This window comes from Helicobacter sp. 23-1046, from assembly GCF_053654635.1.
On record NZ_JBSIUS010000001.1, the window covers coordinates 229,606 to 344,948 of the forward strand.

At 39.6% G+C, this 115,343-nt stretch carries 108 protein-coding genes, 2 tRNA genes and 1 pseudogene (2 of these 111 only partly in view); 33 read left to right on the top strand and 78 right to left on the bottom strand.

Going from position 1 to position 115,343, the window contains the following annotated elements; translation table 11 throughout:
• A protein-coding gene (locus tag ACWIUJ_RS01115) for a hypothetical protein (RefSeq protein WP_454168395.1) crosses the window boundary here: on the top strand, positions 1 to 555 show its 3' portion. The gene continues 471 nt to the left of window position 1, outside the view; only the last 555 of its 1,026 coding nucleotides appear in the window; its start codon lies off the left edge, out of view; the stop codon is at positions 553 to 555.
• Between the two features lie 182 nt (positions 556 to 737).
• On the opposite strand, the gene ACWIUJ_RS01120 is transcribed toward ACWIUJ_RS01115, so the two are convergent.
• The 5 genes from ACWIUJ_RS01120 to ACWIUJ_RS01140 form a co-directional block, all read right to left on the bottom strand.
• Entirely contained in the window at positions 738 to 2,195 is a 1,458-nt protein-coding gene (locus tag ACWIUJ_RS01120; protein ID WP_454168397.1) for a type I restriction-modification system subunit M, read from the bottom strand.
• A 10-nt stretch (positions 2,196 to 2,205) separates the two neighbouring features.
• The gene (locus ACWIUJ_RS01125) at positions 2,206 to 2,874 is read right to left on the bottom strand and encodes a restriction endonuclease subunit S (protein WP_454168398.1); all 669 of its coding nucleotides are present in this window, start codon (positions 2,872 to 2,874) and stop codon (positions 2,206 to 2,208) included.
• 4 nt (positions 2,875 to 2,878) lie between these two features.
• On the bottom strand, positions 2,879 to 3,352 hold the full coding sequence (locus ACWIUJ_RS01130) for a hypothetical protein (protein ID WP_454168400.1): 474 nt from the start codon (positions 3,350 to 3,352) through the stop codon (positions 2,879 to 2,881).
• Positions 3,352 to 3,834, bottom strand: coding sequence for a Panacea domain-containing protein (locus ACWIUJ_RS01135; RefSeq protein WP_454168402.1), 483 nt, complete (start codon positions 3,832 to 3,834; stop codon positions 3,352 to 3,354). Before ACWIUJ_RS01135 ends, ACWIUJ_RS01130 begins: the two co-directional genes overlap by 1 nt.
• 157 nt (positions 3,835 to 3,991) lie before the next feature.
• Positions 3,992 to 6,787, bottom strand: coding sequence for a type I restriction endonuclease subunit R (locus ACWIUJ_RS01140; RefSeq protein WP_454168404.1), 2,796 nt, complete (start codon positions 6,785 to 6,787; stop codon positions 3,992 to 3,994).
• Positions 6,788 to 6,877: 90 nt separating this feature from the next.
• Between ACWIUJ_RS01140 and ACWIUJ_RS01145 the strand changes: the two genes are divergently transcribed.
• Both ACWIUJ_RS01145 and ACWIUJ_RS01150 read left to right on the top strand, forming a co-directional pair.
• Positions 6,878 to 7,054: a hypothetical protein gene (locus tag ACWIUJ_RS01145; protein WP_454168405.1), complete on the top strand. Its 177-nt coding sequence runs from the start codon at positions 6,878 to 6,880 to the stop codon at positions 7,052 to 7,054.
• A gap of 112 nt (positions 7,055 to 7,166) precedes the next feature.
• Positions 7,167 to 7,808, top strand: coding sequence for a superoxide dismutase (locus tag ACWIUJ_RS01150; RefSeq protein WP_454168407.1), 642 nt, complete (start codon positions 7,167 to 7,169; stop codon positions 7,806 to 7,808).
• 112 nt (positions 7,809 to 7,920) lie between these two features.
• Here ACWIUJ_RS01150 and ACWIUJ_RS01155 read toward each other — a convergent pair whose 3' ends face one another.
• From ACWIUJ_RS01155 to recG, 10 genes are all read right to left on the bottom strand, one after another.
• A complete protein-coding gene (locus tag ACWIUJ_RS01155; protein WP_454168409.1) occupies positions 7,921 to 8,445 on the bottom strand; it encodes a tetratricopeptide repeat protein in 525 nt (174 codons plus the stop codon).
• A gap of 18 nt (positions 8,446 to 8,463) precedes the next feature.
• Positions 8,464 to 8,994, bottom strand: coding sequence for a hypothetical protein (locus ACWIUJ_RS01160; protein ID WP_454168411.1), 531 nt, complete (start codon positions 8,992 to 8,994; stop codon positions 8,464 to 8,466).
• Positions 8,991 to 9,299 (bottom strand): hypothetical protein, encoded by a 309-nt coding sequence (locus ACWIUJ_RS01165; protein WP_454168412.1) that lies wholly within the window; start codon positions 9,297 to 9,299, stop codon positions 8,991 to 8,993. Before ACWIUJ_RS01165 ends, ACWIUJ_RS01160 begins: the two co-directional genes overlap by 4 nt.
• Before the next feature lie 219 nt (positions 9,300 to 9,518).
• The gene (locus ACWIUJ_RS01170; RefSeq protein WP_454168414.1) at positions 9,519 to 9,959 is read right to left on the bottom strand and encodes a hypothetical protein; all 441 of its coding nucleotides are present in this window, start codon (positions 9,957 to 9,959) and stop codon (positions 9,519 to 9,521) included.
• Between the two features lie 2 nt (positions 9,960 to 9,961).
• The gene (locus ACWIUJ_RS01175; RefSeq protein WP_454168415.1) at positions 9,962 to 11,185 is read right to left on the bottom strand and encodes a metallophosphoesterase; all 1,224 of its coding nucleotides are present in this window, start codon (positions 11,183 to 11,185) and stop codon (positions 9,962 to 9,964) included.
• A gap of 8 nt (positions 11,186 to 11,193) precedes the next feature.
• Positions 11,194 to 11,961: a 3'-5' exonuclease gene (locus ACWIUJ_RS01180; RefSeq protein ID WP_454168417.1), complete on the bottom strand. Its 768-nt coding sequence runs from the start codon at positions 11,959 to 11,961 to the stop codon at positions 11,194 to 11,196.
• Positions 11,962 to 13,878, bottom strand: coding sequence for a methionine--tRNA ligase (gene metG, locus ACWIUJ_RS01185; protein WP_454168419.1), 1,917 nt, complete (start codon positions 13,876 to 13,878; stop codon positions 11,962 to 11,964). It lies immediately after the preceding gene.
• 9 nt (positions 13,879 to 13,887) lie between these two features.
• Positions 13,888 to 14,106 carry a hypothetical protein gene (locus ACWIUJ_RS01190; RefSeq protein WP_454152456.1) on the bottom strand — a complete coding sequence of 73 codons (219 nt, stop codon included), beginning with the start codon at positions 14,104 to 14,106 and terminating at the stop codon, positions 13,888 to 13,890.
• Positions 14,107 to 15,045: a class 1 fructose-bisphosphatase gene (locus ACWIUJ_RS01195; protein ID WP_454168421.1), complete on the bottom strand. Its 939-nt coding sequence runs from the start codon at positions 15,043 to 15,045 to the stop codon at positions 14,107 to 14,109.
• A gap of 77 nt (positions 15,046 to 15,122) precedes the next feature.
• Complete coding sequence (recG, locus tag ACWIUJ_RS01200) at positions 15,123 to 17,096, bottom strand: ATP-dependent DNA helicase RecG (RefSeq protein ID WP_454168423.1); 1,974 nt, start codon at positions 17,094 to 17,096, stop codon at positions 15,123 to 15,125.
• A 160-nt stretch (positions 17,097 to 17,256) separates the two neighbouring features.
• On the opposite strand from recG, the gene ACWIUJ_RS01205 reads away from it, so the two are divergent.
• Positions 17,257 to 17,331: transfer RNA gene (locus ACWIUJ_RS01205), tRNA-Asn, on the top strand.
• A 52-nt stretch (positions 17,332 to 17,383) separates the two neighbouring features.
• Positions 17,384 to 17,461 (top strand) — tRNA-Pro (locus tag ACWIUJ_RS01210).
• 33 nt (positions 17,462 to 17,494) lie between these two features.
• Here the strand turns inward: ACWIUJ_RS01210 and ACWIUJ_RS01215 are convergent.
• Both ACWIUJ_RS01215 and topA read right to left on the bottom strand, forming a co-directional pair.
• Complete coding sequence (locus ACWIUJ_RS01215) at positions 17,495 to 18,541, bottom strand: microcin C ABC transporter permease YejB (RefSeq protein WP_454152459.1); 1,047 nt, start codon at positions 18,539 to 18,541, stop codon at positions 17,495 to 17,497.
• A gap of 3 nt (positions 18,542 to 18,544) precedes the next feature.
• Positions 18,545 to 20,749: a type I DNA topoisomerase gene (topA, locus tag ACWIUJ_RS01220; RefSeq protein WP_454168425.1), complete on the bottom strand. Its 2,205-nt coding sequence runs from the start codon at positions 20,747 to 20,749 to the stop codon at positions 18,545 to 18,547.
• Positions 20,750 to 20,967: 218 nt separating this feature from the next.
• On the opposite strand from topA, the gene ACWIUJ_RS01225 reads away from it, so the two are divergent.
• The 6 genes from ACWIUJ_RS01225 to ACWIUJ_RS01250 all read left to right on the top strand — a co-directional run bounded on the left by ACWIUJ_RS01225 (position 20,968) and on the right by ACWIUJ_RS01250 (position 27,113).
• Positions 20,968 to 22,512, top strand: a complete 1,545-nt coding sequence (locus ACWIUJ_RS01225) for a flagellin B (RefSeq protein ID WP_454168426.1) — start codon at positions 20,968 to 20,970, stop codon at positions 22,510 to 22,512.
• Positions 22,513 to 22,559: 47 nt separating this feature from the next.
• Positions 22,560 to 24,512: a motility associated factor glycosyltransferase family protein gene (locus ACWIUJ_RS01230; RefSeq protein WP_454169709.1), complete on the top strand. Its 1,953-nt coding sequence runs from the start codon at positions 22,560 to 22,562 to the stop codon at positions 24,510 to 24,512.
• 2 nt (positions 24,513 to 24,514) lie between these two features.
• On the top strand, positions 24,515 to 25,492 hold the full coding sequence (locus tag ACWIUJ_RS01235; RefSeq protein ID WP_454168427.1) for a transaldolase: 978 nt from the start codon (positions 24,515 to 24,517) through the stop codon (positions 25,490 to 25,492).
• A gap of 105 nt (positions 25,493 to 25,597) precedes the next feature.
• A complete protein-coding gene (gene ribH / locus ACWIUJ_RS01240) occupies positions 25,598 to 26,068 on the top strand; it encodes a 6,7-dimethyl-8-ribityllumazine synthase (RefSeq protein WP_454152463.1) in 471 nt (156 codons plus the stop codon).
• 9 nt (positions 26,069 to 26,077) lie between these two features.
• Positions 26,078 to 26,485 carry a transcription antitermination factor NusB gene (gene nusB / locus ACWIUJ_RS01245; protein ID WP_454152464.1) on the top strand — a complete coding sequence of 136 codons (408 nt, stop codon included), beginning with the start codon at positions 26,078 to 26,080 and terminating at the stop codon, positions 26,483 to 26,485.
• Positions 26,442 to 27,113, top strand: a complete 672-nt coding sequence (locus ACWIUJ_RS01250) for a zeta toxin family protein (RefSeq protein WP_454168429.1) — start codon at positions 26,442 to 26,444, stop codon at positions 27,111 to 27,113. The genes nusB and ACWIUJ_RS01250 overlap by 44 nt, the downstream gene beginning before the upstream one ends.
• 179 nt (positions 27,114 to 27,292) lie before the next feature.
• On the opposite strand, the gene ACWIUJ_RS01255 is transcribed toward ACWIUJ_RS01250, so the two are convergent.
• Complete coding sequence (locus tag ACWIUJ_RS01255; RefSeq protein WP_454168431.1) at positions 27,293 to 28,819, bottom strand: DEAD/DEAH box helicase; 1,527 nt, start codon at positions 28,817 to 28,819, stop codon at positions 27,293 to 27,295.
• Positions 28,820 to 28,967: 148 nt separating this feature from the next.
• On the opposite strand from ACWIUJ_RS01255, the gene ACWIUJ_RS01260 reads away from it, so the two are divergent.
• Positions 28,968 to 29,702 carry a cytochrome c biogenesis CcdA family protein gene (locus ACWIUJ_RS01260; RefSeq protein WP_454168433.1) on the top strand — a complete coding sequence of 245 codons (735 nt, stop codon included), beginning with the start codon at positions 28,968 to 28,970 and terminating at the stop codon, positions 29,700 to 29,702.
• 47 nt (positions 29,703 to 29,749) lie between these two features.
• On the opposite strand, the gene ACWIUJ_RS01265 is transcribed toward ACWIUJ_RS01260, so the two are convergent.
• Positions 29,750 to 31,813 (bottom strand): hypothetical protein, encoded by a 2,064-nt coding sequence (locus tag ACWIUJ_RS01265; RefSeq protein WP_454168435.1) that lies wholly within the window; start codon positions 31,811 to 31,813, stop codon positions 29,750 to 29,752.
• 93 nt (positions 31,814 to 31,906) lie between these two features.
• Here ACWIUJ_RS01265 and murJ point away from each other — a divergent pair, with 93 nt between their 5' ends.
• Together murJ and cysS are read left to right on the top strand one after the other, a co-directional pair.
• Entirely contained in the window at positions 31,907 to 33,418 is a 1,512-nt protein-coding gene (murJ, locus tag ACWIUJ_RS01270) for a murein biosynthesis integral membrane protein MurJ (protein WP_454168437.1), read from the top strand.
• 52 nt (positions 33,419 to 33,470) lie between these two features.
• Positions 33,471 to 34,943: a cysteine--tRNA ligase gene (gene cysS / locus ACWIUJ_RS01275; protein WP_454168439.1), complete on the top strand. Its 1,473-nt coding sequence runs from the start codon at positions 33,471 to 33,473 to the stop codon at positions 34,941 to 34,943.
• Between the two features lies 1 nt (position 34,944).
• Here cysS and ACWIUJ_RS01280 read toward each other — a convergent pair whose 3' ends face one another.
• The 3 genes from ACWIUJ_RS01280 to gap form a co-directional block, all read right to left on the bottom strand.
• On the bottom strand, positions 34,945 to 36,333 hold the full coding sequence (locus ACWIUJ_RS01280) for a cytochrome-c peroxidase (RefSeq protein WP_454168441.1): 1,389 nt from the start codon (positions 36,331 to 36,333) through the stop codon (positions 34,945 to 34,947).
• Positions 36,334 to 36,774: 441 nt separating this feature from the next.
• On the bottom strand, positions 36,775 to 39,546 hold the full coding sequence (locus tag ACWIUJ_RS01285) for a TonB-dependent receptor plug domain-containing protein (protein WP_454168443.1): 2,772 nt from the start codon (positions 39,544 to 39,546) through the stop codon (positions 36,775 to 36,777).
• Between the two features lie 112 nt (positions 39,547 to 39,658).
• Complete coding sequence (gene gap, locus ACWIUJ_RS01290) at positions 39,659 to 40,678, bottom strand: type I glyceraldehyde-3-phosphate dehydrogenase (RefSeq protein ID WP_454168445.1); 1,020 nt, start codon at positions 40,676 to 40,678, stop codon at positions 39,659 to 39,661.
• A gap of 155 nt (positions 40,679 to 40,833) precedes the next feature.
• On the opposite strand from gap, the gene ACWIUJ_RS01295 reads away from it, so the two are divergent.
• The 3 genes from ACWIUJ_RS01295 to tilS are packed head-to-tail and all read left to right on the top strand — an operon-like array spanning position 40,834 to position 44,123.
• A complete protein-coding gene (locus tag ACWIUJ_RS01295) occupies positions 40,834 to 42,210 on the top strand; it encodes a sodium-dependent transporter (RefSeq protein WP_454152047.1) in 1,377 nt (458 codons plus the stop codon).
• 6 nt (positions 42,211 to 42,216) lie between these two features.
• Entirely contained in the window at positions 42,217 to 43,059 is an 843-nt protein-coding gene (locus ACWIUJ_RS01300; RefSeq protein WP_454168447.1) for a TIGR02757 family protein, read from the top strand.
• Positions 43,056 to 44,123, top strand: a complete 1,068-nt coding sequence (tilS, locus tag ACWIUJ_RS01305) for a tRNA lysidine(34) synthetase TilS (protein WP_454168449.1) — start codon at positions 43,056 to 43,058, stop codon at positions 44,121 to 44,123. The genes ACWIUJ_RS01300 and tilS overlap by 4 nt, the downstream gene beginning before the upstream one ends.
• Here the strand turns inward: tilS and ACWIUJ_RS01310 are convergent.
• The 5 genes from ACWIUJ_RS01310 to hypA form a co-directional block, all read right to left on the bottom strand.
• Positions 44,120 to 44,905: a TerB family tellurite resistance protein gene (locus ACWIUJ_RS01310; protein ID WP_454152050.1), complete on the bottom strand. Its 786-nt coding sequence runs from the start codon at positions 44,903 to 44,905 to the stop codon at positions 44,120 to 44,122. The two genes, tilS and ACWIUJ_RS01310, sit on opposite strands and share 4 nt — an antisense overlap.
• Before the next feature lie 104 nt (positions 44,906 to 45,009).
• A complete protein-coding gene (ppsA, locus tag ACWIUJ_RS01315) occupies positions 45,010 to 47,439 on the bottom strand; it encodes a pyruvate, water dikinase (protein ID WP_454168451.1) in 2,430 nt (809 codons plus the stop codon).
• Between the two features lie 139 nt (positions 47,440 to 47,578).
• Positions 47,579 to 48,718 (bottom strand): lipid-A-disaccharide synthase, encoded by a 1,140-nt coding sequence (gene lpxB / locus ACWIUJ_RS01320; protein ID WP_454168453.1) that lies wholly within the window; start codon positions 48,716 to 48,718, stop codon positions 47,579 to 47,581.
• Positions 48,718 to 49,260, bottom strand: a complete 543-nt coding sequence (locus ACWIUJ_RS01325; RefSeq protein ID WP_454168455.1) for a hypothetical protein — start codon at positions 49,258 to 49,260, stop codon at positions 48,718 to 48,720. Before ACWIUJ_RS01325 ends, lpxB begins: the two co-directional genes overlap by 1 nt.
• Positions 49,257 to 49,619 (bottom strand): hydrogenase/urease nickel incorporation protein HypA, encoded by a 363-nt coding sequence (gene hypA, locus ACWIUJ_RS01330; RefSeq protein ID WP_454152054.1) that lies wholly within the window; start codon positions 49,617 to 49,619, stop codon positions 49,257 to 49,259. The genes ACWIUJ_RS01325 and hypA overlap by 4 nt, the downstream gene beginning before the upstream one ends.
• 134 nt (positions 49,620 to 49,753) lie before the next feature.
• Here hypA and ispG point away from each other — a divergent pair, with 134 nt between their 5' ends.
• The 3 genes from ispG to dapE are packed head-to-tail and all read left to right on the top strand — an operon-like array spanning position 49,754 to position 53,227.
• Complete coding sequence (ispG, locus tag ACWIUJ_RS01335; RefSeq protein WP_454168457.1) at positions 49,754 to 50,824, top strand: flavodoxin-dependent (E)-4-hydroxy-3-methylbut-2-enyl-diphosphate synthase; 1,071 nt, start codon at positions 49,754 to 49,756, stop codon at positions 50,822 to 50,824.
• 32 nt (positions 50,825 to 50,856) lie between these two features.
• A complete protein-coding gene (locus ACWIUJ_RS01340) occupies positions 50,857 to 52,041 on the top strand; it encodes a ferritin-like domain-containing protein (RefSeq protein WP_454168459.1) in 1,185 nt (394 codons plus the stop codon).
• Between the two features lie 13 nt (positions 52,042 to 52,054).
• Positions 52,055 to 53,227, top strand: coding sequence for a succinyl-diaminopimelate desuccinylase (gene dapE, locus ACWIUJ_RS01345; RefSeq protein WP_454168461.1), 1,173 nt, complete (start codon positions 52,055 to 52,057; stop codon positions 53,225 to 53,227).
• Here dapE and lepA read toward each other — a convergent pair.
• Positions 53,204 to 54,997 (bottom strand): translation elongation factor 4, encoded by a 1,794-nt coding sequence (gene lepA, locus ACWIUJ_RS01350; RefSeq protein WP_454168463.1) that lies wholly within the window; start codon positions 54,995 to 54,997, stop codon positions 53,204 to 53,206. The two genes, dapE and lepA, sit on opposite strands and share 24 nt — an antisense overlap.
• Positions 54,998 to 55,193: 196 nt before the next feature.
• Here lepA and glnA point away from each other — a divergent pair, with 196 nt between their 5' ends.
• The 5 genes from glnA to ACWIUJ_RS01375 all read left to right on the top strand — a co-directional run bounded on the left by glnA (position 55,194) and on the right by ACWIUJ_RS01375 (position 64,554).
• Complete coding sequence (glnA, locus tag ACWIUJ_RS01355; protein ID WP_454168464.1) at positions 55,194 to 56,627, top strand: type I glutamate--ammonia ligase; 1,434 nt, start codon at positions 55,194 to 55,196, stop codon at positions 56,625 to 56,627.
• Positions 56,628 to 56,702: 75 nt separating this feature from the next.
• Entirely contained in the window at positions 56,703 to 56,861 is a 159-nt protein-coding gene (locus ACWIUJ_RS01360; protein WP_454168466.1) for a hypothetical protein, read from the top strand.
• Positions 56,862 to 57,208: 347 nt separating this feature from the next.
• Positions 57,209 to 60,736: a helicase-related protein gene (locus ACWIUJ_RS01365; RefSeq protein ID WP_454168467.1), complete on the top strand. Its 3,528-nt coding sequence runs from the start codon at positions 57,209 to 57,211 to the stop codon at positions 60,734 to 60,736.
• On the top strand, positions 60,733 to 64,257 hold the full coding sequence (locus ACWIUJ_RS01370; RefSeq protein ID WP_454168469.1) for an Eco57I restriction-modification methylase domain-containing protein: 3,525 nt from the start codon (positions 60,733 to 60,735) through the stop codon (positions 64,255 to 64,257). Before ACWIUJ_RS01365 ends, ACWIUJ_RS01370 begins: the two co-directional genes overlap by 4 nt.
• Before the next feature lie 63 nt (positions 64,258 to 64,320).
• Complete coding sequence (locus tag ACWIUJ_RS01375) at positions 64,321 to 64,554, top strand: hypothetical protein (RefSeq protein WP_454168471.1); 234 nt, start codon at positions 64,321 to 64,323, stop codon at positions 64,552 to 64,554.
• A gap of 83 nt (positions 64,555 to 64,637) precedes the next feature.
• On the opposite strand, the gene ACWIUJ_RS01380 is transcribed toward ACWIUJ_RS01375, so the two are convergent.
• A complete protein-coding gene (locus ACWIUJ_RS01380; RefSeq protein WP_454168472.1) occupies positions 64,638 to 65,261 on the bottom strand; it encodes a hypothetical protein in 624 nt (207 codons plus the stop codon).
• Between the two features lie 105 nt (positions 65,262 to 65,366).
• Between ACWIUJ_RS01380 and ACWIUJ_RS01385 the strand changes: the two genes are divergently transcribed.
• Together ACWIUJ_RS01385 and ACWIUJ_RS01390 are read left to right on the top strand one after the other, a co-directional pair.
• Positions 65,367 to 66,602: a glutamate-5-semialdehyde dehydrogenase gene (locus ACWIUJ_RS01385; RefSeq protein WP_454168473.1), complete on the top strand. Its 1,236-nt coding sequence runs from the start codon at positions 65,367 to 65,369 to the stop codon at positions 66,600 to 66,602.
• 34 nt (positions 66,603 to 66,636) lie between these two features.
• Positions 66,637 to 67,206: a phosphatase PAP2 family protein gene (locus ACWIUJ_RS01390; protein WP_454152065.1), complete on the top strand. Its 570-nt coding sequence runs from the start codon at positions 66,637 to 66,639 to the stop codon at positions 67,204 to 67,206.
• A gap of 2 nt (positions 67,207 to 67,208) precedes the next feature.
• Here ACWIUJ_RS01390 and ACWIUJ_RS01395 read toward each other — a convergent pair whose 3' ends face one another.
• Together ACWIUJ_RS01395 and der are read right to left on the bottom strand one after the other, a co-directional pair.
• Positions 67,209 to 68,138, bottom strand: a complete 930-nt coding sequence (locus ACWIUJ_RS01395) for a ribose-phosphate pyrophosphokinase (RefSeq protein ID WP_454152066.1) — start codon at positions 68,136 to 68,138, stop codon at positions 67,209 to 67,211.
• Between the two features lie 168 nt (positions 68,139 to 68,306).
• Positions 68,307 to 69,743, bottom strand: coding sequence for a ribosome biogenesis GTPase Der (gene der / locus ACWIUJ_RS01400; protein WP_454168474.1), 1,437 nt, complete (start codon positions 69,741 to 69,743; stop codon positions 68,307 to 68,309).
• 64 nt (positions 69,744 to 69,807) lie between these two features.
• Here der and ACWIUJ_RS01405 point away from each other — a divergent pair, with 64 nt between their 5' ends.
• Positions 69,808 to 70,404, top strand: coding sequence for a hypothetical protein (locus ACWIUJ_RS01405; protein ID WP_454168476.1), 597 nt, complete (start codon positions 69,808 to 69,810; stop codon positions 70,402 to 70,404).
• 4 nt (positions 70,405 to 70,408) lie between these two features.
• On the opposite strand, the gene ACWIUJ_RS01410 is transcribed toward ACWIUJ_RS01405, so the two are convergent.
• Positions 70,409 to 71,839, bottom strand: a complete 1,431-nt coding sequence (locus tag ACWIUJ_RS01410) for a hypothetical protein (protein ID WP_454168478.1) — start codon at positions 71,837 to 71,839, stop codon at positions 70,409 to 70,411.
• Positions 71,840 to 71,853: 14 nt separating this feature from the next.
• Positions 71,854 to 72,471 (bottom strand): UPF0323 family lipoprotein, encoded by a 618-nt coding sequence (locus tag ACWIUJ_RS01415; protein ID WP_454168480.1) that lies wholly within the window; start codon positions 72,469 to 72,471, stop codon positions 71,854 to 71,856.
• Positions 72,472 to 73,242: 771 nt separating this feature from the next.
• On the opposite strand from ACWIUJ_RS01415, the gene ACWIUJ_RS01420 reads away from it, so the two are divergent.
• The 5 genes from ACWIUJ_RS01420 to ACWIUJ_RS01440 all read left to right on the top strand — a co-directional run bounded on the left by ACWIUJ_RS01420 (position 73,243) and on the right by ACWIUJ_RS01440 (position 76,953).
• Entirely contained in the window at positions 73,243 to 73,911 is a 669-nt protein-coding gene (locus tag ACWIUJ_RS01420; RefSeq protein ID WP_454168482.1) for a hypothetical protein, read from the top strand.
• 19 nt (positions 73,912 to 73,930) lie between these two features.
• Positions 73,931 to 74,614 carry a hypothetical protein gene (locus ACWIUJ_RS01425; RefSeq protein ID WP_454168484.1) on the top strand — a complete coding sequence of 228 codons (684 nt, stop codon included), beginning with the start codon at positions 73,931 to 73,933 and terminating at the stop codon, positions 74,612 to 74,614.
• Position 74,615: 1 nt separating this feature from the next.
• Positions 74,616 to 75,203 carry a hypothetical protein gene (locus ACWIUJ_RS01430; RefSeq protein ID WP_454168486.1) on the top strand — a complete coding sequence of 196 codons (588 nt, stop codon included), beginning with the start codon at positions 74,616 to 74,618 and terminating at the stop codon, positions 75,201 to 75,203.
• Between the two features lie 81 nt (positions 75,204 to 75,284).
• Entirely contained in the window at positions 75,285 to 75,905 is a 621-nt protein-coding gene (locus ACWIUJ_RS01435; protein WP_454168488.1) for a hypothetical protein, read from the top strand.
• 22 nt (positions 75,906 to 75,927) lie between these two features.
• Positions 75,928 to 76,953 (top strand): hypothetical protein, encoded by a 1,026-nt coding sequence (locus ACWIUJ_RS01440; RefSeq protein WP_454168490.1) that lies wholly within the window; start codon positions 75,928 to 75,930, stop codon positions 76,951 to 76,953.
• 141 nt (positions 76,954 to 77,094) lie between these two features.
• Here ACWIUJ_RS01440 and ACWIUJ_RS01445 read toward each other — a convergent pair whose 3' ends face one another.
• The 45 genes and pseudogenes from ACWIUJ_RS01445 to ACWIUJ_RS01665 form a co-directional block, all read right to left on the bottom strand.
• Complete coding sequence (locus tag ACWIUJ_RS01445) at positions 77,095 to 77,988, bottom strand: homoserine O-acetyltransferase/O-succinyltransferase family protein (protein WP_454168491.1); 894 nt, start codon at positions 77,986 to 77,988, stop codon at positions 77,095 to 77,097.
• Between the two features lie 102 nt (positions 77,989 to 78,090).
• Positions 78,091 to 79,449: a uroporphyrinogen-III C-methyltransferase gene (cobA, locus tag ACWIUJ_RS01450; protein ID WP_454168492.1), complete on the bottom strand. Its 1,359-nt coding sequence runs from the start codon at positions 79,447 to 79,449 to the stop codon at positions 78,091 to 78,093.
• 87 nt (positions 79,450 to 79,536) lie between these two features.
• Positions 79,537 to 80,001: a hypothetical protein gene (locus tag ACWIUJ_RS01455; protein WP_454168494.1), complete on the bottom strand. Its 465-nt coding sequence runs from the start codon at positions 79,999 to 80,001 to the stop codon at positions 79,537 to 79,539.
• Between the two features lie 119 nt (positions 80,002 to 80,120).
• A complete protein-coding gene (locus ACWIUJ_RS01460; protein ID WP_454168496.1) occupies positions 80,121 to 80,864 on the bottom strand; it encodes a hypothetical protein in 744 nt (247 codons plus the stop codon).
• A gap of 39 nt (positions 80,865 to 80,903) precedes the next feature.
• Complete coding sequence (locus tag ACWIUJ_RS01465) at positions 80,904 to 81,512, bottom strand: hypothetical protein (RefSeq protein WP_454168498.1); 609 nt, start codon at positions 81,510 to 81,512, stop codon at positions 80,904 to 80,906.
• A 79-nt stretch (positions 81,513 to 81,591) separates the two neighbouring features.
• Positions 81,592 to 82,689 carry a lysozyme inhibitor LprI family protein gene (locus tag ACWIUJ_RS01470; RefSeq protein ID WP_454168500.1) on the bottom strand — a complete coding sequence of 366 codons (1,098 nt, stop codon included), beginning with the start codon at positions 82,687 to 82,689 and terminating at the stop codon, positions 81,592 to 81,594.
• A 150-nt stretch (positions 82,690 to 82,839) separates the two neighbouring features.
• Positions 82,840 to 84,306, bottom strand: coding sequence for a sulfate adenylyltransferase subunit CysN (gene cysN / locus ACWIUJ_RS01475; protein WP_454168502.1), 1,467 nt, complete (start codon positions 84,304 to 84,306; stop codon positions 82,840 to 82,842).
• The gene (cysD, locus tag ACWIUJ_RS01480; protein ID WP_454168504.1) at positions 84,306 to 85,208 is read right to left on the bottom strand and encodes a sulfate adenylyltransferase subunit CysD; all 903 of its coding nucleotides are present in this window, start codon (positions 85,206 to 85,208) and stop codon (positions 84,306 to 84,308) included. The genes cysN and cysD overlap by 1 nt, the downstream gene beginning before the upstream one ends.
• 90 nt (positions 85,209 to 85,298) lie before the next feature.
• Positions 85,299 to 86,294 (bottom strand): restriction endonuclease subunit S, encoded by a 996-nt coding sequence (locus tag ACWIUJ_RS01485; protein WP_454168506.1) that lies wholly within the window; start codon positions 86,292 to 86,294, stop codon positions 85,299 to 85,301.
• Positions 86,287 to 88,197: an HsdM family class I SAM-dependent methyltransferase gene (locus tag ACWIUJ_RS01490; RefSeq protein WP_454168508.1), complete on the bottom strand. Its 1,911-nt coding sequence runs from the start codon at positions 88,195 to 88,197 to the stop codon at positions 86,287 to 86,289. Before ACWIUJ_RS01490 ends, ACWIUJ_RS01485 begins: the two co-directional genes overlap by 8 nt.
• 93 nt (positions 88,198 to 88,290) lie before the next feature.
• A pseudogene (locus ACWIUJ_RS01495) lies at positions 88,291 to 88,386 on the bottom strand (sulfate adenylyltransferase subunit CysD); the annotation flags it as partial.
• 171 nt (positions 88,387 to 88,557) lie between these two features.
• Positions 88,558 to 89,490, bottom strand: coding sequence for a hypothetical protein (locus ACWIUJ_RS01500; protein ID WP_454168510.1), 933 nt, complete (start codon positions 89,488 to 89,490; stop codon positions 88,558 to 88,560).
• 171 nt (positions 89,491 to 89,661) lie between these two features.
• On the bottom strand, positions 89,662 to 91,110 hold the full coding sequence (locus tag ACWIUJ_RS01505) for a hypothetical protein (RefSeq protein ID WP_454168512.1): 1,449 nt from the start codon (positions 91,108 to 91,110) through the stop codon (positions 89,662 to 89,664).
• 141 nt (positions 91,111 to 91,251) lie between these two features.
• The gene (locus ACWIUJ_RS01510) at positions 91,252 to 92,781 is read right to left on the bottom strand and encodes a hypothetical protein (protein WP_454168514.1); all 1,530 of its coding nucleotides are present in this window, start codon (positions 92,779 to 92,781) and stop codon (positions 91,252 to 91,254) included.
• A 118-nt stretch (positions 92,782 to 92,899) separates the two neighbouring features.
• Entirely contained in the window at positions 92,900 to 93,199 is a 300-nt protein-coding gene (locus ACWIUJ_RS01515; RefSeq protein WP_454168516.1) for a hypothetical protein, read from the bottom strand.
• 43 nt (positions 93,200 to 93,242) lie between these two features.
• Positions 93,243 to 94,472 carry an ankyrin repeat domain-containing protein gene (locus ACWIUJ_RS01520; RefSeq protein WP_454168518.1) on the bottom strand — a complete coding sequence of 410 codons (1,230 nt, stop codon included), beginning with the start codon at positions 94,470 to 94,472 and terminating at the stop codon, positions 93,243 to 93,245.
• Between the two features lie 95 nt (positions 94,473 to 94,567).
• Positions 94,568 to 95,074 carry a hypothetical protein gene (locus ACWIUJ_RS01525; RefSeq protein ID WP_454168520.1) on the bottom strand — a complete coding sequence of 169 codons (507 nt, stop codon included), beginning with the start codon at positions 95,072 to 95,074 and terminating at the stop codon, positions 94,568 to 94,570.
• Between the two features lie 40 nt (positions 95,075 to 95,114).
• On the bottom strand, positions 95,115 to 96,248 hold the full coding sequence (locus tag ACWIUJ_RS01530; protein ID WP_454168522.1) for a DNA methyltransferase: 1,134 nt from the start codon (positions 96,246 to 96,248) through the stop codon (positions 95,115 to 95,117).
• Entirely contained in the window at positions 96,249 to 96,449 is a 201-nt protein-coding gene (locus ACWIUJ_RS01535; RefSeq protein WP_454168524.1) for a DUF6997 domain-containing protein, read from the bottom strand. It abuts the gene before it with no gap.
• A gap of 30 nt (positions 96,450 to 96,479) precedes the next feature.
• Complete coding sequence (locus tag ACWIUJ_RS01540) at positions 96,480 to 96,734, bottom strand: hypothetical protein (protein WP_454168526.1); 255 nt, start codon at positions 96,732 to 96,734, stop codon at positions 96,480 to 96,482.
• Between the two features lie 79 nt (positions 96,735 to 96,813).
• Entirely contained in the window at positions 96,814 to 97,734 is a 921-nt protein-coding gene (locus ACWIUJ_RS01545; protein WP_454168528.1) for a DNA adenine methylase, read from the bottom strand.
• 24 nt (positions 97,735 to 97,758) lie between these two features.
• Entirely contained in the window at positions 97,759 to 98,520 is a 762-nt protein-coding gene (locus ACWIUJ_RS01550; RefSeq protein WP_454168530.1) for a DUF5131 family protein, read from the bottom strand.
• Complete coding sequence (gene tcmP / locus ACWIUJ_RS01555; RefSeq protein WP_454168532.1) at positions 98,521 to 99,756, bottom strand: three-Cys-motif partner protein TcmP; 1,236 nt, start codon at positions 99,754 to 99,756, stop codon at positions 98,521 to 98,523.
• Positions 99,757 to 99,766: 10 nt separating this feature from the next.
• On the bottom strand, positions 99,767 to 100,633 hold the full coding sequence (locus ACWIUJ_RS01560) for a CfrBI family restriction endonuclease (protein WP_454168534.1): 867 nt from the start codon (positions 100,631 to 100,633) through the stop codon (positions 99,767 to 99,769).
• Positions 100,623 to 101,855 carry a DNA-methyltransferase gene (locus ACWIUJ_RS01565; protein WP_454168536.1) on the bottom strand — a complete coding sequence of 411 codons (1,233 nt, stop codon included), beginning with the start codon at positions 101,853 to 101,855 and terminating at the stop codon, positions 100,623 to 100,625. Before ACWIUJ_RS01565 ends, ACWIUJ_RS01560 begins: the two co-directional genes overlap by 11 nt.
• Before the next feature lie 349 nt (positions 101,856 to 102,204).
• The gene (locus ACWIUJ_RS01570) at positions 102,205 to 102,924 is read right to left on the bottom strand and encodes a phosphoadenylyl-sulfate reductase (RefSeq protein WP_454168538.1); all 720 of its coding nucleotides are present in this window, start codon (positions 102,922 to 102,924) and stop codon (positions 102,205 to 102,207) included.
• A complete protein-coding gene (locus tag ACWIUJ_RS01575) occupies positions 102,914 to 103,981 on the bottom strand; it encodes a sulfate/molybdate ABC transporter ATP-binding protein (protein WP_454168540.1) in 1,068 nt (355 codons plus the stop codon). Before ACWIUJ_RS01575 ends, ACWIUJ_RS01570 begins: the two co-directional genes overlap by 11 nt.
• A 90-nt stretch (positions 103,982 to 104,071) precedes the next feature.
• Positions 104,072 to 105,106 carry a hypothetical protein gene (locus ACWIUJ_RS01580; protein WP_454168542.1) on the bottom strand — a complete coding sequence of 345 codons (1,035 nt, stop codon included), beginning with the start codon at positions 105,104 to 105,106 and terminating at the stop codon, positions 104,072 to 104,074.
• A gap of 14 nt (positions 105,107 to 105,120) precedes the next feature.
• Positions 105,121 to 105,579 (bottom strand): hypothetical protein, encoded by a 459-nt coding sequence (locus ACWIUJ_RS01585; protein WP_454168544.1) that lies wholly within the window; start codon positions 105,577 to 105,579, stop codon positions 105,121 to 105,123.
• Between the two features lie 39 nt (positions 105,580 to 105,618).
• Complete coding sequence (locus ACWIUJ_RS01590) at positions 105,619 to 105,879, bottom strand: type II toxin-antitoxin system RelE family toxin (RefSeq protein ID WP_454168546.1); 261 nt, start codon at positions 105,877 to 105,879, stop codon at positions 105,619 to 105,621.
• The gene (locus ACWIUJ_RS01595; protein ID WP_454168548.1) at positions 105,876 to 106,112 is read right to left on the bottom strand and encodes a hypothetical protein; all 237 of its coding nucleotides are present in this window, start codon (positions 106,110 to 106,112) and stop codon (positions 105,876 to 105,878) included. Before ACWIUJ_RS01595 ends, ACWIUJ_RS01590 begins: the two co-directional genes overlap by 4 nt.
• A 44-nt stretch (positions 106,113 to 106,156) precedes the next feature.
• Positions 106,157 to 107,098: a hypothetical protein gene (locus ACWIUJ_RS01600; protein ID WP_454168550.1), complete on the bottom strand. Its 942-nt coding sequence runs from the start codon at positions 107,096 to 107,098 to the stop codon at positions 106,157 to 106,159.
• Positions 107,099 to 107,123: 25 nt separating this feature from the next.
• Positions 107,124 to 108,593, bottom strand: a complete 1,470-nt coding sequence (locus ACWIUJ_RS01605; protein WP_454168551.1) for a hypothetical protein — start codon at positions 108,591 to 108,593, stop codon at positions 107,124 to 107,126.
• Positions 108,594 to 108,658: 65 nt separating this feature from the next.
• Positions 108,659 to 109,621: a hypothetical protein gene (locus ACWIUJ_RS01610; RefSeq protein ID WP_454168553.1), complete on the bottom strand. Its 963-nt coding sequence runs from the start codon at positions 109,619 to 109,621 to the stop codon at positions 108,659 to 108,661.
• 129 nt (positions 109,622 to 109,750) lie between these two features.
• On the bottom strand, positions 109,751 to 110,314 hold the full coding sequence (locus tag ACWIUJ_RS01615; protein WP_454168554.1) for a L,D-transpeptidase family protein: 564 nt from the start codon (positions 110,312 to 110,314) through the stop codon (positions 109,751 to 109,753).
• 37 nt (positions 110,315 to 110,351) lie between these two features.
• Positions 110,352 to 110,768, bottom strand: a complete 417-nt coding sequence (locus tag ACWIUJ_RS01620; RefSeq protein WP_454168556.1) for a hypothetical protein — start codon at positions 110,766 to 110,768, stop codon at positions 110,352 to 110,354.
• A gap of 41 nt (positions 110,769 to 110,809) precedes the next feature.
• On the bottom strand, positions 110,810 to 111,070 hold the full coding sequence (locus ACWIUJ_RS01625; RefSeq protein ID WP_454168558.1) for a type II toxin-antitoxin system RelE family toxin: 261 nt from the start codon (positions 111,068 to 111,070) through the stop codon (positions 110,810 to 110,812).
• Positions 111,067 to 111,291, bottom strand: coding sequence for a hypothetical protein (locus ACWIUJ_RS01630; protein WP_454168559.1), 225 nt, complete (start codon positions 111,289 to 111,291; stop codon positions 111,067 to 111,069). The genes ACWIUJ_RS01625 and ACWIUJ_RS01630 overlap by 4 nt, the downstream gene beginning before the upstream one ends.
• Positions 111,292 to 111,364: 73 nt before the next feature.
• Positions 111,365 to 112,225: a sulfate ABC transporter permease subunit CysW gene (gene cysW, locus ACWIUJ_RS01635; protein WP_454152111.1), complete on the bottom strand. Its 861-nt coding sequence runs from the start codon at positions 112,223 to 112,225 to the stop codon at positions 111,365 to 111,367.
• The gene (gene cysT, locus ACWIUJ_RS01640) at positions 112,222 to 113,070 is read right to left on the bottom strand and encodes a sulfate ABC transporter permease subunit CysT (RefSeq protein WP_454168560.1); all 849 of its coding nucleotides are present in this window, start codon (positions 113,068 to 113,070) and stop codon (positions 112,222 to 112,224) included. Before cysT ends, cysW begins: the two co-directional genes overlap by 4 nt.
• Positions 113,067 to 113,519, bottom strand: coding sequence for a hypothetical protein (locus ACWIUJ_RS01645; RefSeq protein ID WP_454168561.1), 453 nt, complete (start codon positions 113,517 to 113,519; stop codon positions 113,067 to 113,069). Before ACWIUJ_RS01645 ends, cysT begins: the two co-directional genes overlap by 4 nt.
• Positions 113,520 to 113,522: 3 nt before the next feature.
• Positions 113,523 to 113,975, bottom strand: a complete 453-nt coding sequence (locus ACWIUJ_RS01650) for a hypothetical protein (protein ID WP_454168562.1) — start codon at positions 113,973 to 113,975, stop codon at positions 113,523 to 113,525.
• Between the two features lie 13 nt (positions 113,976 to 113,988).
• On the bottom strand, positions 113,989 to 114,456 hold the full coding sequence (locus ACWIUJ_RS01655; RefSeq protein WP_454168564.1) for a hypothetical protein: 468 nt from the start codon (positions 114,454 to 114,456) through the stop codon (positions 113,989 to 113,991).
• A gap of 34 nt (positions 114,457 to 114,490) precedes the next feature.
• Positions 114,491 to 115,024: a hypothetical protein gene (locus tag ACWIUJ_RS01660; RefSeq protein ID WP_454168566.1), complete on the bottom strand. Its 534-nt coding sequence runs from the start codon at positions 115,022 to 115,024 to the stop codon at positions 114,491 to 114,493.
• Between the two features lie 68 nt (positions 115,025 to 115,092).
• Positions 115,093 to 115,343, bottom strand: the 3' portion of a protein-coding gene (locus ACWIUJ_RS01665; RefSeq protein ID WP_454168567.1) for a type II toxin-antitoxin system RelB/DinJ family antitoxin. It continues 37 nt past the right edge of the window; only the last 251 of its 288 coding nucleotides appear in the window; its start codon lies beyond the right edge, outside the window; its stop codon occupies positions 115,093 to 115,095.

The window sequence follows — 115,343 nt, forward strand, 5'->3', positions numbered from 1 at the left end:
ATATTTGATAAAATGGGAATTTCGTATGATGAATTAAGAAACGACAAAGACCCTATTTTAAAAATATCACGATACTACAAAAAACAACTAAAAGAAGGTGAAAAATTATGGTGGGCATCAAGTGCAGAATCTGAAACAACATCGCCATCAATTTTACGATTTTGGAATAATTTATCAGGCGATGAGAAAAAGGATTTAATGCTAAAAGGTTTGATTTTGTTCCCCGAAGTTGTTGTGGGACAATATAATAATTTTTCAATGTGGTTAGTTGCACAAAAGGGTATTATATGCCCAAATGTGCGGGATTTATTTTCTGCTGGCGGGAAATTTGAGGGACTTCCAGCGGTGTATAAGCGAATACACGAAAATCGTAATCAAATAGAATACATATTACTACAAATAAATGAGGAATCGTTGCTTAATCATTGGGAACAAAGTGATTATAAAAAAAGCAATAAGTTAAGTATATGGATAAATATGATTAGTGGTTACAATAAAGAGCAATCAAAAATAAAGCAAATTCTAAATAATTGGTTTAGTGGCTCTTTAAATTGATAAAAATATATGCAAAAAATCTTAAAAATATTACAAGGTGTTAGAAATCACACTTCTGCGTGATGAGATTGCGAGAATCAAGGCGATGTAGCTATATTGCTTGGATACTTTGCTATGCTTAAATATGAAAAATACCGTCATTGCGAGCGAGCAAGGCTAGCGTGGCAATCTATACACCAAACCTAAACCCCTATGCTATCAAACTCTCTCATCGCGCTTTGTAGGTCGCTTTTTATCATCGTAGCGATTTCACGCGGAGCAGGTAAATCCTCCAAATCCCCCAAACTCTCATCTTTTAGCCAAAAAATATCTAAATTTGCCTTATCCCTTGCCAAAATAGATTCCGCGCTAAATGCCCTAAATCGCTCACTCTCTACGCGCTTAGTAAAATTATCCGCACAAAAGCATTTCTCAAAATCGCTTAAATGCTCCGCACTCAAAGGATTGCTAACCAAACTTAGATTGACATTACTACGCAAGTCATACACCCACACTTTATCCGTGCGCATTCCCTTGCTTAAAGGCTCATATTTGTCAAAAAACAGCACATTTGCCTTAACGCCTTGCGCGTAAAATATCCCTGTGGGCAGACGCAAAATCGTATGCAGATTAAATTCGCTCAAAAGTCTTTTACGCACTTTCTCCCCAGCCCCGCCCTCGAAAAGCACATTATCAGGCAAAACCACCGCAGCTTTGCCACCGATTTTTAGCAGACTCATAATGTGTTGGAGAAAATTAAGCTGTTTGTTGCTAGTCGTAGCTATGAAGTCCTCCCGCGTATATGTCTCACTCTCACGCTTTATGCTCCCATCTTCGCCCATTATTTTGGTGCTAGATTTTTTGCCAAAGGGCGGATTTGTGAGAATCATATCAAAGCGCACATTGCCTAGCTCTAATAGCGAATCGCCCTCTATGACTAATGGGCGTTGTGCTTTATTGCTATCAAACCCCACGCCAAGCCCGTGCAAAAAGAGATTCATAGCGCATAGACTTACCACCAAAGGCGTTATATCCTTGCCATAGAGCTTATCCTCGCGAAGTGTGCGCAAAACCTCGCTATCTTTGCTCTGTGCTTTCATATACGCATAAGCCGCGAGTAAAAATCCGCCCGTCCCACACGCAGGGTCGCACACACTCATTTCGGGCTTTGGGCGCATAAGCCGCACGATACTCTCACATAGCACTCTTGGCGTGAAATACTGCCCCGCCCCAGCCTTTGTCTCTGTGGCGTTTTTTGCCAAAAGTCCCTCATAAATCGCGCCTTTGACATCGACACTAAGCCCTAGCCAAGTCTCCCCATCGACTAGGCTTATAAGTCGTTTGAGTTTGGCGGGTTCGTTGATTTTATTTTGCGCTTTTTGGTAAATCGTGCCGACTATCCCGCTTTGTTTGGAGAGTTCGTTTAAAGCCCTACTATACGCGCTTTCTAGCTCTAAGCCATCAAGCTTTTTTAAAATCTCCCAGCGAAATTCAAGCGGGATTAGCGAAGTTGCGTTAGGATTCACGCTTGCGATTTCACTCTCCATTTTTAAAAACAGCAAGTAGCTAAGTTGCGCCACATAGTCCGTGTAGCTTACGCCACTATCACGCAATATATTTGCATAGTCCCAAACTTTTGCGATTAGATTTTGTGCGTTCATTTGTCGTCCTTTATATGAGTTTGCCCATAAAGGCGGATTTTAGGAGGCTTGATTTGAGTTGCTTTGCGTTTTTTAGCGCGGAGTCTATAAACGCGCTTGTTTTATCCGCGCTACTAAAATGCTTTTCTAAAATCTCTACGATTTGCTTTTGGGTTTGCAAGGGTGGCAGGGGGATAGCAACTTGCTTAACCCTATCAATGCTTAAATTCTTCACGGTCGAGCCTGTGGCTAACTTTGAAAATTCAGCATAAATTTGATTTGAAATCAAGGCGTAATAAGCGTATTCCTCATCAATTAGCTTTTTGATATTTCTAAAAACTACCCAACCATCGTGAATGCAACCTGTCGTTTTCATAATGTAAGGACGCCCAAAACTCATAGAATTTGACAAAATCAAATCTCCAATTTCAACAAACCTTGAATGTTTTTTGCCATCTGGCTTGATTTTTTCAGCTGTCGAATAAATATATTTTGAGACATTTTTGGTATCACCAATTTTTATCCAATTTATGCCGTTTTCATCGTTTGTCAAAAATTGCTTTATAGGGCGTGGCGAACCTCCACGCTCAATCAAAAATATATCCCCAAGCGTTTTAATTTGCCACGATTTTGGGATAGAATCCACCCACCCCCTAGCCCCCTCCGCAAGGGAGGGGGATTTTTTACTATTTGTTTGCATTAGTTTAGCTTCCGTGATTGTAGAGAGAATAATCATAGTCTATACAAACCAAGTAAAAAGTATCTATTTGTCTAAATCCACAAGCGCGGAATTTTTGAGAGCCAAAGCGAAAAGTATCTATTTTGTCGTTTTTTGATTTGCCACATTTATCAATAAAATATGTTTGGATGCACTCCACTTGTATATCTTGCAATGGGAAGTGTTCGTGTCCATATTCTTGTTGTTTTCTTGTCTGATAAATCTCATTCCAAGTTCTTTTGCAAATATAGTGAAAAAGTCCTAATAATGCAGTGTTGAATTTTTTAGAGTTTTGGTTATTTGTTTGTGAGTGTTTTTTGTCTAAACATAAGCCATAATTTGTATTGTCTATTATGGCTTTTTCTAGCGATATAAGGCATTTTTTATTATCAGTCTCTACAAGCCTACGATTTATAGTAGGCTTGTAAGATGATTTTATAATCCTCTTGTTTTTGCCCATTAAACCTCTTCCACATAGTGCTTGAAATACTTTTTCATATCGCTTTGTGGAATCTCGATATTTTTTTTGCCCTCTTTGTAATTATCTCTCCACGGGTCCTCTTGGTGCGTTTTATCGCGCAATCTCCACGCTGAATATTGCCCCATAAGCTGAAAGACATCTTCGATGAGTTCTTTTTCTTTTTTGCCTAGCTTTTTTATCTCATCATCAGGCATTTTGTATTTATTTGTTGGGATAAAATTTGCATTTGGCTTTGGCAATGGTTTTAAGCCTGTATAAACTTCTTTAACCACAGGTCCGTGTTGCCACGCTAAAATTTTTTCATCGAACAAAGGCTTATTATAAAGTGCCAAATAATAACCTTGCGCATAATAAAGCAATTTTTGGATTTTAAGCTTTGATAGGTCGCTTTTTTCTTCGCTGTCTTTGCATTCGTTGTCATTTAGGGTAATAAAATACCTTGCTACTTGCATTGCCTCCATATTCACTCCTTTTGACTTTTTGTGGTGTAATTTTAACAAACTTTTTATTAAGATTTGCGCAACATATCGTCAAATCTATAAAAGCATTATTGCAAAATTGATTGTGTCAAGCAAAATTTAGCCCACATAAATTTTTAACCCTACCCCGCTTTTAGCCTTAACTTGCTTTTAATCCCGCGATGAGTGCCAAATTTAGCTCATCAAGCAAAGGGGCGAAGTTTTCGCCAAAAAGTGCTTTTGCGACAAAGATTCCATTTGTGTCGCCACACGCGTCATTTAGCCCTTGCAAATCATCGCTTGATAGATAAGCATTTGCGATAATGTAGTCTTTTATGTGGGTGAGAAAATCTAGTTGCTCCGCGCTAAACTCTATGCCCTTTTTGATTTGCCGTCCTTTGAAAAGCTCAAAGCGCGAATTTGCCACACCGCCAAAATCTCGCAATTCACTATCAAATCCTAGCTCAAATCGCACAAGTTGGATAAGATTTGTAAGCTTTGATTCGGCATTTTTTAGGTGCTTTACGCGCTCTTTTTGCGTGAGTGCGTAGGCATTCCATAGATTTGCAATCCCTAGCCCTGCAAATTTTAGCTTCTCGTGTAGCTCGTTTATGAGATTTCGCGTCAAATGCCTTTTGGCATAGCTTTGTGCGTAGATGATTTGCAGAGCTTGTAGCTCGTCTTTGTGCGTTGTGAGAAACTCTTTGAAATTTGCGATTTGTTGAAGCGCGTTATCTGTCGAAAATGCGCCTGTGATGACTTCATCTACGCTTATATCATCAATGTAGATAAAGTTTTTACTCGCCATTTCAAGCAAATGTTGGCGCAAAAGCGGGTTGTTAAAGGGCATAAGCGCGGAGTCGCGGATAGATTCTATTTGCGCTTCGCTTTTGCCCTCGCAAAAATCGCTATCAATGCACTCGCTCAAATCCCGCGCTAATTCGCGCAAATCTTTGCCTTTTTTGTCATTTATCGCACTTAAATTTCTTGCTAGTTCATTGTCTTGTGGCGTGGCGTTTAGCGCAAGTTTTGACAAACGATTTGCAAGGCTAGATATAGTGTCCTCATCATTTGCGCCCATTGCGATAGATTCTAGCAATTTTTTAAAGCTCACGCCCTTTTTGCGCTCTAGGGGTGAAGAAATGCTTTTTAGACTTTCTGTTACGCCTACCGCGTCAATGACAAAGAAATGATTTTTGCCATTTGCATTTGGTGTAACTTCTTTTAAGCTATCTTTATTTACTACTCGCACGCCACGCCCTAGCATTTGCTCATAGTAGAGCTTTGATTTCACATCGCGCATAAAGATAAGCACTTCTAGGGGCTTTATATCCGTGCCTGTGGCTATCATATCGACCGTTACGGCTATGCGAAACTTTGGACTTGTGCGAAACTCGGCAATAAGCTCTTTTGGGCTTTGTTTGCCTATGTTGTAAGTGATTTTTTGGCAAAAGTCATTATCAGCGTTAAAGACTTCACGGGCGATGCGGACAATCTCTTCGGCGTGTGCGTCATCTTTGGCAAAAATCAGCGTCTTTGGAATCCACGCTTTATCATTTGCGCGTTCTGGGAAAAGCTGGGTAAAAAGGCTATTTTTGTAGCATTCTAAAATGGTGCGAATCTGATTTAGCGCGACTACGCTTCTATCTAAATCCGCTTTTTTATACTCCAAATCCTCATCTATGCTTTCATAGATGAGCTTTCTTGTGCGTTTGTCGCGCTTTGGCACGGCGAAATGCCCATCACTTGCTTCGATAACTCCGCCATTCTCGCTGATTTTTGTAGCGATGCGGAAAATCTCAAAGCCAACATTTACGCCATCGATTATGCTTTTTTCAAGCGGATATTCGCTCACCATATTTCGCGCGAAAAATCCTAGCGTGTGTTTGCTAGGCGTGGCAGAAAGCCCGATGATAAAGGCATCAAAGTATTCTAGCACTTGTCGCCACTCGCCATAAATGCTTCTATGGCACTCATCTACGATGATAAAGTCAAAAAAATCTATGGGGAAAGTGGGATTGTAGCGAAGCTCTTTTGGTGGCGTGTGCTGTGCTGTGTTGCTATCAAACGCTGAATGCTCTTCATTTGCGCTATCAAACTCTGCCTCACCTTTTAGTAAAGAATAAAGCCGCTGAATCGTGGTAATGACGAGCTTTGAATCCTTGTCAATGTGGTTTGTTTGCAAGTGATTTGTAATGTAGATTTCGCTAAATTTGCGATTGTCATTTGGGAGGCGGAAATTATCAAATTCTTTTTTGGCTTGTTCGCCTAGATTGTTTCTATCCACAAGAAAGAGAATGCGCCCCGCGTTTGCGTGGGTAAAAAGCCTAGCAACAAAATTGCACGCGGTAAAGGTTTTGCCCGCACCCGTTGCCATTTGGATAAGCGCGCGGGGTTTGTTTAGGGACAGGGATTTTTCAAGCGCGGTGATAGCCTCTGCTTGGCAGGGGCGCAAATGCGTAGAATCTAGCGGGATTTGGGGGAGAGTGGTGAGATTTTGTCGCAGGGTGCTTTTAGACTCTAGTTTGTCAAGCAGAGATTTTGGCGTGTGAAAGGCAAAAACACGCCTAGCTCTTTTGCCTTGCGCGTGCGATTCGCGTAAATCAGTGAAAAATATCTCGCCTCCATTGCTCTCATACAAAAACGGCAGGGGATTTGCCCACGCTTTTAGATTTGTCGGTAAATGCGTGGCGTAGTGCTTGCTTTGCGCGTGTGCGCCACTTAATGTCTTGCCCTCTCTTTTTGCCTCGATGACACCGCACACCCTGCCCTCGATAAAAAGTAAGTAGTCTGCCTCGCTCCCATCACTCATCATAAATTCACGCACAGCAACGGCTGAAATGTCCTGCCCTTGTGCTTTGGCAAGGCGGTTAAACTCTGCTTTATCTTGCAGGACAAACCCGCAAGACTCTAGCAACTCATCGATATTTATGCGCGTTTTTGCTTCGTCTTTCATCATCGCTCATAACCCCAATCATTTAGGAATACACTCACATTTTCAACGCGCTATTATAGCATTTGATTTAGGATAAATGCACGCACAAGAATGCTAACACACAAAAGCACCATAGAGCGCAAATACAGGGCGAAAGTGTCTAAACCTCGCTCATTATATCACTTAAAGCCACGCTTGCGAGGTAGGATTCTAGCACTTTTTGCGCATCGGCAAAACGAGAATCTAAAATGCTGTGAATATGCTTGCCAAGCGGGCAGAGCGTGTTAAAGTGTGAAAAATTGCGTGTATATTGTCCCTACTATTAAATAAATTTTCTTATAATGCGCTCCGTGATAAGAATGATTTATCACAACAAATCACAACAAATAAAGGAGAAACTATGTTTGAATTACGAGCATTACCTTACCAAAAAGACGCATTTGGGGACTTCCTAAGCCCTATCACATTTGACTTTCACTATGGCAAGCATCATCAAACTTATGTCAATAATCTTAACAATTTGACTAAGGGCGGCGATTACGAAAATGCCGAGCTTTATGACATTATCAAAAAGTCTAGTGGCGGGGTGTTTAACAACGCTGCGCAGGTGTATAATCACGATTTTTATTGGGATTGTATCACGCCAAAGGGCGATGTGAGTGCGATGAGCGAGGAGCTAAAAGGGGCTTTAAATTCTGAATTTGGTAGCCTTGATGGATTTAGAGAGAAATTTTTGGCTGCCGCCACTACGCTATTTGGCTCTGGGTGGTGCTGGCTCGTGCTTAATGCGCAAAGCAAAAAGCTAGAAATCGTGCAAACAAGCAATGCTGCCACGCCAATCACAGAGGATAAAATCCCGCTACTTGTGGTAGATGTGTGGGAGCACGCGTATTATATCGACCATAAAAACGCGCGCCCTGCGTATTTGGAAAAATACTTCGCGCATATAAATTGGGGCTTTGTCTCTAAGGCGTATGAATGGGCGCAAAAAGAGGGCGTAAGCTCGGTTAGATTTTATATAAACGAGTTGCATAAAAAGTAGCGAGAAGTGCTCAATGCACTTTGTTTATATAAGTTTTTAGATTCCGCATTTTAGCGGAATCTTTGTGATGTAAAGTTGTTGTAAAAACTTTGCAATAGCTAGATTTATTAAGTTAGTTATACTTGTCGCAACCTTCTTGATTTCCTAAATCACACGCCTTGCCATAGAGTTCCCGTGCGAGTTGAGGATTTGTTCTTGTGCCATAGCCAAAGAGATACATATCCCCAAGAAATACACAACCCACACCATATCCTAAATCACAGGACTTTTTCATATATTTGAGTGCTTGTGCGTAGTTTTGTTCCACGCCTTTACCCTTGCCAAATACTCCACGCCCTTTTAAGAAAATCCGTCCTAATGTAACACAACAATGGGTTTGCCAACCTATATTTTGGGCTTTTTCACAATTTTGTGTTAAATAGTTTATGATTCTCATATCGCCTGTCTTATAATGCAAATCTATAAAATCTCTTTCTCGAAAAGGTATGTTTTTGCACTCATCACCTTCCATATTGTTTATGATACATTCTTTTGCCTTTGCGAGTCGTTCGGGATTATCGTATTGATGCAAATCGTTGGCATAGCTTAGGCCTAGCATTACTAATAAAAGACTTAAAAAAAGTTTAATGTGGTTCATTTAATCTCCTTTGAAAGTTTATGGACAGAGATAAAAATTTGCTTCTTGATGGTATCTACTGACGCTATAAGAGTTCGTTATAGGTGTGTTTGATTGTGTGGTAGCACTGCCATAGGCATAATTACCATTAGAACCATAGGCTTGTGCATTCGTAGTGGAATAAGTAGGCACAAAAGTCGTATAAGTGCCACTTACTGTGTTTAAGTATTCACTAAATGCAACAGAAAAATTTGCACCTACTTTTTTGGCAGCCTTTTTTATTTTTATATTAGCTTCCTTTTCTAGTGAACCCTCAAAAGCAGAACCTCCTATATAGAGACAATCATAAAGTATTTGTAGTGAGGCAACATACATTATGTATTCTGTGGCATTTGCTGCTTGTATAGAGCGAAACTCATTTGTTGGGTAATCACCACTAGATTTTAGTTTGGCTACTTGGGCGGGTGTTAGTGTTGGTTTATAAAACTTTATAAAGGCATTATCTGCGCAGCTACATAACCAAAATCCTATACTTACCAAAAATATCCCAAAGATTCTATGTCGTGTCATCTTTGTCCCCTTAGATTATTTAATGTTTTGGTTGCTAAATCCCTGTATTGTTTTTCCACTTTAGTGGAGTTTTGTATATTTTCTAAAGCCTCTATATGTTTATTTGCTTCAACAATCTTAAAGGCAATATTAAGACGAAAATCTTTGGTCGTAATTGTGCTGTTTTTAAAGTTTTGTTCAACATTGGCAATGAGTGTGGCTTTATCAATAGCCCCTTGCTTGTATTTGATAACGGGCTCAATACTGCACGCTATAAATCCCTTACCAGCACGCCGTAAGTATTTATGAAGTTCTTGTCTTGTCATATTTTCTCCTTAAATCTTTGATTTTTTGCAAAAAATCCATAGGTTTATAGACTTACATAAGTAATTCTACCCCCCCCCCTACTTAAACTTTGCTTAAATGAAATATCAAAGAGCAAATAGGAGAATCTTAAATCATCATAAAAGCTATGTTGGCGATAGTTAGGGTTTTATGCGTGGTGATTCTTAGGCTTTAAGGCGCGGATTTTGTATGGAGAATTGTTATGGGCAGAGATAAAATAATGCGCCGTTGCGCGGGATATTACCACTTGCAGAAGTGCTCCTAGAGACATATTCACCATAAGTGATATAGTAGTTCGCGCCGACTTTTTGGGCGAGTTGTCTTGGAGATTCTATATGGTTTGTGATGAAGTTTAGTCGCTCCATTCTTTGGAATTCTGTGCTTCCTATGCACACACAACCATAAATGTTGATGAGGGATTTATGAAGTGCTTGTGCTTGCAAAACATTTAATCCAATTTGAGAATCTAGCTTATTAGGATAGTTTGCGTTGTTTTTGAGTTTTTTAATTTTTTTCTCCGAGATGAGGGGTTTATAATGTCTTGTGTATAAATCAATGGGCTTGCTCCCAGCACAGCCCCACAGCACAAGGTTTGCTAACAATCCAAAATAGAGAGTGAGTTTTTGCAGTATTTGTGCCATTGTTACTCTTTAGGCAAGAAATGAAAGAGTGTGATTTCACTCTCGCTTAGCACGCGCATAGGTGGTCCCCAATAGCCTGTCCCTTGATTGATGTAGAGCGAAGTATTTTGGTTGATTTTAGCTAAGCCTTTGAGATAGGGCTGCTGAAGCAACACAAGCAATGAAAATGGGAAAATCTGCCCGCCGTGCGTATGCCCGCTAAGGATAAGCGCGACATTTTGTGTGAGTTCTGGGCGTTGATTTTCAAGGGTTAAAAATTCCTCGATTATTTTTGGTTGATGAGAGAGTAGGATTATGGGCGGGCATTGATTTGCCTCGTGCATTGCATTTTGTGGGCAATGACTTAACTCAAGCGTTTCTTTTAGCTTTGGTGGGAGATTATAAGGGGTGAAAGCCTCTCTTGTGCCTACTAAATCAGCAATTCCAGCGATAACAATCTCATTGCTGCCAGCGCGTATAGCCTCACTCTCATTGATAAGCAGATGGAATCCCAAACTTTGTAGTTTGGCGATGATGTTTTGCAAATCGTGGAAATACTCGTGATTCCCTAGTGCGTAATACACGCCATATTGTGCCTGAAGATTCCCAAGTTCATTTACAGCACTCTCTACTAAGTGAAGTTTGGAATCAATAATATCCCCCGTCAAAAAAACTATATCAGGTTGCAACGCATTCACGCGCTCCACTATTGAGCGCACACGCGTAGAATCCATTAGCCCGCCAATATGTACATCGCTGAGTTGCACAGCTTTAAGCGGAGTTTTTAATCCATTTATGACAAATGGCACTTCATACACCACAGGCTCTTTTGCCCCGCCAATAAGCCCGATGATGATAAACACGATAGCCAAGATTCCGCACGCACGCTTGAGGTTGTAGCGCATTTTTGCGCGCTTTGATTTGTCCTTTATCGCGTAGATGAAAAGCGAACAGATTTGATATATAAGTGTGATAATGGTGAGACAAAAGGCAACACCAATGCTAAGAGAGAGGAGTAAAAATAAGGCTTGAGAGGGCGGGTCTTTATGCAGGAGTGCGAAATACGCCGCACAACCGATAAAATTAAGCCAAATAAACACGAGCCAAAATGCCTTAAAAAGTGTAGTCGTGGCAAAAGACTTGAAAAGGACTTTATAAATGTAAAAATGCAGTAGCCCAAACACTGCCACCGACATAAGTGGAAAAAGATAATTTTGCATTTGGAAAAGTTGAACTTTTGCTTCCATAATAACTCCTATTTTTGTGGGATAAACGGTCTGCCAATCTTACTAAAATCAATCAAATCTTGCACGGTTTGGATAGAATCTGGAATGCACAAAGAGGCAATTTTAAACACTTCAAGCGCAGTGAGTGCGTCAGCATAAGCGCGGTGGCTTATTGGCGTGTTGATTCCCAAAAAAGTGTTTAAAAAACTAAGCGAATAGCGCGGAGAGAGGATACACTGCTTAGCTAAATCAATGGTGCAAAGTTTGGGACATAATAATCCTGCGATTGCGTTTTGCTGGAAGCTAAAGTCCAAAAAGTTATAATCAAACCCCACATTATGTGCGACAAAAATACAATCTTGCAAAAAAAGTCGAAATTTTTCTAACACTTCTTTTTGACTCGGGGCGTTTGCTAAATCTTTAGTATAAATGCCTGTGAGCGTGCTAATCTCATCTGGCACACTAGGCGCATAGACATAGCTTTCAAATGTATTGATAATCACGCCATTTTGGTATTGTATCGCGCCAATTTCGATAATTTGAGAATCTTTTGGTTTCGCACCTGTAGTCTCAATATCCACAAAGCAAAATTTCGCCTCACGCCAATGTATAAGGCGCGTGCCAAGCGCAAAACTATCATCAAGTTCAACAAATGGGAATCCATAGGCTTTAAGGATTTCTAATTGCGTATCCACATCGCTAAGCAATCCCGCACACTGCGCCACATATTGCCTAAATGCGTCTTTTTGCATAGGAGCGGAGTGAAGCTTTTCTAAAAGGGGGGCAAATGTCGCCATTTATGAGATTTTGCTCCCATTTTTACGCGCAGATTCTATCCCAAGCAGACTTAATCCACTTTCATCACCACAGCTTAAAATCATTCCCTCGCTTAGTAGCCCCATAATTTTGGCGGGTTTGAGGTTTGCCACCACGCATACTTGTTTGCCAATAAGGTTTTGTGGTTCATAAAACTTTGCGATTCCACTGAGAATCTGGCGTGGCTTTTCCTCGCCTAAGTCAATGAGGAATTTTAAGAGTTTTTCGCTTTTTTCTACGCGCTCGCATTCTAGCACTTCGCCTACGCGAATATCAAGTTTTTGAAACTCCCCAATGCTAATGAGATTGTCTGTGGCTTGGCTTTGAGATTGCGAATGTTTGGAATCTTTAGCACTTTTAGTGTTAGATTCTTGGTCTTTTGCTTCGATTCTAGGGAAGAGCGGCGGGATTTTAGTGATAGTGATTGCATTGATAAATTCACTTTGCAGGACAAAACTCGTAAAATTTTGTGCGTTAATATCCATATTAAGCGCGCTAGCAATCTTTTGCGCAGTTTTTGGCATTACAGGATAGAGGCATAGCGCGACTTTAAATAAGATATTACCAAGCAAGACGAGCAAAGCCTCCACTTTGTGAGATTCATTGTTTTTCATCATTTTCCACGGCTCATAAAGGCTAATTACGCTATTTCCAAGACTTAATATTTCCCAAAGCGATTCAAGGGCTTTGTGGGGTTGCATTTGACTCATAAAATTTTCATATTGCTCTAGGGCTTGGGTGATTTTTTTGCACTCTTTTGGGTAGAGTTCTTGTGTCGCAGTGCTTGTGAGGCTAAGGGAGAAATATTTTTCGCTCATACCAATAAGGCGATTGAGTAAATTGCCTATATCGTTGCTTAAATCCGAGTTAATGCGCTCAATCATCGCCCTTTGGCTAAAATCACCATCTTGCCCAAAAGGCACTTCGCGCACCAAAAAATAGCGCACAGATTCTAATCCATAGGCATTTATCATATCACGCGGATTGATGACATTGCCAATGCTTTTACTCATCTTCACGCCCTCCACGGTCCACCATCCGTGCGCGTAGATTCTCTTTGGCAATGGGAGCTCTAAGCTCATCAAAAATGCCAACCAATAAATAGTGTGGAATCGCAAAATATCCTTACCCACGATATGTGTGGCATTATCCCATAATTCCTTTTTAAAATCCTCGCTTCCATAGCCAATCGCGCTAATATAGCTAAGGAGCGCATCAAGCCACACATACATAATGTGCGCATTATCATTGATACTTGGCGGGAGCTTTATCCCCCAATCAAAACTTGTGCGCGTGATAGACAAATCAACTAACCCAGATTCTACAAATTTCACCACTTCATTGAGACGATACTTTGGCGCGATAGAATCTGCATTGTCTGCATACCATTGTAAAAGGCGGTCTTGGTATTTGCTAAGAGCAAAAAAGTAACTTTCCTCTTTGATTGTAGTTGTTGGCTTACCGCAATCTGGGCATTTTTGCTCGATGACTTGGTGCTTGGTGAAGTGCGTCTCACACGAAACGCAATACCAGCCCTCATATTCCCCCTTGTAGATGTCGCCTTTTTGATACATTTTTTCAAAGGCTTTTTGCACGGCAAGGCAATGCTTAGAATCTGTGGTGCGCACGAAGCAATCAAAGCCTATTTCTAACTCACGCCAAAGGGTGTAAAACTCCTTGCTTATGGAATCGACATATTCTTGTGGTGCGAGATTGTGCTTTTTGGCTGATTGCTCTATCTTTTGTCCGTGTTCATCTGTGCCTGTAAGCAAAAACACATCTTCGCCGTGCAGGGTTTTGTATTTTTTTAACATATCGCACAGGATAGTCGTGTAGGCGTGCCCAATATGGGCTATGTCATTTACATAATAAATCGGTGTGGTGATATAGCTTTTCATTACAATCCTTTAATTAAAATCAAAACTTCCATCTTGCCCTTTATTCATACTATCATACACGGCTTTGACATATTCGGTGCGTTTAGGACAACCTATGAATTTTTCGCAAGGCATACAAGAATCTACATTATGCTCGCTTTGGCACGATTGCAAACTAGCGATTTTTTTTTCTAAATTGATTGCAAACATATCTTTATCTTGCAGGGCGTTGCTTTGAATCTCTTGCATTTAGCACTCCTTGTTGTAAGTTTGCTTGACTTGGGCGATTTCTTCTTTGCTCCCTAAAAAGCACGCCGTAGTATCGTGGATATGCTCTACTTCAAGCTCTAAGATTCTCTTTGTGCCACCTTTATCAGTGGCTGCAAGTGCTTCTCCACCAGCCTTTTCATAGATAAAAGCAAAGGGAAAAACCTCAAAGAGTTTGCGTAGCTTTCCTTTAGGTGCGTCATTTGTCGCGGGATAGCTAAAAAGCCCGCCACCTTTAATAAGAATCTGATGCAAATCAGGCACCATACCGCCAGAGTAGCGCAAGCGATACCCTTGAGAGAAAAGAGAGGCAATAAGTGCTCTGTGCTTCTCACTCCAATGTTGTTGTGTGCCACCGGGTGCGTTGATTTTGCCTTTGTTTTGTAGTTTTAGCTCGCCGAGCTTTTCCCAGACTTTTCCATTATGACGGTAATGCACTACTTTATCTTTGGCAAAGACAGCTTCTAATCGCGGACCATAAAGGATATAGCCACTTGCTACTAAGCCACTAGCACACAAGCAACCATCATAGATTCCAAAAATGCTTCCAACACTTAGATTGCTATCAATAAGCGAAGAGCCATCAAGTGGGTCATAGGCTACACTAAGATGTGTCGCATCATTAGTGTCTTTTAACTTGCCTAATGGAATGGAATCTAGCGAGGCATTGGCATTTGCCTCTATGGCTTGCTTGAGTGCATCTTTATGCACGATTGCTTGCTTTTCTTCACTGCATACGGATTTTATACAATCTAGTGCTAAAAGTTTTTTTTCGATGAGTTTGTCTGCTTCCACATCGACTTCTAATTGTGTATCGCCACTAGAGTTTTGAGAACTAAGATACTTTGTAGATGGGTTTTTTAGCATTGTATCAATCACACACGCACATTCTTTAAACACCTCAAATATAGAATCTATCATCGCACAACCTTTGTCCTGTAATAAAGTGTAATATTTTTTGCGATTGTAACAAAAAGAGGCTTAAAGATTCTATAAATTTACTTCAATTCACAAGCTATGCGTAAAATGCGCTCATCGCTTTGCATATTAAAGAAACTAAATTCCTCGCCACTTTGTCTTTGCCCACTTAGTAAATCTCCACTACTGCGATATTGGAGGTCTAATTCGGCGATTTCAAAGCCATTGAGTGTTTGGCAAAATTGCTCTAATCGCTCAGTATTGTTTGAATTGGTGTATAAAAAACAATAGCCTTTCAAGCCATTACGGCTCACTCGCCCGCGTAGTTGGTGCAATGTCGCTAATCCAAGTCGCTCTGGTGCCACGATGACAATGGTGCTTAGCCTTGGCAGTGAGATTCCCACTTCTACCACCGTGGTTGCAAGTAATATAGTGCCATTTTTAGCAAAGTTTTCGAGCACTTCTTCTTTTTGCTTGTCCTTGCCCGAAGTTACAAACACTCCATCAAAATGCTTACGCCAAAAGTCTTGTCCTTGCGAGAGTGAAAGATAATCAATATGCTCACTTTCCTCTACTAGCGGATAGATGATAAGTGCTTGATTGCCTTTGGTTATTTCTGCTTTCAAATGTGCGATAAGTGCGCCAAAATGTGTCTTTGTGATAATTGTTGATTGAATGTCCTTTTTAAATGGTAAATCTTTAATGGTGCTAAAATCGATAAATTGCGCGTTTATCATAGCCATTGTGCGTGGGATTGGTGTGGCTGAAAACTGCAGAGAATGCGGTCGTGTAGCATTTTGTGCGTAATCCTCTCCACTAAACATTTTTTCTAGTGCGTGCCGTTGTTTTGTGCCAAAGCGGTGCTGCTCATCACTCATCACTAAGGCAAAATTTCCAAAATCAAATTCTCTATATAAAATCGCCTGTGTGCCAACGATAAAATGCGCTTGATTGGAATCTTCTTGCATAAAAGGCAATAATATTTCATCATTTTCTTGCGTGCTTGTTTTTGTGTCTTTTTTCCCCTCTTTGGTTTGTGCGGTTACAAGTGCGATATTTACGCTATTTGGCAAGAGTCTTTTTGCTTCATTGTAGAGTTGCTTTGCCAAAATGCTTGTTGGTGCCATTAGAATGCTTTTTTTAGGATACGCCATCATTACGGCACTTAAGATGACAATAGTTTTCCCACAGCCTACATCGCCCATTATAAGGCGTCTACAAGCCTTTGGTTGAGCCAAATCGTGCGCGATAGCTTGGATTGCTTGCTGTTGTCCATTTGTGAGCGTGAAAGGGAGGGATTGAATGAAACTTTGATACTGCCCATTGCAGAGGAAATTTGCATTGCAATGAAGCTTTTTCTTACGCAAACGCAGAGTGTAATACACGATTTCGCTTAATTTTATAGAATCTAAATATTCTCCAAAGAGCCCACCATTGCTTTTAAACTGCTCGACAAACACATCACTTGGAGCGAAAATTTCGCAGATTCTCTGTGCGTATGGAGGGTTAATCCCACAAGAGATGAGGTTTTGCTCGCTAATAAAACATTTGGCAAGGGCTTGCAAAATTTTTGCTTTTTGTGGTGTGGCTTTAAACTTCATCGCTACTTCACCAAAGTTCGTAACTATGCGTGGTTGAATGATTGAAAAAAATCCTTGCTTTTCTTCAACCTTGCCATAGATTACGCATTGCTTCCCCTCGCTAAATTGCGCGCTCATAAATGGCTTTGGGTGAAAAATAATAAGTGAAAGCACTTGATTAAAATCACTTGCAATCGCACTTACGCGCAGAAAAGTTTTTTTGCCAAAGCCACCTTTGGTGCTTTGTGTTATTTGTATATGAAGAGTGCCAAGCGCACCATTATGCAAACGAGGCAAAAGTCGCCTATCCTCATAGCCTTTTGGTGGATTTAGGAGTAGTTCATAGAGATTGTGTATGTGGTTTTTTTGTGCGTTTTCTAAAAGTTTTTTTATCGCCCGTGTGTCTTTAAGTGTGGAATCGAGAGCGATATTTGGCGTTAGATTCTCAAATCGTGCATTGGTTAAAAAATCCACTTTTGTATTCCAAGTAGTAAGTTGGTGTCATTTTAAGACAAAATAAAAGCAAAGTATATTCCGCAATTAAGGGATAATGAGGCAGGGCTTATACGCCCTAAATAACATAAAACGCCTTGACTTTTATAGAAATTTAGCCTATAATCTCACTCTTTTTTGTTCCGGATTAGCTCAGCGGTAGAGTAGGCGGCTGTTAACCGCTTGGTCGCAGGTTCGAATCCTGCATCCGGAGCCATTCTTCTTAATTATCATCATAGGCTTTTTGTGTTGTTTTTAAGAGATTTACACGGAGTATGGCGCAGCCTGATTAGCGCGCACCCTTGGGGTGGGTGAGGTCGTGGGTTTGAATCCCGCTACTCCGACCATTCTATCTCGTGCTACACAATCCAATCTAAAATTTATGATTTCTCAAAGTGGATTCTCGGGTCGATGAGCACATAGACTAAGTCGCTGATAATCCCAACAATAAGGGCCAAAAAAGTAAAAATATACAGCGTGCCAAAAATAATAGGATAATCACGATTTATCACACTCTCATAGCCCAAAAGTCCAAGTCCATCAAGACTAAAGATAATCTCAATAAGCAAACTCCCGCTAAAAAACATTCCTACAAACACCGCAGGGAATCCGCTTACAATCAATAGCATTGCATTGCGAAAAATGTGCCCGTATAAAACTTGCGTTTGGTTCGCCCCTTTAGCGCGTGCGGTTTGCGTGTAAGTTTTGTGGATTTCTTCTAAAAAGCAGTTTTTACACAGCATACTAAGGGTAGCAAATCCCCCGATAGAAATACAAAACACAGGCAACACGAGATGATGTAAGTAATCTAACACTTTATCTAGCGGGCTAAGATTCTCAAAGTTATCACTCACTAACCCACGCAATGGAAAAATATCAAAATAACTCCCACCAGCAAAAAGCACAATAAGAAAAATCGCAAATAAAAATGAGGGAATGGCATTGGCAATGACAATGACAAAACTTGTGCCTATATCAAACGCAGAGCCGTGCTTAGTGGCTTTTAAGATTCCCAGCGGAATGCTTATAAGATAAATAATAAGAGTGCTAAACACGCCCAAAGAAATACTTACAGGAAGCTTTTGGATAATAATATCAACCACATCGTTTTGTTGATAAAAACTTTGCCCAAAATCAAAACATAGATAATTTTTTATCATTTCTACATATCGCTCTAATAGTGGCTTATCAAAGCCATACATTTTTTTAATCTGCTCGATTAGTTCTGGCTCTAAGCCCACAGAGCCTTTGTAAAAATTTTTTTGCGCGATGGCAGATTCTGCTGGTTTATTGAGGTTTTCGATTTGAGCAATAGTGCGCTCCACAGGACCGCCCGGAGCGAGCTGGATAAGCGCGAAATTAAGCGTTAAAATCCCTAAAAGTGTGGGAACAAGGAGAAATAAACGCTTACAAATATAGCCAAGCAAAATTTACTCTTTTGGCACTTTATCTTTGCATTTGAGGCATTCATATATTTCTTGTTTGCGGAGTTCTCTCTCCACCATCGCTCCTCCACATTTTTCACATTTTTTTTCTATGAGAGGATATTTGCTTAAAAAAGTGCATTTTGGGTAATTCCCACAACCATAAAACGCCCCGCGTCTGCTAAATCGTTTGATAAGTTCACCACCACACTCTGGGCATTTTACACTAAGAATCTCTTTTGGTTTTTGATTGAGTGGTTTTGTGTTTTTGCACTCTGGATAGCCACTACACGCGATAAACTCACCCCTTTTGCTAAATTTTTTCACCATTGGTTTGCCACATTTTTCACACACTTCATTAGTGAGGTTTTGTTCTTGGTTTGATGATGGTTTGATATATTTGCATTTAGGATAGCCACTACACGCGATAAACTCACCAAATCTTCCATTGCGCTGGACAAGCTCTTTGTTGCATTTTGGGCATAGCTCACCTGTGGGGATAGCGATTTTTTGGCTAACGATGTTTTGCTTGCCTTGCTCTAATTTCTCCATAAATGGCTCATAAAACTCCCAAAGCATAGCATTCCAATCCACTTTTTTGCTTGCAATATCATCAAGCCTATCTTCTAGCGAGGCTGAAAAAGAACTATCCACAATTTCATTAAATGCCCCCTCAAGCATTTCTATGACTTTAAACGCGCTTTCTTGTGGGATTAGCGATTTTTTTTCATTGATGAGATATTCGCGGTTAAGCAATAGTGAAATAGTCGGCGCATAAGTGCTGGGGCGTCCTATGCCTAAAGATTCTAAAGTTTTAATAAGGCTTGCCTCGCTAAATCTCGCAGGTGGCTCAGTTTGCTTTTTGTGCTCTTTGATTGAAGTAGCCACAACTTTATCATTTTGTTTAAGTGCGGGCAATAATTCATCTTTGTCCTCTGTGCCTAAAATTTTATAGAATCCATCAAAGAGTAATCGCCTGCCATTTGCCTTGAATTTCATATTGCACTTAGCATTGCCAAAGAGGATACTTTGTGATTCAAATTCTGCATCGACACTTTGTGAGGCTAAAAACCTTTCATATATGAGTTTGTAGAGTTTTAATTCTTCTGGTTTTAAGTAATTTTTAGCGATATCTGGTGTGAAATCTAAGTTTGTTGGGCGGATTGCTTCGTGTGCCTCCTGCGCACTTTTTGACTTCGTAGTATAGGTTTTTGGTTTTGGTGGCACATATTGCTTGCCAAAAGCTTTTTCTAAAAGTTTCCTTGCTGCGCTTTGTGCTTCTTTGGCTATATTAAGGCTATCAGTTCGCATATAGGTAATCACCCCTGTTATGCCGTTGTTTGTTTGCACGCCTTCATAAAGCCTTTGAGCGATACTCATAGTGCGAGATGGGCTAAAGCCGAGCTTGTTTGAGGCGTTTTGCTGGAGTGTTGATGTCATAAATGGTGGTGGCGTAGGCGTTTTTTTGGTTTTTTTGGCAATTTCAAGCACCTCATATTCTTGATTTTTTAGAGAATCAAGTATTGCTTTGACTTGTTTTTCATCTTGGAGAGAGAGTTTTTCTAACGCTTTTTCATAAAACACAAGCTCAGATTCTATGGTGTTGCCATCTTTGGTTTGAAAGGTGGCGTTAATGATAAAGTATGTAACACTTTTAAATGCTTGAATTTCGCGCTCTTTATCAATTACAAGTTTGAGGGCTGCGCTTTGCACGCGTCCAGCACTTAATCCACGCGCGATTTTTGAGGAAATAAGATTGCTGAGTTTAAAGCCTACGATTCTATCAAGCAATCTGCGCGCTTGTTGCGCATTGACTTTATCCATATCAATAGTGCGAGGATTATCAAGGGCATTTTGTATTGCGCTTTTGGTGATTTCGTGGAATACTATACGCGGGAAACTGCCTGCATCAGCATCGAGCGTTTGCGTTATGTGGTAGCCAATCGCTTCACCCTCTCTATCCTCATCGGTAGCGATATAAGTAGTTTTAGCTTTTTTAGCTTTTGTTTGTATTTCGGAGACGATTTGTGCGTGGTCTTTGTCTATGGTGTATTTTGGGATAAATTGCTTTTGTTTGACTTCGATACCCAAAGTATATTTAGGCAAGTCGCGTATATGTCCCTTAGAGGCGATGACTTCATAATCTTTGCCTAAAAAGTTTTTGATTGTCCGTGCTTTTGCAGGAGATTCTACAATGATGAGATTTTTCATTATATGCCTTAAGTTTTTATTTGATTCTTTTTTAGCTCAATTCTCAATTATGGAAACATTGTCATTTGGCTTACAATCCATAGTTTTAAGAATCTAAAAGGCAAAATTCTAGCACACTTCACGAAAATTTTTCACTAATTTTTTCATTTATTTTTGGAATAGCTTTTGCTTTTTGGCTCAAGGGATACAACTCTAACTTCAGTCAAAAAGGATACTTTATGAGCTTTAAGATTAACACCAACATTTCCGCGTTAAATGCGCACACCATAGGGGTTATGAATAATAGAGCCCTTCACAACTCTTTGGAAAAATTAAGCTCTGGTTTGCGGTTAAACAAAGCCGCTGATGATGCTTCTGGTATTGCTATTGCGGACTCTTTGCGCTCTCAAGCCGAGAGTCTTGGGCAAGCTGTGAGGAACGCTAATGATGCGGTTGCGGTTATCCAAATTGCGGATAAGGCAATGGATGAGCAATTAAAAATCCTTGATACCATTAAGACAAAAGCCGTCCAAGCAGCACACGATGGACAGAGCACAGACACTAGAAAGGCATTACAGAGTGATATTTTGCGTTTGTTAGAGGAGCTTGATAATATTGCTACTACCACAAGCTTTAACGGACAGCAAATGCTTTCTGGTGCGTTTTCAAATAAAGAATTCCAAATTGGTGCATTTTCAAACCAAAGTATTAAGTCATCTATTGGTCCTACGAGTTCAGATAAAATCGGGCATGTGCGTATGGAATCAAGCTCAATCACAGGTAAAGGCGTGCTCGCTTCGGCTGCGGCAAGCTCCTTGACTGAAGTAATGTTCCATGTAAAAGAGGTCGATGGAAAAAATAGCTATGAGTTAGAAACGGTGAAAATTTCCACTTCAGCAAATACAGGTATTGGTGTGCTTGCAGAAGTGATTAACAAATATTCCGACACACTTGGTATGCGTGCGGCGTGGCAGGTAATGGGCACAGGAAATATCCCTGTGCAATCAGGCACGGTGCACGGACTTGTGGTAAATGGTGTAACTATTGGTTCGATAGATGAAGTGCGTAAAAATGACTCTGATGGACGCTTGATTAACGCATTTAACTCGGTAAAAGAGCGAACAGGTGTGGAGGCTTGGACTGATATTTCTGGGCGTTTGAATCTAAGAGCCACAGATGGAAGGGCAATTTCAATACGCACCCAAAGTGCTACGGGTAAAGTGTTTGGTGGTGGTAACTTCGTGGGGATTAGCGGGACAAAGCACGCTATCATTGGTCGTTTGACACTTATTAGACAAGATGCGCGCGATATTATTATTAGCGGTATGAATTTTAGCCATGTGGGATTCCACACAGCACAAGGAATCGCACAATACACCGTGAATCTGCGTGAGTTGCGCGGTGAAATTGGTGCGAATGTGGCTTCAGCGTGTGGTGCAAACCCAAATATTTCATTTAGAGAAATTCACGCTGATGGTATCGGTGCGGGTGTTACGAGTTTGCGTGGTGCGATGGTGGTTATGGATATGGCAGAATCTGCGCGTATGTTGCTTGATAAACTTCGTGCGGATATTGGTTCTGTGCAAATGCAGCTTATTGCTACCATCAACAATGTCTCGGTTACGCAGGTTAATGTTAAAAGTGCGGAATCTGTTATCCGTGATGTGGATTTCGCTGAGGAATCTGCGACTTTCTCTAAGCATAATATTTTGGCACAGAGCGGAAGTTTTGCTATGGCACAAGCAAACCTTGTCCAGCAAAATGTGTTGCGATTGTTGCAATAGCATAGAGATTCCATAATTTTTATGGAATCTTAGAGGTTTTTACAATGGTGGATTTTTTTGAGCGCAATATTACCGCGTTACAAAAAATCTCTCCCACACTTTGCAAACGATTAAAAGAAGTAACTCCAAATGAATCGTATGAGGTCTTTACCACGAGCGATTCTATCAATTTCAACATTGTTCGCATAAGCGATTCTACCCCGATTTTTCTGCATTCTCCCATTGAAGAAACAAACGAAAAAATAGCACAATTTGCGGAGTTTTGTCATTATCCATTTTTGTATTTTTTTGGGCTTGGCAATGGCGTGTTTTATAAAGTGCTTACACAAAATGAGAATCTTAAAAGTGTGGTTGTCATCGAGCCAGAGATTGAGATTTTATTTATTGTGTTGCATTTGCTTGATTTTTATGATGATATTTTAAGCAAGCGCATAGTGTTTTTAGATTCCAAAAGTAGCTACCAAGATATTTTGCAACTTTTTATCAAAAATAAACACGCTAAAATTTACTCCAAACTTTACAATCTGCATATTTTTAATCCATTTTATGAGCATTTTGCCACTCAAAGTGTAGAGTTTAATAAACTTTTTGTGCGTGCAATTCATCATTGCGTGATGAGCGTGGGGAATGATAGCAAAGATTCTATCGTGGGTATTGCACACCACATTGCTTCATTGCCTGAAATGTTGCATTCACCCTCGCTTATCACACTTATTAAAGAGATTCAGCTTAAACGCTCCCAAATCAATGCAAACAATGAGGGCAAAAAGGCTGGTTCTACCGCAGTGATTGTCTCCACAGGTCCAAGCCTTAGCAAGCAGTTGCCACTTTTAAAGCGTTATCAAGATTATATTACTATTTTTTGCATTGATGCTTCATTCCCCATTTTAGCGCGCGAGGGAATCGTGCCTGATATTGTGTTTTCTCTAGAGCGTGTGGATTTAACCGCGCAATTTTATGAAAAAACCCCCAAATCCAAGCATAAAAATGTCATTTTTGCCATTACTTCAATCGTGCATAAGCGTTTAAAAGACGCACTCAATGGTGATTTAGTGCAGATGAGTATGCGTCCTTTTGGCTATACGGCGTATTTTGGCTTTAAGGAATATGGATACATTGGCGTGGGACTAAGTGCAGCAAATATGGCGTATGAAATGCTTGTATATTCGCGTTTTTCACGCTGTATTATCATAGGTCAGGATTTGTCCTTTGGCAAAGATGGGAGCTCACACGCACAAAATGCCGTGTATGGCGAGCGCGAAATTAAGCCATTAGAAGAAGATTCCCAAAAAGTGCTCTTGCCTGCTTATGGTGGAGAAGGTTTTGTGGAGAGCACACCTATTTGGAAAATGTTTTTAGAATTTTATGAGACAGACATTGCCCAAACGCCTTATAAAATTGAGGTAATTAACGCCACAGAAGGTGGGGCTAGGATTGAGGGAACAAAGGAAATGAGCTTTGAAGAAGCACTTTTACCCATTGATACAAGCCAAAAAAAGCAACCTTTGCATTTAAGCCCACCAGATTCTCAAACAATACAAGAGAATCTGCAAAAAGCCCACCAAAAAACACAGGAATTTATCGATTTTGGTATTGAGAAAAAAGCTAAGATTGAGGAAGTTTTCTTAGAAGTGGCGCATTTATGCGATGAACTAGAGGAGGCAAATAAAAGCAAAGATTTGGAAAATATCGATTTTAATCGTGTTGAAGACGCGCTTAATCACATACAAGAAATTAAGGATTTTTTTGGGGATAATAACTTTACAATGTGCTTTAATGATGCGATTCAATCTTATATCGTGCATCAAGAAATGGAGATTGCAAAGATTATCGTTGGTGTGGCGCGAGATGAAATGGCACTTAAAGCCAAACAAATAGATTTGCTTTTTGCACATAAATATTGGCTTTTTTCGCTTGCTGGTGGGATTGATAGTGTGATTTTTGTGGCGCAAAAATCTTTTGATGAATGGAAAGATTCTATCTCAATAAAAAAGGAGTAAAAATGGACTTAGATGAAATAAATTATAGCTTGTGGTGTGATTTTATCCACAGGGATTTTTTGCATAATGGCTTTGGTGCGTTGCTTTCTTATGGCGTAAATGGTGCGACAAGCAATCCTAGCATTTTTGCTAACGCGCTTCAAAGCCAATCCTATAAAAAGCGCGTAGAAAAGCTAAAACAAGAAAATAGCAGTATGAATGCTAAAGAGATTTATGAGAATCTTGGTTTTAATGATATTAAAACAGCAGCACAAATCCTCACACCACTTTACAACAAAAACCAAGACAACGGGTATATAAGCATTGAAATCGACCCATTTTTGTGTGATGATGCGCCCAAAAGTATCGATGAGGGCGTGCGGATTTTTCAAAGCATAGGCAAGCCAAATGTGATGATTAAAGTTCCAGCTACGCAGGCAGGATATGAAGTAATGAATGCTTTGATAGCAAAAAATATCCCCGTGAATGCTACGCTTATTTTTTCCCCAAATCAAGCAAGCCAATGTATGCAAGCCTTTGCCCAAGCAAGAAAGGGGAACTCCGTAGCGCGGGGCGTGGTAAGTATCTTTGTATCTCGCTTCGATAGGGCATACAATGCGATGCAAGAGGCAAAAGATGAGGTGAAAAATACGCTCGGAATCGCTAATGCCAAAAAATGTTATAGTATTATCCAAGACTTTGATGACAAGTTTTCTCGTCCGCTTTTTGCTTCTACGGGAGTGAAGGGCGATGATTTGCCAAAGGATTACTACATTACCTCGCTTATTTTGCCAAAAAGCATTAACACCGCACCGCTTGATGCGCTACAATATTTCGTGCAAGAGAGGGAGGATTGGCAAGAGCAGGTTGTAGATTCTAATGTCCAAAAAATTCTTAGCCTTGTTGGCGAAGAGAATTTGACGCAAATGTATAATACTTTGCTTGCAGATGGAGTGAATGCTTTTAAGCAAAGTTTTGAAGAAATGCTTGCAAAATTATAGAATCTTTACGCATTTTTAAGGCTTTGCAAGAAAATTTCACTACAATGCAACTTATGCTATAATCGCGTTTTGCGTTGTGGTTAGAGTAAAAATTAAGGAGAAAAAATGAATACAATAGAGGGAAAACTCAAATTGCGTGGTGATGAGCGCATTGCTATTATCGGTAGTAGATTTAATCATCTTATCACAGATAGACTTATTGAGGGGGCGAGAGATTGTTTCTTGCGACACGGAGGCAATGATGAGTTGTTAGATTTAATCCTTGTGCCGGGCGCGTATGAAATCCCATTTGCCTTGCAAAAGATTCTCTCACAAAATACTTATGATGGAATCTGTTGTCTTGGTGCGATTATACGCGGGGCAACCCCACATTTTGATTATGTAAGTGCGGAGGCGACAAAGGGCATTGCCAATGTTACACTTAAGTATGGCGCAGCAGTTACTTATGGTGTGCTTACCACAGATAGTATCGAGCAAGCTATCGAGCGTGCTGGCACAAAGGTAGGCAACAAGGGATTTGAGGCAATGGCAGGGCTTATCGAGCTAGTAAGCCTGTATGAGAGTCTTGGCGTTTAAGGAGAGACAATGGCGACAAGGTCGCAGGCAAGGAGTGCCGTCATAGCAATGCTATACGCTTATGATGTGGGGAATATCAGCATTCTCACTCAAGCGCAGGGTTTTTTGGAAGAGAGGAAAATCCGCCATAAACAACAAGATTTCGCGCTCAATCTCTTTAATGGAGTGATACAAAAGCGCGAAGAGCTAGATTCTTGTATCAACACACATTTAAAGGAATGGGATATAGCGCGTATTGGTCGCATTGAGCATTCAATATTGCGACTTGGGAGCTATGAACTACTTTTTAGTGATACAGATGCGCCCATTGTGATAAATGAGGCTATTGAGCTTAGCAAGGCTTATGGTGATGATAATGCCCCAAAGCTCATAAATGGCGTGCTTGATTCTATCAAACAACTGCGAAAGCCAACTTAGTATGCCACAAGCTCAAGCATTCATTTTTGCAGGAATCAATGGCGCAGGTAAAAGCACATTGTATTATGATGAGCTTTTGCGTGATAAATCATTTGGGATTCGCATAAATACTGATGAATTTGTCAGTAGCTTTGGGAGTTGGAAAAATCCAAAAGAACAATTTAAGGCTTCTAAAATCGCCCTAAAACTTCGCCAAAATTGCATTAAAAAGCATTATGATTTCAACCAAGAAACTACGCTTTGTGGCAAAAGTATAGTGAATCTTTTTAGCGAATTGAAAACACAAAATTACGCTATTTCGCTGTATTATATTGGTGTAAATAGCGCGCAAATTGCTAAAGATAGAGTTAAAATGCGTGTTGCTAAAGGCGGACACGATGTGGATTCTCTTTTAATTGATAGGCGATTTACTCAATCTATACAAAATCTACTAAAAATCGCTAAATTCTGCGATAAGATTGTGTTATTTGATAATAGTGGTAGTGAAAAACAGCTGATTTTCAAATACAATAAAGCAAATGATTGCATTATTGATACAATATCGCGTGAAAATATGTGGATTTATAATAAAGCAAATCTGCTAAAAAGCGAACTTGGGATAGAAAATTTAAATAAATCAAGCCCTTAAAATTTCAATTATTGCCCTTAAGTTTAAACCACACAGATAATGACATATATCAAATACTAAATAAAGGCGTTAGAAATTTAGAAATAACGAGCAAAAATTCACTTTAAAGGAGGCAATTATGCCAAGCACTACTGAATTGATGAAGACATATTTATGCAAAAAGTTGCAGTTTTTAGAGACTATCCCCAAATGCTATCAGTAATATCGCCGTCATAGGACTTTTTAGATGATTTTTTGTCTTTTTCTTTTTTATCTTTTGTAAAACTTTTTTTGTAAAATTTACCTGATTTTTGTTGCTCGCTTTCATCAATGCTTAGTTTGTGCTCTAAGATAGCAATTTGGTCCTTTTTAAGCCCGATAGTCTTTTTGCAACAAGATTGTATAAAGTAGCTCAAAAGTTTTTGGCATAGCTTTTCCTCTGGCATTGTGCCTTTGAGGGTTTCATACATTTCAAGTGCATTTTGACTTATTTCAAGTGTGGCGATTTTGGAGAGAAGCGTTTGAGAATCCACCTCCACATCGTCCATTTCGCAAAGTTGCATTTGTGCTTTAGTGTTTTGCTTAATATTGTTAATCTCTTTAAACTCTAATGGCGTTGCTAGTGTAATCGCTACGCCTCTTTTGCCCGCTCTACCTGTGCGCCCAATGCGATGGACATAGCTTTGTGGGTCAAGAGGGATATGGTAATTAAACACATGGCTTACATCGCTTATATCAAGCCCTCGAGCAGCCACATCAGTAGCGACAAGAATCTCGGCATTATTTTGCTTGAAATCCATTATGACACTGCGCCTATCGCGTTGCTCCATATCGCCGTGTAATGCTAGGGCATTGAAATTCGCTTCTTTAAGGTTATTTGCTAGTATATCAGCCTCTTTTTTTGTGCGCGTAAAGATAATGCTTTTGTTTGGATTCTCTATTTCTAGTAGTTTTAAAATTGCCTCATTACGCTCGTTTTCGTTAATAATATAATATTTTTGTTCAATGTTTTGGTTGTTGATTTCTACGGGAGAAATTTTGACAAACTCTGGTTTGCGTAAAATTTTTAGCGCGAGATTTTTGATTGGCTCGGGCATTGTCGCAGAAAAAAGCAGTGTTTGCTTATTGCTTGGCAAGTAAGTGAAAATATGCTCTATGTCATCTAAAAATCCCATATCAAGCATTTCATCACTTTCATCAAGCACGACAACCTTTGGTGCGAAATCCTGAAGTCTGCCATTCATCAAATGGTCTAAAAGCCTACCCGGTGTGGCAATCATCACTTTTGGTTTGTATTTTAGCAAATCGCATTGCCGTTTTATACTTTGCCCACCATACATACAAATAGTCTTAATCCGCGCAAACTTTCCAATCTTTAAAAACTCTTCGCTGATTTGCATTGCAAGTTCGCGTGTAGGAGTGATGACGAGGGCTTCTATTTGTTTGTTGCGCCCGAGTTTGTTTAAAATAGGGATAGCAAATGCAGCTGTTTTGCCCGTGCCCGTTTGTGCTTGCGCTATTAAATCACTTCCTTTTAGCACAATGGGGATAGATTGCTCTTGTATGGGTGATGGCATAGAGAATCCCACTTCTTTAATGCCACGCAGTATGTGGCTACGCAAGTTAAAATCACTAAAGTTTTTGGTGGTTTTTTGCAGAGATTCTGCTTCGTTGCAATCACTCTGTATATCCAAATCGTGCTCTGGTATGTATTTATCTGTTTGCATTGCCTAGTCCTATAACAAAAAGTTTGGGATATTGTAGCAAAAACTTTATATAAAAATTCCAAAAGTTTTTATCTTTAGTTATAATGTTCTTGGCAGGCATTTTGTGCGTTATGAGAATCTATAAAATCTTATTGTCAAGGAGAAGAATTTGGAGGAGTTTTTGTATAGCAGTGTGTTTTACCAAGCTCCTTTAGTTGCGAGCTTTTTGGCTGGGATTATTACTTTTCTTAGTCCTTGCATTCTACCGCTAATCCCAGCGTATATTTCTTATATAAGTGGTATTTCTTTGGAGCATATCACACAAAACCCAACCAAACACCGCACGAAAATTATCCTTACTTCGCTTAGTTTTATCGCTGGATTTTGTGTGGTGTTTGTGGTTTTAGGGATTTTTGTGGATACTTTGTTAAGTGAGATTTTAAGCAGTGCGGTTTTTCGCATTGTTTCTGGGATAGTTGTGATTAGCTTTGGACTTCATTTTTTGGGAATCTTTAGGTTATCGTTTTTGTATAAGTTGCGTTTTAGTTTTAATATCACACCACCCAAAGGTAAGGTTTTATCGATATTTGCTCCTTTTTTGCTTGGAGTGAGTTTTAGTGCTTGTTGGAGTCCTTGTGCTGGACCCATACTTGCCTCAATCCTTGCGCTTGGCGCACTAAAGGACAATGAAGCATTGCATCTTATGCTTGCTTATTCGCTTGGACTTGGATTGGCATTTTTTATAACAGCACTTTTGATTGATTGCTCTCTTGGTTTTTTAGCAAAATTAAAGTCCTTTGTTCGCGTCATTGAAGTGGTTTGTGGTATTTTACTCCTCGTGCTTGGAGTGCTTATTTTAAGCGAAAAGTTAGATGAAGTTGTTGGGGTTTTAATGAATTTGTAAGCACAAACTTATTGTGAGTGTGCGAGATGGCATTTGTAATAGAGAATCTATTCTATTTTAAGTTTGAGATTCTCTTTATCAATAGAGATATTTCTTTGTGGGGCGTCATCAAAACTTATCATATCTCTGCCTTTTGGGAAAATATGTTCATAAAAAATCTCATTATGTCGTTTCCAAGAGCCCCTAGTGATAATCTTGGCATTTTGGAGTTCCTCATCAATGTGCTTAAGCTCCTCATTTTTTGCTTTTGCGGCATTTTGCACGGTGGCGATGCGCTCTTTTAAAAATTCAGCATTTTTTACTAAAGCGATATATTCTGCCATAGCATTTTTTATTTTTTTATCAATGGGTTCTTTAAGTCGCTTTTTTTCATCGATGATACTTTTTAGTTGCGCGACAATGGGTTTAGATTTCCTAATATTTTCGTTCTCTTTATTGAGGAGTTGTAAAAGTTTATTGACTTTATTTGTGCATTTTTGGATAAATTCATTGCTTTCTTCCACCACATTGCGGATTCCATAATAACAATCTGGCGAAATGTAGAGTTCGTTTTCCCCGCCTTCCACGCTTTTGATTTGCAATGTCCCACTAAAGTAAATTTTTGAATGCGAGTAAAGTTTGTTGATAGTGAGGTTTTGTGCTCGTATTTGTCCGCCTGTCGCAATGTCAATTTTTATGTTTTTTGCATCAAGGTTAGCCATTTCAGAGTTTTTGATTCTTAGTTCATTGGCGATTACCGTGCCTTTGACAAAGTCGATATTGCAAGTTTCACATTGCACAAAGGCACTTTGGTGGATTTGCCCGTGTATAGTTACTTCTTTACCGATAATACGGGCTTTTTCTCCCACAGAGCCCATAATGTCAATTTGCGTTGCTTCGATGACCATTCCGCGACCTACTGCGTCATCTTCTGGATTCTGTCCGCTTATGGTTACGACAATGTCCTTATTCACCCCTCCAAGTAAATGCCCGACATTACGCAAATTGACTTCCTTAAACTCATTGCTCTCAAACATTTTTAAGTATCCTTGCTTAACGCTTACATACCCCTTTTGCAAGGCAGTATAGGAGACATATTCATCTTTTTCCTCTTTGGAAAAAAGTTTTTCATCAAAGACAATTTCTCTAGCGATTTTTTCCTTAGGTTCTGGTGCTTTTTGCTCTGCTTGTTCGCTCTCTTTAGATTCTTTGGGGGCTTCTTGTTTTTTTGCTTTGTCTTTCTCATCGCTATCCCAATCATCATCGTCATCTTCGCTTTCTTCTTCTGGTAGAGAATAATCAAAATACCTCCCCTTAAGGTTTCGCCCACTTTCTCCCTCGCTCTCATAGCTTACGCGCAATATTTCTTGGTTTGCTTCCACTGCGTAAGAAGCGAGTCCAAGTGAAGTATTATTTTCTTTTTCCCATTGTTCTTTGGGTAAAAACTTCAATGTAGAGCCTGCTTTTGGCACATAGGCACTCGACCTCTCAAGCTCAAAAGTAATCTCTTCTTGCAATTCATCATTTTCGCATTTGTCTTGCAAGTTGAGTGCATTTATCTTTTGTGCGAGGTCTTCAAACATTTTTTGTCCAAGTGAAGCGCATTTAATTTGCTCCTCAGCGGTATCTGTTTGCACTTGGGAATCTGTAGAATCTGGCAATGCGCGTATTTCGCAAGATTCTCCAAAGGCACTTACATCACGCACAATGATTCCCAAGATTGCCTTTTTGCGTTGAATCTCTTCGTATAGATGTCGTATAAAAGCCGCTAAGCTCTTAATTTTTACCCCCTTTTTAAGTGTGAGGTAAAGTTTGTTGTAATGGGTGTTTGTGGAGAGTTCTATAAAACTTGCTAAATCCTCCTCTTCTGTGATACGAATGCTAATATCAAAGTCTTGGTGGAGGTTAAAATCTGTTTTTTTGTTGTAGTTTTCTTCGTTTTCTAAGATTTCGTGCGCTTCAGTTGCTGGTATAAGGGTAGAATCTTTCTCGGCAAAATCCTTATAAGTGTGAATCTCAAGTATATCAAAAGTAAGTCTATGGTAATCAAGTGCGTATAAATCACAAGTATTTTGCACGCTTTGCTCGACATCTTTGCAATTTCGCACAACCACTGGACGAAAACCTTGCATAACACTCCCTGTAAATGTGAATTTAATCATTGAAAAATAATTTTGATATAATTACATATTTTTGCTTAACTAATCGACAAACAAAGGAAATTTTTGATATTTAAGGCATTTTTGACTAATAGCTCTGGGATTTTATGCTCGCGCATTTTTGGATTCATTCGTGATTTGTGTATGGCTTCATTTTTGGGTGCTGGGGTATTGAGTGATATATTTTTTGTCGCATTTAAGCTCCCTAATCTCTTCCGCAGAATCTTTGGCGAGGGCGCATTTGTGCAAAGTTTTTTGCCGAGTTTTATTGCCGCGCGAGCTAAGGGGGCTTTTAGTGTTATTGTGTTTGTGATTATATGTGGGGTTATATTGCTTATAAGTTTGTGTGTGTGGGCGTTTAGTGGGGTTTTTACTAAGGCATTGGCTTTTGGATTCTCACCCCAGCAAATAGAGCTTGCAAGCCCTATCGTAGCGATAAATTTTTGGTATTTAGAGTTGGTATTTGTAAGCACTTTTTTAGGTTCACTTTTGCAGTATAAAAATTGCTTTTGGGTAAGCGCGTATAACACTGCATTGCTTAATATTGCGATGATTGGTGCTTTGTGGTTTGCGCGTGATATTGATGATATTAGGGCGGTATATATTTTAAGCTATGGAGTGCTTATTGGCGGAGCGTGCCAAATTGCCTTGCATTTTTATCCGCTTGTGCGATTTGGTTTTGGGCGACTTTTGGTTGTGGGATTGCGTGAGATTCTCTCAAGTAGGCGATATTTTAGAGAATCTCACACTAAAGATGATTTGCATTCACAAAACCTGCAAGCAAAAAACAATATCATCGCCTTAAAGAAGCGCGCCATACACATCAAAAATGATGTAAAAGCATTTTTTAAGCAATTTTTCCCAGCATTGCTTGGGAGCTCTACGGCACAAATTGCCTCATTTTTAGATACGCTTATTGCTTCATTTCTTGCAAGTGGCGCGATAAGTTATTTATATTATGCGAATAGAATCTTTCAGCTCCCTCTAGCCATTTTTGCCATTGCGGCTTCTAGCGCGCTTTTCCCCACTATTGCTAAGGCGGTAAAAAACGCCCAGCACAACGAGGCTTTAGGCTTAATGAAAAAGGCGTTTTGGTTGTTGCTTATTACGCTGTGTTTGTGTGTGGTTGGTGGGATAATGCTTAAAGATGAAATTATTTGGTTGCTTTTTGAGCGAGGGAAGTTTGAGCGCAGTGATACGCTAGAAGTGGCAAATGTGTTTGCAATGTATTTGGTTGGTTTGTTGCCATTTGGTTTGGCGCGGATTTTTTCTTTGTGGTTGTATTCGCATAAAATGCAGGGCAGGGCGGCGAAAATCTCGGCAATCTCGCTTTTATGCGGTGTAGGATTCTCACTTATTTTAATGCACCCACTTGGCGCAATGGGGCTTGCACTTGCCTCCTCGCTTGGTGGATTTTTGTATTTTATACTCACGGTGCGTGTTTTTGGGCTAAAGCAGTTGAGTTTAATGCTAAAAAATACCAAAGGCTTAGCTTTACTTGCTATAATGGTAGGTTTTTTAGTTGTGGTTTTAGGTGTGTTTAAGCATTATGAAAAATCTTTTGGAATCTTGGTCTAATGGGATTTGGTAGCAGTGTGCGAGCGACAATACAAAATATAAGGAAGTAGGAATGAAAATATTACTCTATGATTCTCAAAGTAGGCAAAAGCGCGAATTTGTCTCTATTGCACCCAATGAAGTAAGAATCTATGTGTGCGGTCCCACGGTCTATGATGATGCGCATCTTGGACACGCGAGGAGTTCGATTGCATTTGACTTGTGGCGCAGGGTGTTTCTTGCTAATGGGTATCAAGTAATGTATGCAAAAAATTTCACCGACATTGATGATAAAATCATCAACAAAATGCACCAAACCAATCAAACGCTAGAGGAACTTACTAATCATTACATTGAGGCATATTTGAATGATATGGATAGGCTTGGCGTCTTGCGTGGCGACATTGAGCCACGAGCCACACAGAATCTAGCGAGTATCCAAACAATGATAGAGGAGCTACTAAAGAGGGGGTATGCGTATTTAGGGCAAAATGGCGATGTGTATTTGCAAGTGCAAAAAGATTCTCAATATGGCGAACTTTCTCATCATAATGTGGAAAACACGCAAAGTCGTATCCAAAATGCTGATGATAAATTGGAATCTAGGGACTTTGCCTTGTGGAAAGGCTACAAAGGGCAGGGCGATGTGAGCTTTGAGAGTAGCTTTGGTGCTGGTCGTCCGGGCTGGCATATCGAGTGCTCTGCAATGATAGAATCTCACCTTGCTTATAAAGATAAAGATTTTGCGATTGATATTCACGCTGGGGGGAGTGATTTGCTTTTCCCTCACCACGAGAACGAAGCAAGTCAAACCCGCTGTGCTACCGATAGAGAGCTAGCAAAATATTGGCTACATAATGGCTTTGTCAATATCAATGGTGAAAAAATGAGCAAATCGCTTGGCAATAGCTTTTTTATTAAAGATGCACTTAAAGTCTATGATGGCGAGATTTTGCGTAATTACTTGTTAGGCGTGCATTATCGCGGTGTGCTCGATTTTAACGAAGAGGATTTGCTGAGCTCTAAAAAGCGACTTGATAAACTCTATCGTTTAAAGAAGCGATTAAAGATTTCTCAAAGCACACAAGAAGCGATAACTTCGCTCGATTCTAAACAAACCTTAGAATCGAGCGTATTTGGACGCATTGCAAAGCACGCAAACAATGAGTTTGTAACAAACTTTTTGCAATCACTCAATGATGATTTAAACATTTCAAAAGCCCTAAGTGTGCTAGAAGAAATGCTTAATGGCGCGAATGAATATATTGACAAATCTCCAAAAGATAGCGCGTTTATGGAAGTCATAGCGTATAACATCGCTTTTATTACACTCACTCTTGGCATTGGTGGCAAAGATGCGAGCGAGTATTTTCAACTTGGCGTGAGTAAGGAAGAGAAGCAAAAGATACAAACCCTCATCGCTCAAAGACTGCAAGCAAAGCAAGAAAAAAATTATGCCAAAGCAGATAGCTTGCGCGATGAACTCAAAGCAATGGGGATTGAGATTATGGATAGTCCGCAAGGCACGATATGGGAAAAGGTGTAGTTTATAGCGCCCTCAAAAATGCCTCTAATGCGTTGATTTCCTCTTCGCTTAAATTGAGCGGGCGCAAAATCTCATCGCTCTTTGGAAAAGGTGGATTATAAGTCCTGCCCTCTTGTGGCTCTGGCTTTGCCATACCGAAATTATACCCAAACAGCACGCCTCGCAAATGCGGGAAAAGCCCGTTGTGCATATAGGGCGCACTTTTTGCCACGCCACGCAAACTCGGCGTTTTAAACGCCCCCACATCGCTAGGATTTTTGGTTACCTCATATCGCCCCAAATCCTCGTATTTCTCACGCCCATAGAAATGCAAGCCAAGATTATGAAACTTCCCATCGCTAAAAGCTACGCTATTATGACAGTTGATACACCGCGCTTTGGTGCGAAAGAGGTGCAGTCCCCACACTTCCTCATCGCTTAGCCCCTTGCCATTGCCATTTAAGAATCTATCAAAGCGATTTTGCGCGGGCATTAGGCTTCGCTGATAAGTGGCGAGGGCTTTGGCTAGGAGTTCTTTTGTGATTTTGTCCGTGCCAAAGGCGATTTTAAAGAGCTCTTTGTATTCTTTGATTTTGCGGAGCTTTTTTGCGGCTTTATCGGCGTTATACGCCATTTCTAGCGGGTCGGCTATGGGAAAAAGGCTTTGAGATTCTAAATCCTGCGCCCTCCCGTCCCAAAATTTCTCTTTGCCAAACGCACTCATCGCCACGCTTGGCGAGTTTCTACGCCCTAGCTGTCTATTATGCCCATAGCTTACACTTCTCCCATCGGCAAACCCGAGCTCTTTATCGTGGCAATTTGCGCACGCGATTTGATTTGACGCTGATAATCTTGGCTCGTTAAAGAGCTTTTCACCCAAATCGCGCTTTTCTTTAGAGTAGGGATTATGCGCGGGGTAAGGTGGCGTTTTTGGCAAGGGTGCAATCTCTAAATGCGCGCGCACTTGCGCTTCTACTTCACCGCGCTTTTTAGAATCAAGTTCGTTTAGATTTTGACTAGATTGTAGCAAGCCTAACTGCCGTGCAAAATCCTCCACCACAGCCTCATCGATATGCGCTTTCGTCCATTTGGTAGAGTCCGCATTGCTATACATTTTGCGGAGATTCTCGATATGTGGTTTGGGTGATTTGGTGGCTTGAGTTTTGCCCTGTGCTTGCGCGACTACACCAAGCAAAGCAAACGCTACAAACGCTACATAGCAGATTTTAGACATTTTTTCTCCTTTGGTTTTTATCATTGTGAGTGCGATTTCTTTGTCATATTGAATCGTCATTGCGAGCAGATTTTGCATAAATCCGCATAACAATCCACACACGCTGTCATTGCGAGAATCTGCGTTAGCAAATTCGTGGCAATCTATCGTTATAAAATGCCAAAAAAAAACACACATTTGACAAAAACTAATAAATAGATTGCCACACTCGTTTCACTCGCTCGCAATGACAATAAAACCTACCCCCTTAATCCCCCTCCGCAAGGGAGTGGGACATAACTACATTGTCATATTGAGCGCGTAAGCGCGAAATATCTCTATTTACATTATTGAAGTTTTGAGATACTTCGCTTACGCTCAGTATGACAATGGTTTTTTGTCATTGCCACGCTTGTTTCACTCACTCGCAATGACGGAGTTTTTTTTGTCATATTGAGGGAGTGAAACGACCGAAATATCTCTCTTGTTATTTTTGAGGAGTTTTCTTTGTCATATTGAGCGTTAGCGAAATATCTCTATTTACATTATTGAAGTTTTGAGATACTTCGCTTACGCTCAGTATGACAATGGTTTTTTGTTATTGCTACGCTTGTTTCACTCACTCGCAATGACAACTTCTTAAAATTTATACCCCACCTGCACCCAAAATTGCCGTCCTAGCTCATATACAGGGATAGAGCTAGCAGAGGCAAAAGCCGTTGTGGCATTGCCATTTGCTAGTCCAAGTGTAGTCATATTTTGACTATTTAGCACATTATAAATATCGACATTTGCATATAGCGTTTGCCCCCTCCACATATCTACTTCAAAGCCCACGCGCATATCCCAACTAAAGCTAGGTTTGAAGCTATGCCTTGCGTATTGTGTCCCGCGAAATGTGGTGTCATACAAATTTGGGTGGCTCCTTTGGGTGATGACTATCATTTTATCATAGCCACTGCGAAATCTAAAAAAGTTATTAACCAGCCACTTTGTGCGCAAAATGCTAAAAGTATGCGTAGTATTCAGTCGTAGCGTAAAAGGGCGGGCGAAATTTTCCACAGGGCGATTGCGATAAGAAATAATCTCCCCATCATATTTTATAAGCGTGTTGTTGTAGTAGCTATCATCGGCGGCTTGAGGATTGTAAGTCCTAGCACTATGCGTGTAGTCAAAGGCAAGTAAATATTGATGTGAGATTCCATAAGTTTGCAACGGTTTAGTGTTTTGTAAAATCAGTGAGACAATATCGCTCTCACTTCGCCCGTCATTTGTATAGACATTATAGCCTCCTGTATAGCCACTAGGCACATTGTTGCCATTTGCGCTCCTGCCTTGCACGCGCATTATTTCATCTCTGCCCGCGCGATAAATGTATTTCACACCAATGCTAAAACTCCCAATTTCTTGCGTTACCCCAGCCATTAGTTCATCACTATATGGAATCTTTAGCTTACGAAACAAAAATGAGCTACTGCCTTGCTCTTTTAAATCCTCTCGCTCTACCCACGCACTAGGCATATTTGTCGTGGCGTCTAAATCACGCGTGTAATATCGCATAGAATCTAGCACCAAATCATAAAGCCGATAGCTAAAAATCGAGCGCGCATAGTAGCGATTTGCACCAAATGTGATTTTTGTCTGCCACTGCTTTGGCGCGGGAGTTATGTAGTTAAGCGAAAATCTAGGTGCAAGGCTTTGCTTGCTCATATAGCTATCCCCATCAAAGCGCAAGCCCAAGCGCGTATTTATCTCCCCTACTTTTCCTAAATCAAAATTTATATCATCTTCGACAAAAATCCCATAGGCAAAATTATCAAACTTGATAGAATTTACCCCCTCTTCTTGAAGGTAAGTAAAAAATTGCCCATTCCACCCAACTCCTGCGCCACCTAGCACCTTGCCACTAGAGCAACTATCTAGCCCTAAACTATCTGCGCCACAAGAGCCACCATTGAGATTTTTGATACTTTGATATGAAGTATTGCCTATGTAATATCCCCACGGACTTAAGAGATAATAGGGATTTAACCGCTCTTTATCAATGTATTGATAAGTCAAATCTAGCCCTGCTAAAACATTATGCGACATTCTCCAAAATCTAAATGGCTCAAAAGCCATATCTGCTTTATAATTTAGAGAATGTTGCAATTCGTCCATATTGCCATAGCCTCCCTCCATTGCGACATTGCTACCATTCATTGCCCAATTTTTATCCTCGCTATAATACCACCCACGATATACATTACTATCACTTGCACGAGAATGCTCCATAAAGCTATATCCTAATTGATTAGTAAAAATGCCCGCTTTGTGCCCCCATACAGCTTTAAGCCCCGCTTGCCAGCCCCCACTCTCCATCGCATAAAAAGAATCTCGCATAGCACTATTAAAATAAGTGTTAAATTGTGGCATATATGCGAGGCTTGCCTCTAGCGTGAGATTCTCTTTTGGATTATAAAATACCTTTGCATAGTAGTTATAAATTTCCCTGCGTTGGTCTTGCTTTTTGTCATAATCGTTGCCTTTATAGCGTGAAAATAAGCTTTGGTCATAGGCATATAACGGGATAAAACTCTGCGTGGTGTTAAAGCTTGCTATAAGCCCTAGATTTTCTTTGATATAGCCCTCCACACTAGATTTTATGAGGTGCTTACTAAATTGTGGTTGGTAGTTTTCATTGCTACTTGTGGCAAAAGTAGATTCTGCATTCTCGTGGATAAAATAATGCGTAAGTTTATCGGAGGTGTATTGATAGCTAATATTTGCGTGCCAACCATTGATACCACCATTATCTTTGCGAGGTTTGCGCACCTGTGCCTCCACCACGCCACCTGTGAACCCCCCATAACTTGCACTTACATTGCCATCAAGCACTGTGATAGATTCTAGCAGACTCGTATCCACTGCTAAGCCCTGACTTCTGCCACCGCGAAGCGTATTTGTGCCATTTGCAGTGGGATTATCCGCACTTCTGCCTATGGGGTCTAAATCATTATTCATATTAAACCCATCAAGTTGGAAATTGTTTTGATAAAACAACCCTCCGCTTATGGATATGTTGGCAGGGTCAATTTCTCCGGGCGTGGTGGATTTTAATTGAGAGTTATCAAACTGCACATTTGGCAAAATCTTTAAAATGCTTGTAATATCCCCATTCCCACTAGGATTAGAATCTAACATTTCTCGTCCAATTTGATTACCACTTTGATAGGCTTCAAATTCTCTCTCTGCCGTAGCAGTTACTTTGTCTAATTTGACTTTTTGCAAATCTTTTTTGTTTTCTACTTGATTGTTATCTTGTGTTTCGGGGGGGGGGGGGGTAATTGCACTCTTTGATGATTGCTCTAATTCATCGCTTAATGCAAAGCCACATAGCACAAATGCAACACTTAAGATTCTAGCGTTCATTATCAATTCCTACAAAATACAAAATAAAATTGAGGAATCTAACACATAAAATCTTAAATCTAGCTTAAATAATGAGAAATAATTTTATTATTTAAGTAGAGTTTTTAAGAATCTAGCCGATAAACTTCGCCATATCAAGGATTCTATTAGCGTAACCACATTCGTTGTCATACCACGCCATTACTTTTGCTAGTCCATTTGGTAGGGTGAAAGTCAAATCGCTCGCCACAATGCCACTATACGAATTATCGATAAAATCACTGCTCACACGGAATCTCTCATCGATTTGGAGGATTTTTTTCATTGTGCTTTTGCTTGCGTTTTTGAGTGCGTCATTTATGTCTTTAGCACTTGGATTTTTACGCAACTTCACGCTAAAATCCACCATTGAGACATCAGCCACAGGCACGCGCAAGCTATGCCCGTGTAATTTGTCTTTGAGGTTTGGGAGCACTTTATAGAGGGCTTTTGCTGCGCCTGTGCTTGTGGGGATAATGTTTAGTGCTGCGGTGCGCGCACGCCGTTTGTCGCTTTTATGTGCGTTATCGAGCAGGTTTTGGTCATAAGTGTAGCTGTGAATGGTGCTAAGCACACCAGATTCTATCCCAAATTCAGAATCTAGCACTTTAGCAATGGGTGCGAGGCAGTTTGTCGTGCAAGAAGCATTAGAGATAATTGGTTCGTTGTTATAGCATTCATCATTCACACCTAGCACAAATGTGGGCGTATCATCAATAGCTGGCGCGGAGATAATGACTTTTTTCACGCCCTTTACTAAATGTGTTTGCATTGAAGCATAATCTAAAAATTTCCCGCTTGATTCCACCACCACATCAGCACTGCTTAAGTCAAGCTCATTTCTAGGGATATTGCAAAAAAGTGGGATTGTTACATTTTGTATGTGAGGGGAGATTGCTTTAAACTCTAAGATTCCATAATGTTCATCTTTTGGCGTGAAAGTTACACTTTCAAATATGCGTTTATGCACAGAATCATTTTCTAATAGATAAGCGAGCATTTCTCCATTAGCAATATCGTGCAGTGCGACAAACTCGACATCACCGCGCTTAATGCCCTCGCGCACGATACTTCTACCAAGTCGTCCAAGCCCATTTAATGCAATTTTTCGCATTCTTTTATCCTTTTTAGAATCTAAAGGCGATAATTCTAGCACACGATTTGTGTTTTTGATTATTTTAGGCGTTATTTTGGAAATACATTTGCTTACATAACTAATGGAAAAGTAGGCGTTTTAGAATGGCAAAAGAGTATTATTAAGGATTAGTGATGAATTTTTCAAAAATTGGATTTGTGCTTGCCGCACTAGGCAGTAGCATTGGGTTAGGGCATATTTGGAGATTTCCATATATGGCTGGAGAGAATGGTGGTGGAGCGTTTGTAGTGCTTTATCTTATTTTGGCATTAAGCATTGGTGTGGCGATGCTTGTGGTAGAAATGCTCATCGGGCATACAGCGCGTAAAAATGCGATTGATTGCTATCCCGCACTTATGGCAAAAAATTCTCACACAAAAGAGAATCCGCGTTTTGGTTGGTTTGGATTTACCGTCATTGGCGGTCCTTTTATCCTCTCATTTTATGCCATTATTTTGGGTTGGATTTTTTATTATTTAGGACTTGGCTTTAGCGCGTATCCAAGTAGCACGCAAGAGGCAAAAGAAATGTTTGAAGACCTCGCTGTGTATTCGTTTTGGATTCAGAGTGTGTGCTTTAGCGCGATGCTTGCATTTACGGCTTTTGTCGTGGCAAAGGGGATAAAAGATGGCATAGAGCGGTGTAATGTGGTTTTTATGCCATTGCTTTTTGTCATTTTTATTGGACTGCTTGTGTATGCTTGCACGATGAGTGGGTTTGCCCAAAGTGCGGAGTTTTTGTTTAGTTTTGATATTACTAAAATCACTCCGCGTGTGTTTATCGAGGCTATGGGGCAGGTATTTTTCTCCCTCTCGCTTGGTGTGGGGACAATGGTTACTTATGCGATTTATACCCAAGAGAAGCAAAATCTACTAAAATCATCTTTGTGGATTGTGTTTAGTGGTATTGTGATTTCACTGATTGCGGGGTTGATGATTTTTGCGTTTTTATATGAGTTTGACGAGAAACCCTCACAAGGCGCAGGACTTATTTTAAAGGCTTTGCCACTTGCCTTTGGTAAAATGAATGCAGAAATCGCTCAAGGTGTCGGGCAAGTGGTGGGTGCGTTGTTTTTTATCGCAGTGATTTTTGCTGGCATTACCTCGACTATCTCTATTTTAGAGCCTTGTGTGGCAGTGGTAAAAGAGAAGTTTAATATCTCACAAAACAAAAGCACTTGGCTTGTTAGTCTTTGTATATGGGCTTTTGGTGAGGTGATTATCTTAAGCTCACAACCAAGTTTGGCTGAGAGTTTTAGTATTTTTGGCAAAAGTCTTTTTGATACTGTGGCATTTGTCTCTAGCGATTTTATTATGCCAATAGGGGGAATCTTAGCCATTGTATTTGTGGGGTATTGTTTGAAAAAAGAGTTTTTAGCCAAAGCAAGCGAGCATTTTTTCAACAAATGGCAGTTTAGTGTTTGGTTTTTTATCGTGCGGTTTGTCGCGCCTATTGTGATTATAGCGATTTTGGTGTGGGAGATTGCCTCACAAATCCCTGCAAGTGATTAGTGTTGAATGAAGCATTTTCTTTGCCAAAAAGATTTTTTAGACAAGCATTATGAGGCATATAACATTAGGAATAACATCAATGAACAAAATCCAGACCCATTGCTTGTGGTGCGAAAATATGAGGGGCATAAACATTTTGCAGAAATTGCCCTTTTTTGTGCGTTGCTCTCCTATGGCAGCGCAAAAGAGATTGTGAAATTTTTGGGGCGAATTGATTTTGCACGCTTAGATTCTCTTACTTTTGTAGAATCTAGCGCACCAACTTCTTTGTATTATCGCTTTCAAAGCGAGCAAGATATAAGAGTGCTCTTTGTGCTATTTGCACGCTTGATTGCTGAGGGAGGGATTAAAAAGATTTTTATGCAGGGATTTCATCAAAGCCAATACACACCACACAGAATCTTAAATGCTATTTATCATAGTATTGATTCTTTGCGCGTGTATGCGCACGATATGGGTGAGATAAGCTATGGAGTGGATTTTGCGTTAGGGAGTGTGCCACAAGATTTGAGCGCAGATTCTATAACGCACGCATTTAATGCTAAGACAAAAAGTCCTTTAAAACGATGGAATATGTTTGCGCGATGGCTAGTGAGAAAGGATAACATTGATTTTGGCATTTGGAATGATGAGATTAGCCCGCGAGAGCTCATTATCCCGCTTGATACTCACACTTTTAGGCTTGGACGAGAAATTGGGTGCATTTCGCGCAAAAGTGCGGATTTGCACTCCGCGTTAGAACTCACTGCATACTTACAAACGCTTTGTAAAGATGACCCCATAAAGTATGATTTTGTGCTTTATCGGCTAGGACAGACACATAGAGCGACTACACAGGAATTATTGTGAATCTACGCTACCTTGATATATTACGCACCAAAAAAGAAGATTGCAAGAAATCCCCCGCAAGCGATACGCGCGTAAAGAATCTCCTTGCCTTTTCTGGTGGGGTGGATTCTAGTGCGTTGTTTCACGCACTGCTTGAGCACCAAATCCCCTTTGATATAGCGATTGTAAATTATGCTGTGCGGGCACAATCTAGCGATGAGGTGGCGTATGCCAAAGAACTTGCAAAGACTTATGGCAAGCGAGTTTTTGTCCATAATGCAAAGCACATTTCCTCAAACTTCGAGCATAATGCCCGCACTATCCGCTATGAATTTTTTCACTCTCTTTGTAAAGAGCACCATTATAGCAATCTCATTGTAGCCCATCAGCTTAATGATAGGTTAGAGTGGCTTTTAATGCAGTTGTGTCGTGGGAGTGGGATTTGTGGATTGAGTGGATTTCGTGGCGTGCAAGAGAGTGAAGATTTTTACATTGTGCGTCCAATGTGCGAAATTTCTCGCGATGAAATTGTGGCGTATTTGCACGCACACAATATTAAGTTTTTTACCGATGAGAGCAATGAAGATATGCAATTTACACGCAACTACATTCGCTTGGAGTTTGCCAACAAGCTCCTTGCAAGGCATAAAAGTGGAATTTTGCAAACCTTAGAGATTCTTAACACTCAAGTGCGTGAGTTGTTTATCGCGCCTATGCGCATCGCACCAATGCTCTTTGTCGCGCCATTACATAGCGTGAGGGAAATAAATCTCCAAAGCATTGATAGTGCGCTTAAATCTTTGGGTTATGTGATGAGTGTAAAACAACGCAAGGAATTAGTGCGCTTAGATTATCATATAGAGATTTGTAAGACAGGAGAATGCTTTATCGTGGGGAGCAGTAGAGAGTGGATATTTATCACAAAGCGTGCAAGCAAAAAAAAGATAAGTATGCCTAAACACATTAAAGAGCAATATCGCGTGAAAAAAATTCCCAAAAACATTCGCCCTGCATTATTTGAAGCAAAAATCTATGACAAGGCATTAGAGCAAATGCTCTTAAAAATACAGAATCTCGCTCGTTAATTAGTTGCTCTTAGCGTTTGGTAGGCTTTTTCTATTTTTTGCAAAAGTGGAGCATTTGTTTCAAGTATTGTTTTTGAGATATTTTTGTTATCGAGCACCGTGCCCTTTGTCTTTTTCAAAACTTCCGCATACGCAGATTCTAACTCTTCATCGCTAAAGCCCTCTTGTAAGCCTAAAACCTCTAGGGCTTCTTGTTTGCTTAATTGCTCGCCACCAGTGTATAATGACTCAAATCCGTCATAAATTTTATTAAAGTCGTCATTGTCGATTTCAAAATACGCAGCAATGTCAATAATCATCTCTCTTTCAGCATCGCAAAATTCATTATCCGCATACGCCAGCACAAATAAAAACTCTACAACCTTTAATCGCTTTTTATACTCGCCCTTTGTTTTTTCGTTAAAGTCCATACAAAGCTGTTCTAAATCTCTCGGGTTTGCGTCATTGTAGATTTCCAATAAATTTTCTTTGCTTATTTTGCTAGAATCTTTTGCCATTTCATCAATCATATCTTCCACGAGCACGCATTGTGCTTCGCAAGCGTTTCCATCGGCACGGCAAAATACACCTAAAATCGCACTTAAGATTCCATATTCGCTTTCTTTGGCTTTATTATACGCACGATTTTTTTCATCATCGACAAAGCTCACTCTTGGCATTGGGCTAGGACTTGGTGCCTTTGTGAATTCTTGCGGGTGGAGCGGATTTTTAAGATAATCTTGTAGGGTAATATACAAAAAATACGCGACACCAGCACCAATGAGTAATAAAATAAATTCCATACACTTCCCCCTAAAAATATAAAGTATTTTAGCAAAACCAAATCCACTTTGTATGAAATTTCACGCAAAAAGTGGATTTTTCGCCAATACTTTAAAATTGCAAGTTATCTATTGAGCTTTTTTTCTAGCTCGGCGACAAACTGCCAAGTTTTCACCACAGAATCTGGATTCAGTGAAATCGAGCTAATACCCTCTTTTACAAGGAATTCCGTTACTTCTGGGTAATCACTTGGTGCTTGCCCGCAGATTCCACAATATTTATTGTGCTTTTTGCACGCTTCTATGGCTTTTTTAAACATCACAAACATTGCTGGATTGCGCTCATCAAAGATATGGCTTACTAGCTGTCCATCTCTATCTACGCCTAAAGTCATCTGTGTGAGGTCGTTTGAGCCAATGGAGAATCCATCAAAGAGCTGTAAAAATTCATCGGCTAAAATCACATTCACAGGCAATTCGCACATTACATAAACTTCTAATCCATTACGCCCAGATTCTAATCCATTGCGCCGCATAATCTCAAGCACCTTTTTGCCCTCTTCGGGAGTGCGTAAAAACGGAATCATTACTTTCATATTGCCCAATCCCATTTCATCGCGCACCATTGCTAATGCCTCACATTCCCATTCAAACGCATTGCGATATAAATCAGAGTAATATCTACTCGCCCCGCGGTATCCTAGCATTGGATTTTCTTCTTGCGGTTCGTAATAACTCCCTGCTATCATTCCTCGATATTCATTTGATTTAAAGTCGCTAGTGCGCACGATGACAGGATTTGGGTAAAAGGCTGAGCAAATCATACCAATGCCCTCAGCGATTTTTTTGACAAAGAAGTCTTTGGGGCTTTCATAGCCTGTCATAAGTTTTTCAATCGCTGTTTTTTCTTTGATTTCTTTGCCTTTACCATTTTGAATATCAAGTAGCGCAAGGGGGTGTGCTTTAATTTGATTTAAAACAATAAGTTCCATTCGTGCCAAGCCAACTCCTGAATTTGGTAAATGAGCGAAACTAAAGGCTTTTTCTGGATTCCCAACATTCATATAAATTTTTGTCTTTGTTTTGCCAAGATTATCTAACTCAACGACTTCGATTTCGTATTTATACTCCCCAGCATACACATAGCCCTCTTCACCCTCTGCGCAAGAGACTGTAACTTCCATTCCTGTGTAAAGTCTATCAGTCGCTCCTGCTGCACCTACGATAGCAGGCACGCCAATTTCACGCGCTACAATCGCTGCGTGGCAAGTGCGCCCGCCACGATTAGTAATCACCGCAGCTGCTTTTTTCATCGCTGGCTCCCAATCAGGGTCAGTATTATCCGTTACGAGAATCTCCCCCTCTTTAAAGGTATTCATATGCTCTAAGTCATTGATAATACGCACTTTTCCAAATCCAATCTTGCCACCAATGGCGCGTCCTGTCAAAAGAACTTCTTTATTTTCATTTGGATTGACAAATTTGAATTTCTCTAAGCGATTGCCACCTTGATTTTTAAGCTTTTGGCTTTGCACAGTCTCAGGTCGCGCTTGAACGATAAAAATCTCGCCACTATCGCCATCTTTTGCCCACTCCATATCCATAGGGCGATATTCACCCGCTTCTTTAGTATAGTGCTCCTCAATCTTTACCGCATAACGCGCAAGGGTTAAAATATCCTCATCGGTTATGGAAAAAGTGCGAAGTTCCTTTTGTGTTGTTTTGATATTTTTTGTTGGGTGTTCGCTTCCTCGTGGAGCATAGACCATTTTTTGGTGTTTATGCCCTAGTTGTCGTTTGATAATAGGTCGTTTGCCATCTTTTAGTGTTGGTTTAAATACATAAAACTCATCAGGATTGACCGTCCCCCCTACGACATTTTCACCAAGCCCCCAAGATGAGGTAATAAACACAGCATCTTTAAAGCCCGTCTCTGTATCAATGCTAAACATCACCCCAGCGGAAGCCTTATCTGCACGCACCATTTTTTGCACACCCACAGAAAGAGCGACTTTAAAATGGTCAAATCCTCTTGACGCACGATAGCTCACAGCCCTATCAGTAAATAATGAAGCAAAGCACGACTTAATGTAGTGGATAAGCTCTGCCTTGCCCTTAATGCTGAGATAAGTGTCTTGTTGCCCAGCGAAGCTCGCATCGGGCAAATCTTCTGCTGTGGCACTGCTTCGCACGGCGACATCTGCTTCACGCATATTATACTCATCGCTAAGTTTTTTATATGCAGTGAAAATCTCTTCGCGTAAGTCTTCAGGGAATGGCGTGCCAAAGATAAGCTCGCGGATTTTTTTAGAGCGCGTTTTAAGCACATCGATTTCGGTTACATCTACACCCTTAAGCAAGTCGATGATTTTTTGGCGGATTCCACCAGAATCCAACAGATACCAATACGCCTCACTTGTGATAGCAAAGCCATTTGGCACTTTTATTCCTTCGCTTGCTAATTCTTGAAACATCTCGCCAATACTAGCATTTTTACCACCTACGATAGGCACATCTTTGTTGTTTAGTTCCTTGAAAAACTTAATATACTTCACACTTTCTCCTTGTTGGTTTTTTATTTAATGAATCTTAAAATATTCTAATCAACCAATATTTAAGATTCTATAAATTGTATCATTTTTTGTAATATCGTTATTTTTTTTGAAACACCATTGTTTTATCCTTGATTCTTTATTAAGATTGCATAAGAATCTGCGCAATCCGCTCTGAACTGCCTTGAATCAAATACTCTCTTAGTTTTTTTGATTCTTTTGTATATGTTTCATAGTTAAAATTTTCATAACCTTTTAGGAGGTTTTGCACACTTAAATCATCTTGGATATACTCATTATGCAGTCTTGCTTCGCCTTTGCCAACGGGTTGTCCCAAAGCCGCTTGGTATAAAATGTTTGCCAATCCTACGACATTTAAATGCACAAATGCTCTAACGATATAAAATTCAACCTTGCGCATTGTGTAAGCAAGGCAAAATGGCGCACCCAATAGCGCAGCTTGTAGTGTTGCTGTGCCAGAGCAGATGAAAGCAAACTTACACGATTGCAAATGAAACACCGCATCAAAGCTTACGCTAAAATTTTCAATTTCTTGTCCATAAATTTTATACAGTTCTTGTTTGCTCAGTTTGGCAAAATGAATTGGGAGCACCAGCACTTTTGGACTATCATTGAGTTTTTGTGAGAGTTCTATAAAGAGCGGAAAAATACGCTTTATTTCGCTTTTGCGACTGCCGGGCATAAATACGATATTCTCGCCACGCGCTTTTATGGACTTTAATGGAAGGGAATCAAGCAATGGATGCCCGACAAATTCTGCACGATTTTCTTTGAGCGCATTAGGATAGAGTGAGAGCTCAAATGGGAGAGTAGCGCAGATTCTATCACAAAACTTCTCAATAGTCTTTGCCCTCCAAGGTTTCCAAGCCCACACTTGAGGGAGAATGTAATACATTATTTCAGGTTTTTTGTTATTTTTGCGAAGTTTTTTTAGTCCTTTTGCTAGTGGGATATGAAAGCTCGAGCTATCAATAAGCAGTGCTTTATCACAGGTGTTGGCGAGTTGCACCATTTCATCATTCACGCGCTTGTAGAAAAAGATTCGCTTAAGCACATCAACAAAGCCCATAGTTGCAAATGCGCTTAATTCGTAGCTTGATTTTACATCTATGTATTGGAGATTCTCAAACACACTGCAATCAAAAATCCCGAGCAACTCGACTTTTTCTTTATTTGTGCGTGCTAACTCGTTTAAATGCTTGCCAAGTTCGCGCAGGTGGATATTGGCACTTGGTTCTAAAGCACTGATAAAAATACGCATTAGCTTTCCTTTGTGTTGGTAGAATTTTCTAATACGCAAGAATCCACGCTAGATTCTGTGTTTTTGTTGCTTTGCGAGAGATTGTTTAAAATCTCAAGGTCATCGAGCGATTGGAGGATTTGCTGTGCTTTTTTATCTTGTCGATTTTGCTTGTGTTGGTAATTTTGCTTGTCGCGTTGCTCTAATTCGAGCTCTTGAGCTAAATCGCGCACTTCAATTTGCAATCGTTTGTTTTGGAGTTCTAGTTTTAGAAGTTTATCTACACGATATTTTGGGTCTGGAGTCTTGTCTGGGAGGCTTTGTTGCTTTTCATCGATGATGGATTCTAAGTGTGCTTTTTGTTTTTTGAGGACGCTGATTTGCTCGCGTAGTTGTTTTAGCTCCTCTTTTGTTTGTTTGATTTCATCTTGATAATTTGCTATTTCAATTCTAAACTCCGTGCGTTGCTTTTCAAAAATATTCATCACTTCCCATAGGCTCATTGTTTCAATGTCTTGGTGTAAGAATTGGTTAAAGATTTGAGAATCTATGTCTTTTTTCACGCGTTTTCCTTTGTTTCTAACTCTAAACTAAGTAAGAGCAAATCCTTTCCCTGTATGATTTCTACGGCATTGCTTCCGCATTTTTGACACTTTGAGTAGGGCATTTGTCTTGGTGTGCTTTCTTGCTTGCAATCCTTACAAAGAATCACAATATCTTGCTTTTTAATCTCTAAAGTGGCGTTTTGACACAAAGCGTAATCATTTCTAAACACCTCAAAAGTATTTGCCAAAAGCTCGCTATCCACTCCGCTATGCTTCCCTACACTAATGACAATCCTCGCTATATTGTGGGCTTTATTTGTCCTTGCTACTTCGCAAGATTGCTCCAAAAGCGCACTTACAATAGAATACTCGTGCATTGCTATCCTTTAGCCAAGATTGCATATCCTTGCATTATACAAAATCTTAAAAAATTTTTAGTCTTATCAAGCCTTTTTTAAGCTACAATTTGATTTTATTACAACACTTTTGCTTTCAAGGAGTGAGAAAGACAATGCAACGCGTAAAAACCAAACAAATTTTCGTGGGTAATGTCGCCATTGGCGGTGATGCGCCCATATCAATCCAAAGTATGACTTTTAGTAAGACTTGCGATATTGAGGCGACAAAAGCTCAAATCGATAGACTTGCTCTTGCGGGTGCTAATATCGTGCGTGTGGCGGTAAGCAGCGAAGAGGACGCCAAAGCACTTAAGACACTGAAAGCAGTTTCGCCTCTGCCAATCGTTGCGGATATTCATTTTCGATATAGATTTGCCCTTATTGCTGCAGAATCTGTGGATTGCATTCGCATAAATCCGGGCAATATTGGCAGTAAGGAGAAGATAAAGGCAGTCGCTGATGCGTGCAATGCGCGCAAGATTCCCATTCGTATCGGGGTAAATGGTGGGAGTTTGGAGAAGCAATTTGAGCGCAAATATGGCGCGACACCGCAAGGAATGATAGAATCTGCGCGGTATAACATTGGGCTTTTGGAGGATTTTGGGTTTCACAACATTAAAATATCTCTTAAAAATAGTGATGTGGTAAGCACAATGCAAGCATATCGTGGATTGCGCCCTTTGGTTGAGTATCCATTTCATTTGGGCGTTACAGAAGCGGGCACACTTGCACACTCAAGCGTGAAGTCTGCTATGGCATTAGGCGGGCTTTTAATGGAGGGCATTGGCGATACAATGCGTTGCTCTATCACAGGTGAGTTAGAAGAAGAAGTCAATTTAGCGCGTATGATTCTTAAATACAGCGGACGGCAAAAAGAGGGCATTACACTTGTATCTTGCCCTACTTGTGGGAGGATAGAAGTGGATTTGGTGAGCGCAGTAAGAGAGGTAGAAAAGAAAATCGCCCATATTAAAACACCCCTACAAATTAGCGTTATGGGCTGTGTTGTGAATGCGCTTGGTGAAGCCAAACACGCAGATATTGCCATTGCTTTTGGCAATAAAGAGGGGCTTATTATCAAAGAGGGCGAGCTTGTCGGCAAGTATAAAGAAAATGAAATTTTAGAAATCTTTATGCAAGAAGTGTTTAATCTTGCTGAGCAAAGAGCCAAACAAGATTCTTAAAAGATATTTCTAAGTTTGGCAGGAGGTGTGGTTTGGAATCTCTCAATCATAGTGCAAGTGTAATGCTGGGAGATATTGCGCTTGGCAAGGCATTTTTTTTGCGATTACACAATGCTTTTTTGCTTGCAAATAAGGGAGATATAATTGAGGTGTTAAGCGACTTTGATAATTTGGAATCTGAACTTAGCTCTTGGGCGCAATTTAGTGGCGAGAAGTTTCTTTTTAAAAAGCCATTAAAAAACACTTACAGCTATTATTTACAAAAAACTTCTCACAATAAATTTCTTACACCCATTACAAGCGTAGAAGACATTGCGCCATTAGAGATTGGGCTAGCTCCTAGAGGCGTGGCTTGTGAGATTGGTGTGCCCCATTATCATTTTGAGCTAGGCGCGAAGGAAAATGTATGGACGCAAAATGTAACAAAACTCTATGAAGATGCCAAAAACGCACAATGGAATGCTACAAATGACATCGCGTGGAGTGAAATCGCGCATTTTTCCCCAGCGTATGAGCGCGCACTCGCTCAAATTATGACTTATTTGATTGAAAATGAATTTTCTGCGTTATATATTCCAAGTTATTTCTTAAATCGCATTTCGCCGTTTTTTACTGAAGTCCCGCTCTTTCTCTCTAGTGTCATAGGCGATGAGGCGCGCCATATTGAGGTATTTTTCAAACGCGCTAAAGCCACAGGACTTGGTTTGCAACATTCCACCATAACAACACAACAAAGCCTTTACACGCTTTTTAGGGAAAAAGATTATGTCAAATCAAGCTTTTTGCTTCATATAATGGGCGAGGGGACATTTATTGATTTGCTTGCTTTTTTAGAAAAATATGCTAAAGATGCGCCAACAAAGAGGATTTTTAACCTCGCTCGCATTGATGAATCTCGTCATGTAGCCTATGGTATGGCGCATATAAAAACCGCTCTAAAGGCAAATCCACAAAAAATTACTTTGTTAAAAAATGCAGTGTTTTCACGCAAAGATTATCTTGATGAGCTCAGCACAGAATCCACCCTCCTTATAGAATCTTTAGCTATTTATGCGGGTGGCGATGATAGCGCAAAGGCGTATAAAATGGGACTTGAGCTCGTAGATGAGCTTAAGAAAAAAATGCAGACAAATCGCACGCAACGACTTGTCGCCTGTGGCATTGATGAAGAACTCGCCAATGAAATGAGTAGGGCACATACGCCAAATTTTATGTAGGGGTGATGAAGCAATGAGTAGCGATTCTAAAACACTTGATTGCGTGGAGCTTACGCGCACACTTATTACTTATCCAAGTGTTACGCCAAATGAATGCGGGATTTATGAAGTAATTATGCACGCCTTTTCTCATCTGCCATTTGAATGTATCACGCAGGAAAGAAATGGCACAAAAAATTTATTTTTGCATACCAAGGATTCTCAAACTAACGATTCTAGTTCTGTGGGCAAGCCTCATATTTGTTTTGCTGGACACATTGATGTCGTGCCTGCTGGGGAAGGCTGGAGTGAGAATCCTTTTGGCGGTGAAGTGAAAAATGGGCGTATTTTTGGACGCGGAAGCCAAGATATGAAAAGTGGCGTAAGTGCATTTGTGTGCGCACTCAAAGCCTTTGTAGAAGAGAATCCAAAAATTATAGAATCTTGTAAGATTTCTATCTTGCTTACAAGTGATGAGGAGGGCGATGGAGAGTTTGGCACTCGCTATATGCTAAAGCATTTGGAGAATCTTAATCTTTTGCCCACAATGGCAATCGTAGCTGAACCAACTTGCGAGAAAGTTTGTGGCGATACCATAAAGATTGGACGGCGTGGAAGCGTAAATGGGAAAATCACCATTTTTGGCAAACAAGGACACGCGGCATATCCGCAACATTGCATTAACCCCACAGAGCTTCTTGGTGCGCGTTTGGGAGATTTGGCAGGGGTGGATTTGGATAATGGCGATGAGAGTTTTGAGCCTTCAAAACTTGTGATAACGGACATTCGTGGCGGTATGGAAGTAGTGAATGTAACGCCTGATAAACTCACTATAATGTTTAATGTGCGTAATTCTCCAGCCACAAAAGTCGAGCACATAGAATCTTATATTAAAAAAGTGCTAGATGGGCTTGATTTTGAGCTTTCAATCAAGCAAACCTCTCAAGGATTTATTACACAACGCGATAATGCGTTAGTAGCCTTAATGCAAGAGAGTATTCAAGCTGTGTGTGGCATAACGCCAGCGTTAAGCACGAGTGGTGGGACGAGCGATGCGAGATTCTTTGGCGCACGCGGGATACCTGTGGTAGAAATTGGCGTTACTAATGATAGAATCCACGCTATTGATGAATGTGTGCCAATAGAGCAAATTAGGCAGTTACAAAGCATTTTTGCACGATTCCTAATCAATTTTAAGCACCGCTAGGAACGCCTCTTGAGGCAAATCCACCTTGCCGATTGCTTTCATTCGCTTTTTGCCCTCTTTTTGCTTTTCTAGCAGTTTGCGCTTGCGGGTTATATCGCCTCCGTAGCACTTTGCCGTTACATTTTTGCCCATAGATTTTACCGTCTCGCGTGCGATGATTTTGCTCCCAATGCTCGCTTGAATCGCCACTTCAAAGAGTTGTCGCGGGATTAGCCCTTTCATCGCTTCGACTAGTGCGCGCCCTTTTTCTTGTGCCTTGCTCCTATCGACAATGATTGAGAGTGCATCGACTATTTCGTTTGCCACGCGTATATCAAGCCGCACCAAATCCCCTTCTCTAGATTCTATGGGCTCATAATCAAAGCTCGCATAGCCCTTCGTGCAAGATTTTAGCTTGTCATAAAAATCCATTACGATTTCATTGCTCGGCAGGGCGTATTGCAGTAGGACGCGATTTTGCGTGATATAGTCCATTTTTTCTTGCACGCCACGGCGGTTTGAGAGAAGCGTTATGATATTGCCGACAAACTCGCTGGGGGTTATGATATTTGCCCGCACAAAAGGCTCTTTGATAAATGCGATTTTTTGCACTTCGGGCAGTTCGCTAGGATTTTGCACGCTTAGCACACTCCCGTCCGTGCAATGCACCTCATACACCACTGTAGGTGCAGTGGCGATGAGACTTAGCCCAAACTCTCGCTCCAATCGCTCCTTTACCACCTCCATATGCAGCAGTCCTAAAAACCCCACTCGGAATCCAAATCCCAACGCTACCGAAGTTTCAGGCTCATAGCTAAGCGCGGAATCATTGAGGGCAAGTTTATTAAGCGCGTCTCGTAGCTCCTCAAATTTATCCGTTTCAATCGGGTAAAGCCCCGCAAACACAAATGGTTTCGCAGGCATAAATCCCTCAACAGCCTTAGCTGTGGGGTTACTAGAATCTGTAATCGTATCGCCCACGCGCAAGTCATTGAGCGATTTTAGTCCAAGACACACGATACCGATTTCGCCACAAGAGATTTGTTTGGTAGCGATTTTTTGCACGGGGTGGGGATAATAAAGGCTAAGCACCTCGTATTTTTTGCCCGTGCTCATTATGAGAACTTCGCTTCCTTGCGTGAGATTCCCATCTTTTAGTCGCACAAGTGCTAGCGCGCCTAAATAATTATCAAACCACGAATCATAGATTAACGCCTTTGTGGGTGCATTTGGATTCCCGCTTGGGGCGGGGATTTTCTCTATTATTGCTTCGATTAGGGTTTGGATTCCCACTCCGCTTTTGGCACTCACTTGCAGGGCGTTGGTGCAATCTAGCCCTATGCTCTCTTCAATCTCTATGCTGACTTTGAGCGCGTCAGCAGCGGGCAAGTCGATTTTGTTGATTACAGGGAGAATCTCCAAATTATTATCCAGCGCGACATAGACATTTGCGATAGTCTGCGCCTCTACGCCCTGTGTAGCATCAACGACAAGCAACGCCCCCTCACAAGAGCTAAGCGAGCGTGAAACTTCATAGCTAAAATCCACATGTCCGGGGGTATCGATGAGATTGAGTGTGTAAGTCTTACCCTTGTAGGCGTAGTTTAGTCGCACGCTTTGGGCTTTTATGGTGATACCGCGCTCTTGCTCTATATCCATAGTATCCATCATTTGGGCGTGCATTTCGCGCTCACTCACCGCGCCACATACTTGGAGGATTCTGTCCGCTAGCGTGGATTTGCCGTGGTCGATATGGGCGATGATAGAGAAATTGCGGATAAGATTTTGCATTTTGTGCCTTTTAGTTTTGTGTCAAATTATTATGAAATCTAAGCAAAATTGTAGCAAAGCAAACCTAAGAAAAGCAAATTTTAAAATACACATTTTGCTTTGCGTTTATCTCTTGGTTTTTGTATTATAACAATTTTGTTATATAATGCCACGCGTGTGAGATAAGTTAGCCAAACTATTTCTATAAGGAGAAAAAATGAAAACACAAATAGATAAAAAAGTAGTGGCGGAGTTTTTTAGATTCTGTGAAGAAAACGCAGTAGAGTTTATCGACTTTCGATTTACAGACATCAAAGGCGTGTGGCATCATCTTGGATTTTCCGCAAATGCCGTGAGCGAGGATAGTTTTGAGGGTATCCCATTTGATGCGAGTTCGATTGAGGGGTGGCAACCTATCAACAAATCCGATATGATTCTTATCCCAGACCCTGTGCGATATTTCATCGACCCATTTACCGCAGATACCACCGTGGTGGTGTTTTGTGATATTTGGGATATTTACAAAAACGAGCCTTATGAGAAATGCCCCCGCTCTATCGCTAAACGCGCAAGCGAATACCTAAAATCTAGCGGTATCGGCGATGTGGCGTATTTTGGACCTGAAAATGAATTTTTTGTCTTTGATTCTATCAAAATCAAAAGCGCGGTGAATTGCCAATACTACGAAATCGACACCGAAGAGGGCGATTGGAATCGCGACAAAGAGTTTGATGGCGTAAATATCGGACATCGCCCGGGCATAAAAGGAGGCTATTTCCCCGTGCCTCCTGTGGATAGTATGATGGATTTGCGCGCTGAAATGGTAAAAGTGCTAAACCAAGTGGGATTAGAAACCTTTGTCCTCCACCACGAAGTCGCACAAGGGCAGGGCGAAATCGGCGTGAAGTTTGGCACGCTAGTCGAAGCTGCGGATAATGTGCAAAAATTTAAATATGTCGTAAAAATGGTAGCACACCTAAATGGCAAGACTGCGACATTTATGCCAAAGCCCCTGTATAACGACAATGGAAGCGGAATGCACACGCATATAAGCATTTGGAAAGGTGGCAAAAATCTTTTTGCAGGCAACGCATATCAGGGGCTTAGCGATATGGCATTGCATTTTTTAGGTGGAGTGCTAAAGCACGCCCGCCCGCTAGCAGCCTTTACTAACGCTAGCACAAACTCTTATAAACGGCTAATTCCCGGATTTGAAGCCCCTAGCATTCTCACTTATTCTGCGCAAAATCGCTCTGCTAGCATACGCATTCCTTATAATAGTGGCGAAAAAGCCAAGCGAATGGAGTTTCGATTCCCCGATAGCTCGAGCAATCCTTACCTAGCATTTAGCGCATTGCTTATGGCAGGGCTAGATGGAATCGAGCACAAAATCGACCCGGGCAAGCCTATGGAAGTCAATCTCTTTACCCTCACGCTTGATGAAATCCGCGAAAAAGGTATCAAACAGCTCCCACACACGCTCCGCCACGCTATCGAGGAAATGCTCCAAGACAAAGACTACCTAAAGCAGGGCAAAGTCTTTAGCGAGGAATTTATCCAAACTTACAAGCAATATAAATTTGAAAGCGAAGTGTGGCCGTGGGAGGGGCGCCCACACCCATTTGAGTTTATCACGACTTATAGTTGCTAGGTTGTGGGGGCTTAAAGTGGTGATTTGAGGGATTTTCCATAGTTCGTTGCATAAGCCCTACGCAATGGAGGGGGAATGTTTGCCCTCATTGCGAGCGGATTTGTCAAAATCCGCGTGGCAATCCAAAACCCTGTCATATTGATGGCGAAGCCCAAAATATCTCTAAAATCTACAAACCAACATAGAGATATTTCGCTAACGCTTAAATATGACAAAACCAAACACAGAATTTAAAACAAAAATAAACAAAAAATACAAACTCTAAGGGGACAAAATGAATACAAACCATTCTCAAAATAAAGCCATCTCTCTCTCTCTCTCTCTCTAATAACAACCAAAATCTAGCCTCAACTTTAGACACCAATCCCACCACAACAAATCCCCACACTAACGATAATCACAACTCCATAGCCCCAAGTCAAAAACCCACAAATTCCAAATTCACAAACAACACCGACCCAAACACCCTTTTAAACAAATTCAAAGATATTATCAACAACGATAGCATAAAAATCACGCGCTTAGCGTTTCTCATAGGCTTTTTTCGTGCAAGCGGATTTAGACATTTATGGGATTTGCTTATGCCTAAAATCGCGCGATTTCAATCTATCCGCATTCTCGTGGGATTAAACGCAGATTTACAAACTGCCAAGCTAAACCATTTAGTAGAGGATTTAGCGCGAAATCCGCATAAACAACACGAGATTTTCGCCACATTTAAGGACAATTTTTATCACGCACAAGCAGAACATTTTGCCACTGCGCCATATTGCGCTTCAAGCGAGATTTCATTTGAGCTACTCATCACCGCGCTAAAAGAGTCCAAACTCCAAATCCGCATCATCAAAGACAAGCCAACCCACGCAAAATTCTACATTTTCTCCACCGAGCCTACCACATCACACACAGGGCAGACAAACTACAACGGCTCGCTTATCGTAGGTAGCTCAAATCTAAGCCAAAATGGCTTGTATAAAAACTACGAGTTTAATCTCGAATCTAGAGATAGCGATGATATAGGCTACGCGCTTTTTGAGTTTGAGGAGCTTTGGGGCAAATCTATCGCGCTTACAAGCGAGGATGCCGTGAGGCTAGAATCCACCATAAAAGAGCGCACCTATCTCAAAGAATGCACCCCAAAAGAGATTTATTACAAACTTTTAATGCAATACTTTGGGCTAAACAAAATCAAAGTAGATTCTAGCCTCAAATCCTTTTTTCCGCGCGGGTTTAAAAAGCCCGATTATCAGCTTACCGCCGTAAGCGAGGGGCTAGATAAGCTAGAGAAATATAATGGCTTTTTCCTAAGCGATGTCGTGGGGCTTGGCAAAACTCTCATCGCCTCAATCATTGCTAAAAAGTTTGAAAGTGAAGATGAACATTTTAAAACCCTTGTCGTTTGCCCAGCAGCCTTAAAGGCAAATTGGGAGGAGCATTTAGAGCTAGTGCGGCTAAATCACCGCAAAGTGCTAAGCTATGATATGCTCCAAAAGCAAGTCAAAAATCCTAGCGAATATAGCCTAATCATCATCGATGAGTCTCACAACCTAGCCCACACAAGCACAGGGCGGTATGAAGCCCTGCAAAATATCACAAAGACGCCGACCCCTAAAAATGCGCGTAAAAAAGTGATTTTGCTCTCTGCCACCCCGCAGAAAAACTCCCCGCAAGACATAGAATCCCAACTTTGCCTTTTCCAAGACAAACTCGCTTGCAATATCGAGGACATAGACAATTTAGAATCCTTTTTCGCCCCGCTAAAAAGCGATTTTAAAAAAATCAAAAAAGAGCTAGAATCTGCGTTTAGCAAAGATGACTTCGACAAAATCAACGCCCAAAAAGCAAAGCTCCAAGCCATTTCACAGCGCATTAAAGACAAATTATTGCGCTTTGTTATGGTGCGGCGCACGAGGGCGGATATTACGAGCATTGAGAGTTTTGCGCGAAATCTAGCGGAGCAAGATATTGTGTTCCCCCAGATTTTGCCACCAAGCGAATTGCTCTATGATTTGAGAGAAAAAGCCCACGCCCTAGCCCTAAACACGCTTCATTTGCTAAATGAGCAGCAAAACTCCATAGGCAAGTTTGGCTACTTTCGCTACCTCATTTATCCAAATCTAAATGAAAACGGAAAAGCAAAATTTGAGCAAGAATACGGCAGGAGCAACTTTACACACAAAGCCCAAAGCCTAGCAGGGCTTATCAAAATCATTTCGTTTAAGCGGTTTGAATCGAGTATGGAGGCGTTTAAAACCACTTTGCAAGCCCAAATCACTTCGCTCAAAGCCTTTCTAAAAATGTTTGATAGCGGGCAAATCGCAATCCCTAAATTTTTAGGCAATCTTTACACATTCTACGATGATATTTTAAGCGATGAGGGGAGTGAGAAAATCGCGCAGTATTTAGACAAAGACAAAGCCTTTGTATTGCAAAAAGAGGATTTTGCTCCAAACTATGAAGCAAATTTAAAATCTGATTTAGCCACACTCCAAACTTTGCTAGCCAAATGGCAAGAAATACATACCGACCCTAAATTAGACAAACTCAAAGCCAAGTTGCAAGACTTTTTCCAAACCCAACAAAGCGAAAAAATCATTATTTTCACAGAGGCAAAGGCAAGTGCGGATTATCTAGCGACAAATCTAGCAAACCACAAAGTCCTAAAAATCGATTCTGCCAATAGAGAAGCAAACGCCCAAGCTATCCGCGAAAACTTTGATGCAAACTACGAATCTAAAAAAGATGATTTTCATATCTTAATCACCACCGACACACTCGCAGAGGGAGTAAATCTCCACCGCTCACATATCATCATAAACTACGACTCCCCGTGGAGTGCCACAAATCTAATGCAGAGAATCGGGCGTATAAACCGCGTAGGCACGCCACATAAGCAAATTGAAATTTATAATTTTAAGCCTAGCAATTTAGGCGATGCGATTTTAGGATTTAACGCTAAAGCATATCAAAAGCTCCAAAGTTTTCATTTCACTTTTGGGGAAGATAGCGCGATTTATGATAGTAGCGAGGAGTTTGGCACACAAAAGCTTTTTAGCGATACGATTTACAAAGAGCAAGATGAAAAAAGCGATGATACGGAGTTTTTAAACGACATTAAAAAACTCTATGTAAATAATCCCGATGAGTTTGCTCGCATACACGCGCTAAAGCCAAAATCGCGCACCTTTATCACGGATACTTTGCAATGCTTTTGCTATATGAAAAATCCAAGTGGCAATAACTATTTTTACGCCATTCACAGCGAAGATTCTAGAAAATCTAAGGTTTATCCAAGCGATTTTTTCACAATGGCACGCTATCTCAAATCCCGCATAAACACCAAACCCACAAAGCCTACCAAATCCCAAACCACACAGCATTACAGCGATATAGAGCGCATTGTAGAGTTTCACAAATCCCAATTTAGCGCACCACACAAAGACACGCTATTTGAAATCCCAAACACCACAAAAGACCCCAAAGTCCAAAAAGCCCGACTAAAAACGCTTAACGCTATGGATTTTCTAAGCGAGGCACAAATAGAAACAATCGTGCGTGTGCTAGACAAAGGGACTTTGACAAATCTCTACAAAGACATTGACAAAGCAAAGAGCAAAGAGGATTTTGAGCGCATTTATCAACAATGCCAAGACAAAATCCCAAGAGAGAATCCCACGCCCTCCACAGAGGACAAAACCCCACAAATCCAGCTCTCCATTTCAGCATTTCCAAAAAATTCCCCCTCCCTTGCAGATGGTAACCCCAAAGATTCCCACGATTCGTCATTGCGAGATTTTGCGAAGCAAAATCGTGGCAATCAAAAAATGTCCCCCTCCCTTGCGGAGGGGGATACAGGGGGTGGGTTGTCATTGCAAACGAGCAAAGCGAGTGTGGCAAACCAAGTAACACCGTCATTGCAAGACTCGCCAAGCGCAAGTCGTGGCAATCCACAAAAACAATCTTGTCATACCACCACCCCATTTTGTCATTCTGAGGGAGCGACAGCGACCGAAGAATCCAAAATATCTCACTCGCACATCAAACATAGAGATATTTCGGGCTTAGCCCTCAATATGACAAAAACTAATCACACAAAGGATACAAAATGAATGACAAAATCACACATTTCACACAAAGCACATTTGAGTTAGAATCTTTCAAAGCGATTTTAGTAGAGATTTTCCCGCAAATCCACTTCATAGAGCCAAACAAACGCACATTGCCCCACAGCATACTAAAATCCCAAACCGCTATTTGTGAGAATTTCAAACTTAGCAATAAAAATTTTGGCATATATATCTTTGAGTGTGAGAGTATCCGCGCAAAAGTGGGCATCCACACCGAGCTAAAATCTATCCTAAAACACGCAGGATTAGACGCGATTTTAGCGATTTTCCACACGCCACATTCCCCCTCGTTAGCGCACGGCGACTCTGAATCTTCCCCCTCCCTTGCGGAGGGGGTTAGGGGGTGGGTAAATCCAAACAATCCGTCATTGCAAACGAACGAAGCAAGTGTGGCAATCCAAAATAAAAGCATAGATTGCCACGAGGATTCTACGAATCCTCTCGCAATGACAAAAAAAGTAAATTCTAAGATTTTTGATGAGAATGACAACCGAGCAACTCAGCGCGGAAGTATTTTAGATGAGACCCAACGGGTTGCGAGTGAAACGAAGCAAAAATCGTGGTTGCGAAGCCACGAGCGAGAAAATAAGACTAAAGCGTCTATTGACGAAGCGAGTGGTAAGATCCACGATTTATCGCTAAAAGACAACGCGTCCACAGAATTTCGCTTATCATTGATTACTAGCGGTTACGACTACGAGCTAAACAAACCCACCTACTCCAACCTAAAACGCCAAAGTTTCATCTTAGGGCATACCAAAACCGCCACCGCACAAAAAGCCCTAGCCGAACTCATCAAAAAAGCCCAAAAATCCCCACTCACGCAAAGCGATTTAGAGGAAGCCTTTTCCCAAGAGCCCGTAAGCAAGGAATTTTATGAGCATTACAAAAAGCACTATGACGCCATTTGTGCCAAACTCACGCAAGCAAATATAGCCCATATTTTTGCCAACTACAAAGGCATAAGCGATTCACACAAAGCGATAGAATCCTTTGCCAAAAAGCTATTAGGGCGCATAGTGTTTTTGTATTTTTTACAAAAAAAGGGCTATTTAGGCGTCCCGCGTGATAAATCCTACGGAGAGGGCGATACCAACTTTTTGCATAATCTTTTTTGCAAAGCAAGACAACAAAACATAAATTTTTATAGCGAGTATCTATCGCCACTCTTTTTTGACTCGCTAAATGCGCGTAAAGAGGACGATTACTCCGCGCTTTTTGATTGCAAGATTCCATTTCTTAATGGTGGTTTGTTTGAGGACGAATTTGCTAACAATAAATCTTGTCATATTGAGCGAAGCGAAATATCCAAAACTTCCATTTGTCATACTGAGGCTTTAGCCGAAGTATCTCAAGTGTCCCAAAATAGAGATATTTCGGTTTCTACGAAACCTCAATATGACAACGCTACAATATTCCGCGCAAACAAAGCCCATTTTATTATCGCCCAAGTGTTAGACAATCCCACATTTGAAGCCATTTTTGACTTTTTTGAATCTTACAATTTCACCATTGAAGAATCCACGCCCACCGACATAGAAGTCAGCATAGACCCAGAAATGCTAGGCAAAGTCTTTGAAAACTTAATCGATTACAACAAAGAGAGCGGAGCATTCTACACGCCTCGCGAAATCGTGCATTATATGGCACAAAGCGCGCTTATAGCGCATTTTTCACGCCACTATCCAAGCCACAAAGAACAAATCCAAAATCTCATCGCCAATAAACAAAGCGATAATGACTTTATCCACAAAAATGGCGCGGAGATAAAAGCTATATTGCTAAATTTAAAGATTTTAGACCCAGCCATTGGCTCTGGTGCGTTTCCTATGGGGATTTTGAGTGAGATTATGCAGGTGCTTGAAACGCTTGATAAAACGATGAGCGATGCGCAAAAGGCACAGCACAAGCGTGATATTATCGCAAATTGTATTTATGGTATCGACATTGACGCAGACGCTATTGCAATCGCACGGCTTCGCTTTTGGCTATCAATCGCTGTCGATGAAGTCAGCCCAAGCCCACTTCCAAACCTTGATTTTAAATTTATGCAGGGCAATAGTTTGCTAGAATCATTAAGCGTAGGCAAAGAGTGCATAGAGATTATCCCGCGTGATTTTATGCGCGAGATTCCAAGCACCAAGCTCTTTGATGAAAACGCCGATAAAATCATTTTTAGCCACGACATAGCAAAGAGTTTGCAAAATCTCTTTTTGGACTACTACGCCCAAAATGACGCACACAAAAAGCACACGCTCAAATCTCAAATCAAATCCATTATGTCAAACGCCTTTGAAGTGCGAATCGCTCAAATCCAAAAAGACATAGATTCTAAAACCAAAGAATTATCAACGCCAAACAACGACAAAACAAAAAAGCGACTTACAAAAGAGATAGATTCACTACTGCACCAAATCCCAGCCCTGCAATCCCTAGCAGATGACTTTATCACAAACGATTTTCACACCGACAAAGTCTTTTTGTATAATTTCTTTTTTGCAAATGTCATTAACGAGGGCGGATTTGACATTGTCATCGGCAATCCGCCGTATGGTGCGAAAATCGATGAACCCCAAAAGCAAAAATTTAAAAACGCCTATAAACACGCCAAGCAAGGCACTTTGGATACTTACAAACTTTTTATAGAAAAGGGCTTTGACTTACTCGCTCAAAATGGCAATCTTAGCTACATTGTCCCACTTAGCGTAACAAGTAGCAAGTCAAATATTGCCCTGCATAAAATGCTTTTGGAGAATTGCGAATGGATTGAGGTTAGCAACTATGGCAATGCCCCAGCGCGGATTTTCCCAAACGCAGACCAGCGAGTAAGTATCATAAACTTTGCCAAAACCCACACAAAAGCCAAAAATCTCTTTACCACAAAGGTAAATCTACGCCACAGCACTACTTCTATCGCAGAGATAATCGACAAATTGCACTTTATAGATTCGCTTGATTTTATCCAAAATGGCGCGTTTTGCAAGATAGGATTGCCTATCGAAAAATCTATAATGCAAAAGCTTTACGCCCAAACGCACACGCTAAAAGACGCAATGAATGGCGATGAGCAAATCTATTATAGGGACACAGGCGGTAGATATTATGATTTATACACAAGTTATTCTACGACAGAATCCACTACGCAAAAGAGTTTTGCGGTGAGCGATTCAAAAGCGTTAGTCGCGCTAATGTCAAGCACTCTTTTTTGGTGGTTTAGAAATGCTTATAGCGAGGGACGACATAGCTATGTGTATGAATTTGAGCGATTTCCTATCCCAACATTTAGCGATAAAGTCCTAAAACAATTATGCGATTTGGGCGAAAAATATGAAAGCGATATAGAGAAAAATGCAGATTTTAGCAATGGCGTAAAAACCTACAAACTCCGCAAATCAAAACACATAATCGATGAAATTGATAGGCTAATTTGTCCGCTGTATGATTTGAGCGATGAGGAAACAGACTTTATCATAAACTACGACATAGCATTCCGCACGGATTAGAATCTAGTTTCGCGATATATCCAAAAAATCGCCGATGAGATTGTAAATCTAGTCGATAAAATTTTGGAGTCAAAAAATCTTTGTCATACTGAGCTTTCGCAAGAAAGCGAAGTATCTCAATCAACAAAAGAGATTTTTTGCTCCGCTCAAAATGATAACAAAGATATTTCGGTTTCTGCGAAACCTCAATATGACACAAAAATCAAAGATTTACAATCCAAAATCGACTCGCTAGTCTATGCCCTCTACGAGCTAGATTCTAATGAAATCCAAATCGTAGAATCCAAAACACATTAAAAACTAAGAATATTTTAAGTTTTGCTGTGGCATAATTCACCCGTGTTCTTGGGGAGCCTTATTCCCCATACTTCTTAAAAACTTCATTTTGACAATTCATCTATCAAATCATTTAAAAACATTTGTATTTTGGTAACTTCAAGGTTTATTATGAATTTTGGTTTTTTGAGAGTTGCGCTAAGGCGTGGCTGATTGTCAATGTTTAATTTGTATAGATTTTCAAAGTGAAATGCGCGGTTGCGTAGATTTCGTAGCAAATGCAAAATCAAACCTGCTTTTTGATAACGCCTTAATTTTGAACCATTTTTAAAGCCATTTACATTTCTCTCATAATACCGCTTAAAATCCACGCTATCCAAAAAATCCAAACTAAATATTTGATTATGAATTTTGTAGTAATCCACTACGCACACCCAAAATCCCAAACTTTGAATCGATATGATTTTATCGCGCGCGGGATTTGGTTCTTTGGGCGTTTCTAGCTCTATGTCGTTAGGCAGATTATCAAGCCACGCCAAATCTATCCCGCTCATCACAGAATCGATTTTGTTTCGCAGTAGCACTTCTGCTATGCCTAGATTTTCAGCGATTGAGCCAATGAGTGCAAAATTTTCAAAATGCTGATTGATATTGTCATAGCTTGAAATGCGCCTATGTGAAAATAGTTCGCAAATCTTATCTTTGTTAAAATTACTAAAATCTTGCATTGCTATCCTTTGTGTTTGATGAAGCAAAAAGTATAATGAAAATTTGAAATTTTTAGCTACATAATTATGCTAAAATTTACGCAAAAGATTCACAAAAGGCGGATAATGAAGGGCGCAACAAACTTAGAGCAAGACTTGCAAGCGGCTAAACAAGCCACCCTCACACTCGCTCTTTTAGACAATGCAAGGCGCAGTGCGGTAGTGCGCGATATGGCGAAGTTTTTGCGTAATGCCAAAGATGAGATTATCAAGGCAAATGCCATTGATTTGCGTAATGCCAAAGACCTTGCAGAATCTATGCAGAAGCGACTAGAACTTAATGAAAAAAAAATAGAGGCAATGGCAGATTCTTTGGAAGTCATCGCAGGCTTAAGCGACCCATTGCAGAGAATCTTAAGTGGCTGGGAAATGCCAAGCGGGATAAAAATCCAAAAGGTCTCCGTCCCACTAGGCGTAATCGGCGTGATTTATGAATCGCGCCCCAATGTAACGAGCGATGTAAGTGCGCTTTGCTTAAAGAGTGGAAATGTATGCGTGTTAAAGGGCGGTAAAGAAGCCCTGCATTCAAATAGGGCGATTTTGCAATGCCTACATAACGCGCTAAAGGCACATAATCTCCCATTAGAGTGCATAATAATGCTAGAAAGCCACGATGATGTCGCGGAATTTTTAAAGCAAGAGAAATACATTGACTTGCTTATCCCGCGCGGTGGGGAGAATCTTATACACTTCGTGCAAGAGCATTCCAAGATTCCTATTATCAAACACGATAAGGGCGTGTGTCATTTGTATATACATAGTGATTTTAACGAGCATTACGCGCTTAGCGTTGCGCTAGATTCTAAAACGAGCTATCCTGCTGCGTGTAATGCTATCGAAACACTTTTGCTTGATAATGCCATTGCTAAAGACTTTTTGCCCACACTTGCTAAAGCCCTTAAACAAAAGGGCACGACATTGCTAGGAGATAGCCAAGTGGCTAAAATCATCACCATAGACGGGGAAGCAGACTACACCAAAGAGTATGGGCAAAATGTCCTAAACTTTAAAATTGTGGGTGGATTAGATGAGGCGATTAGTCATATTAATGCTTTTGGCTCACAGCATTCTGATAGCATTATTACGAATGATATTGGCGTGGCGGAAGCATTTTTAAACCAAGTGCAAAGCGCGTGTGTGTATGTGAATGCTTCTACGCGCTTTAGCGATGGTGGGGAGTTTGGGTTTGGTGCGGAGGTTGGGATTTCTACTTCTAAACTTCACGCGCGTGGTCCTATGGGGATAGAATCTCTTACTACTTATAAATACAAAATCACTGCAAATGGTGCAGTGAGAGGGTAGATTCTCTAAAATATTAAACTAAAGGTGTAAAAGAATGCGTAAAATATTTTTTCTTATGGCGTTTTGTGTGTGTGTGATAAAGTCCGAAGATAGCTTCCAAAAACTTGGCGACATATTTCGTCTCGCTCCTTTAATCCCGCTTGCTATAAGCATTGGAATCGAGGACTATGAGGGAGCTATGCAGTTAGCACTCGGCACGGCGGCTTCTCAAGTGAGTGTTGAGGTTATCAAGTTGGGATTCCACACCGCACATACGCAAGGTGCAAGCGTGGCTTTTGCGAAGCGACCTTGCTGTGATGAATATCGAGGTATGCCAAGCGGACACGCGGCGGGAGCATTTAGCGCGGCTTCGTATGTGTATTATCGCTATGGGTTTAGGCAGTCTTTGCCACTTATTGGCATTGGTGTGGCTACGGCGGCTTCTAGGATTCACGCTAAGAAGCATTCTTTTGCTCAAGTGCTTGTAGGAGGTGCGATAAGTTGGGGGTTTGCGTGGCTTTTCACTTCGCCTTATAAGCCTAAAAATATGGTTATCACGCCTGAAGTTGGCGAAGATTCTTTAGGTGGCGATATGGTGGGAATCCGTATAGGATTGCGATTTTAAGCCTATATAAAGAGTGAATTTACACTTTCACTATGCTGGATTCTGCGAATCACTTCAGCAAAGAGCGGGACGACATTTAAGACTTTGATTTTTTTGTTGTGTTTTTGAAGCGGGATTGAATTTGAGACGATGACTTCATCTAACGCGCTTTTTTCGATTCTCTCATAGGCTGGACCGCTTAGCACGGGGTGTGTGCCAAGTGCCATTACGCTATGTGCGCCTCGCTCTTTTAGCACATCAGCAGCCTTACACATCGTGCCTGCGGTATCAATCATATCATCAACCAAAATCACATCTTTGCCTTTGACATCACCGATGATATTCATCACTTCGCTTTGATTTGCCCTCTCTCGCTTTTTATCTACGATGACTAAATCCAACCCAAGTTTATCAGCGAAGTATCGCGCTCGCGCCACGCCACCAATATCAGGGCTAGCGACTATGGGGTTGGCAAAATGCTTAGACTTAATGTAGTCGCGGAAAATGATTGAACCATAGAGATTATCCACAGGAATATCAAAAAACCCCTGAATCTGCCCTGCGTGCAAATCCATAGTAATAAGGCGGTTGATTCCAGCATTTTGAATGAGATTGGCGACAAGTTTGGCACTAATTGGCACGCGTGGAGCGGCTTTTCTATCTTGTCTAGCATAGCCAAAGTAAGGCACAATGGCATTTATCGTATTTGCAGCACTTCGTTTGAGTGCGTCCGTCATAATGAGAAGCTCCATTAAATTGTCATTAGTGGGTGCACAAGTGGGCTGGATAATGAATACATCTTTGCCCCGCACAGATTCTCCAATTTGGACATTGATTTCTCCATCGCTAAAGCGCGTGGTATTAGCGTTTGAAAGCACAATATCCAAGTATTTACTCACTTCTTTGCCAAACTCTGGGTGGGCTGAACCACAAAAAATCTTAAAACTCCGCATTCTTTCCTCTTATATTATCAAGTTTTAGAATCTTTAAGCAAAATTAAATCCATTTAGGGCTTGTGTGAATCGTATATGAAAAATATTAAACATAAACACAAACATAATCCAAATAAAGATTCTCAACAAAATAACACCAAATCACGCAAAAATACAAATCACGCAATCTCACTCTTTTTTGCCTTTAGCGTTTATGATGATTGGCACACCGCTAAAGCCAAATTCCTCGCGTAGGCAATTTATCAAATAGCGTTTGTAGCTGAAATGCAGCGCATTTGGGCGATTCATTACGAGGCTAATTTGTGGTGGGCAACTCTCAAACTGCGTGGCATAATAGATTTTTACAATTTTGCCTCTATCGCTTGGGAGGTGATGCTTAGCGCACGCACGCATTATGAGGTCATTAAGGGCGGAAGTTGGGATTCTATACATAAAGTGTTGCCACACTTTGAGAATCTCATTTTTTAGCATTGCAATGTTGCGTTTATTAAGCGCGCTTACACAGATAATGGGCGCGAAGTAAAGAAATTTAAACCTCGTGCGCACCGCGTTATTTAAGGTCTTAAAGTCCTCTTTGGTGATGTCGTATTTATTCAGCACGATGATGACACCAAGATTATGCTTTTGTGTAAGCGAGGCGATTTTCTCATCGAGCTCGACAAACGCAGAGCTACAATCTAACACAAGTAGCGCGATATGAGATTGCTCTAAGATTTGGTTTGTGCGCATTAGCGCGTATTTTTCTAGCCCTTCAATTTTCCCAGCGCGTCTAATGCCAGCGGTATCGATAAATTCTACATTAAAGTCATCAAGTTCGATTACTTCATTTACAGGGTCAAGTGTCGTGCCCTCTAAATCGCTCACCACACTGCGATTTTGCCCTAAAAGCGCGTTTAAAAGTGAGCTTTTACCGACATTTACGCGCCCAATAATGCCAATTTTAATATGCTTTGTATCTTTGATTTGGGAATCTGGCGCATTTTCTTGTGTAGGTAAATCTCCCTCGCTAGGCAAAGAGTCTATAAAGTCCTCAATGCTTTGCTCATCGCTCCATTCTACCACTTCTCCTAAGCCAAAATACGCGCCAATGCCACTAAGCAACTGACTTATCCCGCGATTATGACTAACAGAAATATGATACATTTGCTCTATCCCAAGTGAGCTGAAATGCCACGCTTGGTCTTTAATTTTGTCATTATCAATTTTGTTAAGCACCAAAAACAATGCACTATGTCTTTGAATCGTGCGAATATGACGCACATCTTCATCATCTAAGCCCATTTGTCCATCAAGCACATAGAGCACAAGGTCAGCATTTTTGCCTGCGTTAAGACTTTCTTGCGATACGAGTTTATAAAGTTCGCTTGCGAGTTTGGCGCGTTTTTTTTGCTTTTTATTTTGCACAAGTTCGTAGTTTTGGGCTTCATCGATTCCACCTGTATCAAGTAGGCAAAACTCCTCACCACTAATGGTGCAAATCCCCTTTTTTATATCACGCGTTGTCCCACTTATGTCTGAGGTGATAGCAATTTTTTGCTTACATAAACGATTAAAAAGGCAAGATTTGCCAACATTTGGTTTGCCTAAAATAGCGATACTTTTCACATAAATCCTTAAGAGAAATTCAATTTTAGCGATATATTAGCGTAATTTAGGGCTAGGATTTGTTATGATAGTGAAAAATTATGCCAAGATTGTGTGTTTGTTTTTTACTTTGAGCATTGCTAATGCTGATAACTTTATCACACTAGGCGGTGCGAGCGTGTTTCCTAGCAGGGAGCTTCCATCAAATTATGACACGGATATTATAGATTTTGTCGAGGCACGCGGATTTTTGCTCGCCAAAAAGGACGCAGATATTGGAATGTTTGATGAATCGTATGCGTTATATATAACTTCAAAAAAACTCACAAAATTTATCGATGGCGACATATCACAGGGCAAAGAAAAAATCCGCATTATGCGCACCAAAAATGGTTTGCTTAATACTCGCTCAAGCGGGTTTTACTACTATACCAAAATGGCTTCAAACAACCACGCCTTTTTCGCCCCAAGAGCTCACGCGCTTTATCAAGTCAAGCCATATATTTTTCTTATTAGTGATTACATACCAAGTATGGAAAAAAGTGCGTGCTTACTCGTGCGTAGTAATGCCTTTGTAAAGGAGACTTTTGGGATTAAAATTGACATAAATTTAGAGCAAAATTACGCAGATTCTAAAAACGCAAGTTTTTGGTTAGAGTGTGAGAGCACTCAGGGTTTGTAAGCGTCTAAATCGCCATTCTCACAGCATCGCTTAGTAAATCAGCATTATGAAATGGCACAAAAAGCTCCACACCAAGATTTCTCGCCTTTATCATAAAATCACTATTTCCGCCTTCTGGCACGATTAAGATAAAAACCACAGAGCAATCACTTTTGCTTTGCTTAAACTTTCTAATGAAATCAACAGCATTTACTCCCTCATTTTCCCAATCCATAATCACAATGTCATAGTTTTTTGTGCATAACTCATTAAAAGCTGGTATCATCTTTTGTTGTGTAGCTACCGACACACAGGAATCCACCTTTAAAATAACCTGCATATCCCTGTTAATATCAGATTCTGATTTCCCAATAAGTAAAATTTTCTTTTGGCTCACAGATTCTAAATAATGGAGTAGTTTAAATAGCTCCTTGCTTTTATCTGATATTTTTTTCTTATCCAATCCACGCAAAAAATACTGCAAAAATGTCTTTGAGCTATATCCGCCTACAATGCCCGCATCACGGAAAAACGACTTGACATTTTCGCTTTTTTTCGCTCGCCCCCATAAACAAGAATCCAAATCATACGCTTTGGTGTCTAAAAGCGTGATAAAATGCTCGGTGATGTCTTTATTCATCGCGCCATACACCAAAGAAAACTCCTGCAAATGCGTCTCTCTAAATATTTTCATACGCTCTGTGGTTTTGACTAAAAGTTCTTTTTGTTTGGCAATGTATTGAAGCAAATCTACATCGCGTTTGCGCAGTGATTTTACTTCGCGCTCTAATAAGAGATAATTTTCGGTGTTGGCTTTGTCTCCTAAAAGTTTTAATGAGCTTTCCTTTTCTTCGAGCTCTCTGCTTACCGTGCGGGATTGGGCTTGAGCGTTTGCAAGAGAGCTTTGCGTCATTTCGATAAGCTCCACCGCCTTTAGATAAGCACTTTGACGATTAAGGAATATTTTTTCAAAGCTGTATTCCAACGAATAACTTGTCTTTTTGTTATAGGACTCGTAATCCCCATATAAAGAGAGAATCTCATCTTTTAAACTCTTTAATCTGGAGTCTGCAAGTGCGTTATCTATTTCGTTGAGGTGATTATACGCCGTGAGGATAAATCTTTGTGCGCGCAGAAAATCTAGTCGTTTATGCCCTTGCGTGAAATCTTTATATTTTTCTAATATTTGCATTTCATAAGCGAAAAATTCATCGATACATTCCTTAGATTCTTTAGTTACAGGGATTTCATCAGGGTCTATGGGTTTGGGTTTTGGGCGGATTTTAAATACTTTGCCATTCTCCGCGTCAAATTCAATTTCTGCTCCAATCTCAAGCTCACTTTCCTTGCCCTCCCATAGCTCAAGTGCGAAATCATATTGTCGTTTATTGACGGCTTGCTCTATTTTGCCACTTTGTTCTTGGGGATTGAGTGCTGTTAAGATTCCTTGATACATTTCTATACTCGCAATTATGCACCAAATGTCTGCCCATAGGCTTTGGTTCTTTGGTTGCTATTGTTGTTGGAATTGCCAAAGTAGCCACTTTTGCCAGCATTGCTAGCCGCTCCTCCAGCACCGCCCATAGTTTTGTTATGAGCGAAGCTATTTTTGCTTCGCTCATAGGCTTGTGGGGATTTATAGTTGCGTTGGGCGTTTTGTTGAAAGTTTGGATTATTAAAGAGTTTGTTCCCAATGTAACTCCCTAAAATCGCGCCAGCCGCAGAAGCTAAAATCGCTCCACCAAGCCCAAGCCCACCGCCGTTTGGGTTAGTAAGTTCGCTTGTGTTAGAATCAATCTTTTGCTCCTCTAGTTTGATAAGCGCGTCAATTTCGTTTTGACTAAGCATTCGCTCATTGCCATCTTTTGACTTTAAAAGCACGCGAGTTTCATCGCTTGGATATTCCTCTAGGACTTTATAAGTGCCATCTTCTTGCTCCTCGATGATGACAAATGCCCCGCTTTTTTGTGAAGTTTGTAAAATTTGAGAATCTTGGTTGTTTGTGTTTTCACATCCTTGTAATGCAAACGCCACTGCCACACCGATTCCACCTACCATTGCATAATCTTTGATTTTTCGTAGTTTCATTTTTTACCTCTTACGCCATTTTGTATTTTATAAAGAATTATAAAATTTTTAGAATCTAATGTCAATTTAAGCAAGCAAATTGACAGTAGGTTTGATGTAAAAATTTCAAATTTTCTTAAATCTTTAAGTCAAATTTAAGTCAAAAGCTACTAAAATCCGCAAATATTTTTTGAAATACAAAGGAGTGTGTTTGATAATCAAGCAAAACAATCAAATTCATAACGCAAATGCGTTGAATCGAGCTCGATTCACTACTACAAATCCTCACTCTACACACTTTTTACCGATTTCATATATATATATATATATATGTTAGCACGCTCGCACTTCACGCGCTAAATCGTGGTTTATTAGATAAGAATCCGCTTAATTTTGTCATTACAAATCGCAATAAGTGCGAATCAGACGCAAAAATCCCAGTCATTGCGAGTCCTTGCGCCAGTAAGGCAAAGTATTCCAAACTTTCTGTCATATTGAGCGAATGCGAAATATCTCTAAAATTTAAAAGAGATTCTTTGCTTTGCACAAAGTGCTTTGCTCAGAATGACGGAGTGGGGCAGATTCTGTGCTTTGCTCGCAATGACAAAAACTTCATATTTCTAACCACCCACAAAGGAATCCAAATGATTACTTAAATCTCTATTTCGCGCTTGTAGATTCGCGCATTCATTTTTAGAATAAAGCAATCTTTTGGATTTTAAGTCGGCGGTTGGCAAACAAGATTCGCCCCAAAAGGGCAGATAAAATTTCAAAACATAGAAAGGATAAAAAATGAGAAATTTACTCAAAGTTTGTATGCTAGGGATTCTAGCGTTTGGATTAAGCGCGTGTGATAACGATAAAGATAAAGCATTTTTATCGATAACAAAAAAATGCGAAAGCGAAAAAGACAAAATAGATGGTTGCGTAAAATTAAAATATAGCGAAGATGATTTTAAAGTTAGGCAGTGGTATCAAGGCGGAAAAGTTGTGTTTGAACTAAGCACAGATGAAAACGGCAAAGTGTTTATCAAACGACGATTGGATAAAGTTGAAGATGTCAATATCGTGTATGGTTTCCAATCACACGAAGCTAATCTTACCGAAGAAGATTATGAATCGTATTGTGTTGCCACAAAAGAAGCAAGTATAGAAGGTTGTGCGCGATACAACACACAGCATACTGAACTGGTAAAAGCTTGGCGTGATGAAAAACTCTATGGTAATTGTGAATATATTGACATTAGCAGAGCTATGAATAGGATATACATAAATGGTGTATGTGGTGTAGGCGAGGAGCAAATAAGACAATGCTTTAAAGACGGCAAGAGCTATGAATGCGATGAGAAAGAAATGCAAAAATTACTCTCACAAGATTTTAGTGATTTTTATAAACGATGTGTTCGCAAAAATAAAAATGGCGGTGGGTTTGAAATATATCCCGCACCTTGCGAAAATTAAATAAATGAAAGGACAAACTATGGGCGAAAAATCCACAATTACGCTTGATAATCCAAGCACATTTGCAGATGACTTGTGGAGTGAAATAGTCGATAACGCACTATTTTCACGCCCCAAAAACGACATTTGCGACTATTTGCTGTATTTGTTTAATAAACACAGCAAATCAAAATTTTTGGATTCAAACAGCAATGCAGAAAATGAGCTATTATTGCGAATGCCTACCACCAAAATCAAAACCACAAAGAAAAATATTTTTGTGAAGTTTATGGGAGATGATGAGCAAAAAGAAGTGTTTGAAAAGTTTTTAAGCGACTTTGTGGCAAATAAGATTGCCATAAAAGACGCAAATAAAAAAGGGCATATCAAGCTAGTCATCGAAAATCCCGTCTATCGCAATGTGCTTGAATCAAATCTCAAAGAAAAAGTGCAAGACAGTTTTGATTATAGCTTAAATAGCGAGAGTGTAGAAATATCGTGTATTGCGTTTATCGCTATGCTACAAATGGAGGCAGAGCGACTACAAACAAGTGCGAATCTAAATAGGGTGCTAAAAGAATGCAAAGAGACAAAAGCGTTGCAAAATACAGACGAGTTTATCAGCGCAATCGCGAAGTCGCCTAGTGATTTTGGCGCAGAGTTTATCAAAACCTACGCGCCAAAGGCACTAAAAGCAATTTATACCAAAATGAAAGGAAACTAAAATGAGAAAGTTACTCAAAGTTTGTGTGCTAGGGATTCTAGTGTTTGGATTAAGTGCGTGTGATGAAGTGGCAGATAACGCTGGCAAGGCGATAGATTCTGCTACAACAGAGGACAAGAAAGTAGCAAGGGCATTAAGCATAGAATCCCCGTTACTTGCGATAGATTATGATAAAAATTACGACCCATATTTCGTCATTCAATCCCAAGATAACAATACCATTATCGAGGATATTATCCTAAATCGCGGTAATTGTGGTGTGGTAAAGTATAAAGAAGACTACGATATGGCAAACGCGTATAGAGAGCTAAATGGCGATAAGCTAAAAACAAAAAACGGACAATTCGTTGATATGAAAAGGGTTATTTGGTCTAATGAGACAAATTACTACGACTCTTTGGACGACGATTCAAAGACAATATACAAAAAGATATTTCCCGTAAAGCTATCCTATGGCAAAAAGTTTGCAATACCCTATCAACTCAGTAATTTGTATGGACAAAAAATCGGTTGCAACACAAACAGCATTATCGAAATAGAAGTCATCGTAAATGGCGGTGGCAGCTATATCTTTAAGCCAAAAGAATGATGCTATTTTAGGGAGGATTCGTATGCAAACAAATAAAAAGACTATGCAGAAATATTTGCACCTAGTGAATCAAGGAGCGCAGTGGAGTTTGCAAATACGCTTTGGCGTGAGATTACCAAAAATCAGCTTTTATCCAAGCAAAAGAACGACATTTGCGATTATTTGCTGTATTTGTTTAATAAGCACGATTCGGAGCATTTTTTGGATTCGCGGACAAATGCAGAAAATGAGCGATTGCTCCAAACCACAGCGACTAAAATCAAATCCACAAAGAAAAATATTTCGGTTAAGTTTATGAGTGAAACTGAATACAAGCAAGTTTTTAGGGATTTTCTTACTTCGCTAAATGACAAAAACAAGCGCATTGTCAAAGAGATTCGCCCAAAAGATAAGGACAAAGAGCCGTATTTGGAGTTTATCATCGAAAACAATGTGCTAAAAGATATGTTAGAAGCGAAGTTAAAGCGTTGCGTAGGCGATACTTTTAGCTATACGCTAAATAGCGAAAAGTTAGAGCTATCTTACGAATCATTTATAAAAATGATAGAAATGGAGGTGCGAATCTTAGATAGGACAAAGGACTACGAATCAGCAATAAAATCGCTAAAAAGCGAATATGGGATTTCTAAAATAAGCGATTGGGCAAAAGCGGGACTTAAAGCGATAAAAGAATATGTTCCGCTTATAGTGGCGTTAGTATAAAATCAAAATGAAAGGACAAACAATGACAAGGACATTTAACAAAATAGGCAAAATAGTGGCGGTAAGTATAGGAATCGTGCTAATGGGCGCGGTGTTTGCTAGCACCAAAGCAGATAATGTCATAGAATGTAGTGGCAATGAAATCAAAACGGATACAAGCATAGAAAAAGGCGAATGCGAAGATGGCAAAAGAAAGGGTGTGTGGAAATACTACGATAAAGACGGCTATATACAAAAAGAGATTACTTGGCAAAATGGCGAAATAGTTTTGCAAAAAGAGTATGATAAAGATGAAAATCTAAAACTTACAACGGCGTATAATAAAGGCGAAGTTGTATCAAAACGCAAATATAGTGGATATAATGAATATAATGAATATAATGGAGATTATGAAAGTAATGAATATGGTAGTATAACGCATTATTATACAGAGGATAATGTAAGCATTGAGCGCGAATATAGCATTGGAAGTTTAATATCCAAAGAAAATAACAAAATATATGAGGCAAGGAAAGAAGCGGCAAAAATAGTCGAGCAACGCGCCCAATCTAAAGTCAAAAAGCCCACTATGCAAGAAGTCAAAAGAGCAAAAGATAGAAAGCAGGACGCTATGAAGACATATAGAGAAAAGCTAAGCGCCCAATATGAAAAAGAATGGCAAATCGAACTAGCCAAAATCCCTACTATGCCAAATTTTGATAGTTACAGTAATGATGAGCTAATAACATACATAAAAAACAATAAAATATCTCCAATGCGCGAGGTTATCAAATTTGTAAAATTTAGCCCAACTATCGAGGGAGATACCACAGAAAATTTGATATTGTTATGGAGGGCGGGTTATGACATTCTGTTTAAAGATACTGAAAAAAAGTTAGGAAAAATCGAGTTAGACTACCTTTATAATGATCCAAAAGATTCTTGTGAGGAATCTTATAGCGAGCATTATACTTGTCGCACATTTGCTAAACATTATAAGCAGTTGATTGATAAGAGTGCGTATAAAGACAGGATTTATAAAGCTTTGCCCAAACCCAAAAATTTATGATTTTTTAGAAATGAGTTTTGACACATTGTAAGGCGAATCTAACGCCATTTATGTGAATCGAGTGTGAATCTATCTTGTAGATTCACACAAATTTAAAAGGATTTTATGCCATTATAAGATAGTTTTATATACAAACGCGCTTCACAGCACAAACGGCGTATCCTGATACACACAGAAATTGAGCCAATTTGCAAATATCACACTTGAATCTGCCCGCCAATCATAGCGCACCGCGCCCTTATCGTCAAAATAATTTATCGGCGCGCTAATCTCTAATCCCTTTGCTTTATCGCGCTCATATTCGCCCTGCAATGTGAGTTTGCCATACTCGGGGTGTCCTAGCATAAAGATGTCTTTTTCATCTTTCAGCAAACTAACGCCAGACTCCGCGCCTTTTAGCAAAATATCTAAGTTTGATTCCCCCGCCACGCGCTCCGCCACTGCTTCATCTACGCCACTATACCTTGAATGCGGGATTTTCACAATATCGCCTAAACCCGATAGTAGCACATTTGGCGTGATGATAGAGTGCTCATAAATGCCTGAGAGCTTCGCACTTAGCGCGACTTTTGGGATTTTGTGGAAGTGATAGAGCCCCGCCATCGCCCCCCAGCAAAGATAGAGCGTTGAGGTGCATTGAGCGCGTAAAAAGTCCATTATCTCGCACAGCTCAGCCCAATATTTCACTTCTTCAAACTCCAAATGCTCGATAGGCGCACCTGTGAGTATCGCACCATCAAAATTGCGCCCCTTTATACTCTCAAAATGCACATAAAATTTATCTAAGTGGCTTTGTGGCGTGTTTTTCCCCACATAGCTTTGCGTGGTAAGAAGCGTGATATTGATTTGCAAAGGCGAATTTGCAAGCAATGATAAAAGCTGGTTTTCGGTTTGGATTTTGGTTGGCATTAGGTTAATGATGAGAATCTCTAATGCGCGAATGTCTTGGTGCTTGGCGCGCGCCGTATCCATTACAAACGCGCTTTTTTCTAACTCACTAAATGCGGGAATGTCCTTTGGGATAATGATTGGCATAAAAAATCCTTGTAAATGTAAATTGTCCCTGCAAATTTTACACATAATCGCATTATGTTTTGCTTAAATGCGATTTTAATGCAAAATTATGGGGATTTGGCATTACGATAGAGAATCTAGCACGATTCGCGCTCCCATAAAAGGCATATTGAGACTTTCTCTCACTGCCTTGCCTATAATCAAAATGCTTGGATTCTCACACATTTGCGCCATTTGTGGCAGTTCGCCTAGTGTGCCGATGATTGCCTTTTGGCTTGGGTGTGAGACTTGCGAGATAAAGGCAGCGGGGAGATTTGCGTCTATGCCCTGTGCCAAAGCCTCATCGCGTATGCGCTCCGCAAAGCTATGCGCCATAAGCACGATTAAAGTATAGGGCGAATCTTTTAGCCACGCAATCCACTCCGTGTGAAACACACTCTCGCGCAAATGCGCCGAAACGATAAGCGCACCCGAACTCACTCCACGCAAAGTCGGCGCAACCCCGCTATACAGCGCACCACAGAGACTTGAAGTAATCCCGCTGATATACTCCACCTCGACATTATGCGCGTGGAGGAAACTCGCTTCCTCCCACACACGCCCAAAAATCACAGGGTCGCCACCTTTGAGACGCCCTACGATTTTGCCCTGTTTGGCGTAATCTAGCATTAGTTCGTTGATTTGCTCTTGCGTGAAAGACGCCACTCCCTTGCGTTTGCCGACATTTACGCATTCAATGCCAAGCCCTTTGATATGAGAGAGAATCTCCGCGCCGATGAGATTATCAAAGAGCGCGACATCAAGCAAAGCAAAGGATTCAAGTGCGTTTAGCGTGAGAAGCCCAAAGTCGCTCGGTCCGCAACCGATGATAAGCACCTTGCCAAGCGCGGTTTGGCACTCTCTGGCAATGGCGTCTTTGTCGCTTTTGCTTTTGGGCGGGGCGATTTGGCGCAGATTTTTTAGGCGGTGAGATAGTGCAGAAATCGTGCGTGGCAAAATCGCGCTAATCTTATCGCGCAAGATTTGCGAGAGAATGGGGCTTGTGCCATTTGTGCTCACCATAACGCTCACATTTTCGCGCCTCACAATGCTCCCAAAATAAAAATCACACAAATTTGGCGTATCCACGACATTAAGCAAAAAGCCACATTTTTTACGCACACTATGCAAAAATGCGCCAAGTTGCGAATCGCCACTTGCGTCAATGATAATTTCAAAATTTTTTAGGGTGTCTAAATCGATATTTGCGTCAATGGTGCGGATTTGAAAAAGTGTAGAATCTGTGTTAGATTCTACACTTTTTGTCTCAAAATACGGCGTGAATCGCTTATCGGTAATTTCTTTTGCCCACACGCACACTTCCCATTTTGCGCTCATTAGCACTTCAAACTTCTGCCACGCTACCGCCCCCGCACCGATAAGCAAAGTCTTTTTTGCTATAAGCGCGATAGGCAAACTAAAAGATTCGTTAGATTCTTGCATTGCTATTTCTTTTGGATTATTCATTTAAATTTAAAGGCGTGATTATAGCTTAAATCCTTAAAATATAGCGAAAACATTGTGCTTAATTTACCCCACCAAATAAATATTAAACTCTCGTGGTTTGTTGATTTCATATTCAGTCTCAAGGTAGCCATTGCCTCTAATGTTTAAAATCTCATATCCCCAAAAGTTACAAACATCTTGCAAATAAGATTGCATAATTTTTTGTTTCTTATCGGCTGTCTCTTTATCTAATGCCTTATCCCAATGCTCTATTATCAAAACAAAGCGTTCAAATTTACCAATCAACCATTCTAAATCATTTATCCAGCAAAGCAAAGGATTACTAGGCGTATGCAACCAAAACATACTCTCATCAGTAGGTGTTTGAAAAGCAGTTTTCGCAGTGGCTACAAATTCATCATAAGTATGCAGTTTTGAGCCATCAAGTTTGACTACAAATAAATCATCGCTATCTTTCAAGGTAATCTCATCTAGGCTTTTTACCTTGTAGATTTTATTGTCCTTTTTGTCTTGCGTTGTGTATTTCATTTCGTGCAATCATAGCGCATTTGCATTTGTGAGCGTTAGCACATAAAGCATAAAAGGCGAACTTAATGTTTTCATTGTTGTCCTTTATTCAAAAGCAAATTTACAACCTTCACTTTAAGCTAACCCGCGATAGTCCAGCGATAAATTACTTCGACAAAATCGCCCTTTTGCGTGAAAATAGTGGCATCTCCGCTATCATAGCCACTGCCACTTACCCAAAGTCGCCCATTCTCCCAAATATACCAATTGCCTACGCCGTCATATTTTAAGCCCTCATCACAGCAGTAAGTATAGACATTGCCTTTGGGTGCTTTGTCCTTTGTCTTGTAATATAACCCAAAGGCTTCATCTATGCTTTTTGCCTTGATGAAATATTTTCTTAACCCGTCAAGTTCGCCTTCGTTATGAGTGTCGCTTACAATGCAGTTGTTGCTGCCATAAGTTTCGCCCTCAAAAATGCCTTCTTGATACCTCACGCCATCAACAATGCGGTGTTTGCATAAGTCGATAAATTCCAAGCCATTGTTTTCATCAACTTGCACTTTTGCGCTGTCATAAACGAGCGCATCAAGCGCAATAAAACCTTGTGGCGACACAATAAAGGACATATATTGTTTAGTCTCATCAAGCACTCTCTTTGCGTCATCATCGCTCAACGCTTCTGTAAATTTGCGAAAATCTTGCGTGGATTTATTGTTAGATTTGCCCGTAGATTCTTGTGAATCTTGTGATAAATCGCTAGATTCAACCTGTGAATCGTTAGAATCTATGCTTTGTGATTCGCGTGAATCTTTTGAATCGCCACACGCCACAAACGCAATCGACAAAACCGCCACCAAAAATAACAAACTTAATTTTTTCATTTTTTATCCCTTTTGTAAAAATTTTGATTCACGCCAAATTTAGCAAGTTTCTTGGTTTCGCATAATTTTAACCCTGCCATTACCTAAATCAAAAAATATATAGTAATCATCTGTGCAATCATCGGGGTGTTGAATGTGAATTTCTAGCGTTTTTTCATCTTTCCATTTATATGTGGTGGTATATTTTTCCACCCCTTCGCTAGTTAATTTATCGGTATGCGTGTGATTTTTCATCGGCAATTCGCTTAAAAGAAATTCTTTTATTTTTAAAGTCCAATAGTCATCATCTAGTAAAAGTCGCTGATAGGCTTGCTCTATATTTTTCGCTTCAATGGTAGCAATATCAGGGGACGAATCTAGCATATCACAACGCTCTTTTGTAATGCCCCATAATTTCATCAAAAAATCACAATCAGCTTTTTCCCACGCTAAACTTTTGGTAGATTTGCTTGAATCTATGTGCGAATCTGTGGTAGATTCGCTAGATTGCGCGTTTAAATCGCTTGAATCTCGCGCCAAATCGCTAGATTCAATCTGTGATTCGTTAGAATCTAGCGTTTGTGATTCGTGTGAATCCTTTGAATCCCCACACGCCACAAACGCAATCGACAAAACCGCCACAAAAAACATTACACTGAATTTTTTCATTTTTCACCCCTTTTTGCATTTTCACTAGATTCGCGTGAATCTGTGTGCGAATCGCCACTCTATATGTGTAATAAAGCATTTATTGTTCTACCACATTATCGCTTATTCGCTTGAAATAAGTGCATTTTAGTTCTCTTTTGTCGCTTTCTAAGAGATAGATTCTGACATTTGGATATTTTTCTGCTTCGTCCCAAAAAAATCTCCCATTCAAGAGAGTGATATAATTTTTGCCTTCAAACTCCATAACCCCATAAGATAATTCGCTTAATATAGGCATAAAACCAAGCTCATCTCCCATAAAGTCCAATCGTTGTGAAATTTTATTTGCTGGAAGAGCGTATGTGGTTAATGCCATACAAGCCTCCTCGCTGCTTATACAAATACTCTCTGTGGTTTTTGACCCTCTCAAATGTAAATCATCGCCATAGATTCTATCGCTTGCTTTTTCATCTAGCTTACCATTTTTATATATCCAAAGCACTCTAAAATAGCTCCCTATTGTGATAATTACCTTTTCTAATGTCCCATCATTATCAATATCAATCTGTCTTTCATAGCTATATGGGAAATTTATATATGGAGATTTTTCGCGAATGGCTTTTGCCACTTTATCTTTTTTAATTTCTCCATTTTTAGTGCAAAAAGTCTCAAAAAAGACATCTCTATTGTTTCGTGCAAAGGCACACAATCCTATACTAAATGGAGGTTTAATTGATGGTGAGATTTCTCTCCATTTGCTTAAATCATCTTTATATGCTCTTGCATATTCGCATAATTCTTTATTGTTAGAATCTAGCACCACCCCCAAGTCATTTAGCAATGTTATGGTTCTTTTTTGATATAAATGCTTTATGTCATCTGTATCAATGAGATTTTCTCTATTGCGGATAAAATCTCTTTGGGATTGCAAAATGCCTTTTAATCTCTTGTCTTTATCGCTAAAATTTGATTTTTTTAGCTCATAGATAAGCTGCGTATAAACTTCGCCCATATATCTATCCAAATTTTGCAATTCTCCGCTCTCATCACTGCATATCATTTTTTCTGTGTTGCTTTTTGCTTTGGCACAATCAAAGCTAGGTTTAGCCTTATCGCTAGATTCTGCATTTGCTAGATTTACACACGCTAAAAGACATAAACATATTTTTAAAATCTTTATAGTAATTTTTTGTTGCATAATTTATCTTTTACTTGCCGTTACAAATAAACTAACTAAAATCTTTGAATTTTTTTTCATTTTTTACCCTTTTTTACATTTTCGCTAGATTCGCGTGAGTCTGTAAATCATTGCGCGAATCAACCGTTTCACGCATTTTAGCGCAGAATTTTAAATCTCTTTACAGCCCCATTCTGGGTAATGTTCGCGGATAAATGCGTTGAGTGCCCTCTCTTGTGGGCTATATTTGCGCTTTGAATCCACCGCAAGATTTGTCGAATCGACATTTGATTCCACCACTTCGACAATCATTCCCGCGCCCAAAGTCGCGTTTGTGTATTTATCGATGATGATGAAGCTCCCTGCCACGCGGTTATTGTTGTAGGATTCAAGCCCCAAAGTCCTATCAAACTTCACCACACACCGCGCTATGTCATTTAGGTGCAAGTTATGCGCGGGGTGCTCGGTAAAGTCGTTTATGTCCTTTTTGTAGAGGATTTGCTCCACACTACCTTTGAGCGTGGAGGTGGCGCGTTTGATGACATAGCTAGATTGCAATTCAAGCGCGACTTCATCAAACCACACAATGTCCGCCACCACGCATTTGCCAAGTTTCAAACTATGCTCTTTTTTTGCGATAATATCGCCACGCGTAATGTCGATTTCATCTTCTAGCACAAGTGAGACACTCTGTGGGAATCCCGCGCTTTTCACTGCGCCTAATGCCTTTTTATCAAACTTTTTGCAATCCAAATCCGCAATATCTTGGCTTACAATCGCCTTAATTTTGCTTGTCTTATTTGATGGCAACGCCACGATACTATCGCCCACTTTGATTTCGCCACTCTCTATATTGCCACAAAATGCGCGGTAGTCCAAATTCGGGCGATTGACAAACTGCACGGGGAGAATGAAATTTTGACTTTGTCGCTTGTGAATCTTTGCGCTATCTAAAATCTCCATTAGCGATTTGCCTTTATACCACGCAATTTTCTCACTTTTATGCAAAATATTTTCGCCTTGCAGGGCAGAAATGGGGATAAAGTCAAAGACAATGTCGCTATGATACGCAAGTTGTTGGATAATAGCTTTGTAATCACGCACGATAGATTCAAAAACTTCATTTGAATACTCCATCAAATCCATTTTATTTACCGCGACAATGATATGCTTAATGCCAAGCAGACTTACGATATATGAGTGCCGTTTGCTTTGCGTTAGCACACCCTTTCGCGCATCAAGCAAAATCACGGCAATGTCCGCTGTGCTAGCACCTGTCGCCATATTGCGCGTGTATTGCTCGTGTCCGGGCGTATCAGCGATGATATATTTGCGCTTCTCTGTGCTAAAAAAGCGATATGCCACATCGATTGTGATTCCCTGCTCTCTCTCGCTTGAAAGCCCATCGACAAGCAACGCAAAGTCCAAATTCCCGCCTTGTGTGCCGATTTTCGCGCTCTCTTTTTCTAATGCGCTTAGCTGGTCTTCAAACAACGCCTTTGAATCATAGAGTAATCGCCCAATAAGCGTGGATTTGCCGTCATCTACGCTCCCGCAAGTGATGAATCTACATAACTCTTTGTTTTGGTGCTTTGCCAAATATTCGTGCAAAGTCTCGTGTGTCGCGTTCTTTTTCATTAGAAATACCCCTCTTGTTTTTTCTTTTCCATACTTGATTCCTCATCGCTATCTATGAGCCGTCCTTGTCGCTCACTCGTATTTGCTAGTAAAAGTTCCTCGATGATTTTTTCCAAAGTATCTGCGTTTGATTCTACCGCGCCTGTGAGCGGATAGCACCCCAAAGTGCGGAATCGCACCATTTCTTTACGCGCATTTTTGGCGATTTCGCTAGGGACACGCGAATCATCAATGAGAATCTTTGTGCCTTTATATGGGCTTACCAAGCGTTCTTTGGCGAAATACAGGCTAGGAATGGGGATATTTTCTAGTAAGATATATTGCCACACATCTAACTCTGTCCAATTACTTAAAGGAAAAACGCGAATCGATTCGCCCTCTTTGTGCCGTCCGTTGTAGAGATTCCACACTTCGGGGCGTTGATTTTTAGGGTCCCAGCGGTGATTTTCATCGCGGAATGAATACACGCGCTCTTTTGCCCTTGACTTTTCCTCATCGCGCCTAGCCCCGCCAAACACCGCGTCAAACTTATACAAATCTAACATTTGCTTTAAGCCCTGCGTTTTCATTATATCCGTGTGCATCGCACTTCCGTGCGTGAAAGGCGAAATGTTGATTTTATCGCCCTCAGGGTTGCTATACACGATGAGCTTCATTCCCACTTCTTTTGCGCGTTTATCGCGAAACTCAATCATCTCGCGAAACTTCCACTTCGTATCCACATGCACCAGCGGAAATGGCGGGACAGCAGGATAAAACGCCTTTTGGATTAAATGCAAAAGCACCGAGCTATCCTTGCCAATGCTATACAGCATAGCAGGATTGCCAAACTCCGCGACAACCTCGCGGATTATGAAAATTGATTCAGCTTCTAAAGCCTTTAAATGCGTGGTTTTGTTCATTGTTACTCCTTTGTGAATTTAATGTTTTGTAATATTTTATTAAAATACTACTGCAAATTTACACCAAATCAAAAATCAATGTAAAATCCGTTATATAAACTCGCTATATTTTAAATTTTTAATGTAATCGCTCATAAATTCAAAATCTGGCTTAAACTCACCATTTTCTTGCTTGGCTGGAAGTTTTATCATATGCTTTTCAAAATCTTTTTGCCTATATTGCCTACCAAATCTGTATCTAAATTTTTCTTGATTTAGCAAAGTTGCAAAAAATAAATTCACTTCTTTACTAAAACCACTTTGTTTTGGGAATAAAACTAAAATATTATCATCACAACCAAATGGATATGAATGAAAAAAGCAGTTTCCAAACATATCTATGGTAAGTTTATTCTCAAATATTTCAACTTCGTTCCCTATAAAGTTACTTACGCCATTGTCATTTTCCCCAGCTGTAACAAAACACAAAGCACCCTTGATTCTATCCTCCTCCGTGAGTCTATGCCCTCGTTTTACTTCAAAAATATCTATCATTTTAAATTCAACCCAAGAATTGAGATTTGACAACGCAATAACATTTTTTATACTCTTATTGTCTAAAAATTTTTTTTCTATTTTTTTTATTTTTAAAGTATCAATGTAAGAGTGCATAAATTCATAATCTGGTTGATTATTGATGCTTGGAAGTAAAATCTTTATACCAGGTATTTTATCCGTTGCATTTCTGCCATATCTAAATTTATATTCTTCTAAATTGATAATACTTGCTATAAAAAATAATGAATTTACACTTATATCCTCATATTTGGCAATAAGAACCTTAACCCTTGTAGCAATGTAATAATCATAAGGCTGGACATAAGCCTTAAAAGTTCCCCTATCTGCCAAAGATATTGTTTTTTTGCAATTAAATAAAGGATAATCATCTAAAAATTCGCAAAAATTTACTATTCCATTATTTTTATTGCTATGCCCGACAATAGGATAGTTTCCATTATTCAAAGTATTCATTATTAAGTCTTTTCCTGTTTCAATGGCAAATAAATCAGAAATTTTAAAATAGTCCCACTTTGAAAAATCAAACATTGATACCAACCTTTACTAAAAATCCTAAATATTCTCTCACTGTTTTTTCAAAATCCTCTTGCGTAAGCTGTGAATAATCCGTTTTAATATACGCTTCAGCAAGCCATTCATCTAAATGAGTAACCTTTTTTACTATACTTACGCCGTCAATTTGCTTTTTGAGTTGATAATTTTCTATCCATTCTTTTTTGATATTTTGCCATTTGTTAAATTTATCGATTCTACCTTGCTTTTTAGCCTTCACAAAACCATCATCTTTATAAAAACCAAAATAAGTAAAATTGCGTATATTGCTTTCTTTTAAAATCTCGTCATCGCTTACATTGAGATTCACATAATGTGGCGTATGTGTCTGCCAAAGCATAACGCAAGTGTTTGTATTTGCCTTGTTTGTGTAAAAAATATCATCAGGCATGGAAAATACGGCAAGCAAAGAATGCTTTTTAAACATTCGCTCTCTTTCTTCTTTAAATTTAGTGCCAATAGCGCAACTTAATGGCACTACCACACACACCAAACCTGACGGGGCGATAAGTTCGCAAAGCCTTTCTACAAATTCAAGTTCGCTTTTATCATTTTGTGAATAAGGCGGATTAAGCAAACCTACATTACATTTATCTTTTAAAGTGTCAAATTGTTTATCAAAACAATCACCTTGATAAATATTGCTTTTGCCGTCCCTTCTTATAATCATATTTGCATTTGCCAAAGTGTAAAGCTCTGGTTCAAGCTCTATGCCGTAAATATGTCCATTTTTTATTTCGCTAATTTCTTTTTCATTGGCTTGTTTTAGCATTAGCACCATAGCACTAACTAAAAATGAAGCCGAGCCACAACAAATATCAAGCACTTTGCTTTGTTTATTAACCCCTGCGACTTCACACATAAATTCTGTCAAATGTGCAGGTGTAAGCACTATGCCAAGCCCCTTACCATCTCCGCCCGTGTATCGTATAAATTCGTGGTAAAAAATCCCCAAAGCATCTAAATTTGAATGGGCGTGATTCATCATCGGTTTAATTTTAAGTTCAAGTTCTTTTAGATACCAATAAATTGAGCCATTTTCGTTAAAATCTTTGTTTTTTAGCTTTACATTGTGTTGCACTTCATCGATAGCGTTTTGTATGTTTTTGATTTTAGTATTTGTGAGTTCTGCCTTTTCTAACACATCATTTAGGGCAATTTTTAAATTACTATAAAGAAATTCAAAAGAATTTAAGCTGTGATAATCCCTTTCAAACGCTTTATTTTCAAGGGCAAGTAGAAGTCCAGCGATAAAAATAGGCTTGTGCCTTTCGCTGATTTTTGTTTCTCGCAGATTTTCGTGAAAATCAATAGCTATTTTTCGCACTTCACCCAAAGAAAAGGCTTTTGAGAGTTTCTCTCCCCGCAAAAGTTTAAGATAATTTAATGGGCTTAAAATAATATCTTTTGTTCTATCAAATATTTTTTCATCATAACTTTGCAATGCTTTTGGGAAGTATAAAGCTTTTGTTTTGATTTTATTTATATCTGTCCCAGCGACAGCTAATGCGACAACATTAAAACATTTTTGCAAAAACTTTGCATAGTAGATAACGCCATCAAGGGCATATTTTTTAGGCTTATTTAAGTTTACACTTTGCAAAAGATTTGTTTCTTTTTTGCATTCACAAACAAAAATCGTGTCTTTATCCTCGCTAAAAACGGCTATAAATTCAGGCATTCCTTGTCCACTACCCCCTTTTGTGAAGTCCTCAATCTCACAAAATTCAGGCTTACCACCAGCTTCGTTTAAGGCTTGATTGATAATCGTAAATTCGCTTGGCACTTTTTGTGCAAAAAGTTTATATCCATCATTTTGCCCTAAAACCGCTTCAAAGGCTTTTAATGTGAGTTGCTCTGTATTTCGTTCATTTGCCATTCTTGCTCCTGCTTGAAATAGTTATATTTTATCCTTAACAATTTTGCCATTCTAGCATAGATTTACATAAAATCAGCATTAGGGCCTTACCTAATATAATGCGCCAATCTTGCCAAACTCCGCGACAACCTCGCGGATTATGAAAATCGATTCAGCTTCCAAAGCCTTCAAATGCGTGGTTTTGTTCATTTCTCATACTCCACTTAAAATCTAAATTTTAAAAGCGCAATTTTAGCAAAAAATTTGTGCGTTTTAGATTTGTGGGGGTTTTTTAGATTCGCAAGATTTGAATCAAAAATGTGTTTAGATTCGCGTGAATCCTTTGAATCGCCACGAGATTCACGCGTCATTATAGCAAACCTACTCACACGACATTTTTAGCTGTGAGCTGTGGATATAGCCATAGATTGCTTCTTGTGGTTTTTTGGCATTTGGCGGGAGGTAAAAGACTTTTAACCACTCATTTTTTGGGAGCGATTTTGGCATATTCTCGGCGAGTTCAGCAAATGGATATTTCGCCCATATAATCTGTGCTTTTTCCGCAGAGCAGCGCATATCACTTGCCTTAATCTGTGCGATAATCTTGCCCTTTGGTGTATCGCGTAGATTTATAACGCTATCTTTTGAGCCGTATTTGAGCGATACATACTCATCATTTGCGCCCCATTTATAGACTTTGCTTAAAGGGCTAAAATCTATAAGCGTGGCATAAGCACTACTTCCTGCTTCGCCCTCGCCGATAAACTCATAGTCTTTTAGTCGCACTTTTGCGCGAATGCCATTGCCACCTAAATGTGTATTGACAATCTCTTTTGGTAAATCGCTAATTGCCCTAATCTTTATGCCATAAGTGCGACTATCTTGCAGATTCCAAAACTCTAATTCAACCTTACTGCAATCCCATTTTTGCATCCTCTCATCAAAAACCGCGCCTTCATTTTCCAATGCACTATCGCAAAAACTATATGGCAAAAACGGCAAACCCACATTTTCATCGGGGTGAAAAAACACCACAAATGACGCTGTATCAACTTCTGGGCTTCCTATTGCGTATCTGCTCGTAATCGCGCCTGTAAGCTCTACTTCGCCACTAAAACAGCCAAGATTATAAACGCCATATTCATTTATTTCTTTGCAATCTACGCGTTGTAGCGTGTTTAGCGTCATTACGCCCTTTTTGCTTGTAAATGGGGCGCAATCATCGCAAAAATAAGGCGGATAAGAATCACTGCCAAACGCCACCGCGCTAAAAGTAAATGCAAGTGCCAATAAGATTTTGCTTACATTTTGCATTTCTCACACTCCGTTTAAAATTTAAATCTTAAAAAGCGCAATTTTAGCGAAAAATTTGTGTGCTTTTAGATTCGCAGGGTTTGAATCAAAAATGCGTTTGGATTCACACCACATTCACGCAAAATCTAAAATCACAGATTCACGCGTAAATCTTGCAAATCCATTATGCGTTTAATTAAAAATACTCTCATCTAAATTTTCAAACTCTTTTGGGCTATACTTTTTTATCTTACAGCTCACACTTGCGCACTTATCTATCCCAGATTCATAACGGCACGAGTTTTCGCAATCCTTAGTAAAGTAGTGCTTTGCTTTGGCTAAATCCCGCCCTACATCTTTACCGCCCACATAGCCTCCCCAAAGATACATTTGTGCCAAACGCATACAATCCACACCCAAAGCACACGCCTTATCATAGTAATGCAAAGCTTGTTTTTGATTGACAATCTCAGGCATACTATAATTCTCATCATAAGCTTTGGCAAATTTATCGCACACAACGCCACTTTGCAAATCATCACAACCCGCCTTAAAATACTCAAGCATATATTGCTTTCGCTCCGCTTTGTCGCCTCTATCATCAAGTTCGGCTTCTATACGCGCCAAAGTGGCAAGATATTCAGCGTCTTTTATGTTAAGTTTGCCTTGAATTTTGGCATTTTTAAGCACTAAATGCAGCATTTTGCCAAACTGCCTTGCCACCGCATAATCTTGCATAGGTTTATAAAAATAATAAAAAGCCGCCCCTTGCATACAGCTTTGAGCATTGCCTAAATCGCAGGATTTTTGCGCTAGGGCTTGAAATTTGGGTGCATAGATTTTATCAACCTCTCTATCGTATTTTCGCACATCTTCTATGTAGTCATTACTCCAACTCACCAACAAGCCATAGTAAAAAGAAGTAAGCATAGCACAGCTTTTGGCGTCATTTATTTGGCAGTCATTTTCGTATTCGCCGATAATTTCATCGCGTGCTGATGATGCCATTTGCAAGATTTTCGGACTTAAAGAACCTGTTTGATAAGAGAGTAAATCCAACTTTTCAACATAATATGAGCTTTTTTCCTCTTTTGGCAATGCTAACACTGCGCGGATATACTGCTGTGCTGTTTTGTCGCGCTCATCGCAAGATTGTGGGACAATATAACTAAATCTATTACACATAAACCAAAAATCGTCCATAAAATCCCACAAATCACTAGGCGATGGCTCTTTTAACTCGCTAAGTTCAATCTTTTTTAGTTCAAAACAAACGGCTTTGTTGTCATAGTAGCGACATTCTTCTTCAAGCGAGCCTTTGAGATTAAAATCCGTGTCTTTTTGTGCAAATTCCACGATTTTGGCACAAGCATTTGGCATAAGCGAGTTCACCTTAACACACGCCCTTATATAATGCTCTAAGGCTCTATCAAGATTGCCAGATTTTTCCTCTAACTGCGCAAGTTCAAGGCACTTTGTATCGTCCTCATATCGCTTTTTGGTGGCTCTGTTGTCATCGCTGTGTATTTCATCATAATAGCAACGCTCAAACAATTCTTTTTTATTCTCACAAGCACTAAACATAAATACCACACTTGCACCCAAAGCTATAAATTTTACAAATTTCGCTAATTTTTGCATTTTGCCCTCTTTGAATCTAAAATTTTAAAGCGCAATTTTAGCGAAAAATTTATGTGCTTTAGATTCGCAGGATTTGAATCAAAAATGCGTTTAGATTCGCACCACATTCACGCGAATCTAAATCACATATTCGAGCGCGAGTCAATCATCAACGCCTTCACAACCATCAGAATCTCTATCAAAATCACACTCATCTAACTTTTTAAGCTCTTTTAGACTCATTCTTGTTATGTTGCAGCTCCAATGATTTTTTTTGCAAGATTCATAGCCGTTGCGACAGAAGCTTTCGCAATCTTTGGCAAAGTAATGCTTTGCTTTTGCCAAATCTTTTTTGACTTTTTCCCCGCCTACGATTTTGCCAAAAAGATAGATTCGCCCCAAATCCACACAACCTTCGCCCAAATCACACGCCTTGTCATAATAATGCAAAGCCTGTTTTTGGTTGATAAGCTCACGCATACCAAAGTTATCAATTTCCTCTCCCTCCTTGCGCTCATCATAAAAATATCCAAAATCCAAACAAAGCCAAGCATTTTGCAAATCCTCACAACCCACCTTAAAATAATCCAACACAAATTGTTTTTTGGTATTTGCCTCATCATCAGTTTTGCTTTCCAAATGCGCAAGCGTTACAAGGGGAACAATCTCGTCCCTATGGAGAAAACCCCTGCGTTTATAAGTGTCTGTAAGCATTAAAGCCACCTTTTTGCCATACTGCCTTGCCAGCGTATAGTTTGATTTAGGCTTATAGTTATAATAAAAATACGCCAGATATTCACAGCTTTTTTGCCTACCCAAATCACAAGCCTTTTTAGCTGCTTTTTCAAATTTATGCGGATAGATTTTATCAGCTTGGCTTTCATAAGTGTCCTTGCCAAAGTCATAATAGCGTTTGCTGTCCTTAGTCAAAAATTCAGTATAAGTATCACTTAGCGCACTGCAACTTGTGGCATTATTGTCATCGCACTCTTTTTCGAGTCCATCTATCAGCTCATCTCGCCCCGCACACGCACGCTTTGCAATGCGTGAATCCACACCCTCAAAACGACAAAATGCATCTAAACTCGAAATGTAATCAAAGTTTTCCTCTTTGCTTTTTTGCACATAGATAACCACATATTTTTCTATCAATTTGTCGCGCTCAATGCAGGCTTTGGGTAGATTTCGCTTACATATTTCATCAAACTCTCTTACAAATTTCCACGCACCAAAATACTCATTAAACTGCTCCTCCCTTATCAATTTAGCCTTTTGATACTCAAAACAAGCATTTTTGTTGTCTTCCCAACTTCCATAACACAATTTGCCAAAAAACTCCTCTACATCATATCTTTCACAAGAACTACCACTCTCATCTTCTTGGCACTCTTTAAACACCATACCACGACCGCGCTTTGCTAACTCTGCCACTGACTTAGCCAAATACTCACAAGCACTATCTGGTGTATTTGCCTTGCACGCCCTTGCATAGTGCAATATCGCCTTTTCTAAATCATCTTTTTCCTCTAATTGTGCGAGTTTGAAACACTGCGAATCGTCTTTTTGCTTTTGCTCTGCGCTTCTGTTGTCATCGTTAAAAACGCTATAATAGCATTGATTATACAGCTCCTCTTTGTCCGCACAAGCACAAAAGGCTATGACAAACAACAAAAACACGATATTTTTTTGCATTTTTCACGCTCCCTTTGAATCGAAAAATTTAAAACGCAATTTTAGCGAAAAGATTATGCGTTTAGATTCACGCGAATCTAACACAGATTCGCGCCTTTATCGAATCTAAAATATCCATTTATTTATCTTTTCTCCGCATTTTACCAAAATACGATATACCCCACGATAATGCCAAAAAGAATAACAAAATAGGCAAAGTCCATATCAAACTTATCGTTAAAATATACCCACAAACCCAAATCGCACTCTCATCTAACAAGTATCTATTTCTATCCCTAATATCCTCATAAATAAAAAGGCAAAATGGCGCAAAACAAATGGCACACCAAACGAGAAAAATGACTATTTTGCGTCTTGCAAATAGCGTGATTGCAAGCATTACAAAAAGCTCACACGCGATGATTTCTTCGCCCCGCATTTAGAATCCCAATAAAATATCTATAATCTTTAAAAGCGCAATTTTAGCGAAATTCATATTTGAGATTTTTGCCATTTAGGATTTGGAGCATTTTTTTATCCTCGCATTCTTTGGTGATTGAGATTGCGCTTTTTTTCTTGTTGTTTTGAGCGTTTGGATTTGCGCCTTTTTTGATAAACAATCTTGCAATATCATATCGCCCTACATTCTCCACGCCAATTTCCTCATACAATTCCTTATCATAAGCAGAAACCTCACAATTATCTATCACTGCTCTTATAAGCGCAGTATTGCCCTCATTATCTTTTAGATTCACATTTGCACCTTGTTTTATGAGCCACTCATTTATTTCAACATCCCAACTTTGCATTAGCACACTCTTCCTAGAATCATTTGTAGCATTGATATTTGCACCATTTTTTAGCAAAAATGCAGCCATATTTTTATCGCCATTTTTTACCGCTTCAAAAAGCGGTGGCTTACTTTTTCTATCCCCATTTAGGACGCCATTGACATTTGCGCCTTGCTTTATCAGCAACTTTGCAATGTCATAATGTTTATGGCTCACAGCGATACTAAGCGCGGTGTGGTTATTATAATAATCCACAAAGTCAATCTCTGCGCCATTTTGAAGCAAAATCATAACCAAATCTCTGCGCCCCAAATATGCCACACGCCACAGTGGGGAAAATTCTCTATCTAGCGCGTTTGGACTCATTCCCTGAGACAAAAGAAACCTAAACATTGCTTCATCGCCAAATTCCACTGCTTTAATCATAATGTCGTTATTAAAAATCTCTTGTGCATTTTGTCCTTGCGCTTTTTTATTTTCAATAAGTAGCTCTGCCATTTTAATGTCGTTATAAAAAATCGCAATGCCTAATGGTGTGTAAGCCTGCCCAAAAAACCCGTGAAAAATCCCATCATAAAAGGCGCATTGTCTGCACGACATAGGTTGGCAGAATGCTTTGGCGTATTTGGGCGCAAGTTTAGAGTGAAGTAGCTTTTGTGTTTTTTTGTAATTGCGCGAAATCACGGCATCAAAGAGTGCTTGATAGTCCGTCTTATCGCCACGATAGCCCTCGTTAAATTTATTGCAATCTTTGAGTAAATCTATAAAACGCGATTCTGCATAGCGCAATACTTCTTGCTCATTCTTATTAGATAACATTTGTATTTCTTTTTCTGTGAAAATATTTGGCTCGGCGAATGCCACTTGTGAGCTAAAAATCGCCACTATGGCTAATCCTAAAATTTTACCTACATTTTGCATTTCTCACACTCCGTTTAAAATTTAAATTTTAAAAAGTGTGATTGTAGCGAAAGATTTGTGCGTTTTAGATTCGCGCAAATCCTGTCAATCTATTCTCATTCATAATCACCAAACACGCCACAAAATCTAGCAATTTTAAACATTACAAATAATGCAACGCTCCAACATATATGCCACCAAAGCACAAACTCTACAAGAAAAATCAACTTTGCATAATCATTGCTATATGCCACTATGCCCATAATGCAAAGTGTAAGCGTAGCAATACAAAAAATAAACTTTTGAATCTTCATACTTTTGAAGCGCATTATGAAGAATTGCGCCACAAAAGCACATATTGCGCTAAAAATAGCATATAATGGCACTTTGAAAATCAAAAAATATAGCAAAAATATTATAATCGCACCACACGCGCCTTTGTAGCTCTTATCATAGCTGACAAAAATAACCGCACTAACAAATCCGCAACATATCGTCAAAATATCATATATAATGGAATGGTGGTTTGATTCAAATGGTGCGAATCTCGCGCCTACAATCACAATGGCAAAACACAAACTAGCAAAAATTATGCTATAAATTTTATATGATATGTTTTGCATTTGAATCCTTTGTATTGTTTTGGATTCGCGTGAATCTCGCCTAATGTTGCTGATATTTTTTTCTACACAATTCACGCAAGTTATCAAGCAAGATTCTTTTATCTTTGCCATTCGATTCAGGGCGCAACACTTCCCACCATAAAAATCCATTTAACCTCTCTGCCTTAACGCCTTTAAGTTTCGCACAAAGTGAGTGAATATCAAAAATCTCGCCATTGTATTCTAATCTACCATTTGCGGTAAGGTTTGCGCTTTTATCGCTACCTTTGATATAGAGTGTCTCGCCCACTTGCAACAATCCGCATTCTATCAAATCCACAAGATTCACACGCAAGGGCTTTTCATCAAACTTTGCCCTTGCAATATCGCTATTTTCAAATACTACGCTATCTATGCGCTTTTGCCCTGCATTGATATATTGCTCGTTTTGCTCGCACATTATGTAGTTTCGCCCAAGTCTTTTTGCCACTGACGCAGTTGTCATAGAGCCACCAAAAGGGTCTAACACAATGTCGCCCAAATTGCTACTAATAGCGATGATTTTATACAGCAAGGCTTCGGGTTTTTGTGTGCTATGGAGCTTCTCGCCACGCTCATTTTTTAGTCGCTCTGCCCCACTACATACAGGGATTTTCCACACTGAACCAAGCTGTTTTCGCACGCTTTTGGTAAAATCAACAATGTCGCTATTTAACTCTTTTGCGGTTTTGTAGTGAAAAGTGTAGCGACTTTTTTTGCTTTTTGTCGCCCAAATAAGTGTCTCGTGGGAGTTATTTAAGCGTGTTCCCATAAAGTTTGGTGTGGGATTGCTTTTGTGCCACACAATGTCATTGATAAACCAAAAGCCCAATTCCTGCATAATACCACCAATCGTGTAAATGCACTGCATTGCGCCGATAGTCCAAATACTACCATTTGGTTTTAAGATACGCCGACACTCCGTAAGCCACGCACGAGTAAAATTGTTGTAATCTTGTGTTGAGCTAAATTGATTATCCCATAAATCATTGCAACCATTAAAATCACTACCCTCAGGGCGTTTAAGCACTCCATCCACACGCATCCAATACGGCGGGTCGGCAAAAATCAAATCAATACTATCATTTGGGATTGTTTTTAACAACTCCAAGCTATTGCCGTGTAGGATTTGGTTTAGGGGGAGGGGTGGTTGCATTCACACAATCCTAAATTTCGAGCTATTTTTACAAAAAATGCTATTGTAGTTCAAAATATCGCTAAAGCCAAATTCCCATAATAAAAACTCGCTTCCGCGCTTTTCAAAAAATAGCGTGATGACTTGCTTATTTGTGTGAATGCTCCATTGTCTCATAGGATAGTAAAGCTGACGAAAAGAAAAAATGTTAGGAAAAATCAATACAAAAATTCAATAAGTCGCCACACATATTCAGTTTGTTAGATATATACCATAGGTATAACCTTCCAAATATGCTTGCATAGCATCTTTATGTCTAACCGTCCCTGCCTGACTTTCTGGCAAATGGCTTAAATCAGTTTTTGTCGGTTGATTGTTTAGGGCATCTAGTAAGCCATCAACATACGCACAACCTGCGCATTTATGTCTGCCACCCGCTTGATTGTTTTGGGCTGGTGCTAAATCTAAAAATTGTGGATAATGTCTATGTTGCTTATTGCAGAGCATAATATCTCCTTATATTATAAAATAAAAGGAATAGTGTATCGTATTTATGCTAAAAGAAACATAAAAATGCTTTATTGTTTCAGCAAAAACTTCTTATTAACAACTCACTTACCTCGCCCCTTTTGTCGCCTTTGCAGTTGATTGCGCGTCTTGCTTTGATTTCGATGAGTTCAAAATCTTTGTAAAGTTCGCGGATAAATTCTGTGTTTGAGTTGCTTTGCAAGACTTTCACGCCCTTAGATTCTAAAATCTTAAATGTTTCACAAAGCCTTATTTGTTCGCTTTCCAAAAAATTATCCGTATAACTCACAAAACTTGAAGTCTTATTAAGTGGAAAATATGGCGGGTCAAAATACACAAAATCGCCTTGTTTTGCGCTTTCACACGCGCTAGCAAAATCTGTATTGAGAATCTCCACTCCCTGCAAGGTATTATGCGCGTTTAAAATCAAGTCCTCATCATAGATTTTAGGATTTGTATAGCTCCCCATTGGCGTGTTAAACTGCCCTTTGGCGTTGTATCTGCATAGCCCATTAAAGCAGGTTTTATTAAGGTAGATAAACCGCGCAGCGCGAAACACGCAATCCAAACTTGCAAAATCCGTGCTTCTATCAAGGTTACGGATTGTATAAAAAGATTCTTTGTTGTGATTTTCTTGCAATGTTTTTAATTCGCACAAAACTTCATTTGGGTTGCTTTGAATCGCCTTATACGCGTTTATTAACTCGGTATTTTTATCGCTTAAAACTACCTTTTTTATGGGTTTCAAATGTGGGACATTTGCGCTAAAAAACCTTTGATTTTGCAAGGCAAAAAAGAGCGCACCACCGCCCACAAAGGGCTCAAAATACGCACTAAAATCTTTTGGCACAAAAGGCAAAAGATTTTCTAAAAGCCCAGCCTTTCCCCCAGCCCATTTGAGAAATGGCTTTGCGACTATCGTGGCAAATGGATTTTGGTGTGAATATAGTGCTTTGAATCTATCGCTAGAAATTGTCATATTTGTCCTTTAAAATTTGCGATTTTAGCATAAACTCATATCCTTGTCGTATGGGATTTGTTTTAATGGGTAGCTGTGGTAGATTTTGCCACCTAATAGTGCGCCGTTTTCTTTCTTGCTTCGTTTTATCCCATCGCTTCCCCACGCACCCCATTGTTTAAAGAAAAATGCCACCTTTTGTGCTTCGCATTGATTTTTAATACTTAGCACCCACGATTCTTGCATAGGACGGGCGTTACACCCGCTCTCACCACCCACGATAACCCAATCAATTCCGCGTAAATCTAGCTCTCCCAAATCGCTTATCAAAGGCTCGCACGATAGCCATTTCACACTCGCATTCAAATCGCGCAATAAATCTATGCGAAATTTCACTCTATTTGACTCCACAGTCGTGCCTAGCCACGCATTTGGTGGAATCTCGTTTTTTAGAAAATATTCGCGCATTCTTTGTGGGCGTTTGGTTAGGATTTGGTATTGGTGGTGTGGCGTGTCTGCGATGACTCGCATTATAGAGTTTAAAAAATCAAAATTCATTTTTTCGTGGAATAAATCGCTCATAGAATTTACAAAATATAGCGTGGGTTTTTTGTTGTGTTTTGGCTCATCTAGCCGTTGGGGGAGCATTTTGAATGCAAAGCCGTCTTTATAGTCGGGGTTGCCGATAGCTTGCAGTCGCCTTGCCATAGCTTCGGCATAGCAGTTTTTGCACCCGCTACTTACTTTGTTGCAGCCTATGGTTGGATTCCAGCTTGATTGTGTCCATTCGATTTTGGTGGGTTTCATTTAAAATTTAAACCTTTGTTGTTTATGTTTTGAAATCTTAATAATATGCTCTAATTTAATATATTTATGATTTTTGACCGCCACATTTGCTTTTGTGTCAAATATTTCTATATCACCATAATATATTTGTTCTATCAAAGATTCTTGTATGGTCTCTATTGTAGCGGGAGTATAGTTTATTTCATTTTGTATGAGATTACCAAAAGTTTTATTATCGTAACTCACTATTTTGTCCAAAATCTGATTTTTTATAAGATTTAAGCCCTTTAGTCTATCTTCCTCTGTAAATGAAAAAAGTAGATTTTTATCTTTTGTGGAGTAGCCAAACATATCAAGTCCCTCTCCACCATAATGAATGAAAGCATTGTGCTTTTTATAGTGCAATTTAACCATTTCGTTTCTAGCTATGGGGTGATTACTAAAATGCAAAAGCCAATATGCTCTATGTGTTTTTTCGCTCCGCACAAAAAACGGCGTATAATAACACGCACCAACTTTGTCAATTATAGATTTTAATAAAGCAAATTGCAAAATTTTTCTATTGTTGTCATTATCCTGTTTTGTATCCAAAAGATATTCAATGTCGTAATTATCTAAACCTAAATTTGAAAGTGCTGGTTTGTTTGAGATTGATAGATAGTCAATAAGGCTATCGCACGCAAAAGTTAGGATAATTTCTGCATTTTCAAAACTATATAAAATATTTTTAATGGTATGTATATTGGCTTCTGAATATCCATATTGGTCGAGTAAGAATATAGCTTTTTTATATTTTTTGTTTTTTAATTCTGCTATAACTTGTGTATAAACTTTTTCAAATTCGCCATTTATAATTTGTGCAAAATTATGAAAATTTCTTTGTGTTAGTGTTTGTTGTAAAAATTTAAAAGTTTCTTTGTTTTTCTCAATACAATATACAGCAATATCAAAATTTATTTGCTTGTATTTATTATTTTCTCTCTCAAATGCAATCTCTTTTTTAAGTCTCTCAATAGTTTCTAAAATTCTTAATGGGCTACCTAAAATCTCTTGCATATCAATGGTTTTATATAGTCCGCCACCAGAGAATCCATCAACAATAGCAAACTTTAAACTAGCGGTAAAAGGAAAAATAGTTAAATGTCGAATATACTCCTCTAAATATTCTTCAATAATTTCTAACTTAACTAAACTATGGTCATCAATCAACGGTAATTCACTACCTACACCCCATATATACTTTTCTTTTTTAGCCATTGATTATTTCCTACCTATGCGGTATCTCTAATCGCTCTAATATTTTCTTAAAATCCGCTAATGAATTTTTATTATTTTTTAATTCCAAAAATTCTATATTGAGAGATTTTAATTGATTTTTATTTTGTGTGCTTAAAGTGTCGGCAATAAATATATTCGTATCTCTTGCAATGGCCACATCCGCGGATTCGGGATTTCCTTTGCCCATTAGTTTTACTTCCACTCTGTAAATTTTGCTTTTATCAATATTGAAAAGTTTAAAATCCACTTCTCTATCAAAATCTAATTCCCCGTTTTTCTTAAAAATATCTGCGTTTATAAAATCTTTTGGCACTCCGCATAAAGCACATAATTCCAACATTAAAGGTTTTTCCACTCTTTTTCCAATGCTGCTCCAAGCTCCACCCCTTAAAGCGATTTTCTTTGTGGCAAGAGCGTTTATAACAAGCAAACTCTCATTTAAATTTAATTCAACGCTAATATTTTTATAAGAAATTTTTATGCTGATTCCTATATTTTGCGTTTCGTTTCCAAGTGAATCTAAAATAGACTCCAAATAATCAATATTGCTATTTGCGACATTTATCATAATTTCTTTTGTCGCGCTTCCATAAATATTACTAATCGTCTTTTTATTCATTCCCGCAAAAATCGCCGCGTCATCGGGTTTGATTTCGTCATTATTTATAAAATTCTTTTTATACCAATCTAAATTTATATTTGTGTCGTTCATTTTAGCATTCAAAATTTTCTTAAAAAATTCCAAAGTAAAATCTAAAAATTCCACATTGATAGCGTTAATGACTTCCTCTCTATAATCTTTTCCGCTAATAAGTTTATCTATCGTTTGTTTAATTACTATTTTATCAAATCTCATAAAAACCGCTCTTTTTTAATTTTTCTGCGTATTCTTTATTTTGTTCGCAAAGCAAAGGCATTCTATTCATTTTTATAGCGACTTTTCCAAATGTCCCGCTTCCTGCAAACGGGTCGCACACAATATCGTTTTCAAAAGAATAATATTTTAAAACTTTTTCGCAAAGTTCTGAGGGAAAAACCGCGGGGTGATTTTTGTCCGATTTTGGCGAAATATACCAACAATTTGTAGAATCGATTTGTTCGTCATTTTTAATATTTTTGTTACATATTTTTGTGTGGGCTTTGATATTTTTATCAAGTAAAAAAGGCGAATTTTTGCGATAAACCATAACGCTTTCCGTAATGCAATTTGGCTTATAACTTAATGGCTTTTTAGTTTGTAAATATCCCGCTATACGATTTGGCACGGAATACTCGGGCTTTATCCAAATAATTTCATCGATAAAATAAAATCCCGCTTCTATTAAGATTTTATGAAAGTCAAAATGTATTGGATAACGAATCGATTCAAATTCTCTTCCCGCTCTTTTGGTAATCACAGGCGAAACATTGATAAGTATAAATCTTCCGTCTTCTAAAATTCTATGACATTGTTTTAGACTTTCAAGCATAGAATTTAAATATTCCTCATAGCTTTTATAGTCGCTGTAAATTCTTGCGTTATAATACGGCGGAGAGGTAAAAATTAGTTGAATTTGTTTGTCGTGGATTTTATCAAGTGTGGCTCTATTATCGCCTATTAAAAGCGATGGCTTTGTGATTTGTTTTTCTTGTGTTTTTATGTTTTGTCGTTTTTGTCTAAACTCATAATATTCAAACATTTTTTGCATAACTTCGTTGTTATAATGCGCCAACATTTTATCACGCAAAATTTTAAATCGCTCATCATCTTTTGCCTTATATAACGCCGTGCGAAACATTTGATACACAACTTCCATATAATGGCTACCAAACGCTTCTTTGGCTAAAAATTCATAGATTTTGTCATTATTTTTTTGTCTGCCGATAGATGAGACAATCTCTCGCTTTAACTCGATTTCAAAATCCCCATAAAAAAGTTTTAGCAAATTTTCAAGGTTAGATTCACTGCGCTCTAATCCAAGTTTTTTGATTGATTCTAGTGTGATTTTTGGCTTTTGGATTGTTGTTATGAAATCCAAAGAAATAGATTCGGCACTAGAGTGCGTAGAATCGCTATAATCAAAAAGCGCGTTTGTCATCTTGTATCCTTGTAATTTTTTGGTATTTTATCGTATTTGACATTATTTTTCTTTTAAAGTTCAGATTCACGCCACCACAAACCACACATTAGAAAACATACCGCGATATTACATTAAAGATTACGACAAACACAAGCCACAAAAAAAGTGTCTTTTTGCTTAAACTTTTATAATCTTTGAAAAATCCTCCCAAACCGCCAATCCACATATTTACTATCCACAAAACTGCGACAATAGCCACAAATCCCCCAATTAAAATTAATAAATTAAACAAAATTTCCATAATTTATCACATTTTGCTAGGTAAATCGCGCTATTTTGTGGGATTATCACCCAAAATCCATAGCCCTTACCGCCTATGCAACCCACATTCTTTGTGGTCTGGGTTTTCCCACCACCAGCGTCCTGCGCGTATGTCCTCGCCCTCTTTTATCGCACGAGTGCAGACATTGCACCCGATACTGCTAAATCCCTGCGAATACAGCGCGTTTATGGGGAGATTCGCGCTTTTGGCGTAGTCCCACATTTTGCTATCCTCCCAGTCAAAAAGCGGATTGATTTTTTTGAGTGCGAAGTTTGCGTCATTTTCTATGAGTTTCGTTTCGGCGCGTGTGATGGATTGTGCGATGCGGATTCCGCTAATCCACGCTACTTTGCCACTCAACGCCACTTTGAGTGGTTCGATTTTACGCACGGCACAGCAGTGTTTGCGCTTCTCTATACTTTCGCGCATTCCCCATTCGCCTAGCTCATTTTCCAACGCCAAAATTGCCGAATCCTCCGCACTAAATGCCTTTATCTCAATGTCAAAAAATCGCGCTACCTCCGCTTGATATGCCAAACTCTCATCAAAAAGTTTCTTTGTATCAAGTGTGAAAACTTCCAAATTCGCCCTATTTATCCCCGCTTTTAGCGTCAAATCAAGCGCGATTGTATCCTCGATTTGGTGCGAAAATGCTAGGGCGATTTTGCCCTCGCCAAATCCACCGCTAGAAATTTTGCTAGAATCTCCGCCCAAAACCTCGTCCAAAACCTCGCGCAATCGCGCTATATCGCTATTATATGACATATTCACTCCAAGATTGCTCATCGCTTCGATAAGCTTTAAGATTTAAGAAATTCACATAAATTGTCTCAATGTTTTTAGTGCGAATCTCATTTAGCGTCCCCTTGTCGATTTGTGCTTCTATCACTTGCGCGTCCGTGCCTACGCCGATTTGCACTTCTAAGATAATCCTATCGCCCAAGATTCGATAATGCAGTATTTTGCCCTCGTGTGAGCCGTATTTTTTGCTAAATGAAATCTCAATGTCGTGTGGACGGACGAAAAATGTCTGATTTGATTCCTCGTTTGCTCCGCTCTCCGTTACCACTACGCCCTCTTTGATACGCGCTTTAAAAAGATTGACATTGCCTAAAAAGCTATATACGAATGGATTTGCAGGGTGCTCATAGACGGCTTCAGGTGTGCCGACTTGCTCGATTGCCCCAGCGTTCATTATCACAATCTCATCGCTTACTTCTAGGGCTTCCTCTTGGTCGTGCGTTACAAAAATGCTAGTGATGTGAATCTCATCGTGCAACCGCCGAAGCCACTTTCGCAAATCCACGCGCACCTTTGCATCAAGCGCACCAAATGGCTCATCAAGCAACAGCACCTTTGGCTCGATTGCCAAAGCCCTAGCTAACGCCACGCGTTGCTTTTGTCCGCCACTTAACTCACTTGGATAGCGTTTGGCAAGGGATTCTAACTGCACCATTTTTAGCAGTTCGGCGACTTTGTCTCTTATCACTTCTTTGCTTGGGCGAGTAGCTTTTGGGCGCACACGCAATCCAAAAGCAATATTGTCAAACACGCTCATATGCTTAAAAAGCGCGTAGTGCTGAAATACAAAGCCTATGCCACGATTTTTGGGGCTTTGGCTTGTGATGTCCTCGCCAAAAAATCGCACCTCGCCACTATCAGCAGATTCAAGCCCTGCGATTATGCGAAGTAGCGTAGTTTTCCCACTCCCGCTTGGTCCTAAAAGCGCGGTGAGTTTGCCCTCTTGCAAAGTCAAATTGATATTTTTGAGCGCGTGAAAACTCTCAAAATGTTTGCTTAAATTACGAATTTCTATGCTCATTTTTACCTTCCTTTTAATTTTATTTTGATTGAGATTCGCGCGAATCTTGCGAATCCTTTGGATTTGCAATTTCAAAATATACTAACTTTTTCATTTTTTATCCTTTTTGTAAGTATCGCCCCATTCAAATTCTGCGTTATCCCCACACATTGCATAGCAATCAAAATCAAATATCGCCCTATCTCTTGCTGGAGTGATACCTTGCGCATTTTTGGCGATTTGTATCTCACACCTGCTAAAATCCTCGCCATCGCTAATAATGCTCGTTGTCCGCGCATTAGCAGAATCCACAAGGCGGATTTTGCCACTAATATTGCATACGCTTTGCCCTGCGCTAGATTCATAGGCAAAGGCACACAAATTGCCCTCACAGCGCATTATATCAATCCATCCGATATATCCTTCACGCGACAACGCATATCTGCCCTGCCATAGCGAATCTAACTTTTGATTCGCGTTAGAATCGCTTGAATCTTGCGCCAAATCGTGTGAATCTTGCGTGGATTCATTGTTAGATTCGTCCGAATCCACGCTAGATTCTTGTTGTGGATATTTTGGATTTATGATTTCAAAATACGCATTGACTTCATCTTCAAACACCACAGTATCTTTTAGCTCTTTGGGCTTTTTGCCTTTTTGATATAGATAAAAATTATATAGCGAATCAAGTCTTGTAATATCTACGCTTTCGTTTGAAAAAACAACCTTTGTGTAATTCACCTTATCTCGTGAAATATACTCGGTTTTTATGCCATTTGCCAAAAGATATTCATCTAATTTATAAGCATACCACATTTCGTCATCTACAATTACATAAAAGTCATCTTCTCCCCATTCTTTTTTAAATCTATTTATTTCATCATCAGTAGCAATCACTTGAATCACGCACTTATCGCAATCCACAATGAAATCTTTGGGCGAATCTTTTTGCGCGGATTTATCTAAATTCGCACTTGAATCCGCGCTAGATTTGCTAGATTTGCCCGTAGATTCGTGTAAATCTTGCGAATCTATTGTTTGTGATTCGCTTGAATCTGCGCTAGATTCAGCTTTTGAATCCTTTGAATCCCCACACGCACTAAATCCCAAAATCGCCACCAAAAATATCAAACCTAACTTTTTCATTGTTGCCCCTTTCGCTACTGAATGCTATATAGCCACACTTCATCGCCTTTTTGTATAAAGCGCACTCGTAAGATTGTGTCAAGTTTGATTTCTAGCATACTATCCCCCAGCCATTTATATGTGCTACCGCAAGAATCGCCGTCTTTGTAAGTAAAATCTCGCGTTTGTAGTGCAGGGGCTAGGCAATTTTGTCCCTCCATTTTTGAAATCCCTGCATAAAAGATTTTATATGCTTCGTGCAAACTTTTTGCCTTATAAATTTCTTTTGTGATAGTCATTTCCGCGCCCTGTGGTGATTTGATATGCTTACAATAAAAATAACTGTGCCCTAATTCCTCATCATAAGTAGGTTTTGTATCACAACGCAGGTTTTTTTCATCAAGTAATTGCGCATCTGCAAAGAATTTCTCAAACGCGCTTTCATCGCCAAATAACGCAACAATACACACCAAGAATACTGATAGCATTTTCATTTTTACCCTCCATTATTGTGATTTCGATTCGTGTGAATCTTATTTGTAAATATCGCCCCGAGATTGCGCCTTGTAAGCGTAGATTAGGATTTGGGATTGTATGATTTCATACAAAAGGCGATACTTGCCGATTCGTAATCGGTATTTGTGCGATTCGCCCTGCAAACGCTTAATGTCAAGGCTATTTTCAAAAGGATTTTGCGCGATTTGCTCTAATGCAGAAATAAATTTCGCGCTTACTTCAGGGTGTGAGTGCAAAAACTTCCGCACCTCCTTATTCATCTCTACTTTATAGCTCATAGCCCAAGCTCTTTTTTGACAGATTCTAGGCTGTAAGTTTCCCCGCGTTCTAGTTCTTTTCGCGCTTTTTTCCACGCTTTATAGTCCGCTTTGGTTTCCACAGGAAGCTTTTGGGGTAATTTTTCACTTTTAGATTCAGCGGATTCGCGCACTTCACGCACACCTTTTAGCAGGCGAATCGCGCTTATAATCTCGCGTTTATTTTTATCGCTGATTTGCACTTGGATTGTCATTTTTTATCCTTTATTTTTTAGATTCACACGCCATTATAGCAAAATTACTTACACGACAATTTTAGCTGTGAGCTGTGGATATAGCCATAGATTGCCTCTTGTGGCTTTTTGGCATTTGGCGGAAGATAAAAGACTTCTAACCATTTATTTTGCAGTAATTTTTGACTACTTGAATAATCTGCAAATGAATAATTCCCTTGATGAAAAAATTCTATACTCTCTTGCTTTTTATCGCCTGTATCATTAAATATCACAATATCCACCCCTAAAATTTTAGCTTTTCCCGCTCCACAGCGCATATCCTCGCGCTTAATTTGTGCGATGATATTACCATTTGGCTTATCGCGTAGATTGACAACGCTATCTTTTGAGCCGTATTTAAGCGATATAAACTCTCCATTGTCTTTGTTATGCTCGTATATCTCGCCAAGTGGGCTAAATTCTATAAGCGTGGCATAAGCATCGTGTCCCGCTTCGCCCTCGCCATAAAAGCTATAATCTTTTAAGCGCACTTTAGCGCGAATCCTACTCTCGCCTAAATGCTTATCCGCAATCGCTTTGGGTAAAAATACTTTTTTGCTATCGATTTTTAAAAGCACACCAAAATCTAATCGCTCAAATTTGACTTTAACCTTATTGCAATCCAATCTTTGCATTTTCTCATCAAACACGCCACCATCGCAAAAACCAGAAGGCAAAAACGGCAAATCCAAATTCTTATCAGGGTAAAAGCGCGTTTCAAAAATATTTTCTTCCTCTTCGTTATTATACGCACTTACAACCACGCCTGTAAGCTCCACTTCGCCACTAAAACAAGCCATATTCGCAAATTTATCAGCGCAATTTATGCGTTTGAGTGTATTTTTACTCATCACACCCTTATTGCTTAAATATGGCTTACATTCATCGCAAAAATGTGGCGGAAAAGCAAACGCCACTTGTGCCAAAAGCCCCGCTATCAAAAATATCAAACCTAACTTTTTCATTTTTTGCACTCCATTATAAGTTTTATCATATCTCACACTCTGCCTCATAATCTTCCACATCAAGCTGTGATTTGTGTATATAGCCCACAATCGCGTCATTTGCGCTTTTAGCATTAGGCTGGAAATATATCACGCGCACCCATTTATCGGGGTTTTTGAGATTTTTGAGTTTGACTAAAAGTTTTTCACTTTCATTAGTAGCCCAATCTTTTTGCTTCCAATCAATTATCTTTGAGAGATTCATATCAATTAGCCAACTCCACTTTTCTACTTCTATCTCATTTATTTTGACGCTTTTATCGCCATTGCAAGTGTATTGCCAATGATTATGTGCCAAAACAAATTTATCCTTATCCTTTTTATAGATTTTTGCTAAAACCTTGCCATTTGGCTCATCGCGTAGATTCACAAAGCTATCTTTTGTTTTGAGATTTATGCTATATTTCTCGTATTTTTGTGGATTAAGGGGATTTTCATTGATTTTTTTATTGATTGTAAAATTATTGGCATAAAAGATATTATCAGCTCCACCATAATATTTTTGCAACCTTATCATAGCCAAACCCTTTGTATCTACGATAGAAGTGCGGTCTTCGCCCACATCGCCAATCATATTGCCTAGTATGCGTGTGCCTTGCTTTGTGCGCTTATCGAAATTAAAATCAAATTCTATCTCAAAGCTAACACTACCGCTTAAACCTTGTTGATACCATTTTGGCAGATTATCATAGATAAATTTTGTATGTTTTAAAAAGCCCTCACTATCATTCATCACAAAAAATCCCACTCTCTTTTTGGCTAAAAAGTCCAAATTTTTATCATAAGGCTCAAATTCCAAATATCCATCATCGCTAGAGAATGAGTCGCTCCATAAAGTTACTTTGCCCTTTATGTGCAAGGGCTTATTTACACGATAAAAGCAGTGTCTTACCACATATCCAGCTTGTGTGTATGGTGCAAAATAACAGCAAGTATCTCCACTATCACCAGAGCCACCACTACAAGATGATTTATCAAAGGGCGAAAAGAGATTTTTTGCTGCTTCAAAGCGTCTTTTGCATTCTGCTTGACTTGAATCTTTAGGGCAGTCAATCAAAAATCTATGCCAAAAGCTTTGGTTTGCGGGGTTTTCTTTCATTGCTTTTAGCTCTGCCTTGCATCGTGCCAAAGAACCTGCCGTATATTGCTTAACCCTTTCATTAGTTATACCCTCATTGCTTCTACGCAAATCAGCTTCAGCTTCAGCGACTTCATCGCACCAATAGCTATATGCCTTGTCATAGTCGCTAAAAGCCACTTCAGATTCGGGATACGCATAATCCCAACTCTTTGCAACTCTCTCACTAACAATATGTGGCAAATCGCTTGAGTGAATCTCTGTGCTTTGATATGGGATATAATACGAATTATTTGGCAACGCCAAATCTTCATCATACCCAAACGCCACTTGCGCCAAAAATCCCACCACTAAAAACACCAAACTTAATTTTTGCATTTTTTATCGCTCCATTGTTTTGATTTCGATTCACATTTTAGATTCACGCGCGAATTATAGCCAATTTATTTGCACGAGATTTTAAGCTGTGAGCTGTGGATATAGCCAAAAATTGCCTTGCTAACATCAACAAAATCAACATTTCTATCTTTCATAATCTCTATGTTAGGTAGATAATACACCTTTAACCATTCTTTTTTACCACTCATAAGTCGCTCTAGCAATTCATCGTTTCTATCCACGAGATAAATCCTGCCTTTTTCTTTGCCACATTTCATATCTTTGGCGTATATTTTGGTGATAATCTTGCCATTTGGTTTATCGCGCAGATTCACAAAGCTATCTTTTGAATTGTAGTGCATTGTAAGCAGACTAAATCCACTGCCTATATCATCTTTAAAATGATTATATTTGCCCAAATAATAGCAATCGTGTCTGTCATCTACACAACCTTCCCATTCATAATATCTATGTATGTAAGATTGTATATATTCCGCATTTGCAAAGGGTGTAGCCTCTATAAGCGTGGCTTCTGTATATAAATCATTATTCATTTGTCCATATTTATGCAAATATTTATAATCTTTTATTTTTATTGTTGCCATTATGCCTACGCCACCAAAAGTGCGCTTTTGCAATGGTTGTGGCAAAAGAGTATTATCAGCTGTAAGCAAAACCGCTTCAGCTGAACTAGGCTTACCAAACCACCGAGCAGGCAAGTAAAAATTCTTATCCAAGACGATATACGCTATATCACCAAACTTCGATTCCTCACGCACTAACATACCGCTTACTTCTATTTCGCCTTCAAAGCAAATATAACCCTCTTCTAAATCCTCTTTGCTTTGGCACTTTATCTCTTTTAATTTGCTTTCGGCGTTGTTTTCAATGGGTGCTTGTGTGTTTTGTTTTAGCTTATCTTTCCACTCTGCATATACCCAACCATCAAATCCACCGCCAAAGAGTTGCACACCACTTAAAAAAACTACAAACGCTATGATTTTTGCCATTTTGACTAACTTTTTCATTTTTTATCGCTCCATTATTTTGATTTGGATTCACATTTTAGATTCACGCGCGAATTATAGCAAAAACTCTATGCGGTTAGATTCGCGAGAATCTAAAATGCAGATTCGCACGATTCGCCAAAATCGCATTTATGGCACAATCATAATCTTTGTGCCGACTTTGACATTGTCATACAGCTCTTTGATTTCATCATTTAGCACCGCGATACAGCCATCACTCCAATCACCCGCAACATGGCTTACCTTACCCAAAAATCCAAGCCCATTTGGCAACCCGTGAATCTTTATATCCCCACCCGCGCTCACTCCACGCGCCTTTGCCTGTGCTAAATCCGCGCTATTTGGATAAGAAATGCCTAGATTACGATAAAAGCGCGATTTTGGATTTTTGCTATCGATGAGATACTCTCCCTCAGGTGTCTTGCTATCGCCCTCTTGCATTTTGTGTCCTTGTGGATTGCCACCAAGTGCGATATGATAGGTTTTGGCGACATAGATTTCGCCATTTGTAGAATCTTTTGCCAACACTTTTAGCGTCCGTGCGCTTTTTTCGACAAGCAATGAATCGATTGCATTGCCTTTAAGCGCGGAGTCTAGCGAATGTGAATCGCTAGGATTTATGCTTGAAATTTTCGCGTTTATCGCCACCGCGCACAAAGCTACAGCAACCGCCACGACAATTAAAATTACCAAACTTAACTTTTTTATTTTATGTCCTTTTGAATCTGCATTATTTTTTCACGCACGATTCTAGCTTATAGGCTAGATTTTGCGGGAATTTTAACTCCACTTCTTTCATAGTATCAATAAGTGTTTTTGTGTCAAAATCATATTCTACCCAGCCTATCGTGCCTGTGCCTTGAAACTCTTTTGACTCGCTATCAATAAATAGCTTTGCCACAATCTGAGATTCATTAACGCTATCAAACATAAACGCCACGCTATTTTTAAACGCTTCTACGCTTTTATTATAGCCATTCGCCCACATCGCAAAATCAAAGCTACTCTCTTTGACAAGCGAAATAAAAATATCCGCGCATTGCGGAGTTAGCTCATTATCGCTAAAATAATATGTATTTGCATTTTTTGCATTTGCAAATACACCACACACAATTAGCAAAACGATAAATCTAAGTATTTTTTGCATTTTTTTAAACTCCATTATTTTAATTTTGATTCGCGTGAATCTCACTTGTAAATATCGCCCCGCGATTGCGCCTTGTAAGCGTAGATTAGGATTTGGGATTGTATGATTTCATACAAAAGGCGATACTTGCCGATTCGCAATCGATATTTGTGTGATTCGCCCTGCAAACGCTTAATATCAAGGTTATTTTCAAAAGGATTTTGCGCGATTTGCTCTAGGGCAGAGATAATTTTCGCACTTACTTCAGGGTGTGAGTGCAAAAACTTCCGCACTTCCTTATTCATCTCTACTTTATAGCTCATAGCCCAAGCTCTTTTTTGACAGATTCTAGGCTGTAAGTTTCACCGCGCTCTAGTTCTTTTCGTGCCTTTTTCCACGCTTTATAGTCCGCTTTGGTTTCCACAGGGAGTTTTTTGCTTTTTGATTCGGCACTCTCGCGCACTTCGCGCACACCTTTTAGCAGGCGAATCGCACTTATAATCTCGCTTTTATTTTTGTCGCTGATTTGCACTTGTAATGTCATCTTTTATCCTTTAACGCTTTATTTTTCGCACAATTATAGCAAAATCGCGCATAGAATCCTATATTTCACGCCTTTACGCTCTCTCATACTTCTCAATGATACATTTCAAAATAAGCGCGATGATTGATAGTAGTGTGAGCACACTTGCCACCGCAAACGCCGCCGTGTAGAGATAGTCATTGTAGAGAATCTCAATGTATAAAGGCATCGTGGTAGTAAGTCCTATGATTTTCCCGCTTACCACCGCCACCGCGCCAAACTCACCGATAACCCGCGCATTTGTCAGCACGATACCATAGAAAAGCCCCCATTTGATATTTGGCAAAGTTACCTTAAAAAAGCTCTGCCACCCGTTTGCACCCAAACTTATGGCGGCTTCCTCTTCCTCTTTGCCCTGCTCTTGCATTAGCGCGATGAGCTCTTTTGCGACAAAGGGAAATGTTACAAACGCGGAGGCTAGGATTATCGCAGGGAGGGCGAAAATGATTTTTATATCCCACGCGTTTAACATCTCGCCAAAAAATCCGCTATTACCAAAGAGTAGCACAAAGCAAAGCCCCACGATGACAGGCGATACGGCAAAGGGAATCTCAATAAGACTTGATAAAATAAACTTGCCTCTAAATTCAAACTTTGCGATTGAGTATGCGATAAAAGTCCCAAATATCGCATTTATCGGCACGACAATGACAACGCAAGTGAGCGTCAAAAGCAGTGCTTTTATCGTGTATTCATCGCTTAACGCCTCCACATACACGCCCATACCCTCGCTAAACGCCTCCACAAAGACAATGATTAAAGGCAACGCCACCATAATACCCAAAAACGCAAAGCTAATGCCAATGCCAATGTAGCGTAACGCCTTTGGCTCTGTGTTTTTTATCATTTGCGCGTTTTTTTGCGCCATATTTTTGCCTGTATTATTTGGATTCATACGCGCTTCCTCCATTGCCCTAAAAGATTGATAGCTAGCAAAATCACAAATGCCACGCTTATCATTAGCACGCCCACCGCGCTTCCGCCCAAATAATCAAACGAATCTAACTTCTTTACGATTAAAAGTGGCAGTATTTCACTCTCAAATGGGATATTGTTTGAGACAAAAATCACTGAGCCATACTCGCCAAGCCCCCGCGCAAAGGCTAATGCAAATCCTATCAGCGCGGATGGGATTAAAGATGGCAAAATCACATAATAAAAACTTTGATAAAAGTTCGCCCCCAAGCTCCCTGCGGCTTCTAAACTCTCTTTGTCTAAATCTTTGATGACGGGTTCAAGTGTGCGAATCACAAAGGGAATCCCCACAAACACTAACGCCACGACAACGGCTACAAAACTGCGCCCCTCCAAATCCACGCCGATTAGCAAAAATGCCTTGCCTACGATACCATTGCTTGAGAGTAAAAAAGCGATTGCGATTCCCGCTACGGCGGTGGGGAGTGCGAAAGGCAAGTCGATTAGGGCTTCTAAGATTCGCTTGCCAAAAAAGTCATATCGCGCCAAGCTCCACGCCACGATAAATCCTAAAATGAGATTGATTAACGCGGCGATAAGTGCGGTGGAGAGTGAGAATTTTAACGCGCTTAACACTTGCGAATCGCTGATAATTTCTACAAATTTTGCCCACTCTAACTTAAAGCTAAACGCAAAAAGCGCGATTAGTGGGATAATCACAAGCAAACTAAAATATGTCATACCAAGCCCAAAGCTAAGCCCAAAGCCCTGCAAAATCGAGGGCTTTTTGGCGATGATTTTATTTGCGATATATGTGAGATTCATTTGCCTTGCTCCTTATCTATGATAAAAAATTTTCTTTCGTTTCCTTGCTCATCTTGTGTAATATTTTGCAATTCTTTTAAGATTTCGCATTTGTATGTGGAAAGTGTGATATATTTTACTTTTGGTTCATATTCTTCATATAGAGGCAAATTTATACCAACAGGTTCGCGTCTAATAATAAACAGTTCACATCTAGCTTTTTTATTAGCAGGATTAGAGATAAAAAATCTCGCTTTATGACAAAGCACACATTCTTTAAAAAATCCGCCAAACTCTACGACTTTATCTTTGAGTAATGGAGTGCCATTGTGGATTATCTCTAATATTTTTTTAGGTTTCCAAATATAATCAGCTTTTATCTCTATCGTGCCATCTAGTGATTTATAGGTTTCCTCCGCACCAAACGCCACGCTACAAAGCAAAAATACTAGCAATGCAATTTTTTTCATTTTTTACTTCCCCTTAATTTTATAAAAGATTTTATTTTCTAACGCGATATTTTTAAGCGATTCACACGCTTTGTCTTGTTTATTTTCTATTTTTATTTGCATTCTTGTTTTGCGTTGCTTTGGTGGATTTTCCCATTCACTTTTTAATAAACTACCTTGTTGTTCTCTAAGATTTATCTTGCATTTGTCTCTATTTGTAAAAACATATACTCTATAAGATTCGCCATTTTCGGCTATGTCCTCTTCGTCAGCTGCGCTCCAAGCCCAAGCCTCATCTTTAAATATCAACTTGCCATTATGATATATTTCAAATGCTATATACATTCTCATCTTAACATTTGGCGGTATAAATTCATAGCGAATCTCTATATTGCCACTCTGCTCTGTAAATATATAAATCTGCCCACCAATCGCCACGCCACACGCTAAAAATATAAATACAAGCAATCTTTTCATTGCAAATCCTTATTTAAAACACATCTCCCAAAAATTCGCTTTTCCAAAATGTCCAAAACTTCTCATTGTCCTCGCATCTTGCATACCCTTTTTGATTATATGCTTCACGCAAATCAAATGTTACAGGAATTGTGCGATAAGAATCGCTTATGGTTAGCGAATCCCTTGCAAACGAAATATTGATAAATCTATCATCAGTTGCTTTTAGCGCGTAAGTGTCGCTATTTTGCTTTTGTATGTCGATGATTTGATAAGGTGTGATTTCCTCTCCATAAGATATAATGACGACAGATTTATCTTTAATGGTTTTTATCTCTAAAATCGCACATTTATCGCGTGAATCTATACTAAAAAATTCTTTATCCCAAAAGCCATAAGAATCTAATACGCTTAAAGAATTTGGGGTTAAATCCTTTGAATCGCCACACACTACAAACATAGGTATAAACAATATTAAAAGCAACGCACTTAGTTTTTTCATTTATTGCTCCTTATTTAAAAATGCTTGTTGCAAATCATTGCCCACCTTTATATTGTTCTAAAAGCTCAATAATTTTTACATAATTTCGCACGGCGTTAGAATCGCCACTAGATTTTGCTTCTTGTAGCTTTTGTGTGGCAAATTGCAATGGCGTTCTCTTAACATAATTTTTATCATAATACACTTCATCTATGACAGAACCCTCATACTGCGCTACATTGTCCTTATATGTGAGTTTATTTTCTAGTAGAAATTTGACAGATTCTACCTGCGCAGATTCGATAGCGGCAATCAAAAAAATCATTCCACCACTTGCTTGCATAGAGATAAATTCCTGCTTTCCAAGCTCATCAAGCATTAGTTTCAAGCCCTTTATGTCGCATTCTCCAAGCATATACATTATCGTGTAAGGTGTTTCTTTGTAAAAATATACATCATCTTCCTTGCCCCCCCAATCTTTTGCCCACTCATCATACAAAGCGGATTTGGTGTTTTGTGTGCTTTGCGTGTGCGCCAAATCTTGCGCGTAGCCAAAAATTAGCATAAAAGCAAAGATTAGTTTTTTCATTTTTGCTCCAATCATTTAAAAAGTTGCGAATGCGTGCCGATTCGCAATAGTCGAATCTCATTCATCGCTTACGCCTTATTTTGCGCCTTTATTGCTTCAAATTCTGCTTTTAACTGCTCCAAAGTAAAACTCTCTAAATTCACACCTTTTCGTGCGTTTTCTATCGCTTCTCTTGTCTCATCGTTTGGAATCTCGCTTTTGCCTTGCAATGTGAATGGAATCGCATTTTCGCGTATCACCGCTTTGGCAAATACATTAAACGCCGAGCTAAGATTTAGCCCCATATCATTTATGATTCGCTCAAATTGTGCCTTGTCGT

What these genes read in the sequence shown, in the direction of transcription:
- ACWIUJ_RS01570 (WP_454168538.1), bottom strand. Translation starts at nt 102,924, where the DNA reads ATGTCATATAATAGCGATATAGCGCGATTGCGCGAGGTTTTGGACGAG.
- ACWIUJ_RS01465 (WP_454168498.1), bottom strand. Translation starts at nt 81,512, where the DNA reads ATGAAAAAATTCAGTGTAATGTTTTTTGTGGCGGTTTTGTCGATTGCG.
- ACWIUJ_RS01190 (WP_454152456.1), bottom strand. Translation starts at nt 14,106, where the DNA reads ATGCAAGAGATTCAAAGCAACGCCCTGCAAGATAAAGATATGTTTGCA.
- ACWIUJ_RS01180 (WP_454168417.1), bottom strand. Translation starts at nt 11,961, where the DNA reads ATGGCGACATTTGCCCCCCTTTTAGAAAAGCTTCACTCCGCTCCTATG.
- cysW (WP_454152111.1), bottom strand. Translation starts at nt 112,225, where the DNA reads ATGAATCCAAATAATACAGGCAAAAATATGGCGCAAAAAAACGCGCAA.
- ACWIUJ_RS01415 (WP_454168480.1), bottom strand. Translation starts at nt 72,471, where the DNA reads ATGAAACTACGAAAAATCAAAGATTATGCAATGGTAGGTGGAATCGGT.
- ACWIUJ_RS01510 (WP_454168514.1), bottom strand. Translation starts at nt 92,781, where the DNA reads ATGCAAAAAAATATCGTGTTTTTGTTGTTTGTCATAGCCTTTTGTGCT.
- ACWIUJ_RS01285 (WP_454168443.1), bottom strand. Translation starts at nt 39,546, where the DNA reads ATGAACGCTAGAATCTTAAGTGTTGCATTTGTGCTATGTGGCTTTGCA.
- ACWIUJ_RS01490 (WP_454168508.1), bottom strand. Translation starts at nt 88,197, where the DNA reads ATGGCAAATGAACGAAATACAGAGCAACTCACATTAAAAGCCTTTGAA.
- ACWIUJ_RS01280 (WP_454168441.1), bottom strand. Translation starts at nt 36,333, where the DNA reads ATGTGTGTTTTTTTTTGGCATTTTATAACGATAGATTGCCACGAATTT.
- cysS (WP_454168439.1), top strand. Translation starts at nt 33,471, where the DNA reads ATGAAAATATTACTCTATGATTCTCAAAGTAGGCAAAAGCGCGAATTT.
- ACWIUJ_RS01595 (WP_454168548.1), bottom strand. Translation starts at nt 106,112, where the DNA reads ATGACAATCCAAGTGCAAATCAGCGATAAAAATAAACGCGAGATTATA.
- ACWIUJ_RS01135 (WP_454168402.1), bottom strand. Translation starts at nt 3,834, where the DNA reads ATGGAGGCAATGCAAGTAGCAAGGTATTTTATTACCCTAAATGACAAC.
- ACWIUJ_RS01365 (WP_454168467.1), top strand. Translation starts at nt 57,209, where the DNA reads ATGCCTAAAATCGCGCGATTTCAATCTATCCGCATTCTCGTGGGATTA.
- glnA (WP_454168464.1), top strand. Translation starts at nt 55,194, where the DNA reads ATGAAAACACAAATAGATAAAAAAGTAGTGGCGGAGTTTTTTAGATTC.
- ACWIUJ_RS01395 (WP_454152066.1), bottom strand. Translation starts at nt 68,138, where the DNA reads ATGCGGAGTTTTAAGATTTTTTGTGGTTCAGCCCACCCAGAGTTTGGC.
- ACWIUJ_RS01515 (WP_454168516.1), bottom strand. Translation starts at nt 93,199, where the DNA reads ATGCGGGGCGAAGAAATCATCGCGTGTGAGCTTTTTGTAATGCTTGCA.
- ACWIUJ_RS01130 (WP_454168400.1), bottom strand. Translation starts at nt 3,352, where the DNA reads ATGGGCAAAAACAAGAGGATTATAAAATCATCTTACAAGCCTACTATA.
- ACWIUJ_RS01660 (WP_454168566.1), bottom strand. Translation starts at nt 115,024, where the DNA reads ATGAAAAAACTAATCTTTGCTTTTATGCTAATTTTTGGCTACGCGCAA.
- cysT (WP_454168560.1), bottom strand. Translation starts at nt 113,070, where the DNA reads ATGAATCTCACATATATCGCAAATAAAATCATCGCCAAAAAGCCCTCG.
- ACWIUJ_RS01575 (WP_454168540.1), bottom strand. Translation starts at nt 103,981, where the DNA reads ATGAGCATAGAAATTCGTAATTTAAGCAAACATTTTGAGAGTTTTCAC.
- ACWIUJ_RS01225 (WP_454168426.1), top strand. Translation starts at nt 20,968, where the DNA reads ATGAGCTTTAAGATTAACACCAACATTTCCGCGTTAAATGCGCACACC.
- ACWIUJ_RS01405 (WP_454168476.1), top strand. Translation starts at nt 69,808, where the DNA reads ATGATAGTGAAAAATTATGCCAAGATTGTGTGTTTGTTTTTTACTTTG.
- ACWIUJ_RS01420 (WP_454168482.1), top strand. Translation starts at nt 73,243, where the DNA reads ATGAGAAATTTACTCAAAGTTTGTATGCTAGGGATTCTAGCGTTTGGA.
- lepA (WP_454168463.1), bottom strand. Translation starts at nt 54,997, where the DNA reads ATGCAAAATCTTATCCGCAATTTCTCTATCATCGCCCATATCGACCAC.
- ribH (WP_454152463.1), top strand. Translation starts at nt 25,598, where the DNA reads ATGAATACAATAGAGGGAAAACTCAAATTGCGTGGTGATGAGCGCATT.
- ACWIUJ_RS01430 (WP_454168486.1), top strand. Translation starts at nt 74,616, where the DNA reads ATGAGAAAGTTACTCAAAGTTTGTGTGCTAGGGATTCTAGTGTTTGGA.
- ACWIUJ_RS01580 (WP_454168542.1), bottom strand. Translation starts at nt 105,106, where the DNA reads ATGAAAAAGTTAGGTTTGATATTTTTGGTGGCGATTTTGGGATTTAGT.
- ACWIUJ_RS01525 (WP_454168520.1), bottom strand. Translation starts at nt 95,074, where the DNA reads ATGCAAAACATATCATATAAAATTTATAGCATAATTTTTGCTAGTTTG.
- ACWIUJ_RS01545 (WP_454168528.1), bottom strand. Translation starts at nt 97,734, where the DNA reads ATGACAATTTCTAGCGATAGATTCAAAGCACTATATTCACACCAAAAT.
- ACWIUJ_RS01500 (WP_454168510.1), bottom strand. Translation starts at nt 89,490, where the DNA reads ATGCAAAATGTAAGCAAAATCTTATTGGCACTTGCATTTACTTTTAGC.
- ACWIUJ_RS01120 (WP_454168397.1), bottom strand. Translation starts at nt 2,195, where the DNA reads ATGAACGCACAAAATCTAATCGCAAAAGTTTGGGACTATGCAAATATA.
- ACWIUJ_RS01175 (WP_454168415.1), bottom strand. Translation starts at nt 11,185, where the DNA reads ATGGAAGCAAAAGTTCAACTTTTCCAAATGCAAAATTATCTTTTTCCA.
- ACWIUJ_RS01390 (WP_454152065.1), top strand. Translation starts at nt 66,637, where the DNA reads ATGCGTAAAATATTTTTTCTTATGGCGTTTTGTGTGTGTGTGATAAAG.
- ACWIUJ_RS01155 (WP_454168409.1), bottom strand. Translation starts at nt 8,445, where the DNA reads ATGAACCACATTAAACTTTTTTTAAGTCTTTTATTAGTAATGCTAGGC.
- ACWIUJ_RS01530 (WP_454168522.1), bottom strand. Translation starts at nt 96,248, where the DNA reads ATGCAACCACCCCTCCCCCTAAACCAAATCCTACACGGCAATAGCTTG.
- ACWIUJ_RS01140 (WP_454168404.1), bottom strand. Translation starts at nt 6,787, where the DNA reads ATGAAAGACGAAGCAAAAACGCGCATAAATATCGATGAGTTGCTAGAG.
- tcmP (WP_454168532.1), bottom strand. Translation starts at nt 99,756, where the DNA reads ATGGCTAAAAAAGAAAAGTATATATGGGGTGTAGGTAGTGAATTACCG.
- ACWIUJ_RS01235 (WP_454168427.1), top strand. Translation starts at nt 24,515, where the DNA reads ATGGACTTAGATGAAATAAATTATAGCTTGTGGTGTGATTTTATCCAC.
- ACWIUJ_RS01565 (WP_454168536.1), bottom strand. Translation starts at nt 101,855, where the DNA reads ATGACAAACGCGCTTTTTGATTATAGCGATTCTACGCACTCTAGTGCC.
- ACWIUJ_RS01485 (WP_454168506.1), bottom strand. Translation starts at nt 86,294, where the DNA reads ATGTTTGATTTTTCAAAGTGGGACTATTTTAAAATTTCTGATTTATTT.
- dapE (WP_454168461.1), top strand. Translation starts at nt 52,055, where the DNA reads ATGAGTAGCGATTCTAAAACACTTGATTGCGTGGAGCTTACGCGCACA.
- ACWIUJ_RS01650 (WP_454168562.1), bottom strand. Translation starts at nt 113,975, where the DNA reads ATGAAAAGATTGCTTGTATTTATATTTTTAGCGTGTGGCGTGGCGATT.
- ACWIUJ_RS01255 (WP_454168431.1), bottom strand. Translation starts at nt 28,819, where the DNA reads ATGCAAACAGATAAATACATACCAGAGCACGATTTGGATATACAGAGT.
- ACWIUJ_RS01165 (WP_454168412.1), bottom strand. Translation starts at nt 9,299, where the DNA reads ATGACAAGACAAGAACTTCATAAATACTTACGGCGTGCTGGTAAGGGA.
- ACWIUJ_RS01150 (WP_454168407.1), top strand. Translation starts at nt 7,167, where the DNA reads ATGTTTGAATTACGAGCATTACCTTACCAAAAAGACGCATTTGGGGAC.
- nusB (WP_454152464.1), top strand. Translation starts at nt 26,078, where the DNA reads ATGGCGACAAGGTCGCAGGCAAGGAGTGCCGTCATAGCAATGCTATAC.
- ACWIUJ_RS01310 (WP_454152050.1), bottom strand. Translation starts at nt 44,905, where the DNA reads ATGGAATTTATTTTATTACTCATTGGTGCTGGTGTCGCGTATTTTTTG.
- ACWIUJ_RS01610 (WP_454168553.1), bottom strand. Translation starts at nt 109,621, where the DNA reads ATGAAAAAGTTAGTCAAAATGGCAAAAATCATAGCGTTTGTAGTTTTT.
- ACWIUJ_RS01505 (WP_454168512.1), bottom strand. Translation starts at nt 91,110, where the DNA reads ATGCAAAAATTAGCGAAATTTGTAAAATTTATAGCTTTGGGTGCAAGT.
- ACWIUJ_RS01600 (WP_454168550.1), bottom strand. Translation starts at nt 107,098, where the DNA reads ATGAAAAAGTTAGGTTTGATATTTTTGATAGCGGGGCTTTTGGCACAA.
- ACWIUJ_RS01460 (WP_454168496.1), bottom strand. Translation starts at nt 80,864, where the DNA reads ATGAAAAAATTAAGTTTGTTATTTTTGGTGGCGGTTTTGTCGATTGCG.
- ACWIUJ_RS01560 (WP_454168534.1), bottom strand. Translation starts at nt 100,633, where the DNA reads ATGAGATTTGATAAAATAGTAATTAAACAAACGATAGATAAACTTATT.
- ACWIUJ_RS01125 (WP_454168398.1), bottom strand. Translation starts at nt 2,874, where the DNA reads ATGCAAACAAATAGTAAAAAATCCCCCTCCCTTGCGGAGGGGGCTAGG.
- topA (WP_454168425.1), bottom strand. Translation starts at nt 20,749, where the DNA reads ATGAAAAATCTCATCATTGTAGAATCTCCTGCAAAAGCACGGACAATC.
- ACWIUJ_RS01440 (WP_454168490.1), top strand. Translation starts at nt 75,928, where the DNA reads ATGACAAGGACATTTAACAAAATAGGCAAAATAGTGGCGGTAAGTATA.
- ACWIUJ_RS01550 (WP_454168530.1), bottom strand. Translation starts at nt 98,520, where the DNA reads ATGAAACCCACCAAAATCGAATGGACACAATCAAGCTGGAATCCAACC.
- ACWIUJ_RS01370 (WP_454168469.1), top strand. Translation starts at nt 60,733, where the DNA reads ATGAATGACAAAATCACACATTTCACACAAAGCACATTTGAGTTAGAA.
- ACWIUJ_RS01250 (WP_454168429.1), top strand. Translation starts at nt 26,442, where the DNA reads ATGGCGTGCTTGATTCTATCAAACAACTGCGAAAGCCAACTTAGTATG.
- ACWIUJ_RS01170 (WP_454168414.1), bottom strand. Translation starts at nt 9,959, where the DNA reads ATGGCACAAATACTGCAAAAACTCACTCTCTATTTTGGATTGTTAGCA.
- ACWIUJ_RS01645 (WP_454168561.1), bottom strand. Translation starts at nt 113,519, where the DNA reads ATGAAAAAAATTGCATTGCTAGTATTTTTGCTTTGTAGCGTGGCGTTT.
- ACWIUJ_RS01145 (WP_454168405.1), top strand. Translation starts at nt 6,878, where the DNA reads ATGCTAACACACAAAAGCACCATAGAGCGCAAATACAGGGCGAAAGTG.
- hypA (WP_454152054.1), bottom strand. Translation starts at nt 49,619, where the DNA reads ATGCACGAGTATTCTATTGTAAGTGCGCTTTTGGAGCAATCTTGCGAA.
- cysN (WP_454168502.1), bottom strand. Translation starts at nt 84,306, where the DNA reads ATGAAAAAGAACGCGACACACGAGACTTTGCACGAATATTTGGCAAAG.
- ACWIUJ_RS01160 (WP_454168411.1), bottom strand. Translation starts at nt 8,994, where the DNA reads ATGACACGACATAGAATCTTTGGGATATTTTTGGTAAGTATAGGATTT.
- ACWIUJ_RS01625 (WP_454168558.1), bottom strand. Translation starts at nt 111,070, where the DNA reads ATGAGCTATAAAGTAGAGATGAATAAGGAAGTGCGGAAGTTTTTGCAC.
- ACWIUJ_RS01655 (WP_454168564.1), bottom strand. Translation starts at nt 114,456, where the DNA reads ATGAAAAAACTAAGTGCGTTGCTTTTAATATTGTTTATACCTATGTTT.
- ACWIUJ_RS01455 (WP_454168494.1), bottom strand. Translation starts at nt 80,001, where the DNA reads ATGAAATACACAACGCAAGACAAAAAGGACAATAAAATCTACAAGGTA.
- ACWIUJ_RS01410 (WP_454168478.1), bottom strand. Translation starts at nt 71,839, where the DNA reads ATGTATCAAGGAATCTTAACAGCACTCAATCCCCAAGAACAAAGTGGC.
- ACWIUJ_RS01295 (WP_454152047.1), top strand. Translation starts at nt 40,834, where the DNA reads ATGAATTTTTCAAAAATTGGATTTGTGCTTGCCGCACTAGGCAGTAGC.
- lpxB (WP_454168453.1), bottom strand. Translation starts at nt 48,718, where the DNA reads ATGCGTATTTTTATCAGTGCTTTAGAACCAAGTGCCAATATCCACCTG.
- ACWIUJ_RS01265 (WP_454168435.1), bottom strand. Translation starts at nt 31,813, where the DNA reads ATGCAAGGTTTTCGTCCAGTGGTTGTGCGAAATTGCAAAGATGTCGAG.
- ACWIUJ_RS01540 (WP_454168526.1), bottom strand. Translation starts at nt 96,734, where the DNA reads ATGCTCTGCAATAAGCAACATAGACATTATCCACAATTTTTAGATTTA.
- ispG (WP_454168457.1), top strand. Translation starts at nt 49,754, where the DNA reads ATGCAACGCGTAAAAACCAAACAAATTTTCGTGGGTAATGTCGCCATT.
- ACWIUJ_RS01300 (WP_454168447.1), top strand. Translation starts at nt 42,217, where the DNA reads ATGAAGCATTTTCTTTGCCAAAAAGATTTTTTAGACAAGCATTATGAG.
- ACWIUJ_RS01360 (WP_454168466.1), top strand. Translation starts at nt 56,703, where the DNA reads ATGTTTGCCCTCATTGCGAGCGGATTTGTCAAAATCCGCGTGGCAATC.
- ACWIUJ_RS01385 (WP_454168473.1), top strand. Translation starts at nt 65,367, where the DNA reads ATGAAGGGCGCAACAAACTTAGAGCAAGACTTGCAAGCGGCTAAACAA.
- ACWIUJ_RS01605 (WP_454168551.1), bottom strand. Translation starts at nt 108,593, where the DNA reads ATGCAAAAATTAAGTTTGGTGTTTTTAGTGGTGGGATTTTTGGCGCAA.
- ACWIUJ_RS01425 (WP_454168484.1), top strand. Translation starts at nt 73,931, where the DNA reads ATGGGCGAAAAATCCACAATTACGCTTGATAATCCAAGCACATTTGCA.
- cobA (WP_454168492.1), bottom strand. Translation starts at nt 79,449, where the DNA reads ATGCAAGAATCTAACGAATCTTTTAGTTTGCCTATCGCGCTTATAGCA.
- ACWIUJ_RS01380 (WP_454168472.1), bottom strand. Translation starts at nt 65,261, where the DNA reads ATGCAAGATTTTAGTAATTTTAACAAAGATAAGATTTGCGAACTATTT.
- ACWIUJ_RS01630 (WP_454168559.1), bottom strand. Translation starts at nt 111,291, where the DNA reads ATGACATTACAAGTGCAAATCAGCGACAAAAATAAAAGCGAGATTATA.
- ACWIUJ_RS01590 (WP_454168546.1), bottom strand. Translation starts at nt 105,879, where the DNA reads ATGAGCTATAAAGTAGAGATGAATAAGGAGGTGCGGAAGTTTTTGCAC.
- ACWIUJ_RS01445 (WP_454168491.1), bottom strand. Translation starts at nt 77,988, where the DNA reads ATGCCAATCATTATCCCAAAGGACATTCCCGCATTTAGTGAGTTAGAA.
- metG (WP_454168419.1), bottom strand. Translation starts at nt 13,878, where the DNA reads ATGAAAAGCTATATCACCACACCGATTTATTATGTAAATGACATAGCC.
- ACWIUJ_RS01585 (WP_454168544.1), bottom strand. Translation starts at nt 105,579, where the DNA reads ATGAAAATGCTATCAGTATTCTTGGTGTGTATTGTTGCGTTATTTGGC.
- gap (WP_454168445.1), bottom strand. Translation starts at nt 40,678, where the DNA reads ATGCGAAAAATTGCATTAAATGGGCTTGGACGACTTGGTAGAAGTATC.
- cysD (WP_454168504.1), bottom strand. Translation starts at nt 85,208, where the DNA reads ATGAACAAAACCACGCATTTAAAGGCTTTAGAAGCTGAATCAATTTTC.
- ACWIUJ_RS01470 (WP_454168500.1), bottom strand. Translation starts at nt 82,689, where the DNA reads ATGCAACAAAAAATTACTATAAAGATTTTAAAAATATGTTTATGTCTT.
- ACWIUJ_RS01620 (WP_454168556.1), bottom strand. Translation starts at nt 110,768, where the DNA reads ATGCAAAAAATACTTAGATTTATCGTTTTGCTAATTGTGTGTGGTGTA.
- ACWIUJ_RS01195 (WP_454168421.1), bottom strand. Translation starts at nt 15,045, where the DNA reads ATGATAGATTCTATATTTGAGGTGTTTAAAGAATGTGCGTGTGTGATT.
- ACWIUJ_RS01520 (WP_454168518.1), bottom strand. Translation starts at nt 94,472, where the DNA reads ATGCAAAATGTAGGTAAAATTTTAGGATTAGCCATAGTGGCGATTTTT.